We start from the raw sequence: 113,309 nt of genomic DNA, 5'->3' as shown, positions 1-113,309 counted from the left end.
TCCGTCTGCGACGGTCGCAAGTGCACGGGAGGCATACCCGTTTCCTCGAGCTGCCGAGGCAAGCCAGTAGAACACCCAGGCAGTCCCGTGGCACCGGTTGATCGCTGAGAGGCCGACGTTACCTACCGCAACACCGTCAACGCTGATCGCCCAATTACGGACTGCTTCGCTGAAAGGAAGCTGATCACTGATGTGGTGACGCGCGAGGTCGAGCGTGGAAAGATCCGCGTTCCCGAACTGCACGTGGAGATCCGCATCTTCCTGGTACGCCGTGCAAAGGGTCGGAGCATCCCCGAGCGCCCAAGGCCTTAATTCAATATCCATCGCATCCATCCTGTCCGATGCAGCCGCTGCTCGAGCGAGCCCCCGTAGGAGGATCCGTCAGTAGGCGGGTTCGTCGAGTGAGAGCCAGCTCGCGATGTCAGTCGCGCAGTCTTCGGTCGAACGATTCGTGGTGTTGACCTCGAAATCGTAAGTTGTTCCACGGTGCACGCTCAACGCTTGTTGCCGAGCCATTCCTTCCACACGATCAGCGCGTTGAGCTTCACGTGATGCGGCGACATCAGGGTCGCAATGCACCCCGATCCACACCAGGTCCACGCCGCTAAACGTGGACTGCAGACGCTTCTGTCCGGCACCCCCGGAGAGAAGCGCCTCATCGAGAATCATGTGCGCCCCAGCCTTCGCCATACCGCTTAGTCCGGTGTACCAACTGTGCTCTAGGGCTCGATGCTCGGTGCTGAAGGTGATCGTGCCATCTTGCTCGTAAGTGATTCCCGCCCGCGGACTGTTGCCCCGATTAGGAAGAGCTTCGATGAACGTGTCCACACCGAAGGTCAGCCATATACCTGGAAGCACTTCCTGAAGAGCCCGAGTAATAGAAGACTTCCCAGAGCTTGAACCTCCGTTCAGCACCACTACGCGGGTATCTCGGTTCAACGACATTCCGCGATCCTAACCAAAAACCTCAATGAAGACCCGTCCGCAAGCCGATCGGCAAGCGGCGCGTCAGGGCTCTGCGCTCCTGGTAGCTGCGATCATCGCTTCATGGAGTTTCGCGGCGCCTTACCGACCGAGCTAGGTCGAGGACGAGTATCGCTTCGTGCTCTGCAGGAAGAGGACTGGCAACTGGAACACGATCTGAGCCAGCTCCCCGATGTGCCGCAGTGGACCTACTACCCACCTGATCTCGATGAAGCCAGGGCACGTCTACGGATCAGTCGCACCATAGAGCGGCACCAGAAACGGATCGCTGGCCGATACGCGGTTGTCGTCGACGGTGCTGCAGTGGGAACGGCTGGATTCGTTTTAACTGACGGTCCTGAACCGGAAGTCTTCTATGTCCTGAAGCCGAGCGGACGGGGCCACGGAGTAGCAACCGAAGCGGTACGGATCCTGACTCGCTGGTTGTTCGCCCAAGGGTTTTCCGCCGTGGCACTGGAAACCATTGCCGGCAACATAGCCAGCGAACGTGTCGCCAAACGTGCCGGTTTCGAGAACGCAGGATCGACTCTTGGAAACCACCGCGGACAATCCGTGCAGCTAAACCACTGGCGTTGCACAGCAGGTCAGCCGGCGCCTGACCTATGAGGGATCCAATCACCGTTCGTTTAAGCCGTGCTCGCCAGCCCATCCCACAGCGGCGGTACGGAGCGCATCAATGAACTCGCGCTTGCCATCCTGGTATCCGAGCATGCTCGTCGCAGATGCCACACCGGCGCTCAATTTGGCCCGTCCGTAGCGTTCTGCCCAGTCCGGATGCGTGCGAAGAAAGTCACGAACGGCAAGGTTGCTCTCCCACAACTCCCCACAATGAGGTACGACGCTCACGTTGAAAGCGTCCATACCTCGCTTGCGCCAGAAGTACCGCCCTGGACGGCGACCATCTTCCCCCAGATACTCGTACCCGAGCCGTTCCAGACCATCGATCGCCGGTCGCGGATCGCTGCCCTGGCGAACCCCGACAAGGATGTCCACAATCGGCTTCGCCATAAGCCCGGGGACTGCCGTGCTCCCGAAATGCTCTATTCCAAGCGCGTACCCGCCTAGCGCCGAACGAATCCCAGCAGCCTCAATTTGGTACAGCAGAATCCAACGGTCGTCGTGAGGGATGACCTCTACCCAGTCCTCTTCAGCACTCACCGGTCAAGTGTGGCACTAGTCCTACTGCCTTGACGAAGCGCCCGATAGCCGATCCTCGTGCACCGGCGCTGCCGAGGCCCCCATCGTGGTCGGATGGAAATGTTGCAGCTTGGAGGGTGTCTTCAGCTCAGATGACTGGTCTGGTTCAGGGCTACCACCTGCCGGTCGTGGAAGAAGTCGTCTTCGCGAAGATGGGTGATACTGCCAGGGGCTACGTTGAACTTCACGTAGCCCGCGTGTTCGAGGGGAAGTCCGATCCATGCAGCGATGAGGTAGGTTGCGGTACCGCCGTGGGTCACGACGACTGTATCCCGGGCACCATGTACGAGAATCTTTTGAAGAGCTGAATACGTCCGGCTTGCCCACTCGAATCTCGTCTCGGAGTCATCGATTCCGTCGCGATGGTGCAGTCGATTCCCGTCCGCGGGCGGAGGCGCGTAGGGGGTGGATCCACGGGGTGTGCCTTCGGCGGCCCCGTAGGACTGCTCACGAAGATCTGGGTCGAGAAGCGTTTCCACGGCGAACCGTTCAGCGATGGGTTCTGCGGTCTGGCGGGTCCGTAGGAGATCCGAGCTGACGAGCAGCGCTCCACTCTTGTCGGGTATTCGCTCGCCCAGTGCCGCGGCAACCCTTTGGGCGTCGTGTACTCCTCGGGGAGTCAATACCGTGTCGTACCAACCGCCGACGAGGTTATCGACATGGTGGGTTGCTTCCGTGTGGGTGACAACGTACAAGTTCCGCATGACAACCTATTCATCTGGTCCCTGAGGGCTCGCCCGACTCTAACCCTCCAGGGGGCAGATCCGTCGTTCCCGAAGCGGTCCCGAGTTCAACACGGCAATCACCACCGCCGACACCCAGCCATAAGACGATCCTTGGTCGCTCATGGTGGCCGCCGACTCGCTCGAAAGACCTGGTGATGCGGTTCGTCTGTGCCAGTAGCGTGTGGAGCATGACTGAAATTCCGATACAGCAAGCTCTTGAACGTTTTGACGCTGCAATTCGGATCGGCACACCTCCGTCAGCTCTTCAGTTCCTAGGCTCCGGCATTGATGCTGAGTTGGTGAGGACTGAGCTGGCATTGCGCGCGTTGCCGACCAGCGCTCAGCTGGAGGCATTGTACAGATGGCACAACGGCACCCAGGCGAGTTCAGACACGCTCCTCGGGTCGATGTGGCTGCTCCCCGGGTTCTATCTACTCTCACTCGACGAAGCCATCGCTGACTACGACAGCTTCAAGAACGATGCCCGGTGGAACCCAAGCTACTTCCCTGTCTTCGCGGACGGCGGCGGTGACTTCTACGTCTTGGATCTCGCCCACAAAACAGAACCACCCATACGCCGCTTCTACTCAGAGTGGGCTGAGCAGCCCCTCGAGTACGAATCACTGTCTGCCATGATTGAAACGGCCGCTGCAGCCTTTGAAGCCAAGGCCATTTATGTCAATGGAGCCGGGTACGTGGACGTCGACGACGAAGCTTTCGCGATCATCGCAGCACAGCTAAACCCACGCATCCCATGGTGGACCGACCCGGTGTAATTGCGTCGACGACTGACCCGTTAGCAACAGCGACGATTGATTCCCGCTGAGGGATCCTCCTACGGAGCAGTGGGTGGTCCCGACGCTGGACATTTCTAAGAGGGCTGGACAGTGCCCGTTGAGCGGGGGAGGCACCGCCCAATCCGCGCTTCGTATGATGATGCAATGAGGTCAGAATGAGGAGACGACACCCGCTGCCTTTCCCACCCAGTAAAGCTGCTTTATGGCTAGCGCCCGGTGCAATCGCGTTCCTTAGTGCTTGGCTTCTGTACGAAACGGGAGCCCCCAGTGCCTTCGTCATCATCGTTGCTGTAGCTGGATTCATCCCATCGGCTTGGGTCGTCTTTTGGGGTCACTTCGCGTTCCGCAGCTTCTACGAGGTAGAACGCACTCGATCCGACTTGTGGACGATGTTTTACGCAACAGTGATCCCACTCTGCGCACTCGGCCTGTGCATGGGTCTTTTCATCCTGGCCGTTCACAGCCCTGACAGGTAGCAGACATCGAGAGACTAACCAGTGTGTGCCACTCGAGGTAATCAGTCTGTGCGGTGAGGGATCCTTCACCTAGACCATGCGGAGTGCGGCCAGACTGGCACTGCTAGCACCTAGGATTCGGCACTATGGACGACCTGCTCACTCCCAAAGACCTCGCGCGCGAACTCGGTACGACTGATCGAACAGTGCGAGAAGTTTTGCGGAAGCAATACGGAAAGCTTCAACCGCCTGAGACTCGATGGTGCCTCGATTCCGAGAAGGTGCGCTTTGTCCGCGCCACCCTCCGTGGTTCAGCCGTCAAGGCGCAAGCTTCTTCCGAGGCTCGCTCAAAGCCTGAGCTAGATAATTTCGAACAGCATCGCCGCATAATCAAACCGATCCTTCAATCGATCAGGGGGCCGCGCCTGGCCGGGAGCTTCAAGAGCCCGCTGGAGGCGATCGGGCTGGCAGGCATGATGCCGACAATGGAGGGTTTGGGTCTCGATGGTCTTGCTGCGCAAGCGGTGGGACTTGCTCATTTCCAAGGTATCGATGCACTGGGCGCGTCCCTCAAAGCCGGGAGCTTCAAGAGCCCGCTGGAGGCGATCGGGCTGGCAGGCATGATGCCGACAATGGAGGGTTTGGGTCTCGATGGTCTTGCTGCGCAAGCGGTGGGACTTGCTCATTTCCAAGGTATCGATGCACTGGGCGCGTCCCTCAAAGCCGGGAGCTTCAAGAGCCCGCTGGAGGCGATCGGGCTGGCAGGCATGATGCCGACAATGGAGGGTTTGGGTCTCGATGGTCTTGCTGCGCAAGCGGTGGGACTTGCTCATTTCCAAGGTATCGATGCACTGGGCGCGTCCCTCAAAGCCGAGAGCTTCAAGAGCCCGCTGGAGGCGATCGGGCTGGCTTCCTCAGACACCTCTCTGTACAGCTCGGTCTGGGATGCGGTGAGCACTGTGAAAGGACTGGATGTACTTTCCAGTTTCGCAGGCGGCTTTACAGCGACCGCAGGGGGACTATCGATTGCCCAGCTTGGAATGGGATTACTTGATGATTGGTCGTCCTCTTCGGAAGTAGACGACCGATCCGACATCGATGAGAAGTTCGAGGAGCTTGCTCAGCACTGGGCTGAGGAGCTAGCGAGCAGGGCGCCGGAGATACGACATCTCGCTGACAACGCCGATCTTGTTGAGTACGGGGTTCAGTTCTTCAGGCTATCTAGGCTCCCAAGGACCACCGCGGGCCGCCTAACTTTGGCATGGCTGACGATGTGGGCGTTCCTACACGTACTAGCAATCGGCTTGCTCGTCGACCGTGAAGTGACGATGGACGCTATTGAGGTGTCAGGAGCCATTGCCACAGTTGGGGCTGGCCTGTACTCGGTAGCAGTAAACAAGCGATGGTCTGCGAAAGCGCGAGCCCAGATCGATCAGATGAATAGCCAGAATCTAACCGACTAATCGGAAGATCTCTCAGCCGTACGTTGTTGAGATAGCCCCATACCCCACCTATCCCGGCAAGTTCGAGATCAGGCTGCTAACTGCCCAGACGCTACCGGCCACTCAAGACCTATACGCCCGCCCGTAAGCCGGTCCCTCACTCGGACAGACGCAGGTGAGCAGGCGAGGAAGGAGGCCTGCATAAACACAGGATCTGGGGATTCCCGTAACACCCGCCCGAGAAAATGCCCGGTGAGGGGGCCTTTTACGAACACCCTTCCGCCGTCCGCAGGCCGTCCACCGGAGGTGTCCGGATGCCACGGCGCTCGAACCTCGGTCCCGGGCCGAGACAGCACCTGTCCGGACGTCGTCGCGCCCCTGCCCCATGGCAAAATGAACCGGTGACTTCCGCTCCGTCCGGCAACGCCGTCTCCGACTCCCGCCTCACCATCCGTCCCGTCCAGCCGGAGGACTTCGACGACGTCCGCCGCATCACGCGCGGCGCCTACCTCGAGGCCGGCTACTTCGCCGATGACTCGCACCCCTACATGACGGTCCTGGCCGACATCGAGCACCGTGCGGAGCACGCGGAGGTCTGGGTGGCCGAGCGCGAGGGCGCCGTGGTCGGTTCGGTCGCGCTGACGTTCGCGGGCCAGCGGTACACGGACATCGCCGTCGAAGGTGAACTCGAGTTCCGGATGCTGGCGGTCGACCCCGCCGTCCAGCGCGGAGGCGTGGGACGCGCGATGGTCGAACGCATCATCGAGCACGCCCGCACGCTTCCCGGCATCGAGGCCGTGAGCCTGACGAGCGGCTCCGACATGGTGCGCGCGCACCGCCTCTACGAATCCATGGGCTTCGTCCGGGTTCCCGAGCGCGACTGGGAGGTCCCGAACGAGGACATCCTGCTCTGGGTCTTCCGCCTGCCGCTCTGACGCGGGCAGGCCCCGTTCCCGCCGTCGCCCCCGCCCTTCGCCGATGCCGGGCGCCGTCCGCGCCAGCATTAGACTGGATGCAGATACCCACGTCCGACTTCCAGGGGAGATCCATGGCTGAGATCAACCGGGACGACGTCGCGCACCTCGCGCGCCTCGCCCACATCGACATGACCGACGACGAGCTCGACCGCATGGCCGGCGAGCTGGCCGTGATCGTCGATTCCATCAAGACCGTGAGCGAGGTGGCGGGCGACGACATCCCCGCGACGAGCCACCCCATCCCGTTGAGCAACGTGTTCCGCGAGGACGTCGTGGGGGAGACCCTCAGCAACGAGGAGGCGCTCCTCGGCGCACCCGACAACGCCGACGGCCGCTTCAAGGTCCCTGCAATCCTGGACGGGGAGTAACCCATGACCGAGATCATCCACCTCTCCGCCGACGCCCTCTCGCAGAAGCTCGCGTCGAAGGAGGTCTCCGCCGTCGAGGCCACGCAGGCCTACCTCGACCGCATCGGCGCCGTGGACGGCGCGATCAACGCGTTCCTGCACGTCAACACCGACGAGGCCCTGCTCGTCGCCGCCGAGGTCGACAAGGCCCGCACCGACGGGGATGTACTGCACCCCCTCGCCGGCGTGCCGATCGCGGTGAAGGACCTGATCGTCACCAAGGGCCAGCCGACCACGGCCGGGTCGAAGATCCTCGAGGGCTGGCAGAGCCCCTATGACGCCACCGTGGTCCGCAAGCTCCGCGCGGCGAAGATGCCGATCCTCGGCAAGACCAACCTCGACGAGTTCGCCATGGGTTCCTCCACCGAGCACTCGTCGTACGGTCCCACCCGCAACCCCTGGGACCTCGACCGGATCCCCGGCGGGTCCGGCGGCGGGTCCGCTGCCGCCGTCGCGGCGTTCGAGGCGCCCCTGGCCCTCGGGACCGACACCGGCGGTTCCATCCGCCAGCCCGGCGCCGTCACCGGGACGGTCGGCGTGAAGCCCACCTACGGCGGGGTCTCCCGCTACGGTGCCATCGCCATGGCCTCCTCGCTCGACCAGATCGGCCCCGTGTCCCGGACGGTCCTCGACAGCGCACTGCTGCACGAGGTCATCGGCGGTCACGATCCGCACGACTCGACGTCGCTCACCGATCCCGTCGGCGCGCTCGTCGAGGCGGCCCGGCTGGGCCAGGTCGAGGGCATGCGCATCGGAGTCATCAAAGAACTGCAGGGCGAGGGCTACCAGGCCGGCGTCCTCACGCGCTTCCACGAGTCGCTCGAGCTGCTGCGCTCGGCGGGCGCGGAGATCGTGGAGGTCTCCTGCCCCAACTTCCGGTACGCGCTCGGCGCCTACTACCTGATCATGCCGTCGGAGGCCTCCAGCAACCTCGCCAAGTACGACGGCGTGCGCTTCGGTCTGCGCGTGGTACCCGAGGGCGCCCCGACGATCGAGCGCGTCATGGGAGCCACCCGCGCCGCAGGCTTCGGGGAGGAGGTCAAGCGCCGCATCATCCTCGGCACCTACGCGCTGAGCGCCGGCTACTACGACGCCTACTACGGTTCGGCACAGAAGGTCCGCACGCTCATCCAGCGCGACTTCGCGGCCGCGTTCGAGCAGGCCGACGTTCTCATCTCGCCGACCGCCCCGACCACCGCGTTCAAGCTGGGCGAGAAACTGAACGACCCGCTGGCGATGTACCTGAACGACGTCGCCACCATCCCGGCGAACATGGCCGGAGTCCCCGGCCTCTCGCTGCCCGGCGGCCTCGCGGACGAGGACGGACTGCCCGTCGGCATCCAGCTCCTCGCCCCCGCCCGCCAGGACGCGCGCCTCTACCGCGTGGGCGCCGTCCTCGAATCACTCCTCGAAGAGACGTGGGGCGGCCCGCTGCTGGCTCAGGCCCCCGAGATTGCAGGTGGGAAGTAATGGCTGCTGTAACCGATGAGGTCCTGACCTTCGACGAGGCCATGGAGAAGTACGATCCCGTGCTCGGGTTCGAGGTCCACGTGGAGCTCAACACCCGGACCAAGATGTTCTCCTCCGCGCCCAACGCGTTCGGCGACGTCCCGAACACGAACGTGACGCCCGTGGACCTCGGCCTTCCCGGGGTCCTGCCCGTGGTCAACGGCGTGGCCGTGGAGTCAGCGATCAAGATCGGCCTCGCGCTGAACTGCAGGATCGCCGAGAAGTGCTACTTCGCGCGGAAGAACTACTTCTACCCGGACACCCCGAAGAACTTCCAGACCTCCCAGTTCGAGGACCCGATCGCCTACGACGGGTACATCGACATCGAGCTCGCCGACGGCACCGTCTTCCGCGTCGAGATCGAGCGCGCCCACATGGAGGAGGACGCCGGAAAGCTCACCCACATGGGCGGCTCCACGGGCCGCATCCAGGGCGCCGAGTTCTCCCTCGTGGACTACAACCGCGCCGGTGTGCCCCTGATCGAGATCGTCACCAAGCCCATCGAGGGCGCGGGCTCGCGCGCCCCGGAGCTCGCGAAGGCCTACGTGGCCGCGATCCGGGAGATCGTCAAGAACCTCGGTGTGTCCGACGCCCGCATGGAGCGCGGCAACGTGCGCTGCGATGCGAACGTCTCCCTGCGCCCGCACGGCCAGGAGAAGTTCGGCACCCGCACCGAGACGAAGAACGTGAACTCGCTGCGCTCCGTGGAACACGCGGTCCGCTACGAGATCCAGCGCCACGCCGCCGTCCTGGACTCCGGCACGCCGATCGTCCAGGAGACGCGCCACTGGCACGAGGACACGCGCTCGACGACGTCCGGACGCCCCAAGTCCGACGCCGACGACTACCGCTACTTCCCCGAGCCGGACCTCGTGCCGGTCGTGACGAACGAGGCGTGGATCGAGAAGCTGCGGGCCGAGCTTCCCGAGCCGCCCGCCGAGCGTCGCAAGCGACTGCAGGCCGACTGGGGCTACTCGGACGCCGAGTTCCGCGACGTCGTCAACGCGGGCGTCATGTCCTCGATCGAGGACACCATCGCCGCCGGAGTGAGTGCCGCCGTCGCCCGCAAGTGGTGGATGGGCGAGATCTCGCGCCGCGCCAAGCTCGCGGACGTCGAGCCCGCGGAACTGGGTGTGACACCCGAGCTGATCGTCGAGCTCAACGCGCTCATCGAATCGGGCAAGATCAACGACAAGCTCTCCCGCGACGTCCTCGACGGCGTCCTCGCCGGTGAGGGCACGCCCGCCGAGGTCGTGGAGAAGCGCGGCCTGGCCGTCGTGTCCGACGACGGCCCGCTGCTCGAGGCGATCGACGGGGCCCTCGCGGCCCAGCCCGACGTCGCCGACAAGATCCGCGGCGGCAAGATCCAGGCCGTCGGCGCGATCGTGGGCGGCGTCATGAAGGCGACACGCGGGCAGGCCGACGCCGGCCGCGTCCGCGAGCTCATCCTGCAGCGCCTCGGCGTCGAGGGCTAGTACCGGTACACCTGACGAGGGAGGGTGGAGTGGCGGTCCAGCCGCGGGCGGAGATCGACATCGTGCCCTCCCTCGTCGCGTCCCTGCTGTCCGAGCAACAGCCCGACCTCGCCGCCCTTCCCCTGGCGTACGTCGGGAACGGGTGGGACAACGCCCTGTTCCGGCTGGGGGAGGACCTCGTGGTGCGGCTGCCCCGGCGCGGGGTCGCCGACGGCCTGATGGTCGCCGAGCAGCGATGGCTTCCCCGGCTGGCCACGCACCTGTCGGTGCCGACGTCGGTCCCGCTGCGGACCGGCGTCCCCGGTTCCGGGTACCCCTGGCACTGGTCCGTGTGCCGCTGGGTCGAGGGAACGGCCGGCAGCACGGTTCCGCGCGCGGATCGTTGCGGCGCCGCGCGTCCGCTCGCCCGGTTCCTCGCGAAGTTCCAGCAGGAGGCTCCGGCGGACGCCCCGGTGAGCCCGGTGGGACGAGGCGGGCCGCTGGCGGGGCGCAACGACGTCGTGCGGAAGCGACTGGCAGCCCTGCCCGCACTGCCGGGCCTTCCGGTCGAGCGATTGCTCGGCGTGTGGGCCGCTGCCCTCGCGGCCCCGGAATGGTCCCAGACGTCCCTCTGGCTGCACGGCGACCTGCACCCGGGCAACCTCGTGCTCGGACCCGCTGGCACGCTGGCCGGCGTCGTGGACTTCGGCGACCTCTGCTCCGGCGATCCCGCCACGGACCTCGCCGCCGCCTGGCTCGTCTTCGACGCCGCGGGCAGGGAGGCTTTCCGTGCGGAGCTCGACGCCCTGCGACCGACCGACCCCGCGACCTGGACGCGGGCCCGCGGCTGGGCGCTGGGCATGGGCAGTGCCATGGTGGCGTCCTCGGACGACGCGCCGGGCTTCCGCGCCCTGGGCCTCGAGATCCTGGCCGCGGTCCTCGAGGACCCCACGGCCTGACGCACGCTTGTCCGCCCGCTTGTCCCCGCTCACGAACCCGCTGATACTGTTGCTCCGGGCACATCCCGCCCGGCACTCGTACCGCGAAAGGCCCAGCCCATCCCGCTGGACGCCGGAGCGGCATGGAAGGAACCGTCCAGTGAAGGCGCTGTACAAATCCGGGGCCCACCCCGGCTTCGAGCTCGTGGATCGGCCCGAGCCCGTTGCGGGGTTCGGCGAGGTCAAGATCCGGGTCATCACCACCGGCATCTGCGGCACGGACCTCCATATCGAGAGCTGGGATTCCTGGGCGCAGGGCATGATCGAGGCCCCGCTGATCCCCGGCCACGAGTTCTACGGGGAGGTCGTGGCCCTCGGCGGGGGTATCCGCGGCGTGCGGCTCGGGGACCGTGTCTCGGGCGAGGGGCACATCGTCTGCGGCGTCTGCCGCAACTGCCGGGCCGGCCGCCGCCAGATGTGCATCCACACCTCGAGCGTCGGCGTGCAGCGAGACGGCGCCTTCGCGGAGTTCGTCGTCGTCCCCGAGACCAACGTCTGGGTGCACGACGCGACCATCACGCCCGAGCTCGGCGCCGTCTTCGACCCCTTCGGCAACGCCGTCCACACCGCCCTGAGCTTCCCGCTCGTGGGCGAGGACGTGCTCATCACCGGAGCCGGCCCCATCGGACTCATGGCCGTCGCCGTGGCCCGCCACGCGGGAGCCCGCAAGATCGCCATCACCGACGTCTCGGCGCCCCGGCTGGACCTCGCGCGCGGCGTCGGAGCGGACATCGCCGTCGACGTCAGCCGCATGCGCATCGCGGACGCCCAGCGTGAGCTCGGGATGAAGGAGGGCTTCGACATCGGGATGGAGATGTCCGGGCACGCCACCGCGCTGCCCGAGATGATCGACAACATGAACCACGGCGGGCGCATCGCCATGCTCGGCCTGCCCTCGGGCCCCATCTCGATCGACTGGGGCAAGGTCGTCACGCACATGCTCACCCTCAAGGGCATCTACGGGAGGGAGATGTTCGAGACCTGGTACGCCATGAGCGCCATGCTGCAGTCCAACCGGACCCTGCGCGAGGCGGTCTCGTCCGTGGTCACCGACTGCCTGCCGGCGAGCCGGTGGCAGCAGGGATTTGCAACAGCGCGCGACGGCGCGAGCGGCAAGGTGGTCCTCGACTGGACCACCTTCTAGGAGACAGGAACACCATGTATTCAGCAGTCCGCGACCAGCTCGCCGGAGAACTGGACGAGATCCGCTCGGCCGGCCTCTTCAAGCACGAGCGGCGCATCTCCTCACCCCAGTCCAGCACCATCACGGCAGGAGCCCTCGGCGCCGCCGACGCCCGGGTGCTCAACTTCTGCGCCAACAACTACCTCGGCCTCGCCGACCACCCGGACATCATCGCCGCGGCCAAGAGAGCCCTCGACGAGCGCGGGTTCGGCATGGCATCGGTCCGTTTCATCTGCGGCACGCAGGACCTGCACCTCGAGCTCGAGCGGCGCGTCTCGCAGTTCCTCGGCACCGAGGACACCATCCTGTTCTCCTCCTGTTTCGACGCGAACGGCGGCGTCTTCGAATCGCTGCTCGGGGCGGAGGACGCCGTGATCTCCGACGCCCTGAACCACGCATCGATCATCGACGGCATCCGGCTCTCCAAGGCGCAGCGCTTCCGGTACGCCAACCGCGACATGGCGGACCTCGAGGCGAAGCTGCAGGAAGCCTCAGGGGCACGACGGCGGCTCGTCGTCACGGACGGTGTCTTCTCCATGGACGGTTACCTCGCCCCGCTCGAGGCCATCTGCGACCTCGCCGAACGCTACGACGCGATGGTCATGGTCGACGACTCCCACGCCGTCGGCTTTCTGGGCCCGACCGGCGCAGGCACGCCGGAGCACGCCGGGGTCGCTCATCGCGTGGACATCTTCACGGGCACGTTCGGCAAGGCGCTCGGTGGGGCATCCGGCGGGTACGTCGCCGCCCGCGCAGAGATCGTCGCCCTGCTGCGCCAGCGGGCCCGCCCGTACCTGTTCTCCAACTCCCTCGCGCCGTCCATCGTCGCCGCGACCCTGACGGCGCTGGACCTCGTGCAGAACAGCGCAGAGCTCCGGGAGACCCTCGCTCGTAACGCGGCCCTCTTCCGCCGCCGCATGACGGAGGAGGGGTTCGACCTCCTCGAGGGCGAGCACGCCATCATCCCCGTGATGTTCGGTGACGCCGTGCTGGCCGCCCGCACCGCCGACGCCATGCTCGCGCACGGCGTCTTCGTCACGGCGTTCAGCTACCCCGTGGTGCCGAAGGGCGCCGCCCGCATCCGGGTGCAGCTCTCCGCAGCGCACACCGGCGAGGACGTCGAGGCCTGCGTGCAGGCGTTCGTCGCCGCGCGGGCCGACGTGGCGGGGAGCCGCGCAGGCGTCGGCGACGTCCCCGGTGCGCACGTCGACGCCCGGCCCGCCTGACCGAGGGACAGCCCGGCGGGAACAGCCCGGCGCGGACCGCCTGGTGGGGGAGCCCTTCATGGGGGAGGGCGAGCCTAGGATGACGGCATGAGCTCCCTCGAGTGCGATGTCCTGATCATCGGTGGCGGTATCGCCGGCCTCTCCCTGGCGTCCGCGCTGGCACCGTTCTCCAGCGTGGTGCTCGTCGAGTCCGAGCCCTCGCTCGGATACCACACGTCGTCCCGTTCGGCGCGTCAGCTCATCCCGAGCTACGGCCCGGGCCCCGTGCTGGACCTGACCCGCAGGACGCTCGAGCTGCTGTCCGGGGTGCAGTCCTCCACCGGCCTGCCCCTGACCGTCCCGCGGTCCTTCCTGCTCGTCGGATCCGAGGACGGCGTCGCGGCGAAGGCCGGCGCTTCGATGCGGGGCGTGTCCCATGCGGAAGCGCTCGGGCTCTGCCCCCAGCTGCGCCCGGAATCCTTCGAGGCGGCAGCCATCGACGAGCACTGCGTCGGCACGGACACCGACCTCCTGCTCGAGTACCACCGCCGCAGCGCAGGTGATGACGGCGTCATCATCCTCACGAACGCGCAGGTGACCTCGGCCCGCTACGACGGCAGCGGCTGGAGCGTCCGGGCCGGCTACCGCAGCATCAGTGCGGAGGTGGTGGTCGATGCCGCCGGGGCATGGGCCGACGGCGTCGCCGAACTCTGCGGCGTCGCGCCCCAGGGGCTGGTTCCCCTCCGGCGGACCGCGGCGATCGTCGCTGCGGAACACGCACCGCAGGTCGGGACACCGATGGTGGCCGCCGCGGACGAATCGTTCTACTACCGGCCCGACGCCGAGGGCGTGCTGATCTCACCCAGCGAGGCGGAACCCGCCGAGCCCTGCGACGCCCAGCCCCACCCGGGGGACGTCGACCGGCTCATCGAGCACCTCGGCAGCGTCACCACCCTCGGCATCACGTCGGTCCTGCGGTCCTGGACAGGGCTGCGGACGCAGCGGGACAACGGGCTGCCCGTGGTGGGGTTTGACGCCGGCCACCCCGGCTTCTTCTGGCTCGCAGGACAGGGCGGCTACGGTTTCCAGACGTCGTCGGGCATCGCCGAACTGGCGGCCGTCCTGCTCAGCGGGGCGGACCCCGCCGATCTCGGGGCCGAGCCGGATCGCATCACCGCCGCCGCCGCGGCCCTCCGGCCGGCCTGAGCCCGGGGCCCTGGCGGGCGTCGATCGGCGCGGCGGGCCCTCTCCGCCCGAGCGGCCCGCACCTCGGACCGCAACCGGTCCGAGGTGCGGCGTCCGCCGGCCCCGGGCATGTGCAGTTTCCGTAGAGTGGGGAGCAGAGGCCGCCCGGCGCATTCGCCGACGGCAGGCCTGGCCATCGCTGGAGCGCCCGTCGCGTGCGGGTAGAGGGAACGGAACCGCATCATGTCAGCAAGTGGAGGCAACAAGGCGATCATCGCGGCCCTGGCCGCGAACCTCACCATCGCCGCGCTCAAGTTCGTGGCGTTCGCGCTCACGCGCTCCTCGTCCATGCTCGCCGAGGGCATCCACTCGGTGGCGGACTCGGGGAACCAGGTCCTGCTGCTCGTCGGGGGCAAGCGCGCCAGGCGCCAGGCGAGCCCGGAGCACCCCTTCGGCTACGGCCGTGAGCGCTACATCTACGCGTTCATCGTGTCGATCGTGCTGTTCAGTGTCGGTGGCCTCTTCGCGCTCTACGAGGCGTACCACAAGTACCAGGACCCCCACCCCATCGAAGGCTCGTTCTGGTGGGTTCCCCTCGCCGTCCTGATCGGTGCGATCATCGCCGAGTCCTTCTCCTTCCGCACCGCCATCCGTGAGTCCAACCACACGCGGGGAACCATGAGCTGGGTGCGCTTCGTCCGCACGGCCAAATCGCCCGAACTGCCCGTCATCCTCCTCGAGGACCTCGGCGCCCTCGTGGGCCTCCTGTTCGCCCTGATCGGCGTCTCGATGACCCTGCTGACCGACAACGGCCTGTGGGACGCGGCAGGGACCGCGATGATCGGCCTCCTCCTCGTGGCGATCGCCGCGATCCTCGCGGTCGAGACGAAGAGCCTGCTCCTCGGTGAGTCCGCGTCCGCGGCCGATGTCGCGAAGATCGAGGCGGCCATCGCCGGTGACGGATCCACGCGGATCATCCACCTCAAGACCCTCCACCTGGGCCCGGACGAACTGCTCGTCGCGGCCAAGATCACGGTCGAGCGCCAGGAGACCGGCGCGCAGATCGCAGCGGACATCGACAGCGCCGAGCAGCGCATCCGTGGGGCCGTCCCGATCGCCACGGCCATCTACCTGGAGCCCGATCTGTACGCTCCCCGGGCCTCTGCAACGCCCTCAGCGAACGGGAGCTCCACGAGGCCGCTGCCGCACAGCGGGTAGACCGCGCAGGTCTAGGATGGGCGCATGAACGTCATCGAAACACGCCTTCCCGGCATCGGAGTGCGGCGCGAGATCGTCACCGGCTCCGGTCGGAGGGTGGGAATCGTCGCACAGCGCGACGGCGATCTCGACCTCATCATCTCGAAGGCCAACGACCCGGATGCCTGCGTGGCATCCATCCCGCTGACCCCGGACGAGGCCGCGACCATCGGCAACCTCCTCGGTTCGCGGCAGCTCGTCGCCCAGCTGACGGAGGAGCACCGCGACCTGCCCGGGGTGTCCACCCGGCAGTTCCTGATCGAGCGCGGCTCGCCCTTCGACGGACGCCCCCTCGCGGACACCCGGATGCGCTCACGCTCGGGTGCCTCGCTCGTCGCCGTCCTCCGTTCCGGTCAGGTGCAGGCCTCACCCACGCCCGACTTCACCCTCGCCGCCGGCGACCTGCTGGTGGTGGTGGGCACGTCCGAGGGCCTCGACGCCGCGGCGGACATCCTGCGTAACGGCTGAGCCGCCTGTGCACACGACCGCCCTGACCCTGATCGAACTCGGCGCCATCCTCCTGTTCCTCGGGATCCTCGGGCGGCTCGCCGGCCGGATCGGACTCTCGCCGATTCCGCTCTACCTCATCGGGGGACTGTTCTTCGGGCAGGGCGGGTTCATCGAGCTCGACGGCGTCATCGAGTTCAGCGAGGTCGCCAGCGAGATCGGCGTGGTGCTGCTCCTGCTGATGCTCGGCCTCGAGTACACGGCGAAGGAGCTCGTCACCGGGCTGCGGCAGTCCTGGCTGGCGGGCATCGTGGATTTCGTCCTGAACTTCACTCCGGGCGCCCTCGTCGCCGTCATCCTCGGCTGGGGGCCGGTCGCCGCCCTGGTGATGGGCGGTGTCACGTACATCTCGTCCTCGGGCATCGCCGCGAAGGTCATCAGCGACCTCGGCAGGCTGGGCAACCGGGAGACCCCCACCGTCCTCGCGATCCTCGTCTTCGAGGACCTGGCCATGGCGGTCTACCTGCCGGTGCTCACCGCGGTGCTGGCCGGGCTGAGCTTCGCCGGCGGGCTGGGGACGGTCGGGATCTCCCTGCTCGTGGTCACGCTCGTGCTGGTGATCGCCCTGCGGTGGGGGAACGTCGTCTCGGCCGTGGTCGACAGCACGGACCGCGAGGTCTTCCTCCTCACCCTCATCGGCGCCGCCCTGCTCGTCGCAGGGCTCGCCTCGGCACTGCAGGTCTCCGCTGCCGTCGGGGCGTTCCTCCTCGGCATCGCGATCTCGGGTGCGACGGCGGAGAACGCCGCGCGCATCCTCGAACCCCTGCGGGACCTCTTCGCCGCCATCTTCTTCGTGGTGTTCGGGCTGAACACCGATCCGGCGTCCATCCCGCCGGTGCTCGGAGTCGCGCTCCTGCTGGCACTCGTCACGTCGGTCACGAAGATCGCCACCGGGTGGTGGGCCGCCCGGCGCCAGGGGATAGGGCGCTTGGGGCGTGCGCGCGCCGGGACCGCCCTCGTGGCGCGCGGCGAGTTCTCGATCGTCATCGCGGGGCTCGCGGTGACGTCCGGCGCCGTGATCCCGGATCTCGCGGCCCTCGCCACGACCTACGTCCTGCTCATGGCCGTCCTCGGGCCTGTCCTGGCCCGCCTGGCCGAGCCGGCGATGGAACTGCTGGAGCGCATCCCGAGGCGGAATCCGCGAACGGTCACCGCGGCCTGAGCTGCAGCGGGCAGGACAGGAACCGGCTCGCCGCAGTGCTAGTCGTCGAGGATCTTGCCGATCGGCTCGCGCTTCTCCGCCTGGAACGTGTCCTCTTCGCGGCCGTAGGCCCAGTATCCCGAGAGCGAAACCTGCGAGCGGGCCAGCCCCTTCTCCTTGAACAGGACATCGCGCAGGGCCTTCATGGCGCCGCGTTCCCCGTGCACGAAGGCGTCGACCCGGCCCTCGGGCCAGGGCCCGGCAGCGACGGCGTCCGCGAGCAGCGTCGTCGTCCCGGCCGCCTGCCCGCCGCGCCGGAGCCAGTGCAGTTCGAGCCCCGGCGGCGCCTCGAGCGGGATGACCTCGGCGTCGCCGTCCACCTCGAGGTACGCGTGTCCGACGGCGGCCGGATGCAGCGCCTCGATGCCCGCGGCGATGGCGGGCAGCGCGGAGTCGTCCCCGACGAAGAGGTGCCAGTCCGCGTCCTGGTCCGGCGACCACTTGCCCGAAGGGCCCATGACCACGAGGGGATCACCGGGAGCGGCGTTCGCGGCCCAGGGGCCTGCGATCCCGTCCTCGCCGTGCACCACGAAGTCGATCGCCAGGCGCTGCGACTCGGCGTCGAGCCACCGGATCGTGTAGGTCCGCTTCACCGGCCGGTCGACCGCCGGGAGCGTGTCCTTCAGCGCCGCGAGGTCGTAGGGCGGCACGAGCCCGAGCTCCGGCTTCGCGAAGAGCAGCTTGGCGTACTTGTCCGTCGCGCCGCACTCCTGCAGGTCGCTGAACCCCGGACCACCCGCCACGACCCGCACGAGGTGCGGGCTCAGCCACCGGGTCTCCAGGACGGTGAGGACGGCCTGCGGACGGGGCGGCTTGCGGAACGGTTCGGACACGGATGAGGACATGGAGCGGCACTTCTTTCCGGCGGGAGCAGTTAGCCCACCCTAACAAGCTTCACTGGAGGGGCGCTGGGAGCACCTCGAGGGCGGCCGCGAGCAGGCTGCCGTCGTCGACCAGCAGGCGAGCCGCCTCGATCTCCGGAGCGAGGTAGCGGTCGGTTCCCGGTCCGTCGACGTCCTCCCGCAGCCGTGCGCGGACGGCTGCGATCGGAGCGGAACTGCGCAGGCCATCCTCGGTGCCGCCGTCGCGCATGTCCAGCGCCCTCGCGGCCGTCAGGATCTCGATGGCGAGCACGCGCGTCAGGCCGTCGATGGCCCTGCGCAGCTTGAGGCCCGCCGCCCAGCCCATGGACACGTGGTCCTCCTGCAGGGCGGAGGACGGGATGGAATCGACGGACGCCGGGTTCGCGAGCCGCTTGAGTTCGGACACGATGCCGGCCTGCGTGTACTGCGCGATCATGTGGCCCGAGTCGACGCCGGGATCGTGCGCGAGGAAGGCGTTGAGCCCGTGGCTGCGGGACGTGTCGAGGAAGCGGTCCGTGCGGCGCTCGCTCATCGAGGCCACGTCCGCGACGGCGATCGCCAGGAAATCGAGCACGTAGCCCACGGGCGCGCCGTGGAAGTTGCCGTTCGATTCGATCCTGCCGTCACGGGTGATGACCGGGTTGTCGATGGCGGAGCCCAGCTCGATCGCGGCCACCGACTCGGCATGGGCCAGGGTGGCACGCGCCGCACCGTGGACCTGGGGGGCACACCGCAGCGAGTAGGCGTCCTGGACGCGGGTGAAGCGGTGTCGGCCGGTCTCCGAGGTCAGCTGCTCCGCGATGAGCGGGGATCCCTCGAGGAGTGAGCGGATGGACGCGGCCGAGGCCAGCTGGCCCGGGTGCGGACGCAGTGCGTGCAGATCCTCGGCGAACACCGCGTCGGTCCCCAGGAGTCCCTCCACGCTCATCGCCGCCGCGAGGTCCGCCGTCGTGAGGAGACGGTGGAGATCGGCCGCGGCGAGGACCAGCATCCCGAGCATGCCGTCCGTCCCGTTGATGAGCGCCAGGCCCTCCTTCTCGCGCAGCTCGACGGGCGGGATGCCCGCGGAGGCGAGGGCCTCGGCGGCGGGGACGAGCTGGCCGGAGGCGTTGCGGACGCTGCCCTCACCCATGAGCGCCAGGGCGACGTGCGAGAGCGGCGCGAGATCCCCCGAGCAGCCGAGCGATCCGTACTCGCCGATGACGGGGGTGATCCCGGCATTCAGCATGGCCGCGTACGTCCCGGCCACCAGGGGGCGCACGCCCGTGCGGCCCGTGGCGAGGGTGGAGAGGCGCCCGAGCATCAGCCCGCGCACCACCTCGCGGTCCACCTCGGCGCCCGAGGACGCCGCATGGCTGCGGATGAGGCTGCGCTGGAGCCGGCTCCGCCGGTCGAGCGGGATGTGCCTGGTCGCGAGCGCGCCGAAACCGGTCGAGACGCCGTAGTGCGGTGTGCCGTCGTCTACCAGTGAATCGATGACGGCACGCGACGCCGCCATCGCCGCCAGGGCGTCGGGATCGAGCTCGACCAGCGCGCCGTACCGTGCAACCGCGACGACGTCGGCGGGGGACAGGGGGCCGATCCCCACGATCACGGACTGGTTCACGGCGTGCCTCGGTTCCTGCGACTCGTGCCGCTATTGCCATTGAATGAAAAGCGAGTTTCAATAAGTGAAATATACGCCGACGCCGAAAGCAAGGAGGGGAGCATGGCCGAATCATCGACGCGCACCGTCGAACGGGCCCTCGTGCTCCTCGGGGCAGTCTGCGACGCCGGGTCGCTGACCCTCGCGGACGCCGCACGGGAAGCGGACCTCTCGGCGTCCACGGCCCTCCGCCTCCTGCGCACGCTGGAGGGGACGGGCTTCGTCCGGCGCGACGGGCTCGGGACCTACCGGCCGGGGCTCCGGGTGGTGCAGCTCGGTGCGCAGGCGCTCGGCCACGAATCCCTGGTGTCCCTCGCCGAACCCGCCCTCGAGCGGCTCGTGGAGCAGACCGGCGAATCCGCCTACCTCAGCGTCTCGTCGCACGACGGCGAGGGTGTGTACCTGGCGATGCGCGAGGGCACCCATTCCGTGCGCCACGCGAGCTGGGTGGGGCGGAGCATCCCGCTGGAGGGGACGGCCGTCGGTGCGGCCCTGGCCGGCGACCGCCCCGGCGCCGGTTTCGTCGTCGTGCGCGACGGCATCGAGGCGGACGTGACCGCCATCGCAGCACCCGTGTCACCCGGCGGGCGGCCGGTCGCGGCGATCAGCGTCGTCGTCCCCAGCTACCGCATCACCGAGGCCGGAGCCCGCCGTATCGGTGCGCTCGTCGCCCGGGAGGCCACCGCCCTCCTGGCCCACCCCGACACCCGTGTCGCCCTGCCCGAGGACCTGACAGGAGAACCAGCATGACCGGCAGCACCTCCAGCACGAGGACCCCCACCCACGATGCGTCCCGCAGGATCCGGGCCGCGCGCGGCACCCGGCTGACGGCGAAGAGCTGGCAGACGGAAGCGCCGCTGCGCATGCTCATGAACAACCTGGACCCCGAGGTCGCCGAACGGCCCGAGGACCTCGTGGTCTACGGCGGGACGGGCCGGGCGGCGCGCAGCTGGGAAGCGTACGACGCCATCGTCCGCACGCTCGAGACCCTCGACGACGACGAGACGCTCCTCGTGCAGTCCGGCAAGCCCGTGGGCGTGTTCCGCACCCATGCGTGGGCGCCGCGTGTGCTGCTCGCCAACTCGAACCTCGTGGGCGACTGGGCCACGTGGCCGGAGTTCCGGCGCCTCGAGGCCGAGGGCCTCATGATGTACGGGCAGATGACGGCCGGCTCCTGGATCTACATCGGCACGCAGGGCATCCTCCAGGGCACCTTCGAGACATTCGCCGCCATCGCGCGCAAGCGCTTCGGCGGGAGCCTCGCGGGCACGCTGACCCTGACGGCAGGCTGTGGCGGCATGGGCGGCGCCCAGCCCCTCGCCGTCACCCTCAACGGCGGAGCCGTCCTCATCGTCGACGTCAGCGAGGCCCGCCTGCGCCGCCGCGTCGCGAAGCGGTACCTGGACACCGTCGCGGACACGCTCGACGACGCCGTCGCCCAGGTCCTCGCCGCCAAGCGGGAGAAGCGCGCCCTGTCCGTCGGCGTGGTCGGCAACGCCGCGACCGTCTTCCCCGACCTGCTCCGGCGCGGGCTCGACGTCGACATCGTCACCGACCAGACCTCCGCCCACGACCCCCTGAGCTACCTCCCGGAGGGAATTGCCCCCGACGAGTGGGAGCGCGAGGCCTCGGCCGATCCCGACGGCTTCACCAAGAAGGCCCAGGCCTCCATGGCCCTGCACGTCGAGGCGATGGTCGGCTTCCTGGACGCCGGCGCGGAGGTCTTCGACTACGGCAACTCGATCCGCGACGAGGCGCGCAAAGGCGGCTACGGGCGTGCCTTCGACTTCCCGGGATTCGTGCCCGCCTACATCCGCCCCCTGTTCTGCGAAGGGCTCGGCCCGTTCCGCTGGGTCGCGCTCTCCGGGGACCCCGCGGACATCGCCGTCACGGACGCCGCCCTCAAGGACCTGTTCCCGGACGACGGGCACCTGCACCGCTGGCTCGACGCCGCCGCCGAGCACGTCGAGTTCGAGGGCCTGCCGGCCCGCATCTGCTGGCTCGGCTACGGGGACCGCGCGAAGGCCGGCCTGCTCTTCAACCGGCTGGTCGCCGAGGGCAAGGTCTCGGCACCGATCGTCATCGGGCGCGACCACCTCGACTCCGGGTCCGTCGCCTCGCCCTACCGCGAGACCGAAGCCATGGCGGACGGCTCGGACGCCGTCGCGGACTGGCCCCTCCTGAACGCCCTGCTCACCACGTCTTCGGGCGCCACCTGGGTGTCCATCCACCACGGCGGCGGCGTCGGGATCGGCCGGTCCCTCCACGCCGGGCAGGTCTCGGTCGCGGACGGGACGGACCTCGCCGCCCGGAAGCTCGAGCGCCTCCTGACGAACGACCCCGGCATGGGCGTCATCCGCCACGTCGACGCCGGGTACGAGCGCGCCCGCGAGGTCGCCGCCGAGCGCGGCGTGCGCATCCCCATGCAATCCTGAAGGCCCCGCAACGCCACCGAAAGGCATCGACGTGCAGACCGTCTCCTCCGTCCTCGAGTCCATCAGCGACGTCGGCCGCGATCCGGCCCGCGGCGGGTACTCCCGCGGCGTCTACACGGGTGCCGAGCTCTCCCTGCGGGAGTGGTTCTCCACCGAGGCCGCAACCCGCGGGCTGTCGGTGGAGACCGACCGCAACGGCATCCTCTGGGCCTGGTGGGATGCGACGGGCAGCCGCGACGGCGCCCTCGTCACCGGCAGCCACCTCGACTCGGTGCCCGGGGGCGGGGCATTCGACGGTCCGCTCGGCGTGGCCTCGGCGCTCGTCGCCGTCGACCTCCTGCGCGAGCGCGGGATGCAGCCGAACCGCTCGCTCGCCGTCGCGGTCTTCCCCGAGGAGGAGGGCTCGCGGTTCGGCGTCTCCTGTCTCGGGTCCCGCCTGCTCACCGGGACGCTCGATCCCGACTCCGTGCGGTCCCTGAAGGACACCGACGGCACCACGTTCGCCGAGGCGGCCCTGGCAGCCGGCATCGATCCGACGCACCTGGGCCGGGACGAGGACGCCATCCGGCACATCGGCGACTTCGTCGAGCTCCACGTCGAGCAGGGGCGCGGGCTGATCGACCTCGACGCCGCCGTCGCCATCGGCTCCACCATGCTCGGCCACGGCCGCTGGCGCCTGTCCATCACCGGCCAGGGCAACCACGCCGGAACCACCCTCATGGCCGACCGCGCCGACCCGATGATCGCCGCGGCCCAGGTGGTGCTCGCCGCGCGGAAGATCGCCGCGGAGCAGGACGGCGCGCGCGCCACGGTCGGCAGGCTGCAGCCCGTGCCGGGCGGGACGAACGTGATCGCCTCGCGCATCGACCTCTGGCTCGACGTCCGCCACGAGGAGGATGCCGTCACGGCGTCGCTCATCGAGAGGATCCACGGCCAGGCCCAGAAGATCTGCGCGTTCGAGGGCTGCCGCGCCACGCTGACCGAGGAATCCCGCAGCTCCACGGTGCACTTCGACGGCGCTCTGCAGCGCACGCTGGGCAACGCGCTCGGGCGCTCCTTCCCGGGCACGCCGACGCTGCCCACCGGGGCGGGGCACGACGCCGGCATCCTGGGCGCCATCGCGCCGACGGCCATGCTGTTCGTCCGCAACCCCACCGGTATCAGCCACTCACCCGAGGAGTTCGTGGAGCGCGAGGACGCCGATGCCGGGGCCACGGCCCTCGCCGACGTCCTCGAAGACCTGCTGTGACCGGGGACGCCGTCCGGCCCGGCCTCGCACCGGGCCCGGACGCGGCGCGGCCCGACGCCGTCGGTGCCGTCTGGTGCGAGCACGCCTGGCTCGGAGCCGGCGGCGTGGCGGACGCGGTCCGGGTGGAGGTCGACGGCGCGGGGACGGTCGTCGGCGTCCTGCCCGGCGTCCCCGCGCAGGACGGCGACATCGTCCTGTCCGGTGTGGCCTTCCCCGGCGCCGCCAATGCGCATTCGCATGCCTTCCACCGCGCCCTGCGGGGCCGCACCCATGACCGCGGCGGGACGTTCTGGACCTGGCGGGAGACCATGTACCGCGCGGCCGGAGCACTGACCCCGGCGCTCTACGAGGAACTCGCCACCGCCGTCTACGCCGAGATGGTCGCGGTGGGCTGGACGAGCGTCGCGGAATTCCACTACGTCCACCACCAGCCCGACGGCACGCCCTACGGGCACGGGGACTCCGGCCCGCACGCCATGGAGCTCGCCCTCGCGCGCGCTGCCGTCCGCGCCGGCATCCGGCTGACCCTGCTCGACACCTGCTACCTCGCCGGGGGTTTCGGCACGCCCCTCGAGGAGGGGCAGCGCCGGTTCTCCGACGGCACGGCCGCCCGATGGCTCGACCGGCTCGCGTCCCTCCGTGCAACGGTCTCCTCGCTGTACCCCGCGCAGCGGGTGTCCGTCGGCGCCGCCATCCACTCCGTGCGGGCCGTCCCCGAGGAGCAGCTGGCCGTCATCGCGCAGCACCTGCCGCCGGATGTACCCCTGCACGTGCACCTCTCCGAGCAGCCGGCTGAGAACGAGGACTGCCTCCGCGCCACGGGCCGCACCCCGACCGCCCTGCTCGAGTCCTACGGGCTCGTCGGGCACCGGCTGTCCGCGGTCCACGCGACCCACGCCACCGGGCGGGACATCGCCGTCCTCGCAGATGCCGGGGCCGTCGTCGTCCTCTGTCCCACCACCGAGGCGGACCTCGCGGACGGCTTGGGCCCGGCCGGCGCCTTCCGAGCGGCGGGAGCGAGGCTCGCCCTCGGCACCGACCAGCACGCCGTCGTGGACCCGTGGCTGGAGATGCGGGCACTGGAGCACGGAGAGCGCCTGCGCACCGGGCGGCGGGGCCACTTCGATCCCGAGGACCTGCACGGCATCGCCGCGCTCGGCGGAGCGGCTGCCCAGGGACGCCGCGGAGCGGGCTTTCGTCCCGGTCGGGCCGCCGATTTCATGGCGGTCGACCCGCACAGTGCGCGCACCGCCGGATCCTCCCGGGAACAGCTCGCCTACACCGCCACGGGCCAGGACGTCACGGGTGTCGTCGTCGGTGGCGTCCTCGTGGCGCGCGACGGTGTCCACGCCACGCTCGGCGAACCGGCCGGCCTGCTGGTGGCGGCCATCGCCCGGCTGGACGACGCGGCGGATGCGGCGACCGGGCCCCGCCGGGCGAGCGGGACGCACGGCCGGGAGCGCCACTGATGTCCGTCCTGATCACGAATATCGGCGAGCTGCTCACCCAGGACGCCGACGGCGCGGTCCTGCGGAACGCCGGCGTGGTGTTCGAGGGTGAGCGCATCAGCTGGATCGGCCCGTCGGCGCAGGCTCCGGCCGCCGACGAGAGCCATGACGCCGGGGGCCGCGCCGGACTGCCGGGCTGGGTCGACAGCCACACCCACCTCGTGTTCGCCGGCGACCGGACGGCCGAGTTCGAGGCCCGCATGGCGGGGGAGTCCTACGCCGCGGGCGGCATCGCCGTGACCGTGGAGGCGACGCGCGCCGCGGGGGACTACGACCTCACGCGGCTCCTGCTGGCCCGGGTCGCCGAGGCCGCCGCGGGTGGTACCACCTACCTGGAGACGAAGACGGGCTACGGGCTCGACGTCGAGCAGGAGGCCCGCAGCGCGCGCATCGCGGCGGGCGTCGCCGACGAGGTCACCTTCCTCGGCGCGCACCTCGTACCGCACGGGGAGGACGCGGACGAGTACACCGACCTCGTCTGCGGCCCGATGCTCGACGCCGTCCTGCCCTACGTGCGCTGGGCCGACGTCTTCTGCGAGGCGGGGGCCTTCACCGCCGAGCAGTCCCGCCGGGTGCTCTCCGCGTGCGCCGACGCGGGCCTCGGACTGCGTGTGCACGGCAACCAGCTGGGGCAGGGCGACGGCGTGGCGCTCGCCGTCGAGTTCGGCGCCGCCAGCGTGGACCACGTCAACCACCTGTCCGACGCCGACGTCGACGCGCTCGCCGGCACCTGGGCGGGCGCGCCCTCCGTTCCCGGTACCGTTGCCACCTGCCTGCCCGCCTGTGATCTCTCGACGCGGCAGCCGTTCCCGCCCGCGCGGAGGCTGCTCGACGCCGGGGCGCAGCTCGCGATTGCCAGCAACTGCAATCCGGGGACGTCGTACACGAGTTCCATGGGCTTCTGCGTCGCCACCGCCGTCCTGCAGATGGGGCTGACCGTCCACGAGGCCGTCCGTGCGGCGACCTACGGGGGTGCGCTTGCGCTGCGGCGGCACACGGGCGACGACGTGGACGGACGCCGGGCCGTCGGCTCGCTCGCCGTCGGCCACCGGGCGGACCTGCAGCTGCTGAACGCGCCATCGGCCACGCACCTCGCCTACCGTCCCGGCATGCCGCTCGTCCACGCCGTCTGGAGGGCCGGCACCCGGGTGCGGTAGGCAGGCCGGACCGCGCGGTGGCTGGGAATCACGGGGCACCGCTGGGAGGATAGCGCCATGCCTGCCGAGTCCGCCTCCGCCTCCGCCTCCTCTGCGTCCGCTCCCGTCCTCGCGGACGCCCCCGCACCGAAGCGCCGCATCACCGCGGAGCTGCTGATCGTCTTCGGGCTGTCGCTCGGACAGTCCGCCGTGTACTCCACCGTGAACCTGGCGGAGAAGCTCTCGCGCGGCCCGCTCGCGGGCCAGACCACCACCCTGAATCCGGTGCTCGACGAGCGCCAGTACTTCGACCTCGCATATCAGCTCCTGGACATCCTCTTCGCGCTGGTGCCGGTGGCCCTCGTGCTGTTCCTGCTCAGCGGGCACGGCGCCTCCGCGTTCCGCCGCCTCGGTTTCACCTTCGAGAAGCCGCTGCGTACCGTCGGGTTCGGCGTCGGCCTGGCCGCGGTCATCGGCGTCGGCACCCTCGGGGTCTACGCCGGCGGCCGCGCCCTGGGCATCACCACGGCGCTGGTGCCCGCCGCGCTCGACGCCTACTGGTGGACCATCCCGGTCCTCGTGCTCTCGGCCGTCCGGCACGCGGTCCTCGAGGAGGTGATCGTGGTGGGATACCTGTTCCTCCGCCTGCGTGAGCTCGGCTGGTCGACGCCCGCGATCCTCCTCACGAGTTCGCTGGTCAGGGGCAGCTACCACCTCTACCAGGGCTTCGGCCCGTTCATCGGCAACGTGCTGATGGGGCTGCTCTTCGCCTGGTTCTACACGCGTACCCGCAGGGTCATGCCGCTCGTGGTCGCGCATGCGCTCATCGACATCACGGGATTCGTGGGATTCGCCCTGATCGGACCGGCCATCGGCATCGGCGGATGACGTGCCGGAGCAAGCCTCGCCGTCGCTGATTTGCGCACGACAATCATGACTAAATTATCGGAGAACCGCGGTGTTACCGTGATCCCATTCAGCGGGACGGCGGCTCCGACCGGGGGCCCCACCGGACCCTTCAGGAGGAATCATGAGTGTCGTCACCAGTGTCTCCGAGTGCAGCGTCCACAACTGCTCGTTCAACCGCGACGGCTGTACCGCCGTGGCCATCACGGTGTCGGGGAGCGAGGAGCACGCGTCCTGTGCCACCTTCATCGACACCTCCGTCAGTGGGGGGCTGCCCAAGATGCTGGCCCACGTCGGTGCCTGCCAGCGCTCGGAATGCAGCTACAACCACGACCTGCTGTGCGGTGCTCCGGCCGTCAAGGTGGGACCGGGCGCCGACGCAGCGGACTGCCTCACCTACACCCACGCCTGACCACCACGGCCAGTACGAGGAATGGACCGGACGATCGTCCGGTCCATTCGTCGTCCAGTGCCGACGAGGGCTAGATCTCGACGCGGCCGTTCTCGGTCTCGAACGTCACGGACATGATGCCCGGGGTGCCGTTCGGGGCGATCCACTGCACCTGCACGCCGTCGAGCGTCTCCTCGACGGCGGTGCCCAGCCACTCGGTCACCCGCTCCGAGGAACCGGCGATGGTCAGGCAATCCAGCTTGACGGCGGCCGGGCGTGCCTTCGAGGGGTGGAGGGACTCGGTGCCGTCATCCCAGCGCAGCAGGTAGGGGACCTGCGGATCCGCGATGAGCCCCTTGATGCCGATCTGCTGCCACGTCAGTTCCTGGCCGTCCGGGAACTTGCGGTTCCCCGGCACGGCGCTGCGGCCGAGGCGCTCCTCGAACGGTGCGAGATCGTCCACGGCCACGCACCAGCCCATCCAGCCGCCGCCCGCCTCGGAGCGCGCACGCACGGCCTGCCCGAACGGGGCCTTGTCCGACGCCGGGTGGTTCAGGACCTCCACGACCTCGAGGTACTGGCCGTTGACCAGCGGGAAGATCATGTTGCGGGTGCCGAAGCGCGGGTGCACACCACCTTTCACCGGCTCCACACCGAGCTTTGCGGCGATCCGGTCGGCCGTGGCGGAAAGTCCATCGGGTTCGCAGGCATATGAGACATGGTCCAGGCGCATGCCGATATTTTGGCACTAAGTGATCTGCGTCTCGACTTAGGCTCGCCTTACCGCCGCTCCCGGCCGTCGCGGGTGCATCGGAGGGAGCCGGTCCTGCTTCACGGAGGGTCATACGGGTTGCCGGATCCGCCGTGATGGGATTTCATGAAGGCAGGTCATGAGTGCCAGCACGAAGCCCCGGCTTGCTGGCCGGCAACCCTCCAACCGCGGTGGGGTGCCCCGGGTGAGGACCAGGTTCGGCGCTACTTCGGCGCCGTGCAAGCGCGGGCTCCTGCAGGGCCCGGTCTCCTGGAGCGGCGTGCACCGGCCGGAGCATCGGACCTCGGCGGAGCCCCTTGAACAGGGAGTACCATGTCCAACGATTGGTCCTTTGAGACACGCCAGATCCATGCCGGCCAGGTGCCGGATGCCGCCACGGGAGCGCGTGCGCTGCCCATCTACCAGACGTCGTCGTTCGTGTTCCCGAGCGCCGAGAGCGCCGCGAACCGGTTCTCGCTGACCGAACTCGCGCCCATCTACACCCGCATCGGGAATCCCACCCAGGAAGCGGTGGAGACGCGGATCGCGAGCCTGGAAGGCGGGGTCGGCGCGCTGCTGCTCGCCTCGGGCCAGGCGGCGGAGACCTTCGCCGTCCTCAACATCGCCGAGGCGGGGGACCACATCGTGGCGAGCCCCAGCCTCTACGGCGGCACGTACAACCTCTTCAAGCACACGCTGAAGAAGTTCGGCATCGAGACCACCTTCGTGCAGGACCCGGACGACCTCGAGCAGTGGCGGGATGCCGTTCGGCCCAACACCAAGCTCTTCTTCGGGGAGGTCGTCTCCAATCCCCGGCAGGACGTCCTCGACATCGAGGGCATCAGCGCCGTCGCCCACGAGCACGGGATCCCCCTGATCGTGGACAACACCCTGTCCACCCCGTATCTGATCCGGCCGATCGAGTGGGGCGCGGACATCGTGGTCCACTCGGCGACCAAGTACCTGGGCGGGCACGGCAACGCCATCGCCGGGGTCATCGTCGATTCGGGCAACTTCGACTTCGCACAGCACCCCGAACGGTTCCCGGGGTTCAACACGCCGGACGAGAGCTACCACGGGCTCGTCTACGCGCGGGACCTCGGCGTCGGCAGCGCGCTCGGCGCGAACCTCGCGTACATCCTGAAGGCGCGCGTCCAGCTCCTGCGCGATCTCGGCGCCTCCGTCTCCCCGTTCAACGCGTTCCTCATCGCGCAGGGACTGGAGACCCTCAGCCTGCGCGTCGAGCGCCACGTGCAGAACGCCCAGGCCGTCGCCGAGTGGCTCGAGGGTCACGACGACGTCGAGCGCGTCTCCTACGCGGGCCTCGCCTCGAGCCCCTGGTACGAGCGCGGGAGGAAGTACGGACGGAACGGCACGGGCGCGATCGTCAGCTTCGACATCGTCGGAGGGCTCGAGGCGGGCAAGCGCTTCGTGGACGGTCTCGAACTGCACTCCCACGTCGCGAACGTGGGAGACGTCCGCTCGCTCGTCATCCATCCGGCGTCCACCACGCACAGCCAGCTCGGGGCGGAAGCACAGCTCACCGCGGGAGTGCGCCCGGGCCTCGTCCGCCTGTCGGTGGGACTGGAGAACATCACCGACATCCTCGCCGACCTCGACGCGGGCTTCCGCGCCGCCAAAGGAGCCTAGCCCTTCGTGACCACCTACCCTCCTGCTCCGCTGTACCCCGGGATCGACGGCACGCGCCCTTCGGGGGACGGGCTCCTGCGCATCGCGTCGATCGGTCCGCTGGCCCTGGAGACCGGGGGCGGGCTGCCCGAGGTGCAGCTCGCCTTCGAGACCTGGGGCAGGCTGAACCGGGATGCCTCGAACGCCGTGCTCGTGCAGCACGCCCTGACGGGCAGCTCGCACGTGGCGCGCGGCGCCTCGGAGGAGGAGGGCTGGTGGGACTCGCTCGTGGGACCCGGCCGCACGGTGGACACCGACCGCTACTTCGTGGTGTCGATCAATATGCTGGGAGGCTGCTACGGCTCGACGGGGCCGGCGAGCCTCGCTCCCGACGGCACGCCCTGGGGATCGCGTTTCCCCTTCGTCACCATCCGCGATTCCGTGCGGGCCGAGGCCCTGCTCGCCGACCAGCTCGGCATCGGGCAGTGGCACTCGGTGCTCGGCGGGTCCATGGGAGGGGCGCGTGCCCTCGAATGGGCCCTGATGTATCCGCAGCGCGTCCAGCGCTGCGCCGTCATCGCCTGCACCGCCGCCAGCTCGGCCGAACAGATAGCGTTCGCCCAGGCGCAGCTGCAGGCGATCCGGCTCGATCCCGCCTACCGCGGCGGCGACTACTACGACGGCCCGCATCCGGATGCGGGCCTCGGCCTCGCCCGCCGCATCGCGCACATCACCTACCGATCGGAACGGGAGCTCGAAGCGCGCTTCGGCCGCGCGGAACAGGACGCCGAGCAGGCCTTCGGGTCCGCGCGGCCGGCCGAGCGCGGCCGCTACCAGGTCGAGAGCTACCTCGACCACCAGGCGGAGAAACTGGTGGACCGGTTCGACGCCAACAGCTACGCGATCCTGACCGAGGCGCTCATGAGCCACGACGCCGCACGGGACCGGGGGAGCCTGGACGACGCGCTCGGCGCCGCGACGTCTGACTTCTTCATCGCCGCCGTCGACACGGACCGGCTCTACTTCCCGGAGCAGTCCCTGCGGCTCGCGGACGGACTGCCCGGGGAGGTCCCCGTCCACATGATCTCCTCGCCCGTGGGGCACGACGCCTTCCTGACCCAGATCCACCAGCTCGACGGCCGGCTCCGCACCGCCTTCTACGCGCAGTAGCAGTCCACGGTTGGGTTTCCCCGGACGGGCACCTAGTCTTGGAGCTAAGCCTGCTTAGGAGTTCACGGCAGGCACGTCCGAGGCCGACGCCCCGGACTCATCGACGGACGTTGAAGAGGAGCTGTTCATGGAACTGAGCACCATTGGCTGGAACCAGGAAGCACGCGACAAGATCCTGCTCGACTCCGACCGCGCTCTCCAGGGCGCGGTCCGCGAGGCCGTGGAGACGATGGACGGGAAGTCCCGCGACGAGATCTACGAATTCCTCTTCCAGAAGCTGCAGCCGCAGTTCGTCGACTTCAAGCCCGGGCCCGATCTCAGCGCGTGCGCCGACGCCGTGGCCAACGGTGAGGTCTCGCTCGACAGCTGAACCAACGGCTGCGCTGGGCCCGCGAGAGTACAGGAACGACCGGCCGGGAGAGCTTCGGCCGGTCGTTCCTGTCGGTCCGGCCGCTTCCTGTCGTTCCGACGGGGAAACCGGCCGGACCGCCGGGCCGTCCGTATCAGTCCCCAGCGCCCGGGGGCATCCCCGGCCCGAAGATCGGCGACGGTTCGAGACGCTTTGCGGTCACGCCGTCGCCCGAGGACTGGTGCCGGAGGCGCCGCAGCACCCACGGGACGAAGTACTCGCGGGCCCACACGAGGTCCTCGGCGCGGGCCTTGCGCCAGGAGCGGGCCGGGAGGTCCTTCGGGAGGAGCGGCTCGAGGGTATGCCGGACGGCCAGGGTGTCGAGGACCATCGCGGCGATGGTGTGGTGTCCCAGCGGCGAGAAGTGCAGGCGGTCCGAGGACCACATCTGCGGGTTCCTGAGCTGCCGCAACGCCCACATGTCCGCGATGACCGCTTCGTGGCGTGCCGCGACGGTGCGCAGGTTCTCGTTGAAGATGGCGGTCTTCGACCGGATGCTGCCCAGCACGGTCTCCCGTACGTCCGGGCCGGTGAAGAGGACCACCGTGGCGCCCGAGGCCGCCAGGGTCGCGACGACGGCGTCGAGCTTCTCCGCGAGCAGATCCGGATCCCCGCCCGGGCGCAGGAGGTCGTTGCCGCCGGCCGAGAGGGTGACGAGGTCCGGCCGCAGGGCCAGGGCCGGTTCCACCTGCTGGTCGATGATCTGCTGCAGCAGGCGCCCCCTGACCGCGAGATTCGCGTAGGCGAAGCCTGCCTGCCCGCGGGACAGTTCCTCGGCCACCCTGTCCGCCCAGCCGCGGTTTCCGCCGACGCTCGCCGGGTTGGGGTCCCCGATCCCCTCGGTGAAGGAATCGCCCAGGGCCACATACCTCTGCCACGGGTGCGGCTCGGGGTTCAGGCTCGGATCGATCATCGGACCGTTCGGGATCGGGGCCGGGCCGCTCGAGGGCGTGGGCGTGGTCGGCAGGGAGGATCGGGCGTCGGCAGTGCTCACCCGACCATTCTCCCAACTCGGGCCTCCCGTGAGTCAACGCCCGGTGTCGTGCCAAGATAGGAACCATGACCGAACCTGCCCCTGGCGCAGCCGCGCCCTCCACGAGTTCCTGGGACCCCGTGGTCCTGTGGTCGAAGCCGGAGTCCGAGCGGGCAGGCACGCCCCTGCTCGTCCTGTTCCACGGCTACATGGCCAACGAGGAGGACCTCATGGGCCTCACCGACCACCTGCCCACGGAGTTCACCGTGGCGTCCGTGCGCGCTCCCCGCGCCGTGGGGCAGGGCTTCTCCTGGTTCCCGCTGTCCCGCGAGGACGACTACTCGGTGGAGCGGGTCGTCGAGAGCGTCGGCGCCGTGTCCGCGTGGCTGGACACCGTCCGGGAAGCACACTCGAGCGTCAGCATCCTCGGCTTCTCGCAGGGCATGGGGGTGGCGACGTCGCTGCTGAGGCACCGGCCCACCGACTTCGCCTGCGTCGTGGGGCTGTCCGGATTCGCCGTGCCCTCGGAAGGGCACCCCTTCTTCCGCGACGACGACGCCGCGGCCACGCCCGTCCCGTTCTTCTGGGGACGTGACCAGGAGGACCAGGTCATCACGCCCGAGATGATCGAGTTCACCCACGCCTGGCTGGTGAAGCACACGAAGCTCACCAAGATCCTCTACTCGAACATGTTCCACAGCATCAACCAGCGCGAACTCGCGCACGTGCGGGAGTTCCTGAGCATGACGGTCCTCGGCCGGCGCTGATCCGCGCAGGGTCCTCCGAACGGGCCGCCCGCTCCGCCTAGGAGCGCGTGATGCGGACGGTCTCGCCGTTGACGTGCACGGTGTCCCCGGCATGCAGCTGCCGGCCGCGGCGTTCCTCGATCTCGCCGTTGACCTGGACCAGGCCGTTGTCGATCAGGGCCTTGGCCTCCACTCCGTCCTCCGCGAGCGAGGCGAGCTTCAGGGCCTGCCCGAGCCTGATCATGTCGTCCCGGATGGGCAGTTCTGCGATGGATGCGTCGTCGGTCATGCGATCCATCATGCCGGATGCCCGCGCACTAGGCTGTACGGGTGTCTGATGCGCCCGCGCTGCCCCCTGCCCTCGGTTTCCCCCTCGCCCTCGCCGCCGGGCTCGCGATCCCCGTCCAGGGCAGGATCAACGGCGCCCTGGGGACGGTGCTCGACGACGGCATCGCGGCGGCCCTGATCAGCTTCGGCACGGGACTCGTCGTGATGATCGCCCTCACGCTCGTGCTGCCGAGCGCACGCGCCGGAGCGCTCCAGATCATCCCCTCCGTCCGCGAGCGCCGCTTCCCGCCCTACTATGTGGCGGCCGGTGCCATCGGTGCGTTCTTCGTGTTCTCCCAGTCGCTGACCATCGGCATCCTCGGCGTCGCGCTGTTCACGGTGGCGGCCGTCATGGGCCAGTCGCTCAGCGGGCTCCTGGTGGACCGCGCGGGCATCGGCCCGGGCGGGAAGCGCGCGGCCACGCCCATGCGCGTGATCGGTGTCGTCCTGACGGTCCTGTCCGTCGTCTGGGCCGTGTCACCGCGCTTCGGTGCCGCGGGCGAGGTATCGGGCTGGCTGGTGCCCGTGCTGCTCCCCGTCGCCGCCGGCGTGCTGATGAGCTTCCAGCAGGCGATGAACGGGACGGCGGCGCTGCACTACGGCACGCCGCTCGCGGCCACGCTCATGAACTTCATCGCGGGCACCGCAGTCCTGCTGACCGCCTGGCTCATCAAGATCGCCGTCGCGGGACCGGGCAATCCGCTGCCGTCGGAGTGGTGGTACTACCTCGGCGGTCCCATGGGGTGCGTCTTCATCGGGCTCGGTGCGCTGCTCGTGCGCAGCCTCGGGGTCCTGCTTACGGGGTTGTGCATGATCGGCGGGCAGCTCGTGGGCTCGCTCCTGCTCGACCTCGTGTTCCCTGCTCCCGGCACCATCATCGTGTTCGCGACGATCGCCGGGACGCTGCTGACGCTCGGCGCGATCATCCTCACCACCCTGCCCTGGCCCCGGCGCGCCCGGGCCCGATGAACCCAGGGCGTGCGCTGCGGGGGCCTGTCCGTCAGGAGCCGGCCCCCGCAGTGCGGCGTCCGGTCTAGCGGTCCGCGACCTCGTGGTCGTGGTCGTGCTCGGGGTGGAGTCCACCGCCGCTCTCGGTGCCGCCACCGAGGGGGTTGCCCTCGAAGCGGTCCTTCGGTCCCTTGCCCTTCACCGGGGCTCCGGCGCCGTTCACGTCGAACGTGCTCATGGCGTACGTCACCGTGAGGTGGGCGACGGCGTCGCTCAGCTGGTCGAGCGCCTCGAGGCTGAGGTTGTCGGTGTCGTCACAGGCCGCGTGGTAGCAGGCGTCGTACGGAGCGCCCGCGACGCCGCCGAAGAGAGCAGCCTGTTCGGGTGTCTTGATGCCTTCCGCGCCCGTGAACAGCCCGCCGGCCGGGATCCCTTCGGCGATGAAGGGTCCGTAGTCGCTGCGGCCGCTGAAGGCCGTCTCGCCGGATGCAAGGCCCTCCGACGCGAAGTAGTCGTGGAAGTCCTGCTCGATCTGCCCGGAACCCTCAGGGCCCGCCGCGGCGTCCGGACCGACCGGGAACGCCGAGTTGTCGCCGTCGTACACGAAGCGGCCGAAGTTCGGCGAGCCGATCATGTCGAAGTTGAGGTAGAGGCCCACCGAATCGAGCAGGCCCTTCTCGGCGAGGTCGGCGACGTAGTACTCCGAGCCGAGCAGGCCCTCCTCCTCCGCGCCCCACCACGCGAAGCGGACCTTGTTCGTGGTCCTGACCTTGCTCATGCCCTCGGCCACCGCGAGGATCCCCGCGCTGCCCGTCCCGTTGTCGTTGATGCCGGGGCCCGCCAGGACGCTGTCCAGATGCGCGCCGACCATGACGACGTTGTCGGGGTCTCCGGTGGCGGTCTCTGCGATGACGTTGTACGTCTCGCGGGTCTCCGAGATCGTGTCCACGGCGACCCTGCCGGTCACGTCGTCGCCGATCAGGCTGGTGCCCGCGGCGAAGCTCGCGCCCACGACGGGGATCCCCACGAGGCCCGGCGCCCCGAGCGTCCCGGCGACGGCGCCGGTGTTCAGTCCTACTCCGGTGTTGAAGACCACCACGGCGGTGGCGCCCGCAGCTTCGGCATTGGCCGCCTTGAGGGCGAAGGTGCACCCGCCGCGCTGCACCAGGGCGATGGATCCGGCCGTGAAGCCGGCGAAGTCCGCCGCCTCGCAGCCGCTGGTCCCGGCGGCGCTCGCCGTGCCGGTCGTGTCCACGGTCTCGATGGCTCCGGAGATGTCTCCGCCGGAGGAGTAGGTCATGGTGGCCACGTCGTCGGGGCCGTAGGTGACGGCGTCGGGCGTGGACTGCTCCAGCACGGCCGGATCGAGTTCGGCGAAGAACGGGAAGGTGAAGGGTTGCACGGTGGGCGTGTAGCCCGCCGCGGTGAGCTTGCCCACGATGTAGTCGACCGAGTCGGAGTAGCCCTCGGTGCCGGAGGCGCGGGTATCGCCGTTGGCTTCGGCGACGGCGTCCAGGGCGGTGAGGTGTCCCACCACCTTCTCCACGGTGACGGCGGTCCGGAGTTTCTGCGAGGAGTTGTTGGTGCTGGTGTCGTGCGTGGGAGCGGCTGTGGCCGCGAGACCGCTGCCGGCTACGAGAGCGAGACTGCCGGCGAGGGCCAGCGTCGAGCGACCGAGCCGGGCGCGCGGAGCAAGGGGGAGGGTCACGGAGTTCCTTCGGGTGCGAGCGCCCGGTCCATCCGGGCTGAAGTGACGTGGATCACACGTCGCAATGGGATCAACCTAGGAAGAGTTCGGGCGCGGCGTCAAGGTGTACGGAGTCCGTGCCCGGAACCGGCCTCGGCGCCCCGCACCGTCCCCCGGCGCCCGGGGCGGACCCGGTAGGCTTGCGGGTAGCTTCCGCGCCTGTCCACCCGGGCGGGACTGCCCGATGCACGCGACCCCCACCAGCGGACCGCACCCAGCGGCCTGCCCAGAACTGGAGAACCCACCATGGCAGCAGCCAAGTCAGCACTCGACCCCATCATCTCGCTCGCCAAGCGGCGCGGCTTCGTGTTCCAGTCGGGGGAGATCTACGGGGGTTCCCGTTCCGCCTGGGACTACGGGCCCCTAGGCGCGGAGTTCAAGGAGAACATCAAGCGGCAGTGGTGGCAGACCATGGTGCGCGGACGCGAGGACGTCGTCGGACTGGACTCCGCGGTCATCCTGCCCCGCCAGGTCTGGGAGGCTTCCGGGCACGTCGAGGTCTTCAGCGATCCGCTCGTCGAGTGCCTCTCCTGCCACAAGCGCTACCGAGCCGACCACCTCGAGGAGGAGTACGAGGAGAAGAAGGGCCGTGCGCCGGAGAACGGACTCAAGGACGTCACCTGCGCCAACTGCGGCACCAAGGGCCAGTGGACGGAGCCGCAGGAGTTCTCCGGACTGCTCAAGACCTTCCTGGGGCCCGTGGCCTCCGAGGAGGGCATGCACTACCTGCGGCCCGAGACCGCCCAGGGCATCTTCGTGAACTTCAACAACGTGCTGACCACCGCGCGCAAGAAGCCGCCCTTCGGTATCGGGCAGATCGGCAAGAGCTTCCGGAACGAGATCACCCCGGGCAACTTCATCTTCCGCACGCGCGAGTTCGAGCAGATGGAGATGGAGTTCTTCGTCGAGCCCGGGACGGACGAGGAATGGCACAGGTACTGGATCGACCAGCGTTTCTCCTGGTACACGGACCTCGGCATCAAGGCCGACAACCTGCGACTCTTCGAGCACCCGCTGGAGAAGCTGAGCCACTACTCCAAGGGCACCACCGACATCGAGTACCGCTTCGGTTTCTCCGGCTCCGAGTGGGGTGAGCTCGAGGGCATCGCGAACCGCACGGACTTCGACCTCTCCACGCACTCGAAGCACTCGGGCACGGACCTCGGGTACTTCAACCAGGCCACCAACGAGCGCTACACGCCGTACGTGATCGAGCCCGCGGCGGGCCTGACACGCTCCTTCATGGCGTTCCTCGTCGACTCCTACACGGAGGACGAGGCGCCCAACGCCAAGGGGGGCGTGGACAAGCGCACGGTGCTGAAGCTGGACCCCCGGCTCGCCCCGGTCAAGGCCGCCGTGCTCCCGCTCAGCCGCAACGAGGACCTGTCCCCGAAGGCGAAGGACCTCGCGGCGCAGCTGCGCAAGGGCTGGAACATCGACTTCGACGACGCCGGCGCCATCGGCCGCCGCTACCGCCGCCAGGACGAGATCGGCACGCCGTTCTGCATCACGGTGGACTTCGACACCCTCGAGGACCAGGCCGTGACGATCCGCGAGCGCGACACCATGGCGCAGGAACGCGTGGCCCTCGACCAGGTGCAGGAATACCTCGCCGCGCGCCTGATCGGAGCCTGATGGCTCTCGAGTACCGCGCCTGGCAGGAGGGTGACGACCTCGAGCTCATCCAGCTCTGGGGCGGCCCGGAATCGGCGGCGGCCGAGCAGTTCCGCGGGTCCTTCCGCACGCCGTCGGACAATCCCTGGAACCGCTGCATCACGGTGGTGGACCAGGGGGTGCCGGTGGCGGCCGGCTGCGTGTACGGGGCGGCGCTCCACCCCGACCGGCTGTGGTGCTACATCGAGGTCGCCGAGGACCATCGGCGCGCGGGTATCGGGTCCACCCTGCTCACGATGCTCCAGCACGAGGCGGCGGGCTCGCCGACGGGAGTCACCGCACTGCGGTCGAAGGTGACGCCGGGGACCACCGGTGCCGCGTTCGCGGCAGCCACGGGCTTCGGCACGCTGCAGCGCTCACGGCTCGTCGTCGTCGGTCCCGGAGCCCTCGCGGCACCCGCCTTCGACGACGCCACCGGCCCGCAGCTCGAGGAATCCGCCACCGGGTCCGTCGAGCTGACCCGGGCACTGGCGACGTTCTACGAGTCCGTCCACGCCTGGGACCGTGCGGACATCAGCCTGGGGCGTGCCCAGCAGCTGTTCCTCGGCGACGCGAGCGGCGCCGGGGGAGCGATCGTGCTCCGTGACCGGCCCAAGGCCGACGGCGGTGCCATCGCGGCCTTCGCGGTCAGCTACACGCAGGCCCGGACCGACGATCCGGCGGACGTCCTGCTCGGCTACGACACGACGCTCAGCCCGCAGGAGCAGCAGGCCGCCGTCGCCACCATGATCGCCATGCTCGTGCACCAGTACCCCATCCAGCTCGAGGTGGACGACTCGATGGACGCGCTCGTCGCCGTCGTCGAACCCCTGCTGGCCACCGGCGCGGCACGGCTCGCAGGTCCGGAGACCCTGGTGGTCGCGACCGCCTGAGCGGCAGGACACCCCGGGCGCCACGCGACCGTCCGACGGCACGTAGGGCCGCTCCCGTGACCGGGAGCGGCCCTACGTCGTCCCGGTGCGTCAGCCGCGGTCGTGCCGTCCGGCCCTCTTGTCCGCGATGTCGGCCGCGTCGCGCTCGGCGTCGGTCATGGCGCTGCCGCCGAGGTGCGCAGGCATCCACCACGCGCCCGGCTCCGGGTCCACCGGGAAATCGGCGATGCACGTCATGATCCCGTCCTGCAGCTCCTGGCGCAGCTTCTCCGTCTCCTCGGTGACGTCGAGCCCGGGCGCGTGGTGGATGGCCGGGCTGATGTGGACGCGGACGGGGGACTTCCAGGCCCGACGCAGGGACAATCCGTGACCGCGGGTCAGCAGGCGGTGGGCTCCCCAGACGGAGATCGGGATCACGGGCACGCCGGCTTCGGCCGCGAGCCGGACGGCGCCGGTCTTGAGGGACCGGACGGTGTAGCTGCGGGAGACGCCCGCCTCGGGCAGGATCGCCACGTACTCACCGGCGCGCAGTTTCTCGAGGGCGTCGTCGTACGCCGCGGCGCCCGCCTTCCGGTCCGTGACGACATGGCCGAGACCGAAGACGAACGGGCTGACGAACCAGTGTCCCGCCGCCCGTTTGGAGATCAGGTAGCGGGCCTGGATGCGTGCGTGGTTCCACAGGACGAGTTCCGCGAAGGCGAAGTCGAGGTACCCGAAGTGGGTGATGGCGACGACGGCGCCGTGCCCGGGCACAGCCCGCCGCGAGCGCCCCCGGAGGGGATCCGAGGCGGGGAGGTTCTCCGTCCCGCTGACCGTGACCGGCAGGCGCAGGGCCGCGAAGACCGCCTTGCCCGCGTACACCACGAACCGGTACATGCGGTCGCTCTGCCGCGGCTTCCATCCCATGCTCAGATCCTTCGTCCGGCTCTCGGCGGGAGCGGGGAGACCCGCTCGCGCCCTCTACGTACTCTTTGTACCCCGGCCGGCCGCGGATACGCGTCCCGAGCGGAGTTTTCGTGCTCCGGTCCGGCAGCGGACCGGCGGACCGAGAGGGAATCCCGAGCGGGTCCGCGGCCCGGTACCGCGCGGCGGACGGGTCGAGGTGACGCGCCGCCGCGCGGGCCGTTTCCCTGCGTAGAATCCCAGAGGCGCCCGGTGCGCCATGTCCGCCGCCCGGATCCCGCCACGAAGAGCCGTCCGAGCGAGAACCGTCCGGACAACCACGTCCGAACAACAGCCTGACCACCCGAGGGAAGTCCGTGGGCCACAGCCACCTGCACGCCACCGAGAGTCCGGAGCCGACGTCCGCCGCGCTTGCCACGCGGCGGCGGGCCACCGTGCTGCTCTCGGCCATCCTCGTTCCCCTCGGCGTGCTCACCCTCATCGCCATGGTGCTGCTCTGGCCCACCGGTGACCGCAGTTCCCTCTCCGTCGCGGATCCGTACGCGACGGCGGAGGGCGTCAGCTTCGAACGGGGAACCGTCCGCGAGGTCAGCGAGGGGGACTGCCCGTCCTCGCAGGCCACCGTCGACGCCGGCGGCGCCGCCCTGACCTGCACCATCGCCTACACGCAGCCGGCGCTCGGGGGCGGTGTCATCCCCGTGGAGGTGACTCCCGAGCTCGCGAAGACCGAGGCCGTGGAGGCGGGCGACGAGATCCGCTACCTCGACCTCGCCGCGGTCATGCAGGGCGGGGCCGCACCCTACGTGTTCGTCGACTTCGTGCGGTCCGTCCCGATCGTGGCGCTCGCGGTCGTGTACGCCGTCGTCGTCATCGCCGTCGCGCGCTGGCGCGGACTCCGCGCGATCATCGGCCTCGTGGGGGCGCTGGTGATCCTGGCGCAGTTCATCCTGCCCGGCCTCGTGGAAGGCCGACCGCCCCTGCTGCTCGGACTCGTGGGATCGGTGGTGATCATGTACGGCGTCCTGTACTTCGCGCACGGGTTCTCGGCCCGGACGTCCACCGCCCTGCTCGGGACGGTCTTCGGTCTCGGCGTCACGGCGGCCCTCGCCGCGTGGGTCACGGACGCCGCCCACCTGACCGGGGTCGGGGACGAGAACGCCTACACGCTCGTGAACGCCTCGGACGAGCTGTCCATCTCGTCCATCATCCTGTGCGGACTGATCATCTCGGGCCTCGGCGTCCTCAACGACGTCACCATCACGCAGTCCTCCTCGGTGTGGGAGCTGTACGAGCTCGCTCCGGGCACCCCGGGCCGCCGGCTCTTCGCCTCCGCGATGAGGATCGGGCGGGACCACATCGCCTCCACCGTCTACACCATCGCCTTCGCCTATGCGGGGGCGGCACTGCCCGTGCTGATCCTCGTCTCCCTCTACGACCGGGCCCTGCTCGACACCCTCACGAGCGGTGAACTGGCCGAGGAGGTGGTGCGGACCCTCGTGGGCTCGATCGGCCTGGTGCTCGCCATCCCCCTCACCACCGGGATCGCGGTGCTCGTGGTGAAGGCGGTCGGCCCGAAGGCCGGGGGCGGCAGGAACGACGACGGCACCCAGGGCCACGGGGGCGCGACGCTCCCCGCGGACGAGGGAACCCTCGCTCCGGGCGGGCGCCTGGTGGCGCTCGGTGAGCGGCGGGCCCGGCGCGCTGCCGAGGAGGGCGCATGACGAACGCGTGGCGCAAGGCGGCCAGGGAGCGCAGGCGCACAGCGAACAGTGCGTCCGGATTTGCGGGACCTTGCGACAATGGAGGGGTGACCGCAGTATCGACACTCCCCGCTCCCTCCGGCGATGCCGGCTACGGCGACTCCACGGCCGCCCTTCCCGATGCAGCCGACGGCGCCCTCCGGCTCGACCTCCCGCCACTCACCCTCGGCAACATCACCGTGGACACCCCGGTGATCCTCGCGCCGATGGCCGGCATCACCAACAAGGCGTTCCGCCGGCTCTGCCGTGAATACGGGGGAGGCCTCTACGTGTCCGAGATGGTCACCTCCCGTGCGCTCGTGGAGCGCAGCCCGGAGTCCATGCGCATCATCTCGCACGACGACGACGAGGCGGTGCGCTCGGTGCAGCTGTACGGCGTCGATCCGAAGACCGTGGGTGCCGCCGTGCGCCTGCTCGTCGAGGAGGACCGCGCCGACCACATCGACCTGAACTTCGGCTGCCCCGTGCCCAAGGTCACCCGCAAGGGCGGCGGAGCGGCGCTGCCGTGGAAGCTCGACCTCTTCACGGGCATCGTGCAGACCGCGGTGCGCGAGGCGTCGAAGGGGAACGTCCCGCTGACCATCAAGATGCGCAAGGGCATCGACGAGGACCACCTCACGTTCCGCGAGGCCGGCAGGATCGCACGCGACAGCGGCGTCGCCGCCGTCGCCCTGCACGGGCGCACGGCGTCCCAGTTCTACTCGGGCCAGGCGGACTGGAACGCCATCGCGGAACTCCGCGAGGCGCTGCCGGACCTTCCCGTGCTCGGCAACGGTGACATCTGGAGTGCGGAGGACGCCGTGCGGATGGTGCGGCAGACCGGCGTCGACGGCGTCGTCATCGGCCGCGGATGCCAGGGCCGTCCGTGGCTCTTCGGTGACCTGATGAACGCCTTCGAGGGCAGTTCCGCCCGCTACCGGCCGGGCCTGGGGCAGGTCGCGGACACCGTCTACCGCCACGCGGAGCTCCTCGTGGAGACGTTCGGCAGCGAGATGATGGGGCTGCGCGATATCCGCAAGCACATGGCCTGGTACTTCAAGGGCTACGTGGTGGGCGGGGACCTGCGGGCCAGGCTGGCCACGGTCCCCACCCTGGAGGTGCTGCGCGGCCTCCTGGACGAACTCGACAAGGACTCGCCCTATCCGGGCTCCGACGCCGAGGGCCCCCGGGGCCGTGCCGGCTCGCCGAAGAAGACCGCCCTGCCCGAGCACTGGCTCGACGGCCGCGTCCTCAACGAGGCGCAGCAGGCCGAGATCGCCGCAGCCGAGGTGGATGTATCCGGCGGATGACGCCGTCGTCCCCGGGGCCCGTCCTCCGCTCCACACCGGCCGGACCGGGCAGGACCTGCCCTCCCACCTGCGCTAGAAAGGCATCATGAGCTTCCCCGAACTGTCCGCCACCACCGGCTACAGCGTCGCGGACACGGAGCGGTGGGTGGAGGAGCCGCCCAAGAGCTCCCACCGCACCGACTTCGAACGCGACCGTGCCCGGGTGCTGCACTCCTCGGCCCTGCGCCGCCTCGGCGCGAAGACGCAGGTCGTCGCGCCGGACACCGACGACTTCGTGCGGACCCGCCTCACCCACTCCCTCGAGGTCGCGCAGGTGGGCCGCGAGCTGGGCAGGACCCTCGGGTGTGATCCGGACATCGTCGACACCGCCTGCCTGGCCCACGACCTCGGGCACCCGCCCTTCGGCCACAACGGTGAATCGGCGCTCAACGACATAGCCCACGCCATCGGCGGCTTCGAGGGCAACGCGCAGACGCTCCGCCTCCTCACGCGGCTGGAACCGAAGGTCCTGGCGCCCGATGGCGGGCCCGCGGGCCTGAACCTCACCCGCGCGAGCCTGGACGCCGCGTGCAAGTACCCGTGGACTGCGGCGGCCGCCCCGGTGATCAGCGGCCAGCGCACCACGAAGTTCGGTGCGTACGACGACGACCTGCCGGTCTTCGCATGGCTGCGCGACGGCGCCCCGGAGGGCCGCTCGTGCCTCGAGGCGCAGGTCATGGACCTCGCGGACGACATCTCGTACTCGGTGCACGACGTCGAGGACGCCATCGTGGCAGGCCACCTGCAGCTCAAGTGGATGGACAGTGCCGACGCACGTGCACGCGTGGTCGGCTACACCCAGCAGTGGTACCTTCCCGGCAGTGATCCGGCGGCCGTCGACGCAGCGCTCGCCCGCCTCGAGAAGACGCCGGTCTGGGTCCGTGAGGCGGACGGCACCCGCCGGTCCATGGCCGCGCTCAAGAACATGACCAGCCAGCTGATCGGCCGCTTCTGCCTGAGCGCCATGCAGTCCACGCGCTCCATCTACGGGCCTGACTCCCTGACCCGCTACAACGCCGAGATGGTGGTGCCGGAGGAGACCATCATGGAGATCGCCGTCATGAAGGGCCTGGCCACCACCTACGTGATGACCACCGATCACCGGCAGCCGCTCTACGAGCGCCAGCGCGAGATCCTCGCGTCCCTCGTCGCCCGGATCCACGCCGACGGTGACCGCTACCTCGAGCCGATGTTCGCCGCCGACTGGCGGGAGGCGCCGCACGCCGATGCCCGCCTGCGCGTGGTCATCGACCAGGTGGCGTCCCTCACCGACGCCTCCGCGCTCAGCCTCCACGAGCGCATCGTCGGGCCCGTTCCCGCTCTCTGGTAGGCCTGCTCCGCCACGACGGCCCCGCGCACCTCCGCGCCGGCGGCTGTCGAGGTGTCGGTGGGGCAGGCATAAACTGGGTTCCATGGCCGGACTCATCAAGCGTGAAGACATCGATGAGGTGCGCCAGCGGACCGACATCAAGGAGGTCGTCGAGGCCTACGTCACGCTCAAGTCGGCCGGCATCGGCTCGTGGAAGGGGTTGTGCCCTTTCCACGACGAGCGGTCGCCGTCCTTCCACGTGCGCCCCCAGATGGGCTCCTACCACTGCTTCGGCTGCGGCGAGGGCGGAGACGTCATCTCCTTCGTGCAGAAGCTGGACCACACCTCCTTCAGCGAGACCGTCGAGAAGCTCGCGGCACGCATCGGCTTCGAGCTGCACTACGAGGACGGCGGCACGGGCCCGCGGCGCGAGGACGTGGGCAAGAGGCAGCGTCTGCTGGACGCCCACAAGATCGCCGCCGAGTTCTTCCGTGACCAGCTCCTCACGCAGGGCGCTGCCACCGCCCGCCAGTTCCTGCAGGAGCGGGGCTTCGACCGCGCGGCCGCGGAGCAGTTCGGCGTCGGGTACGCCCCGCAGGGCTGGGATACGCTGCTCAACCATCTGACGGGCCGGGGTTTCACCCTCGACGAACTGAAGCTGACCGGCATGTTCAGCGCGTCGTCGAGCAACGCCGGGCGGTTCTACGACCGTTTCCGCGGGCGGCTCATCTGGCCCATCCGCGACATCACCGGGGACACCGTCGGTTTCGGTGCGAGGAAGCTGTACGAGGACGACCAGGGGCCGAAGTACCTGAACACGCCCGAGACCTCGCTCTACAAGAAGTCCCAGGTGCTGTACGGCATCGACCTCGCCAAGCGGGAGATCGCCAAGAACCGGCAGCTCGTCGTCGTCGAGGGCTACACCGACGTGATGGCCTGCCACCTCGCCGGTGTGGGGACCGCCGTCGCGACGTGCGGCACGGCGTTCGGCACGGACCACATCAAGATCGCCCGCAGGCTGCTCTCCGACGACGGCACGGGCGGAGAGGTCATCTTCACCTTCGACGGCGACGCGGCGGGCCAGAAGGCGGCCCTGCGGGCGTTCGAGGAGGACCAGCGCTTCAACTCGCAGACGTACGTGGCCGTGGAGGCATCCGGCGCGGACCCGTGCGAGCTCCGGCAGACCCGGGGCGACGACGCCGTCCGTGCCCTGATCGCCGATCGGCGGCCCCTGTTCGAGTTCGCGATCAAGGCATCCTTCGGGAACTTCGACCTCTCCTCGGGGGAGGGGCAGGTCAAGGCCCTGCGGCATGCCGCCCCGATCGTCGCGCAGATCCGGGACGTCTCCCTCCGCTCCACGTACACGAGGGAGCTCTCCCGCTGGCTCGGCATGCAGTACGTCGGGGAGGACCAGGTGGCCCGTGCCGTCGCGGCGGCTGCGCGCCGGGACAGCGCCCCGGCGTCCGGGGGCGGCCGCCAGCAGGGTCAGCAGGGTCAGCAGGGGGGTGCCGGGCAGCCGGGCGGCGCGTCCTCGGGTCATGGCTCCGAGCCTGCCCCTTCCGAGGATCCGTCCTTCGAGCGCCCTGATCCCCGGGACCCCATTGCCCGGATGGAGCGGGAGGTACTCGAGGTCGCGCTCCAGCAGCCCACCCTGCTCACCGCGACCCAGTGGGAGAGCTTCTCCACGTTCCGGTTCACCGTCCCCGTCTACGAGGCGCTGCACAACGCCGTCCTCGCTGCGGGGGCCGCGGGGGCGGAGCTCTCCCGATGGGTGGAGTCGGTGCGCGAGGGCGTACCGGATGTCCTGCGCCCCCTCGTCAGCGAGCTGGCCGTCCGGCCCCTGCCGGCGAAGGACGCCGATGCGATGGTGCTGTACTGCCGTGACATCCTGAACCGCCTCACAGAGCTCCGGATCACGCAGCAGAAAGCGGAGAAGCTCGGTCAGCTCCAGCGCATGGATCCGGCAGCGGATCCGGCGCTCTACAACCAGGTGCAGCGCGATCTGATGGAGCTCGAGATGCAGCGACGGCAGCTCCGCGAGGAGTGAGCCCGCGCTGATTTCACTTCGCCCCTGAAGGTATGTAGAGTAATACCTGCGCATTCCTCCGTAGCTCAATTGGCAGAGCATTCGACTGTTAATCGAAGGGTTACTGGTTCAAGTCCAGTCGGAGGAGCAAATATGCCCCTGACCAGTGGAAACACCGGTCAGGGGCATTCTTCTTGCCCGGGTGCAGGTCGTGCATGCCGGCCGGCCGGGCCCCGACGGCCCGGTCGCCCACCTCAGCCGGTGAGCGGCCCGGAAGCTGTCAGGGCTCGGGCGTAGGCTGTGCCGCATGGACAACGACGGCAAGCTCATCCTGGTCACTGGCGCAACGGGCTACATCGGCGGCAGGCTGGTCACGAAACTCGTCGCGGAGGGTCGCCGCGTCCGCGTGATCGTCCGTTCCCCGCAGAAGCTCAAGGACGTGCCCTGGGCTGCCTCGGTGGACATCGTGCAGGGGGACCTGCAGGACCGCGACATCATGGAGAAGGTGAGCCGGGGCGTGGACACGCTCTACTACCTCGTCCACTCGATGGGCTCGGGCAAGAACTTCGACCAGCGTGAGGCCGAGATCGCGTCCACCGTCTCGGCGGCGGCAACCCGGGCCGGCGTCCGCCGCATCGTCTACCTCGGCGGCCTCCACCCCGAGGGGGTCGAACTGTCCACCCACATGCGCTCGCGCACCCAGGTGGGCAGGATCCTCCTCGACTCGGGCACTCCGACCGTCGCCTTCCAGGCCGGCGTCGTCATCGGCTCGGGCTCGGCGTCCTTCGAGATGATCCGCCACCTCTCCGACGTCCTGCCCGTCATGCCCGCGCCGAAATGGGTCCTGAACCACATCGAGCCCATCGCCGTCCGCGACGTGATCCACTACCTCGTCGGGGCGCTCGATCTCCCGGAGGGCCTGAACAGGACGTTCGACATCGGCTCGCGCGAGGTGCTGACGTACGCCGAGATGATGAACCAGTACGCCGAGGCCGCGGGCCTGCCGCGCCGCCGGATCCTCGCGCTGCCGGTCCTCACGCCCCGCCTCGCCGGGCACTGGGTCAACCTCGTCACGCCCATCCCACGCGCCATGGCCATGCCGCTCATCGAGTCGCTGCAGCACGACGCCGTCACCGCCGAACACGATATCGACCAGTACATCGCCGTTCCGGAGGGCGGCCTCACGGGCTACCGCCGGTCCGTGGACCTGGCACTGGGCAAGATGCGCGCGGGAGAGGTTGAGACGAGCTGGGCAGGGGCGTCGCAGATCGACACCGAGGCCGATCCGCTGCCCTCCGATCCGCAGTGGGCGGGACACACCGTGTTCACAGACGTCCAGACCTACAGTTCGACGGCGTCGCCGCAGCAACTGTGGAGGGTGATCGAAGGCATCGGCGGTGAGAACGGCTGGTACTCCTGGCCTGTCGGCTGGGCGGCGCGCGGCTGGATGGACAAGCTGGCAGGAGGCGTGGGCCTGCGCCGCGGGCGTCGGGACGCGAAGGAGCTCCTCACGGGGGAGGCACTCGACTTCTGGCGCGTCGAGGAGCTCGTGCGCGGTGAGCGACTACGGCTCCGCGCCGAGATGAAGGTGCCGGGCCGCGCATGGCTCGAGTTCAGGGTTGAGCCCGACGGCTCGGGCAGCTCCTACTACCAGCGGGCCGTCTTCTTCCCGCAGGGACTGTCCGGACGGCTCTACTGGCTCGCCGTGCTGCCGTTCCACGGCTTCATCTTCAGTTCGATGGCACGCAACATCGCCAAGACGGCGGAGGCGCTGGCGGCGGGTCCGGAGCAGGAGTCCGCTGCCGCCTGATGACCGCCGGCCCTACTGGAGAGCCGGCACCGTGCGGGGGCGGACGACGACCCACAGGAACGCCACGGCAAGGGCGATGCACGCGGCCATGACGAGTGCCATCGGCGTCGCTGATTCGATTCCCTCGCCCAGCAGCCCCACGAGGGGCGAGACCACGCCCGCCGTGCCGAAGGTCACCGCACCGAGCAGCGAGGCGGCCGTCCCTGCCTGTGCCCCGTTGTTGATGAGCGCCAGCACCTGCACGCAGGGGAAGATGAAGCCGGTCGCCATGATGTAGAACCACAGCGGAAGCGCAGTACCCCAGAAGCCGAGGCCCAGCTGGTCGAAGGCGAGGATGAGCAGGGCCATGACCAGCTGCACCACGGTGGCCATGGCGATGACCCACTGCGGGCCGACGCGCCTGAGCACGCGGGAGCTGATCTGGACGCCCGCGACGATGCCCAGGGAGTTGATCGCGAACAGCAGGCCGTACTGCTGCTCGTTCAGCCCGTACGGCCCCTGGAAGAGGAACGGCGACGCCGACAGGTAGGAGAAGAGCCCGGAGAAGTTCATGCCGCCGACCAGCAGGACGCCGATGAAGATGCGGTCGCTCAGCACCGCCCTGTACCGCTGCACCACGGTGAGGCCGGACTGCCGGCGGTCCTCCTTCGGCAGGGTCTCGATGATGAACAGCGAAACGGCGGCGATCACGAGCACGCCGTAGCACGCGAGGAACCAGAAGATGCCGGGCCAGGGGAAGAGCAGGAGCAGCTGGGAGCCGATCACCGGGGCGAAGATGGGGGCCATGCCGTTGACGAGCGCCATGTAGGACAGCATGCGGACGAGCGTGTAGCCGCCGAAGAGATCTCTGACCATGGCCATCGCCACCACGCCGCCGCCCGCGGCGCCCACACCCTGCAGGACGCGGAACAGCATCAGCATGTTGATGTCCTCCGCGGACGCCGCACCGATGGAGGCGCCCACGTGGAGTGTGGTCGCGAGGATGAGGGGCAGCCGCCGGCCGATCTTGTCGCTGAGCGGACCAACGAGGAGCTGGCCGCCGGCGAAGCCGATGGTCGTCCCCGTGAGCGTCAGCTGGACCGCAGCCTCGGAGACACCGAGATCCGAGCGCAGCGCGGGGAAGGCCGGGAGGTACAGATCGATGGTGAAGGGGCCCAGGGCCGTCAGGGTCCCGAGGATGAAGACGTAGATGATCTTCTCGCGGCGGGAGAGGGCGTCGCCTGGGTGCGTGATGGTGCTCAAGATGCTGCCTAACGGAACGGGACGTGCTGCCGGTGGATACGGAGGTGAAGCGGGGACGGCATCAACCGCGGCGGCGGCCCGGCGACGACGGCGGAGCGGCCCAGCTGCGCGACCACGTGTCCGCGACGGGACTAGATGGTTGCTGCGGCGAATCAATGACCCTCCCATCCTATGACCTGCGTCAACCCTCCGGGCAGGGACCGGCAGGTGCGGGGGACGGCTGGCTCGCTGCTAAGCACCCTTCGGGCTGACGTAGGGTGAGGAAACACAGAACGAGCAGGGAGAACCGAACATGAGTGAGAACGCCGCCGTCCGGGATACGGCACAGTCACCGCAGCATCTGGCACGGGTAATAGCGATCACGGTCGCGGCTGCGGTGGGTGGGCTCCTGTTCGGCTTCGACACGGCCGTCATCAATGGAGCGGTCGATTCGATCCAGGCCGACTTCGACCTGAGTCCCAGCGTCCTCGGTTTCACCGTGGCGATCACGCTGCTCGGCTGCGCGGCGGGCGCGTGGTTCGCCGGCGGTCTCGCCGACCGCTGGGGCCGCAAGAAGGTCATGGTCGCCGCAGCCATCCTGTTCGCCGTCAACTCCGCGGGATCGGCGTATGCCTTCTCGGAGTGGGACCTCATGGCCTGGCGCCTTGTCGGTGGCCTCGCCATCGGTATCGCCTCCGTGATCGTCCCCGGCTACATCGCCGAGATCGCGCCGTCGAAATGGCGCGGGGGGCTGGCCTCGATCCAGCAGTTGGCCATCACGGTCGGTATCTTCGCGGCGCTGCTCTCGGACGCGTCGCTTGCCGGCGCAGCCGGCGGGGCCGGCAACGAGCTCTGGTGGGGGCTCTCCGCGTGGCGCTGGATGCTCCTCGTCGGAGTGGTCCCGGCCATCGTCTACGGCGTCCTGGCACTGATCATCCCCGAGTCGCCCCAGTTCCTCATCCGGGCGGGTCGTGACAAGGAAGCCGCGCACGTGCTGTCCCGCGTGTCCGGCGTGGGGGACACGACGGGCAAGATCAGGCAGATCCGGGAGAGCTTCGAGCGGGAGGACCGCGCGAGTTACCGGGATCTCCGCGGGCCTGCGTTCGGGCTGCAGCCGATCCTCTGGATCGGCATGGCCATCGCGGCGCTGCAGCAGCTGGTCGGCATCAACGCGATCTTCTACTACTCGACGACGCTCTGGAAGTCCGTGGGCTTCAGCGAGAGTGACTCCTTCACGACGTCGGTCATCACCTCCGTCATCAACGTGACCATGACGTTCGTCGCGATCTTCTTCGTCGACCGCGTCGGACGTCGCAGGCTGCTGCTCATCGGTTCGGTGGGCATGGCCGTCGGGCTTCTCGCCGCGACGCTCGCCTTCCTGCAGGCCGACGGCTCCGGCGAGGACATCTCCCTGCCCGGAGCATGGGGGCCGATCGCCCTCGTCGGGGCCAACCTCTTCGTCGTCTTCTTCGCCGCGACCTGGGGTCCGGTCATGTGGGTGACCCTCGGCGAGATGTTCCCCAACCGCATCCGCTCGATCGCGCTCGGAGTCGCCACGATGGTGAACTGGGTCTTCAACTTCATCGTCACCCTGACCTTCCCCTGGGTCAGCGAGAACCTCGGACTCTGGACCATGTACGCGGCGTTCACGGTCTTCGCCGTCCTGTCCTTCGTCTTCGTGCGGACCAGGCTGCCCGAGTTCAACGGCAAGGACCTGGAGGACAACAAGGAGCTCGCCTCCGCGTGAGCCCCTCGGGGCAGTGCCCTACCCCACGGCGCCGGGTTGAGCCTCCGCGGGCACCGCGAACACGAAGCGGAACCCGGGCGGGGGCCCGATGGTAATTTTGGTTCAGCGAATGTCCAGCAAGACACACACGAATGGAGGCAGGGCCTATGAACAGCTCGGCTAGTACGCGCGGCAAGCGGTCCACAGGCTCGCTCTCACTGTTTGGGCTCATCAAACTCCTCGCGCGGCTCACGCCGCGCCAGGTCAGCGACGAGTTCTCGATCGCCGTCGAGCAGATGAAGCAGAAGGGGATCAAGGCCGGCATCGCGGCTGCCTTCCTCGTCGTCGCGCTCGTCTTCGTGCTGTTCTTCGCCGTCGCCCTCGTCGTCGCGGCCATCATGGGCCTCGCCGAGGTGATGCCGGCCTGGCTGGCAGCGCTGCTGGTCGCACTGCTCTTCCTCGTGATCGGCGGCGTCCTCGCCCTCATCGGCGTCTCACGGCTCAAGAAGCAACTCCCGCTCGTGCCGGAGGACGCCATCCGCGGCATCCGCTACGACCTCGGCGTCCTGAAGGAGGGCCGCAGCTTCGATCCGGCGACGCTCGACGTCAAGAAGCCGAAGGACGACAAGAAGCGCAGGGACGACGACGCGAGGGACGCCAGGCCCAAGGAGCCGACGCCGTCGTACGAGGAACTGCGGGGCCGCTCGGGCGAGCGCCGCACGCACATCGCCGACGCCCGCGATTCACTCGGTGCCCGCGCGGACATCGCGTCGCGCCTCGGCAAGGCCAGGCACCGCTCGCAGGACGCGGGTCCGAAGGCCGGCGGCACGAAGGGCGACGTCGCCGCCGTCGCGGTGCGGCGGGAGGTGCCGCTCAACACGACACTCGCCGACCGCTGGAAGCCGCTGAGCGTGCTCGCCGCCTCTGTGGCCGCGATGATCGTGATGTTGCGCCGGCTCCTGACCAGGTAGGAGCGGGTAGGACCACCTCCACCCGGGCGGCCGTTCGCCCGTGACCCGCCCCGCAGCCGGCTGCGGATGTCACGGCCGAGCGGCCGCCCGCTGTGCATAATGGGGTGGGGAGGCATGGGTGATGAGATTGATCGGGGCTGGAGCGCGGCCCGGCAGCGAGGGCACGGAACTCACGACGGCGTGGACCCTGCCGAACCTCATCACGATCGTCCGGTTCCTCGGCGTCCCCCTGTTCGTGTGGTTCATCACCCAGGAGCGTTACGGGCCCGCAGTCCTCACCCTTGCGGTGATGGGCTCCACCGACTGGATCGACGGCTATGTCGCGCGGCGCCTGAACCAGGTGTCGACGGTCGGGAAGTGGCTGGATCCGGTGGCGGACCGCACCGCCCTGATCGTGATCGCCGTGACCTTCGTGGTGGACGGCATCGCCCCGGCATGGCTCGTCTGGACCATCCTCATCCCCGACATCATCCTCATCATCAACGCCGTCATCCTCTTCCGCGGCCCGCTGCACCTCCGCGTGATACTGGTCGGGAAGATCCGCACCGCACTGCTGCTCGTGGGAGCACCACTGCTCCTGCTGCACCGTGTCGAGGGCTTCGAGCAGGAGTGGATCCTCGTCGTAGCGCAGGGGCTCCTCGCCGCAGGGTGCGTGCTGCACCTCGTCGCGGCGTACGCCTATTTCACGGCAGCCCACCGCAAGTACCGGCTGGAGCGGGCCGAGCAGCAATCGTGCCCGTCCTAGCCATCGCCCTGGCGCTGCTCGGCGCGGTGTTCCTCGCGTTCGGAGCGCAGCGGCAAGGCAGCGCCGTCCGGGCGAACACGGGTGGGCTGTCCCTCGGCTCGGCCGGCTTCACGCGACTCCTGGCCAACCCGCGCTGGCTCTTCGGCCTCGTGCTGCTGGGGGCCGGAACAGGCCTGAACGTCGTCGCACTGGCCCTTGCGAGCCTGACGGTCGTCCAGCCCGTCGGAGCGATCGCCCTGGTGATCACCACGATCGTCAACTCCCGCGACCAGGGCATCCGGATCAACCGGCCCACCGTCGCGGCCATCACGGCGTGCGTCGCGGGCAGCGCCCTCTTCGTGGTGCTCGCGGTGAACGTCACCCGCGAGAACCATGCGATCGCACCCGCCCAGGAACTGTCCGTGGTGCTCCTGCTCGGCGCAGCGGTGATGCTCTTCGGCTCGCTCGCGGTGATCGGCCGGCACCGCCTCAACGCCTTCGCCTACATCCTCGGCGCCGGCGTCCTGTTCGGGTTCGTCGCGGTCCTGACCAAGATCGTCGCGGGCCATCTGCTGGACCCGAACGGCCGCTTCCTGCTCAACGTCCCCGTCCTGACCCTGGTGGCCCTCGCCGCCGCGGCAGCGCTCGGCTCGTGGTTCGTGCAGAGCGCCTATGCCACCGGACCGCCCGATCTCGTCATCGCCGGACTCACCGTCATCGATCCCATCATCGGTATCGCCGTCGGCATCACCATCCTCGACGAACTCCAGCCGGACGTGCGCACCGTGACCGCCCTGGGCATGGGGGCGGCGGCCCTCGTTGCTATTGTGGGTGTCGTCGCCCTCTCCCGCCACCACCCCGATGTGGTGAAGAGGCAGCGCTGACACGACCCGCCAGTTCCGTCCAGCCCACCGACTAGGGGATCCACGCGTGAGTTACCCGGCTTCTTTCAAGCCCCTGACCATCCTGATCGCCGCGGACACCTACCCGCCCAACGTGAACGGCGCCGCCCAGTTCGGGTACCGGCTGGCGAAGGGAATGGCCGGACGAGGGCACGCAGTGCACGTCCTCGCTCCGCGTGCGACCAATGGCAGGAGCTTCACCGAGCCGGGCGGGAACTGGACGGTCCACCGCCTCCGCTCGCACAGCGTGCCGACCCACGATTACTGGCGCATCTGCTACCCCTGGGAGATCAAGCGCGACATCAGCCTGCTCTTCGACCAGGTCCAGCCCGACGTCGTGCACATCCAGTGCCACTACATGGTGGGGGAGTACACACTGTACGAGGCCGTCAGGCGTGGCATCCGGGTGGTGGCCACGAACCACTTCATGCCCGAGAACCTCAATCCGTTCCTGCCGTTCCCGGGGTGGCTGAAGAAGATCGTGGCCAGGAACTCCTGGAGGGACATGGGCAAGGTCATGGGCAAGGCCGCCGCGATCACCACACCCACACCGCTCGCCGCCAAGGCCATGCACGACCACGCGTTCCTGCGCGAGGTGCTGCCCGTCTCCAACGGGATCGACTCCGCCGCCTACGAGGTGCAGCCGGGCGAGGTGATTGAACCCCACGAGCATCCGACCGTCCTCTTCGTGGGCCGACTGGCCGAGGAGAAGCACGTCGATGTGCTGATCGATGCCGTTGCCAAGACTCCCGATCACCTGCGCGTCCACCTCGAGATCGTCGGGGGCGGCGAGGTGAAGCCCGCGCTGCAGGCCCGGGCCGCGCGGCTGGGCATCAGCGACCGCGTGAGCTTCCGGGGCCTGATCGACGACGACGAACTGCGCAGGAGCTACATCCGCGCCGCACTGTTCTGCCAGCCCGGGACCGCGGAGCTGCAGTCCCTGGTCACCCTCGAGGCGATGTCCGCCTCGACCCCGGTGCTGCTCGCCGACGCCATGGCGCTTCCGCATCTGGTGTCCGAGGGCGAGAACGGCTATCTGTTCACGCCCGGGAATTCCGACGAGCTGGGACGGCGCATCACCGAGATCCTCGAGCTGCCGGCGGAGGACCAGCAGAAGATGGGTGCAGCCAGCCGCGAGATGGTGGGCAGACACGATATCAACGAGACCCTGGCGACGTTCGAGGGCCTGTACTACGGCACGCTGTCCGCCGGAGTGCGGTCCGCCGCTGCTTCCGCCGGCAACGAGTCCGGCTCCGCCGTCCGCTTACAATGAGACCTGCGCCCGGGTCCCTCCGGTGCGCGACCAGGGGCGGCTGCCCCTGGAGGGGCTGTAGCTCAGCTGGTTAGAGCAGCGGACTCATAATCCGTTTGTCCTGGGTTCAAGCCCCAGCAGCCCTACCCGCCGGGTCCACGACCCGCACGAATGCGTCATCCGCTCCGGCGGGTGGCGCATTCGTCGTCGAGGGCCGATCCGTCCCCTGCCATCCGGCGCCCGACCCTCCCCGCCGCGCTTACTGGCGCGCTAAGTTACCGGCGGGTAACATATGCCCATGAGCGCGACACGCGCCCGTCACGTTGTCAGCGTGCTCGAGTGGAGTGCTGGTCGCCGATGACCAGAGTGAGGGAAGAGCGATGAGCAAGACGTCGATCGATGGAAACAACCTCCCGTACGCCGACGGGGACTTCTACGCCTTCGAGGAGCTCCTGTCCGACAAGGAGCGCGCCCGGCTGGCGGAGATCCGTGCCTGGCTCGCCCGAGAGGTCCGCCCGAACGCCGTCGACTGGTGGAACCAGGGTGCGTTCCCCATGGATCTCATCCCGAAGATCGCGGAGCTGGACCCGGTGAGCCCGGTCCACCGCCAGGGCTACTCCAACCTCTTCGCCGGGATCACCCACGCCGAGTTCACGCGTGCGGACACCTCGATCGCCACCTTCATGGGCGTCCACGACGGATTGTTCACCGGCTCCATCGAGGCGCTCGCCTCGAAGGAGCAGCAGGAGGAGTGGCTCCCGGAGATCTACGCGATGAAGAAGATCGGCGCCTTCGGCCTCACCGAGCCGCTCGGAGGATCGGATGTCGCCGGAGGAACCCGCACGACGGCGCGCCGCGACGGCAACACCTGGATCCTGAACGGCGCCAAGCGATGGATCGGCAACGCGACCTTCTCGGACTGGGTGGTCATCTACGCACGCGACCTCGGGGACAACCAGGTCAAGGGGTTCCTCGTGGACACGACGACGCCGGGCTTCACCTCCACCAAGATCGAGAACAAGATCGCCCTCCGCACGGTGGAGAACGCCGACATCGTCCTCGACGACGTCGTCATCTCCGACGACTTCCACCTCAAGGGCGCGAACAGCTTCCGTGACACCAACAAGGTGCTCAAGGTGACGCGGCTCGCCGTCGGCTGGCAGGCGGTGGGACAACAGCTCGCCGCCTTCGACGTTGCGCGCCGCTACGCCGTGGAGCGCGAGCAGTTCGGCCGGCCGATCGCCAGCTTCCAGCTCGTCCAGCAGCAGCTCGTCCAGATCCTCGGCAACGCGATGAGCTCGATGGGCATGATGGTGCGCCTGTCCCAGCTCGAGGACGCGGGCAAGGCCAAGGACGAGCAGTCCGCCCTCGCGAAGGCCTTCACCACCGCCCGCATGCGGGAGAGCGTCGCAGCAGGACGCAACATCCTCGGCGGAAACGGGATCGTCACCGACTACGAGATGGCCAAGATCTTCTCCGACGCGGAAGCCGTGTACTCCTACGAGGGCACGCAGGAGATCAACACGCTCGTGGCCGGCAGGTCGATCACGGGAATCGCAGCCTTCGTGTAGCAGCGAGGCCGCCGGGCCTCGCTGCCTCCCAGGGCGTGCCGGTCGGTCGGGCAGCGGCAGGAGGACCGAGGGCCGCCGGTCCGTCACGAAGGACAGGGGATCCACGTACTCGCCGTCCTCGCGGACTCCCCAGTGCAGGCAGGGGGCCGCGCAGTGAGCGGCCGGCCCGTCCGTCCCCGGATCCTGCAGCGTGGCGACGGCGTCGCCCCTGCCGACGCGATCGCCCTCGACCCGGTCTGTCGTGACCGGTTCGAAGCTGCTGACCCGCCCCCCGCCGTGGTCGATCGACAGCACTCCGCGATCCACCACCGTCCCGGCGAAGGACACCACCCCGTCGGCCGGGCTCATCACCGACACCGGTTGTCCGATCGCGGACGCCAGGTCCACGCCGCGGTGGCCGCGCTGCCATTTCCGCGGAGGTTTCTCGAAAGGGCGCAGGACCGTCGGCGTGGGGAGCAGTGGCCACGACCACTCGGGAACGAAGGCGGCAGGGGAGAGCGGCTGGTGTCCGCCGGGAGGGATCTGCTGCCCGGGGGTCGACGATCGGAGGATGCCGGGGGCCGCCGGCGAAGCGACGGCCGACCCCGAGGGAGACATGAGGGCCAGCACCATGGCCAGGGCGATCATGGGGTGCGGGACACCGGGTCGGCGGAACGTGCGGAGGACCAGGGGAGCGGCGGGTGCGTCCATGGTCAGGATCCTGCCCGCCCGGCTCTCCGCAGGGGCTCTCGGAGCGCGCCATGTGGACAAGGGGAGACCACTGCGGCAGCGCCGGTGCGGCGCGTTCCGGCATGACCCCTGTAGTACACTTGTCGAAGCAGTCTGCTGCTTCCACCTCTTCGTGCCCCTGGTATCGACGTGGCATGGGATCACCGGGCTGACTACGCGTGCCTGCGATTCTGCACTCCTACGAGCGCGGAAGTGCCCGCCCTGCGGTCCGGACCAGTCCGGAAGGGGCGGGAACGTCCACGACGACGACCAGGCACCAGGACGTGTCGGCCACCCCGGCCGGTACTGAGACAACCGTCAACAAGCTTCAGGCGGCGCCCTGCGCCCGAGCCGAAGCTGAAAGAAAGGCAGACAATGCCAGTAGTAACCATGCGCCAGCTGCTCGACAGCGGCGTCCACTTCGGTCACCAGACCCGCCGCTGGAACCCGAAGATGAAGCGCTTCATCTTCACCGAGCGCAACGGCATCTACATCATCGATCTCCAGCAGTCGCTGGGCTACATCGACCGCGCGCACGAGTTCGTCAAGGCCACTGTCGCCCACGGCGGAACCGTCCTCTTCGTCGGCACGAAGAAGCAGGCCCAGGAAGCGATCGCCGACCAGGCGACCCGCGTGGGCCAGCCCTACGTGAACCAGCGCTGGCTCGGTGGAATGCTCACCAACTTCCAGACGGTCTCCAAGCGCATCCAGCGCATGAAGGAACTCGAAGAGATCGACTTCGACGACGTCGCCGGCTCGGGCCACACCAAGAAGGAACTCCTGCTCCTCAAGCGTGAGCTCACCAAGCTGCAGAGCAACCTCGGCGGTATCCGCAACCTGACCAAGGCCCCCTCGGTCGTCTGGGTTGTCGACACCAAGAAGGAACACCTCGCCATCGACGAGGCCAAGAAGCTCAACATCCCCGTTGTCGCCATCCTCGACACCAACTGCGATCCCGACGAGGTCGACTTCCCGATCCCGGGCAACGATGACGCGATCCGCGCCGTCAACCTCCTCACCCGCGTGATCGCGGACGCCGTGGCCGAAGGCCTCATCGCCCGTCACAACCGCTCCGGCAACAACGACTCCGCGGTTGCGGACGAGCCCATGGCCGAGTGGGAGCGCGAACTGCTCGAGGGCAACGCCGATGCTCCGGCAGCCGAGGAAGCCGCAGCACCCGAGGCCGGGACCGCCGCCCCCGAGGCAGCAGCCCCCGCCGCCGACGAAGCCCCTGCAGGCCTGCAGGCGCCGATCGCCGAGGAAGTCCCCGAAGCAGTGGCTCCCGTCACCGAAGCCGCAGCAGACGACACCAAGTAGTTCCCGTTGCGTAAGGGGTGTGGGTCGAACCACGCCCCTTACGCATGTTCCGCAGGTGTTCACCGCGTGACGCCTGCGCCGCGGGCTGCGGTCCGCGGATGCTCTTCGTAGATCCACTTCAACTTAGGAGTTCGTATGGCAAATTTCACTGCCGCTGACATCAAGGCCCTGCGCGAGCGCACGGGCGCAGGCATGATGGACGTCAAGAAGGCACTCGACGAAGCCAACGGCGACGCCGACAAGGCCCTGGAACTGATCCGCATCAAGGGCCTCAAGGGCGCGACCAAGCGTGAAGGCCGCTCGACCGCGGAGGGCCTCGTCGCCGCCCGTGTCGAAGGCAACGTCGGCGTCATGGTCGAGGTCAACTGCGAGACCGACTTCGTGGCCAAGGCCGCTCCCTTCATCGAGTTCTCCAACAAGGTGCTCGCCGCGGCCATCGAGTCCGGTGCCACCGACGTCGAGACCCTCCTGGCGTTCGAGCTCGAGGGCAAGCCCGTCTCCGAGCACGTCATCGAAGCAGGCGCGCTGCTCGGCGAGAAGGTCGACGTCCGCCGCATCGCACGCGTCGAGGGCCAGATCGTCGACGCCTACCTGCACAAGACGTCCAAGGACCTCCCCGCACAGGTCGGCGTGCTCTTCGCCGTCGAAGGCTCCGGGAACGGTGCCGTCGAGGCCGCTCACGACGTCGCCGTCCACATCGCCGCATACTCGCCCACGTACCTGACCCGTGAGGACGTCCCGGCCGAGCTCGTCGAGTCGGAGCGCCGCATCGCCGACGAGACCGCACGCGCCGAGGGCAAGCCCGAGCAGGCACTCGCGAAGATCGTCGAAGGACGCCTCACCGGCTTCTTCAAGGAGGGTGTCCTGGTCGACCAGGCATTCGCGAAGGACGCGAAGAAGTCCGTCGCCACGGTCCTCTCCGACGCCGGCGCCAAGGCCACGGCCTTCGCACGGTTCCGCGTCGGAGCCTAGGCCCCGGCCAGTCAGCACGAAGGTGAAGGGCGGCCGCCATCGAGGTGGCCGCCCTTTCCTGCGCCCGGGAGGCGCACCGTATCCTGTAACGGGTCCGGAGACATCCCAACCCCCTGCACCACCAGCCGTCCGACCAGGAACGGCCAGTTCTATGCCCGGGAGGCATTCCATGGACACCACTTCCACAACTCCGAAGGGCGGCACCACGGGCCGGCGCCGGGTCCTCCTCAAGCTCTCCGGCGAGGTGTTCGGCGGCGGCAAGCTGGGCGTCGATCCCGAGACGGTCCGGTCGGTCTCGAAGCAGATCGCCGCGACGGTCGGTGACGTCGAGGTGGCGATCGTCGTCGGTGGCGGCAACTTCTTCCGCGGCGCCGAACTCTCCCAGAGCGGCATGGATCGCTCGCGTGCCGACTACATGGGCATGCTCGGCACCGTGATGAACTGCCTGGCCCTGCAGGACTTCCTCGAGCAGGCCGGCGTCGAGACGCGGGTGCAGAGCGCCATCACGATGGGCCAGGTCGCCGAGGCGTACATCCCGCGCCGCGCCATCCGCCACCTCGAGAAGGGCCGCGTGGTCATCTTCGGTGCCGGTGCCGGCCTGCCGTACTTCTCCACCGATACCGTCGCCGCCCAGCGCGCCCTGGAGGTGCACGCGGACGAGGTCCTCATGGCCAAGAGCGGCGTGGACGGCGTCTACACGGCCGATCCCCACAAGGATCCGACGGCCGAGAAGCTCGACACACTGTCCTACGACGAGGCCCTGCGCCGGGACATCCGCGTCATGGACCAGACGGCGATGACCATGTGCAAGGACAACAACCTGACCATGGTGGTGTTCGGCATGGAGGGCGAGGGCAACGTCACCCGCGCCATCCGCGGCGAGAAGCTCGGCACCATCGTCACCGCATAGCCGTTCGGTGCAGGCGGGGCAACGCCGCGCCGCCTGCACCGGGATGCCGCACGCCCTTGAACTAGGATTGACCACTGGAACGGTTGCCGGGCAGCCGACCGCAGAGCGAAGGAGACATTGTGATCGAAGAGACCTTGCTGGAAGCCACCGACAAGATGGACAAGGCCGTGGAGGTTGCCAAGGAAGATTTCGCCACGGTCCGCACCGGCCGTGCCAACGCCTCGCTGTTCTCCAAGGTGGTGGTGATGTACTACGGTGCTCCCACCCCGCTGCAGCAACTGGCGTCCTTCCAGAACCCGGAAGCGCGCACGCTGCTCATCACCCCGTTCGACCGCAGTGTCCTGAACGACATCGAGCGGGCCCTCCGCGACTCCGACCTCGGCGCCAACCCGTCCAACGACGGCAACGTGATCCGCGTGGTCCTGCCCGAGCTCACGCAGGAGCGGCGCAAGGAGTACGTGAAGCTGGTGAAGACGAAGGCGGAGGACGCCAAGATCTCGATCCGCAACATCCGCCGCAAGGCGAAGGACGGCATCGACAAGGCGGTCAAGGACGGCGACTCCGGGGAGGACGAGGGCTCGCGCGCGGAGAAGGAACTGGATGCGCTGACGAAGTCCCGCGTGGACCTCGTCGACGAGCTGCTGAAGCGCAAGGAAGCCGAGCTGCTCGAGGTCTGATGGCAGCCCACGATCGTCCTGGCGCGGGTACGGGGCACCACCCCCGGCCCGACGCCGGGACAGACGACGCACACGCCGTCGTCGCCGGCGGTACGGAGCCGACGGCGGCGCAGCAGGCCGCAGCCGTCGCTGGCACGGCTTCAGGTACCGCGCCCGCATCCGGAGGACGACCGGGGTTCCGTTTCGGGCCGTCCTCCGGCCACGGACTGTTCCGGCGGCGCCGGCCCATCAGGGAACCGGGCAAGCCGTCGCGAGCGGGGAGGAACCTGCCGGCCGCCATCGGCGTCGGCGCCGGTCTCCTGATTCCCGTCCTGGCCGGACTCTTCTTCTTCCCGATCGTCTTCGTGGGCATCGTCACCGTGTTCGGCGCCTTCGGTGTCTGGGAGATCTGCAGGGCGCTGGCGCTGCGGCGGATCCGGGTGCCTCTCGTGCCCACCATGGCCGGCACGCTGGTACTGCCGTTCTCCGCCTATCTCGGCGGCGCGGAGGGACTCGCCGCCGCCGCCGTGTTCTCCGTCCTCGGGCTCTTCCTGTGGCGTGCCTTCGATCCCGCGCCCGACGCCGCGAAGAGCCTCATGGCCGGGACCTTCGCGGTGCTGTGGGTGCCCTTCATGCTGAGCTTCGCGATGCTGCTGATGCGCGCCGAGGGCGGGTCCCTCGTGATCGCGACACTGCTGCTGCTCGTGGTGGCCAATGACACGTTCGGTTACCTGATCGGGGCTTTCTTCGGCAAGCACGCCATGGCTCCGAAGATCAGCCCGAAGAAATCGTGGGAGGGCTTCGGCGGATCGATCGGCGGCGCGCTCGTCGTCGGCGGTCTCTGCGCCGTCCTCCTCATGGGGCAGCCGCTGTGGATCGGGCTGGTGCTCGCCGTGGCGATCGTGGCCTCGGCCACGGCCGGGGACCTGGCGGAATCGATGATCAAGCGCGAGCTCGGCGTCAAGGACATGGGCACCATCCTCCCGGGGCACGGCGGCGTGATGGACCGCCTGGATTCGATCGTCCTGGCCTCCCCGATGGCGTACCTGCTGTCCGCTACATTGGTACCGGGGTTGCTGTAACCGCAGGTCAGCGGCGTAATCCTGGAGCCCAGCGGCTCCCGCACGGTCTCATGAGGGTTTCAGCGAAAAGGACTTAAGACAATGGACGTGGCTCGCCCGGGCAGTTCTCCCTTCGCGCGCGTCGGACGCCGGGAGTTCGGCTACAACACGCGCCAGGTCGACCGCTTCCTCACGAAGGCCCGCCGGCACTACAACGCGGAGGACCCGGCCAGGGACACCATCACCAGCAACGACGTCCGGGCCATGGCCTTCGACCCCGTGAAGGGCGGATACGAGCCGCAGGCGGTGGACGCCGCACTGGACCGGCTCGAGGACGTCTTCGCCCAGCGGGAGCGCGACCACCTGATCGCGACGAAGGGGGAGGACGCGTGGCTCCGGCAGATCGGCCGCACCGCGGCGGTCCTCCGGGGCCGGCTCCACCGGCCGGCGGGAGAACGCTTCCGCCGTCCGACGAAGAAGAACAGCCCGAGCTACGACGTCGGGGACGTCGACCGGCTGTGCGATGAACTCCTGCGCTATCTCGAGCAGGACATGCCGATGAGCGTCGACGTGGTGCGCCGCGCCGTGTTCCGGGAAGTGCGGGGAGCCGACGGCTACGAGGAGAACCAGGTGGACGTCTTCCTGGACCGGGTCGTCGAACTCATGGCCGGTATCGACTGATGCGCTGAGGCTCCTGCCGGTCCCGTGACCGCTCGGCTGTAGATCGCGGGACCGCCCCGGGTTCCGTGCAGTGCGCCGGTTCAGGACGCCTCAGGCGTGTGCAGCCGTGCGAGCACACGCGACGCCGAGGCAGGACGCCGTCCCGCCGTCGCTCGTGACACGAGCACCATCGTGACGAATGCCGTCGGCACGGTCCAGAGCGCAGGCTGGCCCAGCCAGACCCATGTCTCGCCCGCGCCCGGTCCGAGCAGCGCCGTGGCCGTGATCGCCCCGCCGCACAGCACGCCACCGGCGAGCATTCCCGCAACAGCCCCGGCGTCCGTCAGCCCGCGCCACCAGATCCCGAGCAGCAGCAGCGGGCAGATGGTGGAGGCGGTGAAGGCGAAGACGGACCCGACGCTGCCGGCCAGGGCGAGGCTGTCGGTCAGCAGGGCGACCACGAGCGGGACGAGCGCCGACAGGAGAGCGGCGCGGCGGAAGCCCAGCACGCTGCCGTGGAAGAACTCCTGGCTCACCACCCCTGCGAGTGACACCACGAGGCCGCTCGTCGTCGAGAGGAACGCCGCGAAGGCGCCCGCGGTCACCAGTGCGGAGAGCACATCACCGGTGGCGCCGTCGAAGATCCGCCCGGGCAGCAGGAGGACGGTGGCATCGGCGGCTCCCTCCGCCGCGAGTTCGGGCGTATGGATGCGTCCGAGGATCCCGTAGACCGTGGGGAACAGGTAGAACACGGAGAGCAGGCCGAGGACGATCACCGTCGTCCTGCGCGCCGACGCGCCGTCCGGGTTGGTGTAGAAGCGGACGAGGACGTGCGGAAGGCCGAGCGTCCCGAACAGGAGGGCGATCACGAGCGAGATGGTGCCGTAGAGGGATGCGTCCGCGGCGGTGTCGAGATCGGCGGTGAACGCGCTGCCGCCTGCCGTGACGGAGCGTCCGTCCGCCCCGAGCCGGAAGAGGATGAAGGCCACCGGGACCGCGAGGGCCGTCAGCTTCAGCCAGTACTGGAAGGCCTGTACGAAGGTGATGGAGCGCATGCCTCCCGTCACGACACTCAGGCACACCACGACGACGACGGCGACCGGACCGACCCAGGGCGGCAGGCCCGTGGTGATGCTCACCGTCAGGGCCGCTCCGTGCAGCTGCGGCACGATGTACAACCAGCCGACGACGACGACGAGCATGCTGGTCACGCGGCGCACGAGCAGCGAATCGAGCCTCGCCTGCGCGAAATCGGGGATGGTGTACGCCCCTGACCGGCGCAGGGGCGCGGCGACGAAGAGCAGGAGCATGAGGTAGCCGGAGGTGTAGCCGATGGGGAACCAGAGGGCGTCGACGCCGGAGATGAGGATCAGGCCGGCAACGCCGAGGAAGCTCGCCGCGGACAGGTACTCACCGCCGATCGCGGAGGCGTTCCACCACGGGCGGACCGTCCGGGATGCGACGTAGAAGTCACCGGTGGTCCGCGAGATCCGCAGGCCGTAGATGCCGATGAGCACCGTGCTGAGCGCCACGAAGGCCAGGGCCGTGTAGCCGACGGCCGGGCTCAGTTGCAGGGTCCCGCTGTCCAGGGCGTCAGTCATCGTCGACGAGGTCCTGGAAGCGCCGCTCGTTGCGGGAGGCGCTGCGCACGTACAGGACGGCGCAGCCGATCACGAGGGGATAGATCCCGAGGCCGAGGAGCAGCCACGGGATGGGCACGGTCAGGATGGTCACCCGGTTGATGTCGGGGAACACCGCGAGCAGCACGGGGATGCCGATGAGGATGACGAGGAAGCCGCCCGCCACCACGAGTGCCAGGCGCAGCTGCGACCGGATCAGCGAGGCGACGAACAGCTGGCCGACCTCGGACTGCTCGGCCATCTCCCGGGCCACAGGGAAGGATGCGCCGGTGGCGCGGGCGGCGGTCCTCGGCGCGGTCACGCGGACGCGGCGCGGAACCTGAGGGTCCTGCTGGATCATCGCGACGCCCGCGGCCGGGCGGCGGCGGCTGGTGGGAGATGCACGGGGTCGTCAGTGGCTCGGGCGCAGGCGCGTGGCCTCGAGCTTCTCCCGGACGTCCGGCAGGTGCCGTCGGCTGACCGGCAGTTCCGCGTCCCCGACGAACAGGCTCGCACGGCCGGCACCCATGCGGACCTTCCGGACCTGGTCCATGGCGACGAGGTAGGAGCGGTGCGTGCGGAGGAACCCGGCCTCGGCCCACTGCCGCTCGAGGTCGTTGAGCGGGATGCGGATGAGGTAGCTCGCCTCCGCGGTGTGCAGGCGTGCGTAGTCGCCCTGGGCCTGGACGTACCGGACGTCGTCGCGGCGGATCATCCTGCTCACCCCGCCCTGGTCCACCGTGATGACCTCGGGCGCCGCCGTCGAGCCTTCCATCAGTTCGCAGACCCGGCGGACGGATTCGGCCAGGCGTTCGGTGCGCACGGGCTTCAGGAGGTAGTCGACGGCGCGGAGGTCGAACGCCTCCAGGGCGCGGTCCTCGTCCGCGGTCACGAACACGACGGCGGGCGGACGGCTGAAGCGGGAGATCACCCGGGCGATGTCCAGCCCGGAGAGGGACGGCATGTGGATGTCGAGGAACAGTGCGTCGACGCTGTGCTGCTCGAGGGCCCTGAGCGCCTCCGCGCCGCTCGACGCGCGGTGGATCGTCCCGATCCGGGCGTCCTTGCCGAGGAGGAATGCCAGTTCCTCGACGGCGGGGAGCTCATCGTCGGCGATGATGACATTGACCATGGACCCTAGGTTACGCGCCTCACGCCCGGTGGTCGGGCTGCGACTTCGGCACGCGCATGGTGATGAGGGTGCCGGCGCCGGGGGCCGTGTCGATGATGAGGCCGTGGTCGTCGCCGTACACCTGCCGCAACCGCGAATCGACGTTCCGCAGGCCCACGTGGACGCCCTCCGTATGCCCCGCGAGCACGGACCGGAGGTGGTCCGGCTCGATCCCGACGCCGTCGTCCTCGATGGTCACCTCCGCGAAGGACCCGACGTCGTGCGCCGTGATGGTGATGTGCCCGACGCCGTCCTTCGAATCCAGGCCGTGGCGCACGGCGTTCTCGACGAGGGGCTGGAGGCTGAGGAACGGGATGACCGTGCTCAGCACCTCCGGGCCGATCTCCAGGCTGACCGTGAGCCTGTCACCGAAGCGGGCGCGTTCGAGCAGGAGGTAGCGGTCGATGCTGCGCAGTTCCTCGGCCACGGTGGTGAAGTCGCCGTGGCGACGGAAGGAGTACCGCGTGAAGTCGGCGAACTCGACCACCAGTTCACGTGCCCGCTGGGGATCGGTGTTGATGAAGGAGGCGATGGCATTGAGGGAGTTGTAGATGAAGTGCGGGCTGATCTGCGCACGCAGGGCCCGCAGCTCGGCCTCGGCGAGGAGGCGCCGGGACGAATCGAGTTCCGCGAGTTCCACCTGGGTGGACACCCACCCGGCGAGCTCGTTGGTGGCGCGCACGAGGCCTGCGTTGACGTCACCGGCGAAGGCCCCCACGGTGCCGACCACGCGGTCGTCCACACGGACCGGGGAGAGGACGAGTTCGCCCAGCTCCGTCAGGCCGGCCGCGTCCAGGCTCTGACGGCGGAAGATCTGGGTCCGGCCGCTCCCGAGGACCTGCCGGACGAGCGGCATCACGTCCGGCGGCGTCCCCCGCCCGCCGTCCCATGCGAGCACGCCGGCGTCGTCGCTGATCATGAGGACGTCGCACCGCAGGAGGCCCCGCAGGTGCCGGCTGGCCCTGGATGCGCCAGAGGGCGTCAAGCCCTCCCGCAGGTATTCGGAGGCCAGCGCCGCCGTATGGAGGGTCGCGTACGTGGCGCGGTCGGCGTCGGACCCTAGGTCCCGGTAGGAGCGCGAGAGGCGGAAGCCGAGCGAGGCGACGACCGCGAGGGTGATCACGGCGACGGCGCACACCAGGGCGGTGTCGACGGCGGCGCTGAACATTGCTCCAGAGTAGCGTCCGCGGAGCGGCGTCCAGCGCGTGCCGTTCGTCGCTCCGGCCGACCGTTCAGCGCAGCGTCCTGCTCACTCACCGACATGCGGGGCCGTGCTGCTGGTCGGGGCCACCGCCGTACCCCAGAGTGATGACAGTCACACCGACGTGCCTTCCTGCGCGGCGTTCGATGCCGCGACCAGCGGCTGGGGTGACGTCCCGACCAAAGGAGGAACAATGGGTTCGCACCCAGTAGAGCCGGCAGCCGGCTCCGGTGCTGCCGTCGACTTCACCGAAGTCCAGCAGACCGAGCAGTTCAAGGAGCTGCGGAAGCGCCACCGCAGCTTCGTCTTCCCCATGGCAGTGTTCTTCCTGCTCTGGTACTTCGCCTACGTGCTGCTCGCCGACTACGCGCACGACTTCATGGCCACGCCGGTGATCGGCAACGTCAACATCGGCATCGTCCTCGGGCTGCTGCAGTTCGTCAGCACCTTCGCCATCACCATGTGGTACGTCAGCTACGCCAACAGGCGCCTCGATCCCATCGCCGCGAACCTGCGCCACGAGCTCGAGGAAGCGGCCCCCGAAGTATTCATCGACCCCGCAGGCGGAAAGAAATGATCTCCATCACCAGCGCGGGCGTCCGCCTGCCGCTCCAGACCGCCGAGGCCACCACGGTCGGCTCGCCGGCCCTCAACATCACGATCTTCGGCCTGTTCGTCGCGATCACCCTCGTGATCGTGCTCCGCGCCAGCCGCAACAACAAGACGGCGGCCGACTACTACGCCGCCGGCCGCTCGTTCACCGGCGGTCAGAACGGTACCGCCATCGCGGGGGACTACCTCTCGGCGGCATCCTTCCTCGGCATCGTCGGCGCGATCGCCATCAACGGGTACGACGGCTTCCTCTACTCGATCGGGTTCCTCGTCGCCTGGCTCGTGGCGCTGCTCCTGGTCGCCGAACTGCTGCGCAACACCGGCAAGTTCACGATGGCTGACGTCCTCTCCTTCCGGCTGAAGCAGCGTCCGGTCCGCATCGCCGCCGCCATCACCACGCTGGCGGTCTGCTTCTTCTACCTGCTCGCGCAGATGGCGGGAGCGGGCGGGCTCGTCTCGCTCCTGCTCGGCATCAACGACCGCCTCGGCCAGTCCGTGGTCATCACGGTGGTCGGCGTGCTGATGATCATGTATGTACTGATCGGTGGCATGAAGGGCACCACCTGGGTGCAGATCATCAAGGCCTGCCTGCTGATCGCCGGCGCGTTCATCATGACCGTCTGGGTGCTCGCGCTGCATGGCTTCAACCTCTCGACGCTGCTGGGCAAGGCGATCGAGACCTCGGGCAACGAGGCGATCACGAGCCCGGGCCTGCAGTACGGCCTGAGTGCCATCACGCGCCTGGACTTCCTGTCGCTGGCACTCGCCCTCGTCCTCGGAACGGCGGCGCTGCCGCACGTGCTGATGCGCTTCTACACCGTCCCCACCGCCAAGGAAGCCCGGCGCTCCGTGGTCTGGGCCATCTGGCTCATCGGTGCGTTCTACCTCTTCACCCTCGTACTCGGCTACGGCGCCAGTGCGCTGATCGGTTCGGAGCGCATCCTGGCGGCACCCGGAGGAGTCAACTCGGCCGCGCCGCTGCTGGCCTTCGAGCTGGGTGGATCCATCCTCCTCGGCCTGATCTCCGCAGTCGCGTTCGCCACGATCCTCGCGGTCGTCGCGGGCCTGACCATCACGGCCGCAGCCTCGTTCGCCCACGACATCTACGCGAGCGTCATCCGCAAGGGCAAGGTCGATCCGGACGGTGAGGTGAAGGTCGCGCGTCGCACCGTCGTCGTCATCGGCCTGCTGTCGATCCTCGGCGGCATCGGCGCGCAGGGCCAGAACGTCGCGTTCCTCGTGGCGCTCGCCTTCGCCGTGGCGGCAAGCGCCAACCTGCCGACCATCCTCTACTCGCTCTTCTGGCGGAAGTTCAACACCCAGGGCGCCGTCTGGAGCATGTACGGCGGCCTCGGCTCGGCCATCCTGCTGATCGCGCTCTCGCCCGTCGTCTCCGGCACGGAGAAGTCGATGATCCAGGGCGCCGACTTCTCGGTGTTCCCGCTCAGCAACCCGGGCATCGTCTCGATCCCGCTCGCGTTCTTCCTCGGATGGCTGGGCACCGTGCTCTCCCGCACCCAGGAGGATCCGATGAAGCAGGCCGAGATGGAGGTGCGCTCGCTCACCGGCGTCGGCGCCGAGAAGGCGACCGACCACTGACGTAGTCCCCGCAGCACCGAGACAGGCCGTTCCACCGCATGGTGGGGCGGCCTGTGTCGTGTGCGCTTCGTGGGGGAGGGGTCAGGCCTGCGCCGCGAGGAGCCGGAGGACGTCGGCAAGGGCGGACGGCATGCTCACGTCCGGGTCGTACAGCCACTGCAGCTGGATGCCGTCGAAGACGCCGATGATCAGGCGGGCGGCAGCCTCCGGTGCTATGTCCCTGCGGATCTCGCCCCGGGCCTGGGCGTCGGCGATGTCCTGTCCGACCGTCCGGAGGAGCCAGGAGTAACGGTTGCGGAAGTAGTCGTGGGCGGCGTGGTCCGGCCGTGTCGCGGTTGCGGAGGCCACCGCGAAGAGCGACGTCAGGCCCGGATGCCGCTCGTTGTGCTCCGCGATGGCCGGGAAGTCCGCGAGGGAACCGGGTGCCCCGCCGTGCCGTGCGCTGTTCTGCTCGTCGCGGTCCGCCAGGACCGCCGTCAGCAGGTCCTGCTTCCCGCTGAAGTAGTGGAACAGGGTCGCTTCCTTGATGCCTGCCCGCTCCGCCACGAGCTTGAGCGTGGTGCCCTCGAACCCCTCGGAGGCGAAGACCTCCGCGGCGATCCTCAGGAGGTCGCGCCGTCGCTCGACGCCCTTGGCGTAGCTGCCCTGCGGCTTCGTGCCCATGCATCGAGTGTAGGGCGGCGGTCAACTGCCGGTACACAAACCCAGTGGCACTCGGTTTTGTGTACCCTGACTCACATCAGTTCCCCGTTACGAAGGAGTAATCATGGGCAAGCGATCCGGAGGATAGAACCCGGCAGGGGGGCAGACCGTGTCCAACGGGGACTTCACCGCGTTCCCCGACCCGATCGGCAGGGCATCGACGCCGACGCGGCACGCGAGGCGGGATTCACCCCGGTGGCGACGCCGGCCGAGGCGGACATCGCCGTCGTCCGGCTGGCGGATCCGCGCGGGGGAGCGGACCTGACGGACCTCGACTTCAGCGGGGACGAGGGGGACTACCAGGCGCTGGTCGCGGCGTCGGACGCCGGTATCCCGACGATCGCCGTGCCGAACCTGGCGCGGCCCCTGATCCTGGGCGACGTCGTCGAGCATGCGGATGCCGTCCTCGCGGACTACGGGGTCTCCGACCGCGTCCTGCTGGATGTGCTGCGGGGCAAGGGAGCGCCGGGCGGCCGGCTGCCCTTCGAACTGCCGTCGTCCATGGCCGAGGTCGAGGCCCAGTTGCCCGACCTTCCCGATGACACGGCGGCGCCGCTGTTCCCGGCAGGGTTCGGGCTGGCCTACGGGCGAAGCGGCAACTGACCGGAGCGGCATCCTGGCCGGGAGGTCAGGATGCCGGCCGCGGTCCGCGCGAGAGCAGCGGCTCCACCCGGAACGGGATGAGCTCGCCCATGGCGAGGGAGGTGTCGCAGCGCTCGACGCCGTCGCAGCTGAGGATCTTGCCGTTGATGCGGAAGAGGTCCTCGGCGTCGACGGCGACCACCCGCACCAGGATGTCCGCCTGGCCGGTCAGGCCGAAGGCCTCGATGACCTCGGGTACCGCGGCGATGCTGTGCGTGATCGCCGCCAGCTTCTGCTGCTGCACGTGCACGTGGATGAAGGCGGTCAGCGGGTAGCCGAGCGAGACCGTGTTGATGCGCCGCTCGAAGGAGAGGAAGACCGCTTTCTTCTCGAGCTGCGCCATCCTCGCCTGCACCGTGTTCCGTGACAGCCCCAGCTTCTGCGCGAGCGCGACGACGGTGCGCCGGGGGTCCTTCGCCAGGGCCAGCAGCAGGCGCGTGTCGGTGAGGTCGAGGGGTTGCATAGTGCGCAACGCTAACACGGCCCCTCGCGCCCAGATAGTGCAATCTGCTCAGTCGAGAACAGAACAGTTGTGCCATCTGACCCCTGTGAGTAGGGTCACACTCACTCCGGGTAAAGGCGCCCGGGGCTCCTCCTGGCGGCCCGATCGGCCGGTGGAGGGGTGTCTGCGAGTACGAAGGTTGCGTGCAATGACCCAGGACGGCGACCAGCCAGGATCGGGACCGACCGGACGCGGCGACGACGGAGCGGAGAGCGGGACGGTCTACCCCGGCCCCGCCCGTGCCGGCGGGGATCGCCTCGTCCAGCTCATCGACCACCATGGGGTCCGTCATCCGCACGGACACTACGACCAGCTCGTCGCGGATGTCGACGGCGCCGCCCTGCGGAAGCTGTACGAGGACATGGTGGTGGTACGGCGTATCGACGCCGAGGCCACCGCACTGCAGCGCCAGGGCGAACTCGCCCTCTGGCCGCCGCTCCTCGGACAGGAAGCGGCCCAGATCGGTTCCGGTCGTGCCCTCCGCGCCGACGACTTCGTCTTCTCCAGCTACCGCGAGAACGGTGTGGCCTACTGCCGGGGCGTCGACCTGACCGACATCCTGCGGGTCTGGCGCGGCAACGCGTCCTCGGGGTGGGACCCCTACTCCATCAACATGGCGACGCCCCAGGTCATCATCGGTGCGCAGACCCTCCACGCCACGGGCTATGCCATGGGCATCATCAACGACGGCGCGGATTCCGTCGCGGTCACCTACTTCGGGGACGGCGCCACCAGCCAGGGGGACGTCAACGAGGCCATGGTCTTCGCCGCGAGCTTCCAGGCGCCGGTGATCTTCTTCTGCCAGAACAACCACTGGGCCATCTCCGAGCCCGTCGGGCTCCAGGCGCATGTCCCGATCGCGCGGCGGGCGCCCGGCTTCGGCATCCCCTCCGTGCGGGTCGACGGCAACGACGTCCTCGCCTGCCTCGCCGTGACGCGCGAGGCCCTCGCACGCGCCCGTTCCGGCGGCGGCCCCACCTTCATCGAAGCCGTGACCTACCGCATGGGCCCGCACACCACTGCGGACGACCCGACCCGCTATCGGGATGCGAACGAGGTCGAGGACTGGACGGCCCGCGATCCGCTCGCCCGGCTCGCCACCCTGCTCGACTCGCTCGGGCTGCTCGGGGCGGAGTACACGGACGCGGTGAAGGCCCGGGCCGATGCTGTCGCCGCCGAGCTGCGCGAGGGCTGCCTCGCCATGGCCGAGCCGGCGCCCGCAGACGTCTTCAGACACGTGTACAGCTCGCCCAACCCGGAGCTCGACCGCCAGCAGGACCACTACGAGCGCTACCTCGCCACCTTCGCCCAGGCTCCCCAGGAAGGATCCCGCTGATGTCCACCATGACCTTCGGCCGTGCGATCAACGCCGGACTGCGCCGCGCCATGGACGAGGATCCCAAGGTGATCCTGATCGGCGAGGACATCGGGAAGCTCGGTGGTGTCTTCCGCATCACGGACGGCCTGCAGAAGGACTTCGGGCCGCACCGCGTCCTCGACAGTCCGCTCGCCGAGGCCGGCATCATGGGGACCGCCGTCGGCATGGCGTACCGCGGATACCGTCCGGTCGTGGAGATCCAGTTCGACGGCTTCATCTACCCGGCCTTCGACCAGATCGTCTGCCAGGTGGCCAAGCTGCACTACCGGACGCAGGGCGCCGTGAAGATGCCGCTCACCATCCGCGTGCCCTTCGGCGGCGGCATCGGTTCCCCGGAGCACCACTCGGAATCACCCGAGGCGTACTTCACCCACACCTCCGGCCTGCGCGTGGTGAGCGTCTCCAACCCGCAGGACGCCTACACGATGATCCAGCAGTCCATAGCCTGCGACGACCCCGTGCTCTACTTCGAACCCAAGCGGCGCTACCACGTCAAGGGCGAGGTCGACGAAGCGCTCGATCCGTGGTCGTCGGACCTGGGTGCCGCGCGCATCGTCACCGAGGGCACCGACGTCACCCTCGTGACCTACGGCCCGCTCGTGCCGACCGCCCGCGACGCCGCGATCGCGGCGTCCGACGAGGGCATCTCGATCGAGGTGATCGACCTCCGGTCCCTCGCCCCGATCGATTTCGCGACGGTCGAGGCGTCCGTCCGGAAGACCGGACGGCTCGTCGTGACGCACGAGGCCGCCCGGGCGGGCGGACTCGGTGCGGAGATCGCTGCCAGCGTCACGGAGCGGTGCTTCGACTACCTTGAGCACGCCCCCGTCCGCGTCACCGGCTTCGACATCCCGTACCCCTACTCCAAGCTCGAGTTCCACCACCTGCCGGACCTCGACAGGATCCTCGACGGCGTGGACCGGGCGATGCGCCGGCCGAACTCCCTGAGCGGACTCGACGTCCCCGGAGCGGCACAGTGACCGCGCCGGGCGTGACCGCCACGCGCATCCGGGAGTTCCGGCTCCCCGACCTCGGTGAAGGCCTGACCGAGTCCGAGATCGTCCGGTGGCACGTCGCCGAGGGGGACACCGTCGAGCTGAACCAGGTGATCGCCGACGTCGAGACCGCCAAGGCCGTCGTGGAGCTGCCGTCACCGTACGCCGGTGTCGTCCTGCGGCTGCACGAGGCCGCGGGCGCCGTCGTCGACGTCGGGGCGCCGATCGTCTCCTTCGAGGTGGCGGAGGAGCCCGACACCGGTCTTCCCGTGCCGCGGCCGGCCGCGGACAGCGGGCATGCTCCCGCGAAGCGCGAACCGAACCTCGTCGGATACGGGGCCGCCGTGGAGAAGGGCGGGCGCCCGCAGCGCCGACACCGTGTGGTGGCCCCATCTGCCGGGTCGCCCGCGCCGTCGCGGAGCGTGCCGCCCGTCGCGGCCCCGAGCACGCCCGTCCCCGTGGCTGTGCCCGTCGCCGCGGCCCTGCCCGTGCAGCACGGCCCCGGCGCGCCGCGGACGGGTGAGAGGCCGCGGTCCACGCCCCCGGTGCGCAAGCTCGCCCGGGACCTCGGCATCACCCTCGACGACCTGACGGGTACCGGACCGGGCTCCCTCATCACGCGCGGGGACGTGCTCGCAGCCCTCGCCGGGACCGCCGGATCCCTGCCGGGCGGACCCGGCACGGCGGTGCTCGATGCCGCGTCGGAGCCGCCGACCGCGTCACCGTCCTCGACGCCGACGACGCCGGCCCAGACACGGACCCCCATCAGGGGCATGCGGAAGCACACGGCGGCCGCCATGGTGGCGAGCGCCTTCACGGCGCCGCACGTGACCGAGTTCCTCACCCTCGACGTCACGCCGACAATGGACCTGCTGGCGGAGCTGAAGGCGAGCCGTGGGTTCGAAGGCACGAGGGTGACGCCGCTGACCATCGTGGCCAAGGCGGTGTGCATCGCCGTCGCCCGCAACCCGACCCTCAACTCCTCCTGGGACGAGGCGGCGCAGGAGATCGTGCAGTACTCGGACGTGAGCCTCGGGATCGCCGCGGCCACGCCGCGCGGCCTGCTCGTACCGAACATCAAGGCCGCGCAGTCCCTTCCCCTGACGGACCTGGCGCGGGCGCTGGCGGCGCTGGCGGAGACCGCCCGTGCAGGGAGGACCCCACCCGCGGATCTCGCGGGCGGGACGATCTCCATCACCAACATCGGCGTGTTCGGCATCGACGCCGGCACCCCCATCCTCAATCCGGGGGAGGCCGCGATCCTGGCCGTGGGAGCAGTACGCACTACGCCGTGGGAGCACCAGGGCGCCGTCGCCCTGCGATCGGTCCTGACGCTCAGCCTGTCCTTCGACCACCGGCTCGTGGACGGCGAGCAGGGCTCGCGCTTCCTGGCCGACGTCGGGACCATCCTCAGGAATCCGGCGATGGTCCTGACGATGGTGTGAGGGGCGTGACCGGCACGCCGTGATCTCAGGGGAAGAGGGCGGCGTATCCTTCGGAGCGCGCGAGGTATGGCTCCCACGGGATCTGGTCGGGATCGGTACCGCCGACCGCGGCCACGAGGCGATCGAGGTAGTAGTCCCAGCCCGGTCCTACGCTCCTGGCCATGGCCGTTCCTGCCGGTCCGTCAGGGACGGTCTGGGTGAATTCCAGAACCGTCCGTCCGTCCGCCTCGCTGAGCTCCAGGGTGTGCTGCCAGGACACGCGGGGACCGGACCCGTCGGCTGAGAAGGGGGCACTGTCGCGGCTGCGCACCCCGAAGTGGCGCGGCGGCTCACAGGCCTGCACGAGGTAGGCCTCCTCGGGTGCGTCGTCGCCTTCGGCGGTCATTCTGAAGACGATCCCGCCGGAGGCCGGGTCCCCGGTCCAGGTGCCGATCCAGCGCTGCATCAGCCGCGGTTCCGTGCAGGCCGCCCAGACGTCGCCGATCGGGGCGGCGAACGAGCGGGTGAAGACGAGCTGTTCCGCGCCGTCGCGCGTCGCCCGGCTGCCGAGCTGGGTGGTGCTCATGCGGTGTCCTCCTGGCGGTGAGGCAGTGCTAGGGCAGTTCGAGGATGAGCTCGCGCACCACGGCCCCGCGGGCGGGTGCGAAGCCCTGCGTCTCGCCGACCTGATGGAAGCCCCACCGCTCGAGGATGCGGATGGAGCTCACGTTGTCGGCGACGGCGCGCGCCCGGATGGGCCGCTGCGTCACCTCGTCGAGGAACTGCCCGACGGCCGCCGTCGTGATGCCCTGTCCCCAGCGGGAGCGGTCGATCCAGTAGCTGATCTCGGGGGTCTCGTCGTCGTGGTAGGCGAGGATGCTGCCCACGACGTCCCCGCCGGAGAGGATGGTGCGCACCGTGATCTTGCTGTTGTTGAGGATGTCCTGCCAGTGGTGGTCGAAGACGCCGCGGTCCGAGGGGTTCTTCGCACCGAAGGCAGCCATGTGGTTGGCGCTGGGGTCCAGCTGGTGCGAGAAGAATTCGTCGAGGTCGGTTGCTTCAACGGGACGTAGCGTGATCACAGCGGTACTTTCAGTCGGTGGAGGGGCCGGGCGGGCAGCGCGGCCGGTGATTCTCGTGGCTTCAGCGTACTAGGCGCCCCGACGTGTCCACGGGGGCGCGCGGCAGGGCGTCACACGGTCAGGGCGGCCCATGCCATGTCCTGCAGCAGTTCCCGCAGAGCTCCGACCTCGCGTCCCGGGCGGGTGCCGTGCGCCGTGTGCGGGGTGGAGTTGATCAGGCCGAACACGGCATGGACCCGGCGCCGCAGCAGGGAACGGTCCGCCTCCGGCAGATATCCGGCGAGCTCGTCCACCCACACCTGCACGTAGCTGCGCTGGAGGGAGCGCACGTTGCGTTCGTCGTCATGCGCCAGGGAACCCAGGTCGCGGTCCTGTACACGGATCACGTCGGCGTTGCTGAGGGCGAACTCCACCTGGAAGCGGATGAGTCCCTTCAGGGCCGCTTCAGGGGAGGACGCCTCCTCCGCGACCTCCCTGCCGCCCTCGAGCAGGTCCTCGCTCACTCCCGTGAGCAGCGCGGAGAGGACCGAGGGCTTGCCGGTGAAGTGCCTGTACACGGCCGGGCCGCTCACGCCCGCGGCAGCCCCGAGGTCCTCGATGGACACCCCGTTGTAGCCGCGCTCCGCGAACAGGTGGGCGGCGGCATCGAGCAGTGCGGCGCGGCGGGTGGCCTTCGCGATGCTTCGACCGGTCACGCGGTCTTCGGTGGGCAGGCGCTCCATGCAGGTCCTTGTCGTCCGCCGGGGAAATTCGTCCCCTCATTCTGATGGACATCCAGGTTAATGACCACTAACCTGAATTCGGTTAGCGCCTGCTAACTGAAGGATGCTCGAGGAAGTAGTCGATGGAGACTCTGACATCGAAGGTCGATCCGCTCTCGCCGGCGTTCAGGGCGAACGAGGCGGCGCAGTCCGAGCTCGTCGACGAGCTCCGCCGCCGGCTCGCGACCGCAGCGCTGGGCGGCCCGGAACACTCCCGCCAGCGGCATGTCGCCCGCGGGAAGCTGCTTCCCCGGGAGCGCATCGACCAGCTCCTCGACGACGGCAGTCCCTTCCTCGAGATCGCGCCCCTGGCAGCGAACGGGATGTACGACGACGAGTGCCCGGGCGCCGGCGTGATCGCCGGAATCGGGCTGGTCCACGGCCGCCATGTCCTCGTGATCTCCAACGACGCCACCGTCAAGGGCGGCACGTACTACCCCCTGACGGTGAAGAAGCACCTCCGCGCCCAGGAGATCGCCCTCGAGAACCAGCTACCGTGCGTGTACCTCGTCGACTCCGGCGGAGCCTTCCTCCCGCGGCAGGACGACGTCTTCCCGGACCGCAACCACTTCGGCCGCATCTTCTTCAACCAGGCGACGATGTCGGCGCGGAAGATCCCGCAGATCGCCGCCGTCCTGGGCAGCTGCACCGCCGGCGGGGCGTACGTGCCCGCCATGAGCGACGAGACGGTGATCGTCCGCAACCAGGGCACCATCTTCCTGGGCGGCCCCCCGCTCGTGAAGGCCGCGATCGGGGAGGTCGTCACCGCGGAGGAGCTCGGCGGCGGCGACGTCCACTCCCGCACCTCCGGTGTCACCGACCACCTCGCGGAGAACGACCAGCACGCGCTCGAGATCGTGCGCGACATCATCTCCACGCTGCCGCCCGCGACGGCGGAGCCGCATGCGGCGGCCGTTCGGGAGGAGGCACGGGAGCCGGTCGTGGCCCAGGACGAGCTGTACGGCGCGGTGCCCACGGACGTGAACGCGTCCTACGACGCCCGCGAGGTCATCGCCCGGATCGTGGACGGCTCGCTCTTCCACGAGTTCAAGCGTGAGTACGGGGCCACCCTCGTGACGGGCTTCGCGACCATCCACGGCCACCGCGTCGGGATCGTGGCCAACAACGGGGTGCTCTTCAGCGAGTCCGCGCTGAAGGGTGCCCACTTCATCGAGCTCTGCGACCAGCGAGGCATTCCGCTGGTGTTCCTCCAGAACCTGTCCGGCTTCATGGTCGGCAAGGACTACGAGGCCGGCGGCATCGCGAAGAACGGGGCCAAGATGGTCACCGCCGTCGCCACCTGCCGCGTGCCCAAGCTGACCGTCGTGATCGGCGGGTCCTTCGGCGCCGGCAACTACTCCATGTGCGGCCGTGCGTTCTCCCCGCGCTTCCTGTGGATGTGGCCCGCGAGCCGCATCTCGGTCATGGGAGGCAACCAGGCCTCGGCGGTCCTGGCCACGGTCCGGCGTGACCAGCTCGAGGCGCGCGGAGAGCGATGGTCGCTCGAGGACGAAGAGGCGTTCCGCGTGCCGATCCGCGACCAGTACGAGGCCCAGGGCAACCCCTACTACTCGACGGCCCGCCTGTGGGACGACGGCGTGATCGACCCGGCGGACACCCGGACCGTCCTCGGCCTCGCGCTCGACGTCTGTGCCCGCGCACCGCTGCCCGATACCTCCTTCGGCCTCTTCCGGATGTGACCAGATGACACCACGCACTTCCTCCCCGACCGGCCTCTGGCCCTTCGACACCGTCCTCGTCGCGAACCGCGGGGAGATCGCCTGCCGCGTCCTCCGGTCCGTCCGGGCGCTCGGACTCCGATCGGTGGCCGTCTACAGCGACGCCGACGCCGGTGCGCGCCACGTCCTCGAGGCCGACGTCGCCGTCCGGATCGGCCCGGCCGCACCGTCGGAGAGCTACCTCTCGATTCCCGCCGTCGTCGAGGCCTGCCGCCGCACGGGGGCTGGGGCGGTGCACCCCGGCTACGGCTTCCTCAGCGAGAACGCGGCCTTCGCCGACGCGCTGCGGGACGCCGGGATCGTCTTCATCGGTCCGTCCGTCCACGCGCTCGACGTCATGGGGGACAAGATCCGGTCGAAGAACCACGTGGCCGCCTCCGGTGTCCCCGTGGTGCCCGGCATCGCAGAACCCGGCCTGTCCGACGACGACCTCGTCCGTGCCGCCGTCGAGGTCGGCTTCCCGCTGCTCATCAAGCCGTCCGCGGGCGGCGGCGGCAAGGGCATGCACGCCGTCCACCGGCCGGAGGACCTCTCCGAGGTCCTCGTCACAGCGCGTCGCGTCGCGGCCCGCGCGTTCGGCGACGACACCCTGTTCCTGGAACGCCTCGTTCCACGCCCGCGGCACATCGAGGTGCAGGTGCTCGCCGACACGCACGGCGCGGTGCTCCATCTGGGCGAGCGCGAGTGCTCGCTCCAGCGGCGGCACCAGAAGGTCATCGAGGAGGCGCCGTCGGCCCTGCTCGACGAGGCGACCCGGCGTCGGATCGGCGAGGCCGCGTGCGCCGCGGCCCGCAGCGTGGACTACACCGGCGCGGGAACGGTGGAGTTCCTCGTGTCGGATGCCGCGCCCGACGAGTTCTTCTTCATGGAGATGAACACGCGCCTGCAGGTCGAGCATCCCGTCACGGAACTGGTGACCGGCATCGACCTCGTGGAGTGGCAGATCCGCATCGCCGCGGGTGAGGCGCTGCCGTTCACGCAGGACGACGTCGTGCTGACCGGCCACGCGATCGAGGCACGCGTGTACGCCGAGAACCCGGAATCCGGGTTCCTGCCGTCGAGCGGAAGCATCCGGTCACTCGTGGAGCCGACAGGGGAGGGCATCCGGGTGGACAGCTCCCTCCTGCACGGCGGGACCGTCTCGTCCTCGTACGATCCCCTGCTCGCCAAGGTCATCGCCTGGGGCGCCGATCGCGGGCAGGCGCTCGACCGCCTGGACGCCGCCCTCGCCGGCACCGTGGTGCTGGGCGTCGACACGAACATCGAGTACCTCCGCCTGCTGGTCGCCGACGACGACGTGCGGGCGGCGCGCCTGGACACCACCCTCATCGAGCGGAAGCTGCCCGACTTCGCCTTCCGCCACGTCACCGCGCAGGACCTGGTGCTCGCCGCCGTCCTGCTCGTCGAGGCCGAACCGGTGGCGCCGGGAGGCTCTCCGTGGCACCGCGGGGACGGGTTCCGCCTCGGGACGCCGCGTCCGCGGTCCGTGGTGCTCGAGCACGACGGCGGGACGGCGACAGTCACGCTCCTCCGGGCGGGAGGCAGCTGGGACGCCACGGTCGACGGCGTCACCCTGCCGGTGCGAGTCGACGGGGCAGGCGTGACGATCGACGGCATCCGGTCGAACCGGCAGCATGCCCTCGACGGGGACACGGTCTGGCTGGGCGACACCGGCTGGTCCGCCCGCCTGCGCCGCCCCGGCCGCCGCGAACTGCTCGACGCCGTACTGTCCAGCATCCCGCAGGCGGAGGGGGCAGCGGATCCCCTCGTCCGCAGCCCCATGCCCGGCACCGTCGTGTCCGTGGCGGTCGAGGACGGTGCCACGGTGCAGGCCGGCGACATCCTCGTCGCGGTGGAGGCCATGAAGATGGAGCACCAGCTCACTGCCGCGCTGTCCGGCGTCGTCCGCCTGTCCCTGAAACCGGGAGACCTCGTCAGGGCACAGCAGATCGTCGCAACCATCGAGGCCGCCGGCGGCGGTCCCACCCCCATACCCGGTTCCACGGAAGGGAACGCAGCATGAACTTCGAACTGAACGAGGAGTACCAGAGCCTCGTCGACACCGTCCGCGAGTTCGCCGACGAGGTCGTGGCACCCGTCTCGGCCAGGCACGACGCCGAGCACAGCTTCCCCTACGAGGTGGTCAAGCAGATGGGCGACATGGGCCTGTTCGGGCTCCCGTTCCCCGAGGAGTACGGCGGCATGGGCGGTGACTACTTCGCCCTGTGCCTCGCCCTCGAGCAACTGGCCCGCGTGGACCAGTCCGTGGCCATCACCCTCGAAGCAGGGGTCTCCCTCGGCGCCATGCCGGTCTACCGCTTCGGCACGGAGGAGCAGAAGCAGCAGTGGCTGCCGTCCCTCGCAGCAGGGACGGCCCTCGGCGGGTTCGGCCTCACCGAGTCGGAAGCCGGTTCCGACGCCTCCGGCACGAAGACGACGGCGAAGCTCGAGGACGGGCCCGACGGCGCCGAGTGGGTTATCGACGGCACCAAGGAGTTCATCACGAACTCGGGCACCGACATCACCTCACTGGTCACCGTCACGGCCGTCACGGGCACCTCTCAGCGGCCCGACGGCTCGGTGAAGAAGGAGATCTCCACCATCCTGGTACCTACGGACACCCCGGGCTTCACCGCAGAGAAGGCCTACAACAAGGTGGGCTGGAACGCCTCCGACACGCACCCACTGACACTCCGGGACGTCCGCGTACCCGAATCCAACCTCCTCGGGACGCGCGGGCGCGGCTACGCCAACTTCCTGCAGATCCTCGACGAGGGGCGCATCGCCATCGCGGCGCTCGCCACCGGTGCCGCCCAGGGGTGCGTGGAGCAGTCGATCCGCTACGCCGGGGAGCGCAGGGCGTTCGGCAGCACCATCGGTGCCTACCAGTCCATCCAGTTCAAGATCGCGCGCATGCACGTGCGCGCCCACACGGCCCGCCTGGCGTACTACGACGCCGCGTCGAGGATGCTCGCGGGAAAACCCTTCAAGACGCAGGCGTCGATCGCGAAGCTGGTGGCCGGCGAGGCCGCCATGGACAACGCCCGCGATGCGACCCAGATCTTCGGGGGCTACGGTTTCATCAACGAGTTCGTGGTGTCGCGGCACTACCGGGACTCGAAGATCCTCGAGATCGGCGAGGGGACCACGGAGGTCCAGCTCATGCTGATCGCGCGGGAGCTGGGCCTCTAGCCCGGGCGGGACAGGAACGGCACGGGTAGCAGGCGGACAGGGCGGCGAAGGAGGAGCAGTGATCGACAAAGTGGTGGGCAGTGCGGCGGAGGCCGTGGCGGACATTCCCGACGGTGCGTCCCTCGCCGTCGGCGGATTCGGACTGTGCGGCATCCCGGTGGCCCTGATCGACGCCCTGCACCGGCAGGGCACATCGGAGCTCGAGACGGTGAGCAACAACTGCGGCGTGGACGGCTGGGGGCTCGGCATCCTACTGGCCGACCACCGGATCCGCCGGACGATCAGCTCCTACGTGGGAGAGAACAGGGAGTTCGCCCGCCAGTACCTCTCGGGCGAACTCGAGGTCGAGCTCACGCCGCAGGGCACGCTCGCCGAGAAGCTCCGTGCAGGCGGCGCGGGCATCCCCGCGTTCTACACGACGGCGGGCGTAGGCACGCAGGTCAGCGAGGGCGGCCTGCCCCAGCGGTACGACGCCGACGGCAACGTCGCGCGCGCGTCGAAGGCCAAGGAGGTGCGGTCCTTCGACGGCACCGACTACGTGCTCGAGGAGTCCCTGCGACCGGACTACGCGCTGGTGCACGCCTGGAAGGGCGACCGCCACGGCAACCTCGTCTTCCACGCGACCGCGATGAATTTCAACCCGCTGTGCGCCCAGGCCGGGAGGATCACCATCGCCGAGGTCGAGGAACTCGTGGAGCCGGGAGAGCTCGACCCGGGTGCGATCCATACGCCCGGCATCTTCGTGCAGCGCGTGGTCGTCGCCCCGGACGTCGAGAAGCGCGTCGAGAAGCGGACGGTCGCACTCACCGGCCCCACATCATCCGAAGGAGCCTGACCATGGCACTCACCCGCAACGAGCTCGCCGCGAGGGTGGCGCGGGAGCTGGCGAACGGACAGTACGTGAACCTCGGCATCGGCATGCCCACCCTCATCCCGAACTACATCCCCGACGGCGTCGAGGTGGTGCTGCATTCGGAGAACGGCATCCTCGGGGTCGGCCCGTACCCGGCGGAGGACGCCCTCGACCCGGACCTCATCAATGCCGGCAAGGAGACCGTCACGGCCAATCCGGGAGCCGCCTTCTTCGACTCGGCGTCCTCCTTCGGCATGATCCGCGGCGGCCACGTGGACGTCGCGGTGCTCGGCGCCATGGAGGTCGCGCAGAACGGCGACCTCGCGAACTGGATGGTTCCCGGCAGGATGGTCAAGGGGATGGGTGGGGCCATGGACCTCGTCTTCGGGGCGAAGCGCGTGATCGTCATGATGGAGCACGTGGACCGCTCCGGCCGCCCGAAGATCGTCGAGGCGTGCACCCTCCCGCTGACCGGGAAGGGCTGCGTGGACAGGATCATCACCGACCTCGCCGTGATCGACGTCGGACCGGACGGCCTCGTGCTGCGCGAGACCGCGCCCGGCGTCAGCACGGACGACGTCGTCGCGGCCACGGGAGCGCCGCTGCGGATCGACCTGGGCCGGTCTGCCGCATGAGCGACGCGGCAGCTCCCGGTCGGCGCGTCATCGAGCAGCGCGGGCTGTACGTCGACGAGCTCGAGGTGGGGTCCGTCTACGCGCACCGTCCCGGCCGGACGCTGACGGAAGCCGACAACGTCCTGTTCACCACCCTCACCATGAACACGCAGGCGCTGCACCTCGACGCGGCCTGGTCCGCGGGCCAGCCGTTCGGGCAGCGGCTCGTGAACTCGATGCTGACCCTGGCGACGCTCGTCGGGCAGTCGGTCGCGCAGCTCACGCAGGGCACCATCGTGGCCCAGCTCGGACTCACCGACGTCGCCTTCCCGAAGCCGCTCTTCCACGGGGACACCCTGTACACCCGGACCGAGATCACCGGCATCCGGCCGTCGTCGTCCCGCCCCGGGCAGGGCATCGTGACGATGGTCCACACCGGCCGCAACCAGCACGGTGACATCGTGGCGACAGCGAGCCGCTCGGTGCTCATGTGGTCATCGACGGCATCGCGGGAGCAGCAGGGATGACCGGCCCCGTCCTCGGCCCGGCGCTGCTCTTCTGCCCTGCCGACCGGCCCGAGCGCTACGGAAAGGCCGCCGACCGCGCCGACGCCGTCATCCTCGACCTCGAGGACGCCGTCGCCCCCGGAGCCAAGGAAGCGGCCCGGGCGGCACTGGTCGCCTCCGCACTGGCACCCGAGCGGACCGTGGTGCGGCTCAATCCCGTGCGCACCCCCGACTTCGCGCTCGACTGCGGGGCCGTCCGCCGCAGCGGCTACCGCAGCGTCATGCTCGCCAAGACCGAATCGCCCGACGACGTCGACGCCGTGCGCGCGGCACTCGGGGACGTCGGCGTCATCGCGCTGTGCGAGACCGCGCGGGGCGTCGTGAACGCGGTGGGCATCGCCGCAGCGGACGGTGTCACCGCGCTCATGTGGGGCGCGGAGGACCTCGTGGCGTCCCTCGGAGGAACCTCGAGCCGCGGCCCGGACGGTGCCTACCGTGCGGTGGCGCTCCAGGCGCGCTCGCAGGTCCTCCTCGCCGCGGGAGCCGCGGGGGTCGGAAGCATCGACGCCGTCTACGTGGACATCGCCGACACCCGGGGCCTCGCCGCGGAGGCGGAGGACGCCGTCGCCTCCGGGTTCTCCGCGAAGGCCTGTATCCACCCGGGTCAGGTCCCAGCGATCCGCGCCGCGTTCGCGCCCGGCGAGGACGAAGTAGGGCGCGCCCGTGCACTGCTCGCCGCCGCAGAAGGGGAGGGTGGCGTCTTCGTCCATGAGGGGCGGATGGTCGATGAACCGATCCTCCGCCACGCCCGCAGCGTCCTGGCGAGGGCAGCACGCCGATAGGAGCCGGCCTTGGGGGATGTGGAGAGCCCCGCGATCTTCTCGACCCGCTGCGGGCAAGACGCCGGTTCCTGGACTCATCCGCCCGATGATCACCGAACCGACCGACCGCCGGCTACGGCGGCACGACGGCGTGGCGGAACCCGTACGACTGCGGCCGCGGAGCACCAGGACTGCCCGCCGCTCGCAGGCGGGAGGAGAAGCGCCGGGACTCTGCGGGATACTGGAGCCATGGATCTCAGCAACCCCACCCGGCACCTCCGGCGCGTCTCCATCCTCGGGTCCACAGGCTCCATCGGGACCCAGGCGCTCGAGGTGATCGCCGCCGCCCCGGACCGCTTCAGCGTCGCAGGCCTCAGTGCGGGCGGGCGCAACCTGGAACTCCTCGCGCGGCAGGCCGTCGCCGTCCGGGCACCCGCCGTCGGTGTGGCCTCCGCCTCCGCAGACGAGCTCGAGCGGGCCATCGGCGCTGCGGCCGACGCCGCCGGCATCACCGGATACTCGCCGGAACTCTTCGCGGGCGAGAGCGCCGCGGCGAAGGTCGCAGCCTGGCCCGACGCCGACGTCGTGCTCAACGGCATCACGGGATCGATCGGCCTCGAGCCGACCCTCGCCGCGCTCGCGGCCGGGCACCTGCTCGCACTCGCGAACAAGGAATCGCTGATCGCCGGGGGAGCGCTCGTCCGCGCGGCGGCCGCGCCGGGGCAACTCGTGCCCGTCGATTCCGAGCACTCCGCCATCGCGCAGGCGCTGCGCGGCGGCGCGGCGGATGAGGTGGACCGGCTCGTCCTCACGGCGTCCGGCGGCCCGTTCCGGGGGATGACACGCTCCCAGCTGCAGCACGTCACCCCGGCGCAGGCCCTCGCCCACCCCACCTGGGACATGGGGCGCGTCATCAGCACGAACTCCGCCTCCATGGTCAACAAAGCCCTCGAGGTGATCGAGGCCCACCTCCTCTTCGACGTCCCGCTCGAGCGGATCGACGTCGTCGTGCACCCGCAGTCCGTGATCCACTCGATGGTCCAGTTCGTCGACGGCTCCACACTGGCCCAGGCATCGCCGCCGGACATGCGCCTGCCGATCGCCCTCGGCATCGGCTGGCCGTTCCGGGTGCCCGGTTCGGCGAAAGCCTGCGACTGGACCCGGCCCGCGGAATGGACCTTCGAAGCCCTGGACGAGCAGGCCTTCCCCGCGATCGCCCTCGCCAAGCAGGCCGCGGCCGAGGGCGGCACGCGCATGGCCGTGTTCAACGCGGCGAACGAGGAAGCGGTCGAGGCCTTTCACAGGGGGGCCATAGGCTTTCCTGACATCGTGGACACGGTGTCCGCCGTCGTCGACGAGCAGCGTGCCCTCGAGAGCTCGGGCGCTGCACGCGGCGAGCTCAGCCTGGACGCCGTCCTCGAGGCGGAGCGCTGGGCACGTCGGAGCGCCCGGGTGCGTTGTGGCCTCGGAGAGTTGTTGCCGCAGGATCCGGCAGCCGATCGTGAAGGCCAGAAGGAAAACCCGTGACCGTACTGTTGTTCATCGCCGGAGTGCTCTTCGTCGTCGTGGGGATCGCTGCGTCGATCGCGCTGCACGAAGTGGGCCACCTGGTGCCCGCGAAGCTCTTCAAGGTCCGTGTCACGCAGTACATGGTCGGGTTCGGTCCCACCGTCTGGTCGAGGCGCCGCGGAGAGACCGAGTACGGGCTCAAGGCGATCCCCGCCGGTGGCTACGTCGCGATGGTGGGCATGTTCCCGCCGGCGACGACGGAGGCCGGCGCCGTGCGGCAGTCGAGCACCGGCGTCTTCCAGCAGCTGACCGACGACGCCCGCCAGGCCGCGGCGGAGCAGCTGCTGCCGGGCGACGAGAACCGCGTGTTCTACAAGCTGCCCATCTGGAAGCGGATCATCATCATGCTGGGCGGTCCGCTGATGAACCTCCTGATCGGGACGGTACTGTTCGCCGTCCTCATCATGGGCTTCGGCACCGCCCAGGCGACCACCACCATCGCGTCGGTGTCCGAGTGCGTGGTGCCGGCAAGCCAGCAGGCGGCGACCGGCCAGACGGAATGCGGGGCAGGGGATCCCGCAGCCCCGGCCTTCGAGGCGGGCCTGCTGCCCGGTGACCGCGTGGTCGCGTTCGACGGCCGGGAGGTCACCGGCTGGGACGAGCTGTCCGGGTGGATCAGGGATGCCGCCGGCCGCGAGGTCGCCATCTCCTACATCCGGAACGGCGAGACTCTCGACTCCACGATCACGCCCCTGCTGACGGAGCGGCCCGTCGCCACGGCGGACGGCGCGCCGGAGGTCGACGACGACGGCAACGCGGTGACGCAGGAGGTCGGCTTCATCGGCGTCGGTTCGACGCAGGAGCTCGTGCCCCAACCAGCGAGCGAGGTACTCCCGGCCGTCGGCGATTCCCTCGCCCGCGTCGCCGGAGTGGTGCTGAACCTCCCGCAGCGCGTCGTCGAGGTCGGCCAGGCCGCGTTCTCCGATGCCCCGCGTGACCCCGAGGGGCCCATCAGCGTGGTCGGCGTCGGCCGGATCGCGGGAGAGATCTCCGCCATGGAGGAGGTCCCGGTCGCGTCCCGCGCGGCGACGCTCATCGGACTGGTCGCCGGCGTGAACCTGGCACTCTTCGTGTTCAACCTGATCCCACTCCTGCCTCTCGACGGCGGTCACGTGGCCGGAGCGCTCTGGGAGGGACTCCGGCGCGGTATCGCGCGGCTGTTCAAGCGTCCCGATCCCGGGCCGTTCGACATGGCCAAGCTCCTGCCCCTCACCTATGCGGTGGCGATCCTGCTCATGGGCATGGGAGTCCTGCTGATCTACGCGGACATCGTGAAGCCGGTCGATCTCTTCGGGTAATCGGTTGTAAACCATATTTCAACCAAATATGGTTGAACTATGTTCGTCCTCACGATCGACCAGAAGGGAAGCCGCTCGTCGCAGGACCGCGTTCCTGACCTGCTCGGCCTCCTGGCGCCCATCAGGACGGTGCTGCCCTGGGAGCGCTCCGTCGGCGACGAGGCGCAGGGCGTCGTGGCCGGTGCGAGCGACGTCGTCGACGCCGTCCTGCTCTGCCTCCGTGCCGGCGGCTGGTACGTCGGGATCGGGATCGGTGACGTGGAGCGGCCCTACCCGCCCTCGCCACGGGAAGGCCGCGGTTCTGCCTTCGTCGCTGCCCGTAAGGCCGTCGATCGTGCCAAGAAGACGGGGGACCGTGCGCCCCTGGCCGTCGAGGGGCCCGACGCTCGGGCCGATCTCGCAGCGGAAGCGGAGGGCGTGCTCGCGCTGCTCGGACGGCATGTCCTGGCCCGTTCCGACGCCGAATGGCGCATCCTCGACCTCCTGCAGTTCGGTGAGCGCGGCACGCAGACCTCCGTGGCGCGGACCCTCGGCATCAGCCCCCAGGCCGTGAGCAAGGCGGCGGCCCGGGCAGCCTGGCACGAGGAGCATGCCGTCCGCCCCGCGGCCGCGCGGCTCCTGGCATGGGCGGACGCTGCGACGTAGCCGCCGGCGGGGAGTGACCGGCGAGCAGCCCTCGTGGGGGGTGCCGTGCTGTAGACATGGGGTGCGACGTCAGCTGGGACGTCGGACCGCCGGGAGGGAATCGTATGGACGCACTCTGGATCGCAGTGGCCCTGCTCGTCGCGGGCGGCGTCGGCTCGCCCGTGACCATGCTCGTGCTGCGCCTCGCCCGCTCCGTCGACACCGCGGAACGGCGCCGCGAGGAACTCCCCGAACCGGCGGACCAGCCGCAGCTCGACCTCCCGGCGCCGCCGGCCGAACCGCCCAGGGCGCCGGTGGACGCCCTGCCGCCCGGAGTCCTGCGCGGCGGACTGGTCATCGGGGTCCTCGAGCGCCTCGCCGTGACGGTCGCGATCCTCGGCGGCCAGCCCGTCGCCATCGCCTACGTCGTGGCAGTCAAGGCCCTCGGCCGCTACGCCGAGCTCAAGGAGAGCCCTGCAGCGTCGGAACGCTTCATCATCGGGACCCTGTCCTCGCTGCTCTGGGCCGCCGGCGTCGCCGCGATCATCAAGGTCTACCTCCTGGAAGTCCCGTAGGGTGAAACCCATGAGCATCTTCGCCGTGGAATACGTCTACAACCCCGACCATGAGGACCTCCGCGCCCAGCACCGGCCGGTGCACCGGCAGTGGCTGGAAGGACTGGTCGCGGACGGCCGCGTGCTGGCCTCCGGTCCGTTCGCCGACGGTACCGGAGCCCTCCTGCTGTTCTCCGCCGAGACGGAGGCAGACCTGAACCAGCTGGTGAGCCAGGATCCGTTCGCGCAGGCCGGCGCCATCTCCGCCGTGAAGACCACCGCCTGGGCGCCGGTGATCGGAGCCTTCAGGCACCTCGTGTGACCTGGGTCCCGAGAGGACGGCGGAGCGCCGGACCGGGTGGATAATGAAGACAAGAATCTCAAAGACGTGCGGTCAAGGCCGCCAGCATGGAGGATGTTTTGACCTCGGTCAGCCTAGGAATGCCAGCAGCACCGCCACCCGTCCTCGCACCACGGCGCAAGACCCGCCAGATCAAGGTCGGCTCCGTGGGAGTCGGATCGGATTCGCCGATCAGCATCCAGTCGATGACCACCACGCCCACCACGGACATCAATGCCACGCTCCAGCAGATCGCCGAGCTCACGGCCACCGGCTGCGACATCGTCCGCGTGGCCTGCCCGTCGGCCGATGACGCGGCAGCGCTGCCGATCATCGCGAAGAAGTCCCAGATCCCGGTGATCGCGGACATCCACTTCCAGCCGAAGTACGTCTTCGCGGCCATCGACGCCGGGTGCGCCGCGGTCCGCGTCAATCCGGGCAACATCCGCAAGTTCGACGACCAGGTCAAGCAGATCGCGGAGGCGGCGAAGGCCGCCGGCACCTCGATCCGCATCGGCGTGAATGCCGGCTCGCTCGACCCGCGGCTCATGGAGAAGTACGGGAAGGCGACGCCGGAGGCGCTCGTGGAGTCGGCGGTCTGGGAGGCCTCCCTGTTCGAGGAGCACGACTTCCACGACTTCAAGATCTCCGTGAAGCACAACGACCCCGTCATCATGGTCCGGGCCTACGAGCTCCTGGCCGAGCGGGGCGACTGGCCCCTCCACCTCGGCGTCACCGAGGCGGGACCGGCCTTCCAGGGGACCATCAAGTCCGCCACCGCCTTCGGGGCGCTCCTGTCCAAGGGCATCGGCGACACCATCCGCGTCTCGCTCTCCGCTCCGCCGGTCGAGGAGATCAAGGTGGGCAACCAGATCCTGCAGTCCCTCAACCTGCGTCCGCGCAAGCTCGAGATCGTCTCCTGCCCGTCCTGCGGCAGGGCGCAGGTCGACGTCTACACGCTCGCCGAGGAGGTCACCGCCGGCCTCGAGGGTATGGAGGTCCCCCTCCGCGTGGCCGTGATGGGTTGTGTGGTGAACGGACCGGGTGAAGCCCGTGAAGCGGACCTGGGCGTTGCCTCCGGCAACGGCAAGGGGCAGATCTTCGTGAGGGGAGAGGTCATCAAGACCGTTCCCGAGGACCAGATCGTCGAGACGCTCATCGAGGAAGCGATGCGGCTCGCAGAGGAAATGGGTGAGGCTGATGGCGAAACTGCTGGCCAGGGTGGCCCCATGGTTACCGTTAGCTAGGCCCGAGGCAGATCCCGAAGGGCCCTGGTCCTTCCGGGTCCTCGGCCAGGAGGACACCCGGGACCTCTGGGCCATCGTCGACACCGACCCCGTGGCCAATGTCTTCGTCGCCGCCCACCTGGAACTCACGGGGAGCGCGGCGCCGTCCCCCGCCGGCGGCGAGCTCGTGGGCATGTTCCGCCACCACGAGCTGCGCGCCGCCTGCTGGGCGGGAGTCAACCTCGTGCCGGTGGGCGTGACGGACGAGACCGGTGCGATCTTCGGTGACCACCTCGGCCGGTCCGGGCGCACCTTCTCGTCGATCTTCGGCCTCTCCGAGGGCGTCATGGACCTGTGGTCCACCCTCGAGGACTACAGCGGCGAACCGTTCGACGTACGTCCCACCCAACCGCTCATGGCCATCGACACGGATCCGTTGATCGCCCCCGCCCCCGATCTCCGGTTCACGCGGCCCGACGAGCTGGACCGGCTGCTGCCCGCCTGCGCCGCCATGTTCGAGGAGGAAGTGGGCTACTCGCCCTTCATCGGCGGCTCCGAGCACTACCGGCGCCGTGTCGCCTCGCTCATCGGCAGGAAGCACTCGCTCGCCGCGTTCGGCGACGACGGCGAGGTGGTCTTCAAGGCCGAACTCGGTACCGTCTCCTCCCAGGCCGTCCAGGTGCAGGGGGTCTGGATGAATCCGGACCACCGCGGCAGGGGACTCAGCGCCGCCTACATGGCCGGCGTCGTCGTCGCCGCCCGCTCGATCGCTCCCACGGTCAGCCTCTACGTCAACTCCTACAACTCCCGGGCCATCGCCGCGTACAAGCGCGTCGGGTTCGAGCAGGTGGACACCTTCGCGACCATCCTCTTCTGAGGTCGGTACCCTCGACGGTCCGACGACGGACCCGGCGCGGGCGGACCCGCTAGATTGGTACCTGTTGTTTCCCGCCGGACGGCGGGAAGGTGAATGGCAGTACCGATACGAACGGAACCCCCGCGTGGTCTTACGACTCTCGACCCTTTTCCTGCGCACCCTGCGTGAAGATCCAGCCGACGCGGAAGTCGCCAGCCACCGGCTCCTGGTGCGCGCGGGATACATCCGGCGTGCGGCGCCCGGTATCTACAGCTGGCTCCCGCTGGGACTGAAGGTCCTCGCCCGGGTCGAGGGGATCATCCGCGAGGAGATGGAGGCCATCGGCGCGCAGGAGGTCCACTTCCCCGCGCTGCTGCCCAAGGAGCCCTACGAGGCGACGAACCGGTGGACCGAGTACGGCGACGGCATCTTCCGCCTCACGGACCGCAAGGGCGCCGACTACCTCCTCGCGCCCACGCACGAGGAGATGTTCACGCTGCTGGTGAAGGACCTGTACACCTCGTACAAGGACCTGCCCGTGAGCCTGTTCCAGATCCAGACCAAGTACCGCGACGAGGCACGGCCCCGCGCGGGCCTGCTCCGCGGCCGTGAGTTCATCATGAAGGACTCCTACTCGTTCGATGTCGACGACGAGGGGCTGGAGGCCAGCTACCAGCTGCACCGCGGCGCATACCTGCGCATCTTCGAGCGGCTGGGGCTGGAGGTGGTGCCGGTGACGGCGACCGCCGGCGCCATGGGCGGTTCGAAGAGCGAGGAGTTCCTGCACCCGACGCCGATCGGCGAGGACACCTTCGTCCGTTCCGCCGGGGGCTACACCGCGAACGTGGAAGCTGTCACCACCGTCGTCCCCGACGCGATCGACTTCGCGGACGCACCGGCCGCGGAGGTCCGCGACACCCCGGACACCCCCACCATCGACACCCTCGTGGACCACGCGAACGCCTCGGCCCCCCGTGGTGACCGCGCCTGGACCGCCGCGGACACCCTCAAGAACGTGGTGCTGGCCGCGGTGCTGCCCACGGGCGGGCGCGAGATCGTCGTCGTCGCAGTGCCCGGGGACCGCACCGTGGACCTCAAGCGCATCGAGGCGAACATCGCGGGCCACGTCGAGACGGGCGGCGAAGTCGCCGTGGAAGCTGCGAACGAGGAGGACCTGAAGAAGCACCCGGGCCTGGTCAAGGGCTACATCGGTCCGGGCCTCGCTCTCGACTCCGCCGTCCTCGGCGCCGAGGCGTCCACGGGGCTGCGGTACCTCGTGGACCCGCGCGTGGTCAGCGGGACCTCCTGGATCACGGGCGCCAACGAGCCCGGGAAGCACGTCTTCGGGCTCGTCGCGGGGCGCGACTTCACCTGGGACGGCGTCATCGAAGCCGTCGAGGTGCGCGAGGGGGACGAAGCGCCCGACGGCTCGGGCCCGCTCATCGCCGCACGCGGCATCGAGATGGGCCACATCTTCCAGCTCGGCCGCAAGTACGCCGACGCACTCGGGTTGAAGGTCCTGGACCGGAACGGCAAGCTCGCCACGGTGACCATGGGGTCCTACGGCGTCGGGGTCACGCGCGCCATCGCGGCCCTCGCCGAGTCGAACCACGACGACCGCGGCATCATCTGGCCCCGCAACGTGGCTCCCGCCGACGTCCACATCGTCGCGACGGGCAAGGGGGCCGAGGTGTTCGAGGCCGCGGAGAAGCTCGCCGCGGACCTCGAGTCGGCCGGCCTCACCGTGATCTACGACGACCGACCCAAGGTGTCTCCCGGCGTGAAGTTCGGCGATGCCGAACTGATCGGCGTGCCCACCATCGTCGTGGTCGGCCGCGGCCTCGCGGACGGCGTCCTCGAGATCAAGGACCGTCGCACCGGCGAGGCGCAGAACGTCGCGGTCGGCGAGGCCGCCGCGCTGCTGCGCGAGCTCACCGCACACTAGGCCGCGGTGGGCTCGGGACTCGAGGAACTGCACCTCGCGACGATCCTGCTCGTGCTCGTCGCCGGGTTCGCCGCCGGCTGGGTGGACGCCGTCGTGGGAGGAGGCGGGCTGATCCAGCTGCCGGTGCTGCTGCTGGTGCCCGGCATCACGCCCGTGGAGGCGCTGGCGACCAACAAGCTGGGATCGATCTTCGGGACGACGACGAGCGCCGTCACCTACTACCGCAGGGCACACCCGGACCTGCGGACGGCCCTGCCGATGGCGGGTGTGGCCCTTCTCGGCAGTTTCGGCGGGGCGATCCTCGCCGCGTCGCTGCCGTCGTCGGTCTTCAAACCGATCATCGTGGTGGCGCTGGTCGCCGTCGCGGTGTTCACGGCGCTGAAGCCGTCCGTCGGGACGCTGACCCGGCTGCGGCACCAGGGGGCCCGGCACTACGGGACGGCGGGTGCTATCGGGCTCGTCATCGGTTTCTACGACGGACTGATCGGGCCAGGTACGGGGTCGTTCCTCATCATCGCGATGGTCACGCTGCTCGGCTACAACTTCCTCGGAGCCAGCGCGAAGGCGAAGATCGTGAACATGGCCACGAACTTCGGCGCCCTGATGTTCTTCCTGCCCAACGGGTCCATCCTCTGGGGCCTCGGACTGCTGCTCGGCGCCGCGAACATGGCCGGCGGCTACACCGGATCGCGGATGGCCATCAGCCAGGGCAGCAGGTTCATCCGGATCGTGTTCCTCGCCGTGGTCGGAGCCCTGATTCTGAAGCTCGGGTACGACGTGTGGATCGAGAACATCCGCCCGCTGACAGCAGGGGCGGCCTGACCCGCTGAGGAGGTGGCCCGGGCCGCTAGAGAGCCGGCAGGTCCCTGGCTGCCGGCAGGCCGTCCAGTGTCCGTCCCAGGATCGAGCTCGCCACCCACAGCGACCTCTGCGCGTCACCGGACCGGCCATGTCCCAGGTAGGACAGCGCGTTCCGGACCTCGCGCACCACCGTCCAGCCGACGGCGAGTCCGGCGTCGAGCCCGGCAGCCGCAGCGAGTGCGGTGCAGTGCGCGCGGAGATGGGCAGCGGGATCGTCGGGAGCGAGTTCCGCGAGCCGGTTCCACAGCATCGGCGCCACGGCGTACTCCGCATCGCCGAGGACCGGTTTCGGGTCGATCGCCGTGAACCGGCGCAGCTGGCCCGACGCCGACGGCAGGAGGTTGTCGTAGTGCAGGTCGGAATGCACGAGCACGTCGCGCTCCGATCGCCGGCCGACGATCCCGCGCGACTGGCAGACCTCGAGCGCGGCCTCCATGAGCCAGCGGGGGAAGGGTTCGCCCAGTTCCGCCCATCGCGCGGGGAGGGTGTCCGTCCACTGCTCGGCGTCGGAGGCCAGGTGCGGGAAGGCGGCCCACAGGGCGCCGTCACCCGGAGGAATCGACAGCTGCCGGAGGACCTCCGCCCAGGGCGCCGGCGTCTCGTCGAGCGGCACGCCCCGCAACGAGTGGTCCCCGTCGAGGCGTGCCAGCAGCAACGCATAGTCGCGGCGCGACGCCGCGAGCAGCCGCACCGCACCCTCGCCGTTCCACAGCTCAAGGGCATCGGGCTCGGCGAGGGCTTCGTCGTGCGGGATGGTGAGCTTCAGGACGGCTGCGGACGGTCCGCCGCCCCCGCGTCCCACCACGGGCACGACGACGGCGCACTGCCCCGCCCAGGCGGGCCGACCGGGCGGGAGATCCACCTCGAGGTCCCACGCCTCGAGCCTGTCCGCCAGCAGCGCGTGCCATTCGCGGGTCCACCGGGCTCCGCCGTCGATGGTCCGCGCACTGCGCAGGAGGCGGGGTGGCAGGTCGGGGAGGGGCATGGGCGTACTCGCGCCGATCACTGGGGAAGGGGCGCGCTGACCGGTGCGGGTACTGCTGTCCTGACTGCCGGCGCCGATTCCTCCCGGCGGCCCGTCCGTCGCGTACTCCCCACCGCTACTCATCGGGCTGCTCCGTCGGTGCCGGCGCGTCCGCGTCCCCGGTGGCAGCGGGTGCCGGACCGGTGTCCGCCGTCCCTCCGACACCCGCCTGCAGCGCGGGCAGCGCTTCCAGGGGTGTTCCGGCGTCGAGGCTGCGCTGTGCGGCGGCGTTGTAGGACGCTATGGCCCAGGCCCGAGCCTCCGGACCGACAGTGGAGACGAGACCCGCGTAGAGGGCGGCGTGGTCCTGTTCGAGCTCGCGCAGCGCACCGGCGGGATCGGCTCGGAAGGCGGGCGCGATCGAGAACCCGGCCGCAGCCGGGCCGGCTTCGGCGCACAAACGGACGAGGAGATCAGCTGCGGCGACCCCGGCCGCCCGGTGGGCCGCCGACCGGGCAAGGGCACCTTCGGTGTCCGGAAGCAGTGCGGCAGCGACCTCGTAGCCGTAGCGTGCCCGGTCCTCGGCCGCCTTCGCGTCCCGGAGGGCCTGCCGGTCGGTCTCGGGGCCGAGGGGAGTCCCGGCGCACTCGTCCGGCGCGTCGGCGGCAGCTCCGTCCCGTGCTCCGAGCCCGCCCGCTGCCGGTTCGGCGAAGAGGCCCGTCCCCGTGGCGAGGTCCTCGGGAGGGAGCGCGTCGGCGGACGGAAGGCCGGCCTCCGCCCCGAGTGCCTGGCCGAGCAGCACCGCGTGCCGCCACTGGTTGACCCCGGACGCCGCCAGGACACGCGCCGCACCGGGATCGGCGCCGACGGCGTCACGAAGGCTGCGGAGGGAACTCTCACGCAGCAGGGCGAGCACGCGCGCTCCGTCCACCGGCGGCACGCTCGGACCGCCGGTGGGTAGCTCTTCCGGCGCTCCGGTCGAGACCGGGTCGGAGCCCGGTGAGGTGGCAGATCCCCCCGGGGCGGAGGCTGCGGATGGACCGGCGTCCGGCGTTCCCGCGTCGGCCGGCGCGGGGGAGCGCGGCAGGGCGACGGCGGACGCCTGCACGTCGAGGTCCGACGCCAGGCCTGTCAGCAGACCGGCATGTGGCGGGTCCGCTGCGGCTGCCGCCCGGGCATCGGCAGCCAGCGCGCGGAAACGGCCCTCGGCGTCGAGCTGCGCCTGTTCGGACGCCGAGTAGGCGGGCGCCTCCGGTTCCGGGGTGCGGAGGCCCATCCCGATGCCGGCCACGAGGAGCACCACGAGGAAGAGACCGATGAGCGTCGCGGACCAGCGCACGACGCGCCCGGCGACCGAGGCGGCGCTCCCGCCCCGCCCCTGCTGTCCGCCTGTCCGGCCCCGAGTCATCACAGTTCCCGATGATGCCATGGGAGTCCGGCTTTCCCCGGGCCATACACCCGGTGCCCTGGAATATCGGTACTCTTGAAGGACAACATCATCGAGTGGGAGGCAGCCATGGCGGTCCGGTCCGGGAACGAAAAACATGCCTCGACCCGCAAATCGGCCCTCGAGGCCGAACTGCAGGCCGAAGCGCAGCGCCTGCGGACCAGGTTGCAACCCGTGGTGGAGCAACACGACCTCTACCTCGAGGACGTGGAGATCAAGGTCGCCGGCTCCCACCGCACCGTCCACGTGGTCGTCGACCTGCCCGAGGACGCCTCCGGGAGTGTCGGTCTCGATGTGATCTCCGCCATCTCCACCGACCTCTCGGCCGCGATGGACAGCGACCCCGAGGACGACGACCGCCCGTACAACCTCGAGATCTCCTCGCCCGGCGTCTCCCGCCCGCTCACGGAACCGCGGCACTGGCGCCGCAACGTGGGACGCATGGTCGAGGTGAAGCCCGCGACCGGCGACGCCGTCCTCGGACGGCTCCTCGAGGTCACCCCGACCGGCATCCGACTGATCCCGCAGCTGCCGGTGAAGAAGGGCATGAAGCCGAAGCAGGGCGATCCGCTCGCCCTCGATTTTTCCAAGATCCGCAAAGGGACCGTCCAGGTCGAATTCGCGCATCTTGAGGACGAACACCACGAGAACAGCGATGGGGCCGATCCGGACATCTCCGGCGCCGTGCACCACGCCTAAGGAGAACCGTATGGACATTGATATGAGCGCGTTGAGGCTCCTCGAACGCGAACGCGAGATCCCGCTGGACAAGCTGGTGCCCACGATCGAGCAGGCACTGCTGATCGCGTACCACCGCACGCCCGGGGCGCACGAGACGGCGCGCGCCGAACTCGATCGCCGCAACGGCCACGTCACCATCTGGGCAGTGGAGAAGGACGACGACGGCGAGTCCGTCGGGGAGTTCGACGACACGCCCAGCGGGTTCGGACGCATCGCCGCCAGTACCGCCCGCCAGATCATCCTCCAGCGCCTGCGCGATGCCGAGGACGACAACATCCTCGGCGAGTTCCGTGGCAAGGAAGGCGAGCTCGTCGCCGGCATGATCCAGCAGGGCACCAATCCGCACATGATCCAGGTCAACCTGGGCTCGGTCGAGGCAGTGCTGCCGCCGCCCGAGCAGGTGCCGGGGGAGAAGTACCTCCACGGCGCCCGGTTGCGCGCGTTCGTCGTGGACGTGCACCGCGGGATGAAGGGCCCGTCCATCACCCTGTCCCGCTCGCACCCGGGCCTCGTCCGGAAGCTCTTCGAACTCGAGGTACCCGAGATCGCCGACAAGACGGTGGAGATCGTCGCCCTCGCACGCGAAGCCGGACACCGCACCAAGATCGCGGTGAAGGCGAACGTCCCCGGCGTCAACGCCAAGGGCGCCTGCATCGGCGAGATGGGCACGCGCGTCCGCGCCGTCATGAACGAGCTGAACGACGAGAAGATCGACATCGTCGACTACAACGACGACCCCGCTTCGTTCATCGCCAGCTCGCTCTCGCCGTCCCGCGTCACTTCGGTGACCATCACGGATGAGGCGACCCGATCGGCCCGCGTCGTCGTGCCGGACTACCAGCTGTCCCTCGCGATCGGCAAGGAGGGCCAGAACGCCCGCCTCGCTGCCAAGCTCACCGGCTGGCGGATCGACATCGTGTCCGACGCCGCGCAGCCGGCACCGGCAGCCAAGGGCTGAGCCGCCGGTCCGCCTGCGGACCCGGAAGGGGTAGAATGGATATGACTGCTGTCGAGTCGCGCCCGGAAGACTCTGCTCATCGAGAACATGTCGCTCATCGAGAACACGTCGCTCATCGAGAAGAGTCCGGGTACCAGCCGGAGGACACTCATCCGATACGCACCTGCGTGGGATGCCGCCGTCGGGACCGCCAGTCACACGTGATGCGGGTTGTTGCACGAGCGATCGGCGGACAGGATGTCGCCGTCATCGATGAGCGGCACCGGCTATCCGGACGGGGTGCTTGGCTGCACCCCGACCCGGCATGCATGGAAACGGCCGTCAAGCGGAAAGCCTTCAACCGGGCCTTCCGACGGCCGGTGGACACTGCGGACCTCGCGGTGGACTTCCAGGCACTCCTGGAGCGTCGAGATGAGCGCTCCGATTCACCACCGTCCTCCCTGAAAGCGGGTCAGTACCCTCATGGAAACCCGATGAGAACCCAGCGATGAGTGCGCAACGATGACCAATCCGTTGCGCTCTGCATTCGATCTGCCGGCCGCCCTCGCGGCCGGGATCAGCAGTAGGAAATAGACGGTTCGTGCCTGACTCGGTGCGGACCGAGACAGGAGAAATGTGGCCAAGGTCCGCGTACACGAGCTCGCGAAAGAGCTCGGTATAACCTCGAAAGACGCAGTTGCGAAGCTGCAGGAACTGGGCGAATTCGTCCGTTCGGCCTCTTCCACCATTGAGGCCCCCGTCGTGAAGAAACTTCGCGGCGCATTCCCCGACGCCGGCGCCGCCAAGGCCGCCCCGGCCCCATCACGTCCCGCGGCCCCCGCGCCGTCACGTCCCGCCGCACCCGCGCCGTCGGGTCCGAAGCCGGGCGCCGCCCAGGCCGCTCCCGAGGCACCAGCCCCGGCCGCACCTGCCGCATCGTCCACTCCGGCTCCCGCTGCACCGGTCGCTCCGGCTGCTCCGCAGGCGTCACCGTTCTCGAACGGCTCCGCTCCGGCGGAGACTCCTGCCCCGGCAGCACAGGACACACCTGCACCTGCCCAGCAGGACGCCCAGCAGGACGGCGCGACGCCGGGCACGCGCCCTGCTCCCCGTCCCGCGACGCCCCCCGCGGCTCCGTCGGCAGGCACGACCCGCCCGTCGGGCGCCCGTCCCGGCGGTGCACCCCGTCCGGGCAACAACCCGTTCGCACCGTCACAGGGCATGGGCTCCCGCCGTGGAGACTCGGATCGCGGAGCGGACCGCACCTCGGAGCGTCCCCCGCGTCCGGGCAACAACCCGTTCGCACCGTCCCAGGGCATGCCTCGTCCCGGTCGTCGTGACGATGCGCAGCAGCGTCCCGCTGCCGGTCCGGCCGGACCCCGCCCCGCTGCCGGTGCAGGTGGGCCGCGTCCCGCTGCCGGTGCAGGTGGACCCCGTCCCGGTGCACCGCGTCCGGGTGCTCCCCGTCCCGGCGGAGCTCCGGGCTCGCGTCCCACTCCCGGCATGATGCCCAACCGCACCGAACGTCCCGCAGCCCCCGGCCGCGGAGCTCCGGGAGCGGGAGCCGGCCCTCGTCGCGGACCCGGTGGAGCAGCACCTGCGAGCCCCAGCGGAGCACCCGCCGGTGGCGGTTTCGGCAAGGGCGGCCGCGGACGCGGCGGCACTGCCGGTGCCTTCGGCAAGGGTGGAGCCGGTCGCGGCAAGCAGCGCAAGTCGAAGCGTGCGAAGCGGCAGGAACTGGAGCAGATGTCGGCTCCTTCGCTGGGTGGCGTGAGCGTACCCCGCGGAGACGGCAACACCATCGTGCGTCTGCGCCGCGGGTCGTCCATCACGGACTTCGCCGACAAGATCGAGGCGAACCCCGCCGCACTGGTCACCGTGCTCTTCCACCTCGGTGAGATGGCCACGGCGACGCAGTCGCTGGACGAGGACACCTTCGAGGTGCTCGGTACCGAGCTGGGCTACAAGATCCAGGTCGTCTCGCCCGAGGACGAGGAGCGCGAGCTCCTCAGCAGCTTCGACATCGACTTCGACGCCGAGCTCGAAGCCGAGGGCGACGAGCAGCTCGAGGCTCGTCCGCCGGTCGTCACGGTCATGGGCCACGTCGACCACGGTAAGACGCGACTGCTCGATGCGGTGCGTAACACCAAGGTCGTCGAGGGCGAGCACGGTGGCATCACGCAGCACATCGGCGCCTACCAGATCCAGCACGTCCACGAGGACAGCACGCGGGCCATCACCTTCATCGACACCCCCGGCCACGAGGCGTTCACCGCCATGCGTGCCCGTGGTGCGAAGGTCACGGACATCGCCGTGCTGGTCGTCGCGGCCGACGACGGCGTGATGCCGCAGACGGTCGAGGCGCTGAACCACGCTCAGGCGGCCAACGTGCCGATCGTCGTGGCCGTGAACAAGATGGACAAGGAAGGCGCGAACCCGGACAAGGTCAAGGGCCAGCTCACCGAGTACGGACTCGTACCCGAGGAGTACGGCGGCGACACGATGTTCGTGCACGTGTCGGCGCTGCAGGGCATGGGCATCGACGACCTCCTCGAGGCCGTCCTGCTCACCGCCGACGCCGCGCTGGACATGCGGGCCAACCCGAACAAGGACGCACGCGGCATCGCGATCGAGGCGAACCTGGACAAGGGTCGCGGAGCGGTTGCCACCGTGCTGGTCCAGTCCGGAACGCTGCACGTCGGCGACACCATCGTCGCCGGTACGGCCCATGGCCGCGTCCGTGCGATGTTCGACGAGAACGGCGACGTCGTCACCACGGCGGGACCATCGCGTCCGGTCCAGGTGCTGGGTCTGTCCAACGTGCCCCGCGCGGGCGATACGTTCTTCGTCACGGACGACGAGCGCACCGGTCGCCAGATCGCCGAGAAGCGCGAAGCGGCGGACCGCAACGCGGCCCTCGCCAAGCGTCGCAAGCGCATCAGCCTCGAGGACTTCGACCAGGCCGTCGCAGAAGGCAAGGTCGACACCCTCAACCTCATCCTCAAGGGTGACGTGTCGGGTGCTGTCGAGGCCCTGGAGGACTCGCTGCTCAAGATCGACGTCGGGGAGGGCGTGCAGCTGCGCGTCATCCACCGTGGCGTCGGTGCGATCACGCAGAACGACGTCAACCTGGCCACGGTCGACAACGCGATCATCATCGGCTTCAACGTGAAGCCGGCGGAGCGCGTCGCGGACCTCGCCGAGCGTGAAGGCGTCGACATGCGCTTCTACTCGGTCATCTACGCTGCGATCGACGACATCGAGCTGGCCCTCAAGGGCATGCTCAAGCCGGAGTACGAGGAGGTGCAGCTCGGCACCGCAGAGGTCCGCGAGGTGTTCCGCTCCTCGAAGTTCGGCAACATCGCCGGTTCGATCGTGCGCTCGGGCATCATCCGACGCAACTCGAGGGCGCGCGTCCTGCGCGATGGCAAGGTCATCGGAGACAACCTCTCCGTGGACTCGCTCAAGCGCTTCAAGGACGACGCCACCGAAGTCCGCACCGACTTCGAGTGCGGTATCGGCCTCGGCTCGTTCAACGATGTCAAGGAAGGCGACACCATCGAGACCTTCGAGATGCGGGAGAAGCCCCGCGTCTAGCACGTCGGTCGGCACAGGCGTCCCGGGTTCCCCGGGGCGCCTGTGCTCGTCGCACAGCCGGAACCCGCCTGCGGGTTCCCCCACCACATCCGCTTTCGTAGGAGTATCAGCAATGGCAGATCCGGCCCGCGCCGCGCGGCTCGCGCAGCGCATCAAAGTCATCGTCGCCGAGGCGCTCCGGCGCCGTGTGAAGGACCCCCGGCTCGAAGCCGTGACCATCACGGACGCCCGGGTGACCAACGACCTGCAGCACGCAACCCTGTACTACACGGTGCTGGGAGATGCGGACGAGCAGCAGGCCACGCGGACGGCGCTCGAATCGGCCCGCGGCGTCCTGCGCTCCGAGGTCGGCAAGAACATCACCGCACGGCTGACCCCGACCCTCGAGTTCGTTCCCGACGAGGTGCCGGTGAACGCCAGCCACCTCGAGGAGCTGCTGCAGAAGGCCCGCGAGCGTGACGCCGAAGTGGCAGCGATCGCGCAGGGAGCGGACTTCGCCGGCGACGCGGATCCGTATCGTGTCTCCGGCGAGGACGAGGCAGGACGCTAGCCCCGCCCCTTTCGAGACGCCGATGGCAGCCGACTTCCGGGTCGGCTGCCATCGGCGTCTCTGGCATCCCGGCCTCTTCGGATGCCTCCGGTGCCGTCGCTGTGCCTCACGGCGTGGGCGAGACCGAGTTCCTCCGCCCTTCCCGGCCCCGACGGTGCGCCTGTCGTCCTCGGTGCCCGGAGATCAGGTGCGGGTCGCCGGGGCGGGGAGCCGCGAGAGTCCTTCGACGAGTTCGTCGGTCCTGCCGCAGAGTGCGATGCGGACCCATCCCTCGCCCATGGAGCCGAAGGCCGTGCCCGGCGCGAGCGCCACACCGCTCTCCGCCAGGAAGGTGGCGGTCCATGCCCTGACATCGCCTCCCGTCGCGTGGGACAGGTCGGCCCAGAGGTAGAACGCCCCGCTGGCGTCGAGGTAGCTGATGCCGCGCCGATCCAGCACCGCCGTCGCAGCGTCCCGATTGGAGCGGTAGTGCGCCAGCGCCGTGGAGACATAGTCCTGCGGGCCGGTGATCGCGGCGAGGCCCGCGTACTGCGACGCCGCCGACACACAGGACACGGAGGCCTCCATGACGTTGCTGAGGAGCGGCTCCATCGCCGGCGGCGTGACGAGGGCGCCGATCCGCAGACCGGTCAGGCCGTACGTCTTCGACAGCGTGAGCGAGGTGATCACCCGGGCTTCGTGGGCCTCGGGCACGGCTTCGGGACCGCCGGCGTCGAAGCGTGCAGGGCTGACGTGCGGCACGTCGTAGGTGAAGGCCTCGTAGCACTCGTCGGAGATGATCCAGAGATCGTGGGCGTGCGCGAACCGGACGAGCTCGCGCGTGAGCTCGTGGCCGAACACCGAGCCCAGGGGATTCGACGGCGAGTTGAGCATGAGGACCTTCGTCCGCTCCGTGACGAGTTCCCGCAGGTCCTCGACGCGGGGCTGGAAGCCGTGGTGCGGCACCAGCGGGTAGGCGACCGGTACCCCTCCGAGGAGGCCCACGGTCATGGTGAACGTCGGGTAGCCGGGGTCGGGGACGAGCACCTCGTCCCCGGCCCCGATGAGCGTGCTGAGCGCCAGGTGCAGGCCCTGCTGCGCCCCGGCGACGACGAAGACACGCGAGGGATCCTCCTCGACGCCGGACAGGTGCGCGAACCGCTGGGCGAAGGCGGCCCGCACCGGGGCGATACCCGCGTTGGGCGTGTAGTTCGTGTCATCCCGGTCGAGTGCCGCCATACCTGCCTCGAGCACGTGCCGGGCGACGGGGAACGCCGGCTCGCCGATGCTGAGGACGATGGAGTCGGGAGTGGCCCAGGCCGCCTGCGTGATCTCGCGGATCTGGTTGACCGGGACGTTCACGACATGGGCTGGCACGGTGGGCATAGCAGGATGCTATCGCGGGCTGCCCTGAGGGGAGCTGCCGCAGCACGGCGCGGATGCGCCCTGTCCCGGTGTCGATCGCGGGACAGGGGATGCACGGGCGGGCCCATATACTGGGAGGCGTGAATTCCGGGCAGGTCCACTCAGGGCTGATCATCGTGGACAAGCCTCAGGGCTGGACCAGTCATGACGTCGTGGGACGTATGCGTCGCCTGGCAGGAACCCGCAAGGTCGGTCACGCAGGAACGCTCGACCCGATGGCCACCGGGGTCCTCGTGATCGGCATCAACCGCGCGACGCGCCTGCTCACCTTCATCGTGGGCACCTCGAAGACCTACACCGCGACCATCCGACTGGGGCAGTCCACCATCACGGACGACGCCGAGGGCGAGGTCACGGGCGGCAGCATCGCCGCCGCGGTGACCGAAGCCGAGATCCGCACGGCGGTCGCCGCGCTCACGGGTGAGATCCAGCAGGTGCCGAGCAGCGTCAGCGCCATCAAGGTCAAGGGCGAGAGGTCGTACGCCCGGGTCCGCTCGGGCGAGGAAGTGGACCTTCCGGCACGGCCCGTGACCATCCACCGCTTCGACATCCATGCGATCCGCCGGGTCAGCAACGGGCGGCTCCAGGACGTCGACGTGACGGTCGAGTGCAGCTCCGGGACCTACATCCGGGCCCTGGCCCGGGACCTCGGGCAGGCGCTGCACGTCGGCGGTCACCTGACGGCGCTCCGCCGCACGCAGGTGGGGCCCTACTCCATCGACCAGGCGCGCACGCTGGAGCAGCTTGCCGAGGGCCTGGACGTCCTCTCGCTCGACGACGCCGGGCGGGCGCTGTTCCCGGTGCGGGAACTGTCGGACGCCGAAGCCGCGGATGTGTCGCACGGCCGGAAGATCGGACCGAGTACCGAGCCGGCCGGGCCCGTCGCAGCGTTCGCGCCCGATGGCACCCTCGTCGCGTTGCTCGAGAACCGCGGGGGAGCCGCCCGCACCGCCCTCGTCTTCGCCCCGGGCGGGAAGGAGTAGGGCCGATGGATCCGTTTCTCCTCGTCGGGGTACTGGTCTGCGGAGTCTCCGCCCTCCTGTGCATCGGCGCCGCTCTCCTCCGCCAACCCCCGAACGACATCACCATCCTGGCCACGGCCGCCGTGGAGCTCTTCCTGGTGGCCTATGCCGTCGGGGCCGTCATCCGTCAGGTGGCGGGTGAACCGGTGCTGGGGGAGGCGTGGGAATTCTGGGGCTACCTCCTCACGGCGCTCCTGGTTCCCGTGGGGGCATTCTGGTGGTCCATCCTCGAGAGGACCCGCTGGAGCAACTACGTGCTGGCAGCGGCCGGGGTGACGGTCTTCGTCATGCTCTTCCGGATGGAACAGATCTGGGATGGGGTGGCCGGCCTGTGACGCGTCGAACCGATGGCAGGCTGCCCGATGGGGTGCCGGCGGGCAGGGTGCCGGGGGAGCGTCCTGGTGGAGGCGCATCGGACGCAGCACTCGATGGGACCGGAACGAGTCGCGCTACGGGTCCTGGCCGCCTCCTGATCGCCGTCTACGGAGTCTTCGCACTGGCCGCGACGGCGCGCGCGGCCTTCCAGATCGCGACGAAGTTCAGCGAAGCGCCCCTCGCGTACCTCCTGTCGGCCGTCGCGGCCATCGTCTATATCGTGGCGACGGTGTCCCTCGCCCGCGCCGGTACCAGGGCCTTCGCAGTGTCAGTGGTCGCGGTGACCACCGAACTGGTGGGAGTCGTGGCGGTGGGGCTCCTCAGCATCTTCGACGCGCAGGCCTTCCCCAGCGAGACCGTGTGGTCCGCGTTCGGCCGCGGCTACGGGTTCGTCCCCCTCATCCTCCCGATCCTCGGGCTGGTATGGCTGGCCAGGAACCGACCGGCCCGCTCAGCGGACTGATGTGCTGACAGCCCCTGACCGGCGCTTCCACGCTTCGTGGCCGGGACCGGTGCTCAATCGGCATCCGGTGGCACACCGGACCGTGAGAGTATGACGCAAGAGCACCGATCCAGCCTGCCTCCAGGGAGCGACATGACCAGCAACAGCCCCGAGCACGACAATTCCGCTTCGCAGGGCGCTGCACGCCCGTCCGAGCGGCGTCGCCCCGACGGAACGCCTTCTGTACCTTCCGGCACCCCGAGCCATGATGCCGGCGGGACACTGCGCCCGGCGGATGTCTCCGTGTCCTCCGGTGCGGGACCGACCGCAGCGACTCGCGGACCCGCAAGCACCAGCGCCTCCGGTGACGGCACGGCCGGCACGACCGGCACGGACAAGGGCCGGGGCAGGAAGCCCGGGAAGGCCGCAGCCTCGGGCGGTGACTGGAATGTCTTCCGCACGGTCGTCGTCCTCGTCGGTCTGGTCATCGCCGGCTTCGGAGCCTACTACCTGATCCTCGGCACGGCAGGCCTGCCCGATACGGAAGCCGACCCGGTCAACCCGACCCTGGAGAGCCAGTTCCGCTTCTTCGCGGCCATGATGGTGGGCGTCGGGGCTGCCTTCATCACGATCGCCATCAAGTTCCAGTGGGCCAACATGCTCTGGCTCGTGTGCCTCATGGTGTTCGTCGGCGGCATCGGGCGCGTTTTGTCCTGGGCCTTCTCCGGGACGCCCAACTACGTGCTGATCGTCCTCATGGTGGTGGAGTTGGCCTTCCCGCCGGCCCTGCTCGTCTGGCACAAGTACATCGCCAAGACGAGCGATCTGCGCCGGGAGTTCGCACAGCGCGGCTAGCGCTTCCCTCGCCGCCTGGCCGCGACCCTCAGCCCCGTGCCGAGGCCGAGGGCCATCAGCGCCATGCCGCCCATCGTCCCGGCGCTGATACCGGTGGCTGCCAGCTGGGGCCCGCCGCGGGGTGCTGCGCCGACCGGAGGGACCGGAGCGGGCGGGGGCGGGGCCGGGGCCTCGGAAGCGGGTGCCGGTGGCCGGACAGGAGCTGCTCCGACACAGACGATCTCCTCCGGGATGCCGAAGGCGGAGGCGAAGGACTCCTCGTCGGCGCTTCCCTCGAACACGGCGACGACGGTGTAGCAGCCCGGCTCGTCCAGGGGTGCGAAATCTCCGGAGGTGATGGAGCCGTCGGTGGCGGGCACGCTGACCTCGGAATGGACGGGGGCGTCGACCGGGATCGCGGACGATTCGACGGGCGACTCCGCGAAGGGACCGTACATCGTCAGCTGCACGGTGGCGCCGTCGTCATCCGGATTGAAGCCCTCGGCCGTCACGACGTCCTGCACGACCGCCCCCGGGAGGGCCGAGGACTGGGAGAGCTTCGTCGACAGGGTCGGCTGCCACGGCACCAGCGTGGTCTCGAGGGGCAGGCCGTAGGGTCCGACCCACGATGCGATGAACGGTGCTGCAGCCCCCGGCCTCGCCGTCGAGGGGTCGATGCTTTCGGTCCACACGTAGTAGCCGGCGCTGGGCACGGTGAGAGGGGCGGTCCGGAACCTTCCCGTGCCGGCGATCGCCGTCGTGACCGTCCCCACGGCGGCAGTGCCGCTCGGAACCGTCGCGCCCTCCACCGGCGCCGAGGGCAGCGGCCCCCACAGCGTCGACACCACATCGACCCCGACGGGCCGGGCAGTGGCCGGGTCCACGAGCCACTGCCCGGGGGTGGCAACCGACACGTCCAGCACGTCGTGCACGGCGGTGCCGGGCGCCGTGCGGGTCACGGAGGTCACGGTCGATACCTGCGGCGCGAAGCGGCCGGGCGCCGGAAGATCCACGGATGCTGCGGCCTCGGCGGAGACGGGTGCCACCACGAGACGCTGGACGTCCCGTTCACGCGGTGCCAGCCAGTCGGCGTTCGCTGCGGGGACGGAGGACGCCGTGATACCGACGCGTCCCGACTGGAACCCCGTCCGCGTGATGGGGAGGACATGGCCCACTGCGGTGCTCGTCCACTCCGCCGTCGTCGAACCGTCCTGGAACGTGCCGCCCTCGACGACCGCCCGCACCTTCTGCCCGGACCGTGCGGCTCCGTCGGCGGAGACCACGGACGCGCTGACCTGCCCGCCCGGCCCCTCCGGAGAGAAGGACGCGGAGATGCTGTACGGACCTGCCTCGGCGCGGCCCTGCTCCACCATGGACCTCGCCCTGGTCTCGACACCGGGCGGCAGATCCTGGGCCCGGATGAAGCCCGACATCGCGGGGCTCTCCCAGCCCATGCCGACGGCGGTCAGCGACCATACGGCGAGCTGAACCGCTGCGGCCTCGTCGTTGTCCGCCGTCGCCCCCCAGCGTCCCAGCACGAGAGCGAGGACCGCGTTGTCCCCGGCGGAGAGCGCCGACCCATCGCTCCGGACGAACGGCCCGGTGTGCCCGTCGTCGTAGCCCGATGCCGTGTCGGGGGAGAAGCGTTCGAAGTCGGTGCAGTAGGCGATCGTCCCCTCCGCGTTCCGGTGCTGTCCCACGAAGTATCCCGTTCCGGCGATACCCGCGCCGGTGTGCCAGCCGCCGGAGACCGGACCCGCTGCGGCCGGCGCAAGGCCGGCGAGGCCCAGCAGGAGGGCGAGGGCCAGCGCGAGGGCGGCCCTGATCCTCGTCGCCGGGACACGCCCCGCCAGGTTCGTGGACCGCGTGACCGGAGCGGATCCGGGACGGAGCGCATGCACGACGGGTGGCGCGACGGACAGATGGCCTGCTGGACCGGGGTGCTGGAGGTGCATGGGCTACTACCGTTCGGGTCGCCGGGTATCTGACTCCTCGATGCTGGTCGCGACGCATCGTGGACGAGAGCCCCCGGACGCCTATGTGGACAACCTCCGCGCCTCAGGCACGAGAACCCGCATGGTCAGGCGCAGTGGACACCGGGGAAGCCCCGCGGGCAGGGCGCCCGATGACGTCCGCTCCAGCGGTTTCGGCCATAATGGGAGCGGCCATCAACCCGCCGGACCCACATCCCGGGTCGCGGGAACCGGCCGAATCGCGAAGGAGATGCGTGTTCTACTGGAGAGACCTGGACAGTGTGCCCAAGGATTTCGGGCCCTCCGTCCTGACACTCGGTAACTTCGACGGCGTGCATCGCGGCCACCAGCGCGTGCTGCAGCAGGTCGTCGAGGCAGCACGGCAGCGATCAGCCGCCGCCGTGGTCGTGTCCTTCGATCCCCACCCCGCGCAGGTCCACCGGCCCGAGACAGCCCCTGAACTGATCATGGGACTGGACGACCGCGTCGAGACCCTCGCCGGGACGGGCATCGATGCGCTCCTGATGATGCACTACACCCTCGACCTCGCCGCGGATTCGGCCGAGGAATTCGTGGAGCGCGTGTTCGTCCGGGCGCTGAAGGCCAAGGCCGTGGTCATCGGACACGACGTCCGGTTCGGCCGCGGCAACAGCGGGGACATCAACACCATGCGTGAACTCGGCCGGAAGCTCGGCTTCGAGGTCATCGCGATCGACGACTTCGGCGCGAGCTACCCCATGGACGCGACCGCCGCCGACGGCGACCGGCGGTGTTCGTCGACCTGGGTGAGGGAAGCCCTCGAGGCCGGTGACGTGGGAACCGCGGCGCGCGTGCTGGGACGCCACCACCGCATGCGGGGCGAGGTGGTGCACGGAGCGGCGCGCGGACGGGAACTCGGGTATCCCACCGCCAATCTCGCCGCTTCCTCGCAGGGCTTCATCCCCGCGGACGGCATCTACGCCGGCTGGCTCATCGACGAGGCGGGGACGAGATGGCCGGCTGCGATCTCGGTCGGCTCGAATCCCACCTTCGACGGCGTCGACCGCCAGGTGGAGGCGCACGTCATCAACCGTCCTCCCGAGCGCGTCCAGGACTTCGACCTCTACGGGCAGGCGGTCGTCGTCGAGTTCGTGGAGCGGCTGCGCGGCCAGGTCGCCTACACCGGGCCCGAGGCCCTGATCGAGCAGATGAAGCTCGACGTCGACCGGGCCCGGGAGCTGCTTTCGACAGAACAACCGGCCAGACGCTAAACTCAAAGGAGATTCGGCTGCAGTCCGTGGTGGCTGAATTTTTCTGTGTCCTCGCGCAAGCGATGCTCAGCACATGTTCACGGTACAACTCTAGGAGTTACTCGTGGCCCTTGACGCCGCCATCAAGCAGGAAATCATCAAGGAATACGCTCTGGCCGAAGGTGACACCGGTTCACCCGAGGTGCAGATCGCGATGCTTTCCCGTCGTATCCTCGACCTGACCGAGCACCTGAAGATGCACAAGCACGACCACCACACGCGTCGTGGTCTGCTTCTTCTCGTGGGTCGCCGTCGTCGCCTGCTGGACTACCTGCGGGACACCGACATCACGCGTTACCGGTCGCTCATCGAGCGCCTGGGTCTGCGTCGATAAGTAGCATCGGAAGGCGGCATCCTCTCCACGGGAGAGGGGCCGCCTTCTTGCTGGAGGTGGAACCGGCCGGATGCCGGGTACGCCGCCGTGATCAGCGGCCCGAGGCGGGTGGATCAGCTTTCCGCAAGGCCGAACTGCACGACCAGCAGCACCAGCACGACCTGACAGCATAGAAGTACCCAACGCACAACAGGAGTCAATCGGCACCGCGCATTCGCGGTCCTCGGTAGTGATCTCCGGAGCGCCTGCACGGCGGGTCCGTGGATCTCGATCGAAGACCGGGTGCTGTGGGCCGTCCATGAGGGACGGACCACGACGGGTGCCGATTGCCTCCGATACCAGGAAACGGAGGTGACTCTCTTGGAGGGTCCCGAAATTCAGTTCGCCGAAGCAGTGATCGACAACGGTCGCTTCGGAACACGCACCGTCCGCTTCGAGACCGGGCGCCTCGCCCAGCAGGCCGCAGGCGCTGCCATGGTCTACATCGATGAGGACACCGCCCTGCTCTCGGCCACCACGGCCGGCAAGCAGCCGCGCGAGGGCTTCGACTTCTTCCCGCTGACCGTCGACGTCGAAGAGCGCATGTACGCTGCGGGCCGCATCCCGGGATCGTTCTTCCGCCGCGAAGGCCGTCCGTCCACGGAGGCCATCCTGGCCTGCCGCCTCATGGACCGCCCGCTGCGCCCGGCGTTCGTCAAGGGCCTCCGCAACGAGGTCCAGGTCGTCGTGACCGTCCTCGCGATCAACCCGGACGTCCGCTACGACGTCGTGGCGATCAACGCGGCATCGATGTCCACGCAGCTCTCCGGCCTGCCCTTCTCGGGTCCGATCGGCGGCGTCCGCGTGGCCCTCGTGTCCGACGGCAGCGGCAACGACCAGTGGATCGCCTTCCCGAAGCACTCCGAGCTCGAGAACTCGGTCTTCGACATGGTCGTCGCCGGTCGGATCGCAGGCGACGACGTCGCGATCATGATGGTCGAGGCGGAAGCCACCGACAACTCGTGGACTCTGATCAAGGAGAACGGCGCGACCGCTCCCACCGAGGAGGTCGTCGCCGACGGCCTCGAGGCAGCGAAGCCCTTCATCCGCGCGCTGTGCGAGGCGCAGGCCGACCTCGCGGCGCGTGCCGCGAAGCCGACCGTCGAGTTCCCGATCTTCCTCGACTACCAGGACGACGTGTACGAGGCGATCGAGGCCGCAGGTTCCGAGAAGCTCGCCCAGGTCTTCCAGATCGCCGACAAGCAGGAGCGCAACACCGCCACCGACGCGCTCAAGGCCGAGCTCACGGACGCCCTCGGCGCCCAGTTCGAGGGACGCGAGAAGGAGCTGTCCGCAGCGTTCCGCTCGCTGACCAAGGCCGTCGTCCGCCAGCGCATCCTCAAGGACCAGGTCCGCATCGACGGCCGGGGCCTGAGCGACATCCGCAAGCTCACCGCCGAGGTCGAGGTCCTGCCTCGCGTCCACGGTTCGGCGATCTTCGAGCGCGGCGAGACCCAGATCATGGGTGTCACCACGCTGAACATGCTCAAGATGGAGCAGCAGATCGATTCGCTGTCACCCGTCACGCGCAAGCGCTACATGCACAACTACAACTTCCCGCCCTACTCCACCGGTGAGACCGGCCGCGTCGGTTCGCCGAAGCGCCGCGAGATCGGCCACGGAGCACTGGCTGAGCGCGCACTCGTGCCCGTCCTGCCGACCCGCGAGGAATTCCCGTACGCGATCCGCCAGGTGTCCGAGGCCCTCAGCTCCAACGGTTCGACGTCGATGGGATCGGTCTGCGCCTCGACGCTGTCCCTGCTCAACGCCGGTGTCCCCCTCCGCGCACCCGTCGCCGGCATCGCCATGGGCCTCGTGTCCGACGTCGTGGACGGTCAGACCCGCTATGCGGCCCTGACCGACATCCTCGGCGCCGAGGACGCCTTCGGCGACATGGACTTCAAGGTCGCCGGGACGTCCGAGTTCGTCACGGCGATCCAGCTCGACACCAAGCTCGACGGCATCCCCGCGTCTGTGCTCGCGGCGGCGCTGAAGCAGGCCCGCGAGGCACGCCTGCACATCCTGGGCGTCCTGCAGGCCGCGATCGACACGCCGGACGAGCTCTCCGAGTTCGCACCGCGGATCATCTCGGTGAAGATCCCCGTGGACAAGATCGGCGAGGTCATCGGCCCCAAGGGCAAGATGATCAACCAGATCCAGGAGGACACCGGAGCCGACATCTCGATCGAGGACGACGGCACCGTGCTGATCGGCGCCACGAACGGGGAGTCGGCCGAGGCTGCGCGCGCGGCGGTCAACGCCATCGCCAACCCGCAGGTCCCCGAGATCGGTGAGCGCTACCTGGGCACGGTCGTCAAGACCACGACCTTCGGCGCCTTCGTCTCGCTGACCCCCGGCAAGGACGGCCTGCTGCACATCTCCGAGCTGCGCAAGCTCGCCGGCGGCAAGCGCGTCGACAACGTCGACGAGGTCGTGTCCGTGGGGCAGAAGGTCCAGGTCGAGATCACCAAGATCGACGACCGCGGAAAGCTGTCGCTCTCGCCGGTCGTCGCCGACGAGGCCGGGGACTCCTCCGAGGACGCCGGCATCGAGCTGCCCGAGGTCGCAGAGGCCGAATAGTCCCGTGACCCGCTCGTCCTGAGCACCTGCGGCCCCGGCGCCTACCGATCGAATCGGTCGGCGCCGGGGCCGTCTGCCTTTCCCGAACCACCAGAAAGTCCAGGATGTCCCTGTCCTCCGTAGTGTCCCTGCCCCTCCTGCCGACCCCACGCGCCATCGGTGGTGAAACAGACCCCACGTTCGTGGCCGGTGATCCCGGCGGCAACGTCGTCCGCCGCAGCGTCCTGCCCGGCGGTGTCCGGGTGCTGACCGAGGCGATGCCCGGGCAGCGCTCGGCGACCATCGGTTTCTGGGTGGGGGTGGGCTCCCGTGACGAGGCCGAGGGCCAGCACGGCTCCACCCATTTCCTCGAACATCTGCTGTTCAAGGGCACCGCGCGCCGCAGCGCCCTGGACATCGCGTCGGCCTTCGACGAGGTCGGCGGGGAATCGAACGCCGCCACGGCGAAGGAGAACACCTGCTACTACGCGCGGGTCCTCGACTCCGACCTGCCGATGGCCATCGACGTCATCGCGGACATGGTCACCTCGGCCGTCCTCGATCCGGAGGAGCTCGAGCAGGAGCGCGACGTGATCCTCGAGGAGATCGCGATGGACAGCGACGACCCCGCGGACGTGGCGCACGAGAGGTTCGTCGAACTGGTGCTGGGGGACCACCCCCTCGGCCGCCCGATCGGCGGGACCCCGGAGGCGATCCGGGCGGTACCCCGGGAATCCGTCCTCGCCCACTACCGCCGCTACTACTCGCCCGCCGAGCTGGTCGTCACCGCCGCGGGCGGGCTCGACCACGACGTCGTGTGCCGCCTCGTGCAGGAAGCCCTCGAGGGCGCCGGATGGACCCTCGACGAGGGCGCCCTTCCCGTGGCACGGCGCTCGACCGCCGAGGTGCCGGTGCAGGGGGTCACGGGTACGCACGTCATCCGCCGGTCCGTGGAGCAGTCCAACATCCTCATCGGCTGCCCGTCGCTCACCGCCACGGACGAGCGCCGGTTCGCCATGAGCGTCCTCAACGCCGTCCTCGGCGGCGGGATGTCCTCCCGGCTCTTTCAGGAGATCCGCGAGAAGCGGGGCCTGGTGTACTCGACCTACTCGTTCTCGGCGGCCTATGCCGACGCCGGCTACTTCGGCATGTACGCGGGGTGTTCCCCGGCCAAGACGGGTCAGGTCATCGACCTGCTCGGCGCGGAACTGGACCGGCTCGCAGCCGACGGCATCGACGCCGAGGAGCTGCGCAAGGCGGTCGGACAGCTCTCCGGAGGACTGGTCATGGCGCTCGAGGACAGCAGTTCGCGGATGTCCCGGCTCGGCCGTTCCGAGCTCGTCTCGGGAGAATTCGTCGACATGGATGCGTCCCTCGACCGCATCCGCTCGGTCACCGCCGGCGAGGTCCAGTCGCTGGCGCGGGAGCTGGCCGCAGCCCCGCGGACGACCGTCGTCGTCGGACCGT

The 113,309-nt window shown here is 69.5% G+C and carries 105 protein-coding genes, 2 tRNA genes, 1 pseudogene and 1 riboswitch (2 of these 109 cut by a window edge); of the genes and pseudogenes, 82 read left to right on the top strand and 26 right to left on the bottom strand.

Annotation, left to right across the window (positions count from 1 at the left end; genetic code table 11):
• Both AC1MFI_RS17475 and AC1MFI_RS17470 read right to left on the bottom strand, forming a co-directional pair.
• Positions 1-324, bottom strand: the 5' portion of a protein-coding gene (locus AC1MFI_RS17475) for a GNAT family N-acetyltransferase (RefSeq protein WP_479818570.1). The gene continues 210 nt to the left of window position 1, outside the view; the window shows 324 of its 534 coding nt (coding positions 1-324); its start codon is at positions 322-324; the stop codon falls past the left edge of the window.
• A 57-nt stretch (positions 325-381) separates the two neighbouring features.
• A complete protein-coding gene (locus AC1MFI_RS17470; protein ID WP_479818569.1) occupies positions 382-945 on the bottom strand; it encodes a chloramphenicol phosphotransferase CPT family protein in 564 nt (187 codons plus the stop codon).
• Positions 946-1,047: 102 nt separating this feature from the next.
• Here AC1MFI_RS17470 and AC1MFI_RS17465 point away from each other — a divergent pair, with 102 nt between their 5' ends.
• Entirely contained in the window at positions 1,048-1,590 is a 543-nt protein-coding gene (locus AC1MFI_RS17465) for a GNAT family N-acetyltransferase (protein WP_479818568.1), read from the top strand.
• A 9-nt stretch (positions 1,591-1,599) separates the two neighbouring features.
• Here AC1MFI_RS17465 and AC1MFI_RS17460 read toward each other — a convergent pair whose 3' ends face one another.
• Together AC1MFI_RS17460 and AC1MFI_RS17455 are read right to left on the bottom strand one after the other, a co-directional pair.
• Entirely contained in the window at positions 1,600-2,142 is a 543-nt protein-coding gene (locus AC1MFI_RS17460) for a GrpB family protein (RefSeq protein ID WP_479818566.1), read from the bottom strand.
• Between the two features lie 122 nt (positions 2,143-2,264).
• Positions 2,265-2,885: a histidine phosphatase family protein gene (locus tag AC1MFI_RS17455; RefSeq protein WP_479818564.1), complete on the bottom strand. Its 621-nt coding sequence runs from the start codon at positions 2,883-2,885 to the stop codon at positions 2,265-2,267.
• Between the two features lie 209 nt (positions 2,886-3,094).
• On the opposite strand from AC1MFI_RS17455, the gene AC1MFI_RS17450 reads away from it, so the two are divergent.
• The 13 genes from AC1MFI_RS17450 (at position 3,095) to AC1MFI_RS17390 (ending at position 17,444) form a co-directional block, all read left to right on the top strand.
• Entirely contained in the window at positions 3,095-3,682 is a 588-nt protein-coding gene (locus AC1MFI_RS17450) for an SMI1/KNR4 family protein (protein ID WP_479818562.1), read from the top strand.
• 622 nt (positions 3,683-4,304) lie between these two features.
• On the top strand, positions 4,305-5,621 hold the full coding sequence (locus AC1MFI_RS17445; protein WP_479818561.1) for a hypothetical protein: 1,317 nt from the start codon (positions 4,305-4,307) through the stop codon (positions 5,619-5,621).
• 380 nt (positions 5,622-6,001) lie between these two features.
• The gene (locus AC1MFI_RS17440) at positions 6,002-6,535 is read left to right on the top strand and encodes a GNAT family N-acetyltransferase (protein WP_479818560.1); all 534 of its coding nucleotides are present in this window, start codon (positions 6,002-6,004) and stop codon (positions 6,533-6,535) included.
• Between the two features lie 113 nt (positions 6,536-6,648).
• Positions 6,649-6,945 carry an Asp-tRNA(Asn)/Glu-tRNA(Gln) amidotransferase subunit GatC gene (gene gatC, locus AC1MFI_RS17435; protein ID WP_479818558.1) on the top strand — a complete coding sequence of 99 codons (297 nt, stop codon included), beginning with the start codon at positions 6,649-6,651 and terminating at the stop codon, positions 6,943-6,945.
• Positions 6,946-6,948: 3 nt separating this feature from the next.
• Positions 6,949-8,454: an Asp-tRNA(Asn)/Glu-tRNA(Gln) amidotransferase subunit GatA gene (gene gatA / locus AC1MFI_RS17430; protein ID WP_479818556.1), complete on the top strand. Its 1,506-nt coding sequence runs from the start codon at positions 6,949-6,951 to the stop codon at positions 8,452-8,454.
• Complete coding sequence (gene gatB, locus AC1MFI_RS17425; RefSeq protein WP_479818555.1) at positions 8,454-9,968, top strand: Asp-tRNA(Asn)/Glu-tRNA(Gln) amidotransferase subunit GatB; 1,515 nt, start codon at positions 8,454-8,456, stop codon at positions 9,966-9,968. Before gatA ends, gatB begins: the two co-directional genes overlap by 1 nt.
• 29 nt (positions 9,969-9,997) lie before the next feature.
• Entirely contained in the window at positions 9,998-10,906 is a 909-nt protein-coding gene (locus AC1MFI_RS17420; protein ID WP_479818553.1) for an aminoglycoside phosphotransferase family protein, read from the top strand.
• A 139-nt stretch (positions 10,907-11,045) separates the two neighbouring features.
• Positions 11,046-12,089, top strand: a complete 1,044-nt coding sequence (gene tdh / locus AC1MFI_RS17415; RefSeq protein ID WP_479818552.1) for an L-threonine 3-dehydrogenase — start codon at positions 11,046-11,048, stop codon at positions 12,087-12,089.
• A 14-nt stretch (positions 12,090-12,103) separates the two neighbouring features.
• On the top strand, positions 12,104-13,354 hold the full coding sequence (locus AC1MFI_RS17410) for a glycine C-acetyltransferase (RefSeq protein ID WP_479818550.1): 1,251 nt from the start codon (positions 12,104-12,106) through the stop codon (positions 13,352-13,354).
• Between the two features lie 87 nt (positions 13,355-13,441).
• Positions 13,442-14,539: an NAD(P)/FAD-dependent oxidoreductase gene (locus AC1MFI_RS17405; protein WP_479818548.1), complete on the top strand. Its 1,098-nt coding sequence runs from the start codon at positions 13,442-13,444 to the stop codon at positions 14,537-14,539.
• A 222-nt stretch (positions 14,540-14,761) separates the two neighbouring features.
• Positions 14,762-15,736: a cation diffusion facilitator family transporter gene (locus tag AC1MFI_RS17400; RefSeq protein WP_479818546.1), complete on the top strand. Its 975-nt coding sequence runs from the start codon at positions 14,762-14,764 to the stop codon at positions 15,734-15,736.
• Between the two features lie 24 nt (positions 15,737-15,760).
• Positions 15,761-16,243: a cation:proton antiporter regulatory subunit gene (locus AC1MFI_RS17395; protein WP_400483149.1), complete on the top strand. Its 483-nt coding sequence runs from the start codon at positions 15,761-15,763 to the stop codon at positions 16,241-16,243.
• A gap of 7 nt (positions 16,244-16,250) precedes the next feature.
• Positions 16,251-17,444, top strand: coding sequence for a cation:proton antiporter (locus AC1MFI_RS17390; RefSeq protein ID WP_479818544.1), 1,194 nt, complete (start codon positions 16,251-16,253; stop codon positions 17,442-17,444).
• A gap of 38 nt (positions 17,445-17,482) precedes the next feature.
• Here the strand turns inward: AC1MFI_RS17390 and AC1MFI_RS17385 are convergent, their stop codons facing one another.
• Both AC1MFI_RS17385 and hutH read right to left on the bottom strand, forming a co-directional pair.
• On the bottom strand, positions 17,483-18,328 hold the full coding sequence (locus AC1MFI_RS17385) for a siderophore-interacting protein (protein WP_479818542.1): 846 nt from the start codon (positions 18,326-18,328) through the stop codon (positions 17,483-17,485).
• A gap of 49 nt (positions 18,329-18,377) precedes the next feature.
• A complete protein-coding gene (hutH, locus tag AC1MFI_RS17380) occupies positions 18,378-19,952 on the bottom strand; it encodes a histidine ammonia-lyase (protein WP_479818540.1) in 1,575 nt (524 codons plus the stop codon).
• A 102-nt stretch (positions 19,953-20,054) separates the two neighbouring features.
• Here hutH and AC1MFI_RS17375 point away from each other — a divergent pair, with 102 nt between their 5' ends.
• From AC1MFI_RS17375 to AC1MFI_RS17345, 7 genes are all read left to right on the top strand, one after another.
• Positions 20,055-20,741: an IclR family transcriptional regulator gene (locus tag AC1MFI_RS17375; RefSeq protein ID WP_479818538.1), complete on the top strand. Its 687-nt coding sequence runs from the start codon at positions 20,055-20,057 to the stop codon at positions 20,739-20,741.
• Positions 20,738-22,426 carry a urocanate hydratase gene (gene hutU / locus AC1MFI_RS17370; RefSeq protein ID WP_479818536.1) on the top strand — a complete coding sequence of 563 codons (1,689 nt, stop codon included), beginning with the start codon at positions 20,738-20,740 and terminating at the stop codon, positions 22,424-22,426. The genes AC1MFI_RS17375 and hutU overlap by 4 nt, the downstream gene beginning before the upstream one ends.
• A gap of 31 nt (positions 22,427-22,457) precedes the next feature.
• Positions 22,458-23,675 (top strand): allantoate amidohydrolase, encoded by a 1,218-nt coding sequence (locus tag AC1MFI_RS17365; protein ID WP_479818534.1) that lies wholly within the window; start codon positions 22,458-22,460, stop codon positions 23,673-23,675.
• Positions 23,672-25,144, top strand: a complete 1,473-nt coding sequence (locus tag AC1MFI_RS17360; protein ID WP_479818532.1) for a formimidoylglutamate deiminase — start codon at positions 23,672-23,674, stop codon at positions 25,142-25,144. Before AC1MFI_RS17365 ends, AC1MFI_RS17360 begins: the two co-directional genes overlap by 4 nt.
• Positions 25,144-26,340 (top strand): imidazolonepropionase, encoded by a 1,197-nt coding sequence (gene hutI, locus AC1MFI_RS17355; RefSeq protein ID WP_479818531.1) that lies wholly within the window; start codon positions 25,144-25,146, stop codon positions 26,338-26,340. The genes AC1MFI_RS17360 and hutI overlap by 1 nt, the downstream gene beginning before the upstream one ends.
• Positions 26,341-26,397: 57 nt before the next feature.
• Positions 26,398-27,207 (top strand): CPBP family intramembrane glutamic endopeptidase, encoded by an 810-nt coding sequence (locus tag AC1MFI_RS17350; protein ID WP_479818529.1) that lies wholly within the window; start codon positions 26,398-26,400, stop codon positions 27,205-27,207.
• A gap of 142 nt (positions 27,208-27,349) precedes the next feature.
• A complete protein-coding gene (locus AC1MFI_RS17345) occupies positions 27,350-27,637 on the top strand; it encodes a DUF1540 domain-containing protein (protein ID WP_479818527.1) in 288 nt (95 codons plus the stop codon).
• Positions 27,638-27,707: 70 nt separating this feature from the next.
• Here the strand turns inward: AC1MFI_RS17345 and AC1MFI_RS17340 are convergent, their stop codons facing one another.
• A complete protein-coding gene (locus tag AC1MFI_RS17340) occupies positions 27,708-28,349 on the bottom strand; it encodes a VOC family protein (protein WP_479818525.1) in 642 nt (213 codons plus the stop codon).
• Positions 28,350-28,502: 153 nt separating this feature from the next.
• A riboswitch (SAM riboswitch) is annotated at positions 28,503-28,619 on the top strand.
• A gap of 81 nt (positions 28,620-28,700) precedes the next feature.
• Here AC1MFI_RS17340 and AC1MFI_RS17335 point away from each other — a divergent pair.
• The 3 genes from AC1MFI_RS17335 to AC1MFI_RS17325 all read left to right on the top strand — a co-directional run bounded on the left by AC1MFI_RS17335 (position 28,701) and on the right by AC1MFI_RS17325 (position 31,536).
• Positions 28,701-30,017, top strand: coding sequence for a bifunctional o-acetylhomoserine/o-acetylserine sulfhydrylase (locus AC1MFI_RS17335; protein WP_479818524.1), 1,317 nt, complete (start codon positions 28,701-28,703; stop codon positions 30,015-30,017).
• Positions 30,018-30,023: 6 nt separating this feature from the next.
• The gene (gene metX, locus AC1MFI_RS17330) at positions 30,024-31,166 is read left to right on the top strand and encodes a homoserine O-acetyltransferase MetX (protein WP_479818522.1); all 1,143 of its coding nucleotides are present in this window, start codon (positions 30,024-30,026) and stop codon (positions 31,164-31,166) included.
• Positions 31,167-31,293: 127 nt separating this feature from the next.
• Positions 31,294-31,536, top strand: coding sequence for a hypothetical protein (locus AC1MFI_RS17325; protein WP_479818520.1), 243 nt, complete (start codon positions 31,294-31,296; stop codon positions 31,534-31,536).
• A gap of 133 nt (positions 31,537-31,669) precedes the next feature.
• Here AC1MFI_RS17325 and AC1MFI_RS17320 read toward each other — a convergent pair whose 3' ends face one another.
• Positions 31,670-32,488, bottom strand: coding sequence for an SGNH/GDSL hydrolase family protein (locus tag AC1MFI_RS17320; protein WP_479820942.1), 819 nt, complete (start codon positions 32,486-32,488; stop codon positions 31,670-31,672).
• A gap of 146 nt (positions 32,489-32,634) precedes the next feature.
• Between AC1MFI_RS17320 and AC1MFI_RS17315 the strand changes: the two genes are divergently transcribed.
• A complete protein-coding gene (locus tag AC1MFI_RS17315; protein WP_479818518.1) occupies positions 32,635-33,315 on the top strand; it encodes an alpha/beta hydrolase in 681 nt (226 codons plus the stop codon).
• A 37-nt stretch (positions 33,316-33,352) separates the two neighbouring features.
• On the opposite strand, the gene AC1MFI_RS17310 is transcribed toward AC1MFI_RS17315, so the two are convergent.
• A complete protein-coding gene (locus tag AC1MFI_RS17310) occupies positions 33,353-33,583 on the bottom strand; it encodes an RNA-binding S4 domain-containing protein (RefSeq protein ID WP_479818517.1) in 231 nt (76 codons plus the stop codon).
• Between the two features lie 41 nt (positions 33,584-33,624).
• On the opposite strand from AC1MFI_RS17310, the gene AC1MFI_RS17305 reads away from it, so the two are divergent.
• Positions 33,625-34,590 (top strand): DMT family transporter, encoded by a 966-nt coding sequence (locus AC1MFI_RS17305; RefSeq protein ID WP_479818515.1) that lies wholly within the window; start codon positions 33,625-33,627, stop codon positions 34,588-34,590.
• A gap of 64 nt (positions 34,591-34,654) precedes the next feature.
• On the opposite strand, the gene AC1MFI_RS17300 is transcribed toward AC1MFI_RS17305, so the two are convergent.
• Entirely contained in the window at positions 34,655-36,277 is a 1,623-nt protein-coding gene (locus tag AC1MFI_RS17300) for a M28 family peptidase (RefSeq protein WP_479818513.1), read from the bottom strand.
• A 285-nt stretch (positions 36,278-36,562) separates the two neighbouring features.
• Here AC1MFI_RS17300 and AC1MFI_RS17295 point away from each other — a divergent pair, with 285 nt between their 5' ends.
• Both AC1MFI_RS17295 and AC1MFI_RS17290 read left to right on the top strand, forming a co-directional pair.
• On the top strand, positions 36,563-37,951 hold the full coding sequence (locus AC1MFI_RS17295) for a glycine--tRNA ligase (RefSeq protein ID WP_479818511.1): 1,389 nt from the start codon (positions 36,563-36,565) through the stop codon (positions 37,949-37,951).
• Positions 37,951-38,862, top strand: coding sequence for a GNAT family N-acetyltransferase (locus AC1MFI_RS17290; protein WP_479818509.1), 912 nt, complete (start codon positions 37,951-37,953; stop codon positions 38,860-38,862). The genes AC1MFI_RS17295 and AC1MFI_RS17290 overlap by 1 nt, the downstream gene beginning before the upstream one ends.
• A gap of 90 nt (positions 38,863-38,952) precedes the next feature.
• Here the strand turns inward: AC1MFI_RS17290 and AC1MFI_RS17285 are convergent, their stop codons facing one another.
• On the bottom strand, positions 38,953-39,768 hold the full coding sequence (locus AC1MFI_RS17285; protein WP_479818507.1) for a lysophospholipid acyltransferase family protein: 816 nt from the start codon (positions 39,766-39,768) through the stop codon (positions 38,953-38,955).
• 353 nt (positions 39,769-40,121) lie between these two features.
• Here AC1MFI_RS17285 and AC1MFI_RS17280 point away from each other — a divergent pair, with 353 nt between their 5' ends.
• The 6 genes from AC1MFI_RS17280 (at position 40,122) to AC1MFI_RS17255 (ending at position 47,998) form a co-directional block, all read left to right on the top strand.
• Positions 40,122-41,486 (top strand): YibE/F family protein, encoded by a 1,365-nt coding sequence (locus AC1MFI_RS17280; protein ID WP_479818506.1) that lies wholly within the window; start codon positions 40,122-40,124, stop codon positions 41,484-41,486.
• Positions 41,487-41,572: 86 nt separating this feature from the next.
• Positions 41,573-42,814, top strand: a complete 1,242-nt coding sequence (dusB, locus tag AC1MFI_RS17275) for a tRNA dihydrouridine synthase DusB (RefSeq protein ID WP_479818505.1) — start codon at positions 41,573-41,575, stop codon at positions 42,812-42,814.
• Between the two features lie 85 nt (positions 42,815-42,899).
• Positions 42,900-44,183, top strand: a complete 1,284-nt coding sequence (locus AC1MFI_RS17270; RefSeq protein ID WP_479818503.1) for a deoxyguanosinetriphosphate triphosphohydrolase — start codon at positions 42,900-42,902, stop codon at positions 44,181-44,183.
• An 82-nt stretch (positions 44,184-44,265) separates the two neighbouring features.
• Complete coding sequence (dnaG, locus tag AC1MFI_RS17265) at positions 44,266-46,209, top strand: DNA primase (RefSeq protein ID WP_479818502.1); 1,944 nt, start codon at positions 44,266-44,268, stop codon at positions 46,207-46,209.
• 54 nt (positions 46,210-46,263) lie between these two features.
• A tRNA-Asn gene (locus AC1MFI_RS17260) sits at positions 46,264-46,336 on the top strand.
• 159 nt (positions 46,337-46,495) lie between these two features.
• Positions 46,496-47,998 carry an SDR family oxidoreductase gene (locus AC1MFI_RS17255; protein ID WP_479818500.1) on the top strand — a complete coding sequence of 501 codons (1,503 nt, stop codon included), beginning with the start codon at positions 46,496-46,498 and terminating at the stop codon, positions 47,996-47,998.
• A gap of 12 nt (positions 47,999-48,010) precedes the next feature.
• On the opposite strand, the gene AC1MFI_RS17250 is transcribed toward AC1MFI_RS17255, so the two are convergent.
• Complete coding sequence (locus AC1MFI_RS17250; RefSeq protein ID WP_479818499.1) at positions 48,011-49,240, bottom strand: multidrug effflux MFS transporter; 1,230 nt, start codon at positions 49,238-49,240, stop codon at positions 48,011-48,013.
• Between the two features lie 292 nt (positions 49,241-49,532).
• Here AC1MFI_RS17250 and AC1MFI_RS17245 point away from each other — a divergent pair, with 292 nt between their 5' ends.
• The 7 genes from AC1MFI_RS17245 (at position 49,533) to AC1MFI_RS17215 (ending at position 56,365) form a co-directional block, all read left to right on the top strand.
• Positions 49,533-50,966 carry a sugar porter family MFS transporter gene (locus AC1MFI_RS17245; RefSeq protein ID WP_479818497.1) on the top strand — a complete coding sequence of 478 codons (1,434 nt, stop codon included), beginning with the start codon at positions 49,533-49,535 and terminating at the stop codon, positions 50,964-50,966.
• 146 nt (positions 50,967-51,112) lie between these two features.
• A complete protein-coding gene (locus AC1MFI_RS17240; protein WP_479818495.1) occupies positions 51,113-51,916 on the top strand; it encodes a phage holin family protein in 804 nt (267 codons plus the stop codon).
• Between the two features lie 121 nt (positions 51,917-52,037).
• Positions 52,038-52,661 carry a CDP-alcohol phosphatidyltransferase family protein gene (locus tag AC1MFI_RS17235; protein WP_479818493.1) on the top strand — a complete coding sequence of 208 codons (624 nt, stop codon included), beginning with the start codon at positions 52,038-52,040 and terminating at the stop codon, positions 52,659-52,661.
• Positions 52,649-53,524, top strand: a complete 876-nt coding sequence (locus tag AC1MFI_RS17230) for a DMT family transporter (protein ID WP_479818491.1) — start codon at positions 52,649-52,651, stop codon at positions 53,522-53,524. The genes AC1MFI_RS17235 and AC1MFI_RS17230 overlap by 13 nt, the downstream gene beginning before the upstream one ends.
• Positions 53,525-53,570: 46 nt before the next feature.
• Complete coding sequence (locus AC1MFI_RS17225; RefSeq protein WP_479818489.1) at positions 53,571-54,815, top strand: glycosyltransferase; 1,245 nt, start codon at positions 53,571-53,573, stop codon at positions 54,813-54,815.
• A 51-nt stretch (positions 54,816-54,866) separates the two neighbouring features.
• Positions 54,867-54,940: transfer RNA gene (locus AC1MFI_RS17220), tRNA-Ile, on the top strand.
• Between the two features lie 234 nt (positions 54,941-55,174).
• Entirely contained in the window at positions 55,175-56,365 is a 1,191-nt protein-coding gene (locus tag AC1MFI_RS17215; protein ID WP_479818487.1) for an acyl-CoA dehydrogenase family protein, read from the top strand.
• Positions 56,366-56,473: 108 nt separating this feature from the next.
• Here AC1MFI_RS17215 and AC1MFI_RS17210 read toward each other — a convergent pair.
• Positions 56,474-56,962, bottom strand: a pseudogene (locus AC1MFI_RS17210) (M23 family metallopeptidase); the annotation flags it as partial.
• Positions 56,963-57,448: 486 nt separating this feature from the next.
• Between AC1MFI_RS17210 and rpsB the strand changes: the two are divergent.
• The 6 genes from rpsB (at position 57,449) to AC1MFI_RS17180 (ending at position 62,670) form a co-directional block, all read left to right on the top strand.
• The gene (gene rpsB, locus AC1MFI_RS17205) at positions 57,449-58,390 is read left to right on the top strand and encodes a 30S ribosomal protein S2 (RefSeq protein WP_479818485.1); all 942 of its coding nucleotides are present in this window, start codon (positions 57,449-57,451) and stop codon (positions 58,388-58,390) included.
• 135 nt (positions 58,391-58,525) lie between these two features.
• Complete coding sequence (gene tsf / locus AC1MFI_RS17200) at positions 58,526-59,362, top strand: translation elongation factor Ts (RefSeq protein ID WP_479818483.1); 837 nt, start codon at positions 58,526-58,528, stop codon at positions 59,360-59,362.
• A gap of 169 nt (positions 59,363-59,531) precedes the next feature.
• The gene (pyrH, locus tag AC1MFI_RS17195) at positions 59,532-60,272 is read left to right on the top strand and encodes a UMP kinase (RefSeq protein WP_479818481.1); all 741 of its coding nucleotides are present in this window, start codon (positions 59,532-59,534) and stop codon (positions 60,270-60,272) included.
• A 119-nt stretch (positions 60,273-60,391) separates the two neighbouring features.
• Entirely contained in the window at positions 60,392-60,949 is a 558-nt protein-coding gene (frr, locus tag AC1MFI_RS17190; protein ID WP_479818480.1) for a ribosome recycling factor, read from the top strand.
• Positions 60,949-62,010 carry a phosphatidate cytidylyltransferase gene (locus AC1MFI_RS17185; protein ID WP_479818478.1) on the top strand — a complete coding sequence of 354 codons (1,062 nt, stop codon included), beginning with the start codon at positions 60,949-60,951 and terminating at the stop codon, positions 62,008-62,010. Before frr ends, AC1MFI_RS17185 begins: the two co-directional genes overlap by 1 nt.
• A gap of 81 nt (positions 62,011-62,091) precedes the next feature.
• On the top strand, positions 62,092-62,670 hold the full coding sequence (locus tag AC1MFI_RS17180) for a DivIVA domain-containing protein (RefSeq protein ID WP_479818476.1): 579 nt from the start codon (positions 62,092-62,094) through the stop codon (positions 62,668-62,670).
• A gap of 80 nt (positions 62,671-62,750) precedes the next feature.
• On the opposite strand, the gene AC1MFI_RS17175 is transcribed toward AC1MFI_RS17180, so the two are convergent.
• Genes AC1MFI_RS17175 through AC1MFI_RS17160 form a run of 4 tightly spaced genes read right to left on the bottom strand, consistent with a single transcriptional unit; the run spans position 62,751 to position 66,607 of the window.
• The gene (locus AC1MFI_RS17175; RefSeq protein WP_479820940.1) at positions 62,751-64,217 is read right to left on the bottom strand and encodes a sodium/solute symporter; all 1,467 of its coding nucleotides are present in this window, start codon (positions 64,215-64,217) and stop codon (positions 62,751-62,753) included.
• A 25-nt stretch (positions 64,218-64,242) separates the two neighbouring features.
• Positions 64,243-64,629 (bottom strand): DUF485 domain-containing protein, encoded by a 387-nt coding sequence (locus tag AC1MFI_RS17170; RefSeq protein ID WP_479818475.1) that lies wholly within the window; start codon positions 64,627-64,629, stop codon positions 64,243-64,245.
• 51 nt (positions 64,630-64,680) lie between these two features.
• Entirely contained in the window at positions 64,681-65,400 is a 720-nt protein-coding gene (locus AC1MFI_RS17165; RefSeq protein ID WP_479818473.1) for a LytR/AlgR family response regulator transcription factor, read from the bottom strand.
• A gap of 19 nt (positions 65,401-65,419) precedes the next feature.
• The gene (locus AC1MFI_RS17160) at positions 65,420-66,607 is read right to left on the bottom strand and encodes a sensor histidine kinase (protein WP_479818471.1); all 1,188 of its coding nucleotides are present in this window, start codon (positions 66,605-66,607) and stop codon (positions 65,420-65,422) included.
• Positions 66,608-66,833: 226 nt separating this feature from the next.
• Here AC1MFI_RS17160 and AC1MFI_RS17155 point away from each other — a divergent pair, with 226 nt between their 5' ends.
• Together AC1MFI_RS17155 and AC1MFI_RS17150 are read left to right on the top strand one after the other, a co-directional pair.
• Positions 66,834-67,217 carry a DUF485 domain-containing protein gene (locus AC1MFI_RS17155; RefSeq protein ID WP_479818469.1) on the top strand — a complete coding sequence of 128 codons (384 nt, stop codon included), beginning with the start codon at positions 66,834-66,836 and terminating at the stop codon, positions 67,215-67,217.
• A complete protein-coding gene (locus AC1MFI_RS17150) occupies positions 67,214-68,851 on the top strand; it encodes a solute symporter family protein (protein ID WP_479818467.1) in 1,638 nt (545 codons plus the stop codon). The genes AC1MFI_RS17155 and AC1MFI_RS17150 overlap by 4 nt, the downstream gene beginning before the upstream one ends.
• Before the next feature lie 81 nt (positions 68,852-68,932).
• Here AC1MFI_RS17150 and AC1MFI_RS17145 read toward each other — a convergent pair whose 3' ends face one another.
• Positions 68,933-69,514 carry a TetR/AcrR family transcriptional regulator gene (locus AC1MFI_RS17145; RefSeq protein WP_479818466.1) on the bottom strand — a complete coding sequence of 194 codons (582 nt, stop codon included), beginning with the start codon at positions 69,512-69,514 and terminating at the stop codon, positions 68,933-68,935.
• A gap of 57 nt (positions 69,515-69,571) precedes the next feature.
• On the opposite strand from AC1MFI_RS17145, the gene AC1MFI_RS17140 reads away from it, so the two are divergent.
• Positions 69,572-70,156 (top strand): glycoside hydrolase family 3 C-terminal domain-containing protein, encoded by a 585-nt coding sequence (locus AC1MFI_RS17140; protein ID WP_479818464.1) that lies wholly within the window; start codon positions 69,572-69,574, stop codon positions 70,154-70,156.
• 25 nt (positions 70,157-70,181) lie between these two features.
• Here AC1MFI_RS17140 and AC1MFI_RS17135 read toward each other — a convergent pair whose 3' ends face one another.
• Positions 70,182-70,658, bottom strand: a complete 477-nt coding sequence (locus AC1MFI_RS17135) for an Lrp/AsnC family transcriptional regulator (RefSeq protein WP_479818462.1) — start codon at positions 70,656-70,658, stop codon at positions 70,182-70,184.
• Positions 70,659-70,845: 187 nt separating this feature from the next.
• On the opposite strand from AC1MFI_RS17135, the gene pdhA reads away from it, so the two are divergent.
• From pdhA to AC1MFI_RS17120, 3 genes are read left to right on the top strand one after another with little or no spacing between them, the layout of a single operon-like run.
• Positions 70,846-72,033, top strand: coding sequence for a pyruvate dehydrogenase (acetyl-transferring) E1 component subunit alpha (pdhA, locus tag AC1MFI_RS17130; RefSeq protein ID WP_479818460.1), 1,188 nt, complete (start codon positions 70,846-70,848; stop codon positions 72,031-72,033).
• The gene (locus tag AC1MFI_RS17125; protein WP_479818458.1) at positions 72,033-73,055 is read left to right on the top strand and encodes an alpha-ketoacid dehydrogenase subunit beta; all 1,023 of its coding nucleotides are present in this window, start codon (positions 72,033-72,035) and stop codon (positions 73,053-73,055) included. The genes pdhA and AC1MFI_RS17125 overlap by 1 nt, the downstream gene beginning before the upstream one ends.
• A gap of 11 nt (positions 73,056-73,066) precedes the next feature.
• The gene (locus AC1MFI_RS17120) at positions 73,067-74,515 is read left to right on the top strand and encodes a dihydrolipoamide acetyltransferase family protein (RefSeq protein WP_479818456.1); all 1,449 of its coding nucleotides are present in this window, start codon (positions 73,067-73,069) and stop codon (positions 74,513-74,515) included.
• Between the two features lie 25 nt (positions 74,516-74,540).
• On the opposite strand, the gene AC1MFI_RS17115 is transcribed toward AC1MFI_RS17120, so the two are convergent.
• The 3 genes from AC1MFI_RS17115 to AC1MFI_RS17105 all read right to left on the bottom strand — a co-directional run bounded on the left by AC1MFI_RS17115 (position 74,541) and on the right by AC1MFI_RS17105 (position 76,298).
• A complete protein-coding gene (locus tag AC1MFI_RS17115) occupies positions 74,541-75,080 on the bottom strand; it encodes an SRPBCC family protein (RefSeq protein ID WP_479818454.1) in 540 nt (179 codons plus the stop codon).
• A gap of 28 nt (positions 75,081-75,108) precedes the next feature.
• Entirely contained in the window at positions 75,109-75,576 is a 468-nt protein-coding gene (locus tag AC1MFI_RS17110; protein WP_479818452.1) for a GNAT family N-acetyltransferase, read from the bottom strand.
• A gap of 110 nt (positions 75,577-75,686) precedes the next feature.
• Positions 75,687-76,298, bottom strand: a complete 612-nt coding sequence (locus tag AC1MFI_RS17105; RefSeq protein ID WP_479818451.1) for a TetR/AcrR family transcriptional regulator — start codon at positions 76,296-76,298, stop codon at positions 75,687-75,689.
• 122 nt (positions 76,299-76,420) lie between these two features.
• Here AC1MFI_RS17105 and AC1MFI_RS17100 point away from each other — a divergent pair, with 122 nt between their 5' ends.
• From AC1MFI_RS17100 to AC1MFI_RS17025, 16 genes are all read left to right on the top strand, one after another.
• Positions 76,421-78,037 (top strand): carboxyl transferase domain-containing protein, encoded by a 1,617-nt coding sequence (locus tag AC1MFI_RS17100; RefSeq protein ID WP_479818449.1) that lies wholly within the window; start codon positions 76,421-76,423, stop codon positions 78,035-78,037.
• Between the two features lie 4 nt (positions 78,038-78,041).
• Positions 78,042-80,099, top strand: a complete 2,058-nt coding sequence (locus AC1MFI_RS17095; RefSeq protein WP_479818447.1) for an acetyl/propionyl/methylcrotonyl-CoA carboxylase subunit alpha — start codon at positions 78,042-78,044, stop codon at positions 80,097-80,099.
• A complete protein-coding gene (locus tag AC1MFI_RS17090) occupies positions 80,096-81,268 on the top strand; it encodes an acyl-CoA dehydrogenase family protein (protein WP_479818445.1) in 1,173 nt (390 codons plus the stop codon). The genes AC1MFI_RS17095 and AC1MFI_RS17090 overlap by 4 nt, the downstream gene beginning before the upstream one ends.
• Positions 81,269-81,326: 58 nt before the next feature.
• Entirely contained in the window at positions 81,327-82,103 is a 777-nt protein-coding gene (locus AC1MFI_RS17085; RefSeq protein WP_479818443.1) for a CoA transferase subunit A, read from the top strand.
• Between the two features lie 2 nt (positions 82,104-82,105).
• Entirely contained in the window at positions 82,106-82,756 is a 651-nt protein-coding gene (locus AC1MFI_RS17080) for a CoA transferase subunit B (protein ID WP_479818441.1), read from the top strand.
• The gene (locus AC1MFI_RS17075) at positions 82,753-83,262 is read left to right on the top strand and encodes a MaoC family dehydratase (RefSeq protein ID WP_479818439.1); all 510 of its coding nucleotides are present in this window, start codon (positions 82,753-82,755) and stop codon (positions 83,260-83,262) included. Before AC1MFI_RS17080 ends, AC1MFI_RS17075 begins: the two co-directional genes overlap by 4 nt.
• A complete protein-coding gene (locus tag AC1MFI_RS17070; RefSeq protein WP_479818437.1) occupies positions 83,259-84,083 on the top strand; it encodes an HpcH/HpaI aldolase/citrate lyase family protein in 825 nt (274 codons plus the stop codon). The genes AC1MFI_RS17075 and AC1MFI_RS17070 overlap by 4 nt, the downstream gene beginning before the upstream one ends.
• 228 nt (positions 84,084-84,311) lie before the next feature.
• Complete coding sequence (gene dxr / locus AC1MFI_RS17065) at positions 84,312-85,589, top strand: 1-deoxy-D-xylulose-5-phosphate reductoisomerase (protein WP_479818435.1); 1,278 nt, start codon at positions 84,312-84,314, stop codon at positions 85,587-85,589.
• On the top strand, positions 85,586-86,929 hold the full coding sequence (locus AC1MFI_RS17060) for a M50 family metallopeptidase (RefSeq protein ID WP_479818433.1): 1,344 nt from the start codon (positions 85,586-85,588) through the stop codon (positions 86,927-86,929). The genes dxr and AC1MFI_RS17060 overlap by 4 nt, the downstream gene beginning before the upstream one ends.
• A gap of 39 nt (positions 86,930-86,968) precedes the next feature.
• On the top strand, positions 86,969-87,574 hold the full coding sequence (locus tag AC1MFI_RS17055; RefSeq protein WP_479818431.1) for a MarR family transcriptional regulator: 606 nt from the start codon (positions 86,969-86,971) through the stop codon (positions 87,572-87,574).
• Between the two features lie 104 nt (positions 87,575-87,678).
• Entirely contained in the window at positions 87,679-88,128 is a 450-nt protein-coding gene (locus AC1MFI_RS17050) for a hypothetical protein (RefSeq protein ID WP_479818429.1), read from the top strand.
• Between the two features lie 10 nt (positions 88,129-88,138).
• The gene (locus AC1MFI_RS17045; RefSeq protein ID WP_479818427.1) at positions 88,139-88,429 is read left to right on the top strand and encodes a YciI family protein; all 291 of its coding nucleotides are present in this window, start codon (positions 88,139-88,141) and stop codon (positions 88,427-88,429) included.
• A 98-nt stretch (positions 88,430-88,527) separates the two neighbouring features.
• Positions 88,528-89,694 carry a flavodoxin-dependent (E)-4-hydroxy-3-methylbut-2-enyl-diphosphate synthase gene (gene ispG, locus AC1MFI_RS17040; RefSeq protein ID WP_400483222.1) on the top strand — a complete coding sequence of 389 codons (1,167 nt, stop codon included), beginning with the start codon at positions 88,528-88,530 and terminating at the stop codon, positions 89,692-89,694.
• The gene (locus AC1MFI_RS17035; protein ID WP_479818424.1) at positions 89,648-90,550 is read left to right on the top strand and encodes a GNAT family N-acetyltransferase; all 903 of its coding nucleotides are present in this window, start codon (positions 89,648-89,650) and stop codon (positions 90,548-90,550) included. Before ispG ends, AC1MFI_RS17035 begins: the two co-directional genes overlap by 47 nt.
• 124 nt (positions 90,551-90,674) lie before the next feature.
• Positions 90,675-92,474: a proline--tRNA ligase gene (locus tag AC1MFI_RS17030; protein ID WP_479818422.1), complete on the top strand. Its 1,800-nt coding sequence runs from the start codon at positions 90,675-90,677 to the stop codon at positions 92,472-92,474.
• 6 nt (positions 92,475-92,480) lie between these two features.
• Positions 92,481-93,296, top strand: coding sequence for a sulfite exporter TauE/SafE family protein (locus tag AC1MFI_RS17025; protein ID WP_479818420.1), 816 nt, complete (start codon positions 92,481-92,483; stop codon positions 93,294-93,296).
• A 25-nt stretch (positions 93,297-93,321) separates the two neighbouring features.
• Here AC1MFI_RS17025 and AC1MFI_RS17020 read toward each other — a convergent pair whose 3' ends face one another.
• Positions 93,322-94,320 (bottom strand): aminoglycoside phosphotransferase family protein, encoded by a 999-nt coding sequence (locus AC1MFI_RS17020; RefSeq protein WP_479818418.1) that lies wholly within the window; start codon positions 94,318-94,320, stop codon positions 93,322-93,324.
• Positions 94,321-94,435: 115 nt separating this feature from the next.
• Positions 94,436-95,707: a DUF4439 domain-containing protein gene (locus tag AC1MFI_RS17015; RefSeq protein WP_479818416.1), complete on the bottom strand. Its 1,272-nt coding sequence runs from the start codon at positions 95,705-95,707 to the stop codon at positions 94,436-94,438.
• 108 nt (positions 95,708-95,815) lie between these two features.
• On the opposite strand from AC1MFI_RS17015, the gene AC1MFI_RS17010 reads away from it, so the two are divergent.
• The 5 genes from AC1MFI_RS17010 to rbfA all read left to right on the top strand — a co-directional run bounded on the left by AC1MFI_RS17010 (position 95,816) and on the right by rbfA (position 101,571).
• Complete coding sequence (locus AC1MFI_RS17010; RefSeq protein WP_479820939.1) at positions 95,816-96,445, top strand: ribosome maturation factor RimP; 630 nt, start codon at positions 95,816-95,818, stop codon at positions 96,443-96,445.
• A gap of 10 nt (positions 96,446-96,455) precedes the next feature.
• Complete coding sequence (nusA, locus tag AC1MFI_RS17005; protein WP_479818414.1) at positions 96,456-97,445, top strand: transcription termination factor NusA; 990 nt, start codon at positions 96,456-96,458, stop codon at positions 97,443-97,445.
• 35 nt (positions 97,446-97,480) lie between these two features.
• Positions 97,481-97,936 carry a YlxR family protein gene (locus AC1MFI_RS17000; protein WP_479818412.1) on the top strand — a complete coding sequence of 152 codons (456 nt, stop codon included), beginning with the start codon at positions 97,481-97,483 and terminating at the stop codon, positions 97,934-97,936.
• A gap of 124 nt (positions 97,937-98,060) precedes the next feature.
• A complete protein-coding gene (gene infB / locus AC1MFI_RS16995) occupies positions 98,061-101,021 on the top strand; it encodes a translation initiation factor IF-2 (protein ID WP_479818410.1) in 2,961 nt (986 codons plus the stop codon).
• 112 nt (positions 101,022-101,133) lie between these two features.
• Positions 101,134-101,571 (top strand): 30S ribosome-binding factor RbfA, encoded by a 438-nt coding sequence (rbfA, locus tag AC1MFI_RS16990; protein ID WP_479818408.1) that lies wholly within the window; start codon positions 101,134-101,136, stop codon positions 101,569-101,571.
• 183 nt (positions 101,572-101,754) lie between these two features.
• On the opposite strand, the gene AC1MFI_RS16985 is transcribed toward rbfA, so the two are convergent.
• Positions 101,755-102,936 carry a pyridoxal phosphate-dependent aminotransferase gene (locus AC1MFI_RS16985; RefSeq protein WP_479818406.1) on the bottom strand — a complete coding sequence of 394 codons (1,182 nt, stop codon included), beginning with the start codon at positions 102,934-102,936 and terminating at the stop codon, positions 101,755-101,757.
• An 89-nt stretch (positions 102,937-103,025) separates the two neighbouring features.
• Between AC1MFI_RS16985 and truB the strand changes: the two genes are divergently transcribed.
• The 4 genes from truB to AC1MFI_RS16965 all read left to right on the top strand — a co-directional run bounded on the left by truB (position 103,026) and on the right by AC1MFI_RS16965 (position 105,669).
• Entirely contained in the window at positions 103,026-103,958 is a 933-nt protein-coding gene (truB, locus tag AC1MFI_RS16980; protein WP_479820938.1) for a tRNA pseudouridine(55) synthase TruB, read from the top strand.
• A 5-nt stretch (positions 103,959-103,963) separates the two neighbouring features.
• Positions 103,964-104,332, top strand: coding sequence for a hypothetical protein (locus tag AC1MFI_RS16975; RefSeq protein WP_479818404.1), 369 nt, complete (start codon positions 103,964-103,966; stop codon positions 104,330-104,332).
• Between the two features lie 47 nt (positions 104,333-104,379).
• The gene (locus AC1MFI_RS16970) at positions 104,380-104,835 is read left to right on the top strand and encodes a hypothetical protein (RefSeq protein ID WP_479820937.1); all 456 of its coding nucleotides are present in this window, start codon (positions 104,380-104,382) and stop codon (positions 104,833-104,835) included.
• 132 nt (positions 104,836-104,967) lie between these two features.
• The gene (locus AC1MFI_RS16965; RefSeq protein WP_479818402.1) at positions 104,968-105,669 is read left to right on the top strand and encodes a DUF4345 domain-containing protein; all 702 of its coding nucleotides are present in this window, start codon (positions 104,968-104,970) and stop codon (positions 105,667-105,669) included.
• On the opposite strand, the gene AC1MFI_RS16960 is transcribed toward AC1MFI_RS16965, so the two are convergent.
• The gene (locus AC1MFI_RS16960; protein ID WP_479818400.1) at positions 105,666-107,603 is read right to left on the bottom strand and encodes a hypothetical protein; all 1,938 of its coding nucleotides are present in this window, start codon (positions 107,601-107,603) and stop codon (positions 105,666-105,668) included. The two genes, AC1MFI_RS16965 and AC1MFI_RS16960, sit on opposite strands and share 4 nt — an antisense overlap.
• Before the next feature lie 272 nt (positions 107,604-107,875).
• Here AC1MFI_RS16960 and AC1MFI_RS16955 point away from each other — a divergent pair, with 272 nt between their 5' ends.
• From AC1MFI_RS16955 to AC1MFI_RS16940, 4 genes are all read left to right on the top strand, one after another.
• Positions 107,876-108,871: a bifunctional riboflavin kinase/FAD synthetase gene (locus AC1MFI_RS16955; RefSeq protein ID WP_479818398.1), complete on the top strand. Its 996-nt coding sequence runs from the start codon at positions 107,876-107,878 to the stop codon at positions 108,869-108,871.
• 103 nt (positions 108,872-108,974) lie between these two features.
• On the top strand, positions 108,975-109,244 hold the full coding sequence (gene rpsO / locus AC1MFI_RS16950; RefSeq protein ID WP_087072138.1) for a 30S ribosomal protein S15: 270 nt from the start codon (positions 108,975-108,977) through the stop codon (positions 109,242-109,244).
• Positions 109,245-109,604: 360 nt separating this feature from the next.
• The gene (locus AC1MFI_RS16945) at positions 109,605-111,863 is read left to right on the top strand and encodes a polyribonucleotide nucleotidyltransferase (protein ID WP_479820936.1); all 2,259 of its coding nucleotides are present in this window, start codon (positions 109,605-109,607) and stop codon (positions 111,861-111,863) included.
• A gap of 104 nt (positions 111,864-111,967) precedes the next feature.
• On the top strand, positions 111,968-113,309 hold the 5' portion of the coding sequence (locus tag AC1MFI_RS16940) for a M16 family metallopeptidase (RefSeq protein WP_479818396.1). 29 nt of this gene lie beyond the right edge of the window; the window shows 1,342 of its 1,371 coding nt (coding positions 1-1,342); it begins with the start codon at positions 111,968-111,970; its stop codon lies beyond the right edge, outside the window.

Source organism: Arthrobacter sp. BC5 (genome assembly GCF_056680255.1).
The sequence above is the reverse complement of the archived record's forward strand: the minus strand, read 5'-3'. Positions and strand labels throughout refer to the sequence as shown.

Bases quoted from the DNA above. Each gene is read 5' to 3' on its own strand.
- AC1MFI_RS17470 (WP_479818569.1), bottom strand. From the start codon at position 945: ATGTCGTTGAACCGAGATACCCGCGTAGTGGTGCTGAACGGAGGTTCA.
- AC1MFI_RS17465 (WP_479818568.1), top strand. From the start codon at position 1,048: ATGGAGTTTCGCGGCGCCTTACCGACCGAGCTAGGTCGAGGACGAGTA.
- AC1MFI_RS17455 (WP_479818564.1), bottom strand. From the start codon at position 2,885: ATGCGGAACTTGTACGTTGTCACCCACACGGAAGCAACCCACCATGTC.
- AC1MFI_RS17450 (WP_479818562.1), top strand. From the start codon at position 3,095: ATGACTGAAATTCCGATACAGCAAGCTCTTGAACGTTTTGACGCTGCA.
- AC1MFI_RS17445 (WP_479818561.1), top strand. From the start codon at position 4,305: ATGGACGACCTGCTCACTCCCAAAGACCTCGCGCGCGAACTCGGTACG.
- gatC (WP_479818558.1), top strand. From the start codon at position 6,649: ATGGCTGAGATCAACCGGGACGACGTCGCGCACCTCGCGCGCCTCGCC.
- gatA (WP_479818556.1), top strand. From the start codon at position 6,949: ATGACCGAGATCATCCACCTCTCCGCCGACGCCCTCTCGCAGAAGCTC.
- gatB (WP_479818555.1), top strand. From the start codon at position 8,454: ATGGCTGCTGTAACCGATGAGGTCCTGACCTTCGACGAGGCCATGGAG.
- AC1MFI_RS17410 (WP_479818550.1), top strand. From the start codon at position 12,104: ATGTATTCAGCAGTCCGCGACCAGCTCGCCGGAGAACTGGACGAGATC.
- AC1MFI_RS17405 (WP_479818548.1), top strand. From the start codon at position 13,442: ATGAGCTCCCTCGAGTGCGATGTCCTGATCATCGGTGGCGGTATCGCC.
- AC1MFI_RS17400 (WP_479818546.1), top strand. From the start codon at position 14,762: ATGTCAGCAAGTGGAGGCAACAAGGCGATCATCGCGGCCCTGGCCGCG.
- AC1MFI_RS17395 (WP_400483149.1), top strand. From the start codon at position 15,761: ATGAACGTCATCGAAACACGCCTTCCCGGCATCGGAGTGCGGCGCGAG.
- AC1MFI_RS17385 (WP_479818542.1), bottom strand. From the start codon at position 18,328: ATGTCCTCATCCGTGTCCGAACCGTTCCGCAAGCCGCCCCGTCCGCAG.
- AC1MFI_RS17375 (WP_479818538.1), top strand. From the start codon at position 20,055: ATGGCCGAATCATCGACGCGCACCGTCGAACGGGCCCTCGTGCTCCTC.
- hutU (WP_479818536.1), top strand. From the start codon at position 20,738: ATGACCGGCAGCACCTCCAGCACGAGGACCCCCACCCACGATGCGTCC.
- hutI (WP_479818531.1), top strand. From the start codon at position 25,144: ATGTCCGTCCTGATCACGAATATCGGCGAGCTGCTCACCCAGGACGCC.
- AC1MFI_RS17350 (WP_479818529.1), top strand. From the start codon at position 26,398: ATGCCTGCCGAGTCCGCCTCCGCCTCCGCCTCCTCTGCGTCCGCTCCC.
- AC1MFI_RS17345 (WP_479818527.1), top strand. From the start codon at position 27,350: ATGAGTGTCGTCACCAGTGTCTCCGAGTGCAGCGTCCACAACTGCTCG.
- AC1MFI_RS17340 (WP_479818525.1), bottom strand. From the start codon at position 28,349: ATGCGCCTGGACCATGTCTCATATGCCTGCGAACCCGATGGACTTTCC.
- AC1MFI_RS17335 (WP_479818524.1), top strand. From the start codon at position 28,701: ATGTCCAACGATTGGTCCTTTGAGACACGCCAGATCCATGCCGGCCAG.
- AC1MFI_RS17325 (WP_479818520.1), top strand. From the start codon at position 31,294: ATGGAACTGAGCACCATTGGCTGGAACCAGGAAGCACGCGACAAGATC.
- AC1MFI_RS17320 (WP_479820942.1), bottom strand. From the start codon at position 32,488: ATGATCGATCCGAGCCTGAACCCCGAGCCGCACCCGTGGCAGAGGTAT.
- AC1MFI_RS17315 (WP_479818518.1), top strand. From the start codon at position 32,635: ATGACCGAACCTGCCCCTGGCGCAGCCGCGCCCTCCACGAGTTCCTGG.
- AC1MFI_RS17310 (WP_479818517.1), bottom strand. From the start codon at position 33,583: ATGACCGACGACGCATCCATCGCAGAACTGCCCATCCGGGACGACATG.
- AC1MFI_RS17295 (WP_479818511.1), top strand. From the start codon at position 36,563: ATGGCAGCAGCCAAGTCAGCACTCGACCCCATCATCTCGCTCGCCAAG.
- AC1MFI_RS17290 (WP_479818509.1), top strand. From the start codon at position 37,951: ATGGCTCTCGAGTACCGCGCCTGGCAGGAGGGTGACGACCTCGAGCTC.
- AC1MFI_RS17285 (WP_479818507.1), bottom strand. From the start codon at position 39,768: ATGGGATGGAAGCCGCGGCAGAGCGACCGCATGTACCGGTTCGTGGTG.
- AC1MFI_RS17270 (WP_479818503.1), top strand. From the start codon at position 42,900: ATGAGCTTCCCCGAACTGTCCGCCACCACCGGCTACAGCGTCGCGGAC.
- dnaG (WP_479818502.1), top strand. From the start codon at position 44,266: ATGGCCGGACTCATCAAGCGTGAAGACATCGATGAGGTGCGCCAGCGG.
- AC1MFI_RS17255 (WP_479818500.1), top strand. From the start codon at position 46,496: ATGGACAACGACGGCAAGCTCATCCTGGTCACTGGCGCAACGGGCTAC.
- AC1MFI_RS17245 (WP_479818497.1), top strand. From the start codon at position 49,533: ATGAGTGAGAACGCCGCCGTCCGGGATACGGCACAGTCACCGCAGCAT.
- AC1MFI_RS17240 (WP_479818495.1), top strand. From the start codon at position 51,113: ATGAACAGCTCGGCTAGTACGCGCGGCAAGCGGTCCACAGGCTCGCTC.
- AC1MFI_RS17235 (WP_479818493.1), top strand. From the start codon at position 52,038: ATGAGATTGATCGGGGCTGGAGCGCGGCCCGGCAGCGAGGGCACGGAA.
- AC1MFI_RS17215 (WP_479818487.1), top strand. From the start codon at position 55,175: ATGAGCAAGACGTCGATCGATGGAAACAACCTCCCGTACGCCGACGGG.
- rpsB (WP_479818485.1), top strand. From the start codon at position 57,449: ATGCCAGTAGTAACCATGCGCCAGCTGCTCGACAGCGGCGTCCACTTC.
- tsf (WP_479818483.1), top strand. From the start codon at position 58,526: ATGGCAAATTTCACTGCCGCTGACATCAAGGCCCTGCGCGAGCGCACG.
- pyrH (WP_479818481.1), top strand. From the start codon at position 59,532: ATGGACACCACTTCCACAACTCCGAAGGGCGGCACCACGGGCCGGCGC.
- AC1MFI_RS17185 (WP_479818478.1), top strand. From the start codon at position 60,949: ATGGCAGCCCACGATCGTCCTGGCGCGGGTACGGGGCACCACCCCCGG.
- AC1MFI_RS17180 (WP_479818476.1), top strand. From the start codon at position 62,092: ATGGACGTGGCTCGCCCGGGCAGTTCTCCCTTCGCGCGCGTCGGACGC.
- AC1MFI_RS17170 (WP_479818475.1), bottom strand. From the start codon at position 64,629: ATGATCCAGCAGGACCCTCAGGTTCCGCGCCGCGTCCGCGTGACCGCG.
- AC1MFI_RS17165 (WP_479818473.1), bottom strand. From the start codon at position 65,400: ATGGTCAATGTCATCATCGCCGACGATGAGCTCCCCGCCGTCGAGGAA.
- AC1MFI_RS17160 (WP_479818471.1), bottom strand. From the start codon at position 66,607: ATGTTCAGCGCCGCCGTCGACACCGCCCTGGTGTGCGCCGTCGCCGTG.
- AC1MFI_RS17155 (WP_479818469.1), top strand. From the start codon at position 66,834: ATGGGTTCGCACCCAGTAGAGCCGGCAGCCGGCTCCGGTGCTGCCGTC.
- AC1MFI_RS17150 (WP_479818467.1), top strand. From the start codon at position 67,214: ATGATCTCCATCACCAGCGCGGGCGTCCGCCTGCCGCTCCAGACCGCC.
- AC1MFI_RS17145 (WP_479818466.1), bottom strand. From the start codon at position 69,514: ATGGGCACGAAGCCGCAGGGCAGCTACGCCAAGGGCGTCGAGCGACGG.
- AC1MFI_RS17135 (WP_479818462.1), bottom strand. From the start codon at position 70,658: ATGCAACCCCTCGACCTCACCGACACGCGCCTGCTGCTGGCCCTGGCG.
- pdhA (WP_479818460.1), top strand. From the start codon at position 70,846: ATGACCCAGGACGGCGACCAGCCAGGATCGGGACCGACCGGACGCGGC.
- AC1MFI_RS17125 (WP_479818458.1), top strand. From the start codon at position 72,033: ATGTCCACCATGACCTTCGGCCGTGCGATCAACGCCGGACTGCGCCGC.
- AC1MFI_RS17115 (WP_479818454.1), bottom strand. From the start codon at position 75,080: ATGAGCACCACCCAGCTCGGCAGCCGGGCGACGCGCGACGGCGCGGAA.
- AC1MFI_RS17105 (WP_479818451.1), bottom strand. From the start codon at position 76,298: ATGGAGCGCCTGCCCACCGAAGACCGCGTGACCGGTCGAAGCATCGCG.
- AC1MFI_RS17100 (WP_479818449.1), top strand. From the start codon at position 76,421: ATGGAGACTCTGACATCGAAGGTCGATCCGCTCTCGCCGGCGTTCAGG.
- AC1MFI_RS17095 (WP_479818447.1), top strand. From the start codon at position 78,042: ATGACACCACGCACTTCCTCCCCGACCGGCCTCTGGCCCTTCGACACC.
- AC1MFI_RS17090 (WP_479818445.1), top strand. From the start codon at position 80,096: ATGAACTTCGAACTGAACGAGGAGTACCAGAGCCTCGTCGACACCGTC.
- AC1MFI_RS17080 (WP_479818441.1), top strand. From the start codon at position 82,106: ATGGCACTCACCCGCAACGAGCTCGCCGCGAGGGTGGCGCGGGAGCTG.
- AC1MFI_RS17075 (WP_479818439.1), top strand. From the start codon at position 82,753: ATGAGCGACGCGGCAGCTCCCGGTCGGCGCGTCATCGAGCAGCGCGGG.
- AC1MFI_RS17070 (WP_479818437.1), top strand. From the start codon at position 83,259: ATGACCGGCCCCGTCCTCGGCCCGGCGCTGCTCTTCTGCCCTGCCGAC.
- dxr (WP_479818435.1), top strand. From the start codon at position 84,312: ATGGATCTCAGCAACCCCACCCGGCACCTCCGGCGCGTCTCCATCCTC.
- AC1MFI_RS17055 (WP_479818431.1), top strand. From the start codon at position 86,969: ATGTTCGTCCTCACGATCGACCAGAAGGGAAGCCGCTCGTCGCAGGAC.
- AC1MFI_RS17050 (WP_479818429.1), top strand. From the start codon at position 87,679: ATGGACGCACTCTGGATCGCAGTGGCCCTGCTCGTCGCGGGCGGCGTC.
- AC1MFI_RS17045 (WP_479818427.1), top strand. From the start codon at position 88,139: ATGAGCATCTTCGCCGTGGAATACGTCTACAACCCCGACCATGAGGAC.
- AC1MFI_RS17035 (WP_479818424.1), top strand. From the start codon at position 89,648: ATGGCGAAACTGCTGGCCAGGGTGGCCCCATGGTTACCGTTAGCTAGG.
- AC1MFI_RS17020 (WP_479818418.1), bottom strand. From the start codon at position 94,320: ATGCCCCTCCCCGACCTGCCACCCCGCCTCCTGCGCAGTGCGCGGACC.
- AC1MFI_RS17015 (WP_479818416.1), bottom strand. From the start codon at position 95,707: ATGACTCGGGGCCGGACAGGCGGACAGCAGGGGCGGGGCGGGAGCGCC.
- AC1MFI_RS17010 (WP_479820939.1), top strand. From the start codon at position 95,816: ATGGCGGTCCGGTCCGGGAACGAAAAACATGCCTCGACCCGCAAATCG.
- nusA (WP_479818414.1), top strand. From the start codon at position 96,456: ATGGACATTGATATGAGCGCGTTGAGGCTCCTCGAACGCGAACGCGAG.
- AC1MFI_RS17000 (WP_479818412.1), top strand. From the start codon at position 97,481: ATGGATATGACTGCTGTCGAGTCGCGCCCGGAAGACTCTGCTCATCGA.
- rbfA (WP_479818408.1), top strand. From the start codon at position 101,134: ATGGCAGATCCGGCCCGCGCCGCGCGGCTCGCGCAGCGCATCAAAGTC.
- AC1MFI_RS16985 (WP_479818406.1), bottom strand. From the start codon at position 102,936: ATGCCCACCGTGCCAGCCCATGTCGTGAACGTCCCGGTCAACCAGATC.
- truB (WP_479820938.1), top strand. From the start codon at position 103,026: ATGCACGGGCGGGCCCATATACTGGGAGGCGTGAATTCCGGGCAGGTC.
- AC1MFI_RS16975 (WP_479818404.1), top strand. From the start codon at position 103,964: ATGGATCCGTTTCTCCTCGTCGGGGTACTGGTCTGCGGAGTCTCCGCC.
- AC1MFI_RS16965 (WP_479818402.1), top strand. From the start codon at position 104,968: ATGACCAGCAACAGCCCCGAGCACGACAATTCCGCTTCGCAGGGCGCT.
- AC1MFI_RS16960 (WP_479818400.1), bottom strand. From the start codon at position 107,603: ATGCACCTCCAGCACCCCGGTCCAGCAGGCCATCTGTCCGTCGCGCCA.